Annotated in this window: 84 protein-coding genes and 24 pseudogenes (2 of these 108 cut by a window edge); 48 read left to right on the forward strand and 60 right to left on the reverse strand. The window is 33.9% G+C overall.

Features of this window, described 5'->3' with window-relative positions; all coding sequences use genetic code 11:
- The 3 genes and pseudogenes from NSQ40_RS28000 to NSQ40_RS28010 all read left to right on the forward strand — a co-directional run.
- A protein-coding gene (locus NSQ40_RS28000; protein ID WP_098159448.1) for an RICIN domain-containing protein crosses the window boundary here: on the forward strand, nucleotides 1–22 show its final stretch. The gene continues 1,172 nt to the left of window position 1, outside the view; only the last 22 of its 1,194 coding nucleotides appear in the window; its start codon lies off the left edge, out of view; the stop codon is at nucleotides 20–22.
- Between the two features lie 194 nt (nucleotides 23–216).
- Nucleotides 217–357, forward strand: a complete 141-nt coding sequence (locus NSQ40_RS28005; RefSeq protein WP_170957109.1) for a hypothetical protein — start codon at nucleotides 217–219, stop codon at nucleotides 355–357.
- A gap of 941 nt (nucleotides 358–1,298) precedes the next feature.
- Nucleotides 1,299–2,010: pseudogene (locus NSQ40_RS28010) on the forward strand (IS6 family transposase).
- 332 nt (nucleotides 2,011–2,342) lie between these two features.
- Here NSQ40_RS28010 and NSQ40_RS28015 read toward each other — a convergent pair.
- Entirely contained in the window at nucleotides 2,343–3,050 is a 708-nt protein-coding gene (locus tag NSQ40_RS28015; RefSeq protein WP_327807549.1) for an IS6 family transposase, read from the reverse strand.
- A gap of 570 nt (nucleotides 3,051–3,620) precedes the next feature.
- On the opposite strand from NSQ40_RS28015, the gene NSQ40_RS28020 reads away from it, so the two are divergent.
- Together NSQ40_RS28020 and NSQ40_RS29580 are read left to right on the forward strand one after the other, a co-directional pair.
- Nucleotides 3,621–4,631, forward strand: coding sequence for a DUF418 domain-containing protein (locus NSQ40_RS28020; RefSeq protein ID WP_097796041.1), 1,011 nt, complete (start codon nucleotides 3,621–3,623; stop codon nucleotides 4,629–4,631).
- Nucleotides 4,632–5,279: 648 nt separating this feature from the next.
- Nucleotides 5,280–5,387 (forward strand): annotated as a pseudogene (locus tag NSQ40_RS29580) (hypothetical protein); the annotation flags it as partial.
- A gap of 124 nt (nucleotides 5,388–5,511) precedes the next feature.
- Here the strand turns inward: NSQ40_RS29580 and NSQ40_RS28025 are convergent.
- The 3 genes from NSQ40_RS28025 to NSQ40_RS28035 form a co-directional block, all read right to left on the reverse strand.
- On the reverse strand, nucleotides 5,512–5,877 hold the full coding sequence (locus NSQ40_RS28025; RefSeq protein WP_098610756.1) for a carboxymuconolactone decarboxylase family protein: 366 nt from the start codon (nucleotides 5,875–5,877) through the stop codon (nucleotides 5,512–5,514).
- A gap of 336 nt (nucleotides 5,878–6,213) precedes the next feature.
- Nucleotides 6,214–6,387, reverse strand: a complete 174-nt coding sequence (locus NSQ40_RS28030) for an asparagine synthase (RefSeq protein WP_098610757.1) — start codon at nucleotides 6,385–6,387, stop codon at nucleotides 6,214–6,216.
- Between the two features lie 142 nt (nucleotides 6,388–6,529).
- Nucleotides 6,530–7,153, reverse strand: coding sequence for a TetR/AcrR family transcriptional regulator (locus tag NSQ40_RS28035; RefSeq protein ID WP_006096977.1), 624 nt, complete (start codon nucleotides 7,151–7,153; stop codon nucleotides 6,530–6,532).
- A gap of 117 nt (nucleotides 7,154–7,270) precedes the next feature.
- Here NSQ40_RS28035 and NSQ40_RS28040 point away from each other — a divergent pair, with 117 nt between their 5' ends.
- The gene (locus NSQ40_RS28040; RefSeq protein ID WP_341286173.1) at nucleotides 7,271–9,499 is read left to right on the forward strand and encodes an MMPL family transporter; all 2,229 of its coding nucleotides are present in this window, start codon (nucleotides 7,271–7,273) and stop codon (nucleotides 9,497–9,499) included.
- 108 nt (nucleotides 9,500–9,607) lie between these two features.
- Here the strand turns inward: NSQ40_RS28040 and NSQ40_RS28045 are convergent, their stop codons facing one another.
- Complete coding sequence (locus NSQ40_RS28045; RefSeq protein ID WP_077295769.1) at nucleotides 9,608–9,772, reverse strand: DUF4021 family protein; 165 nt, start codon at nucleotides 9,770–9,772, stop codon at nucleotides 9,608–9,610.
- Nucleotides 9,773–10,318: 546 nt separating this feature from the next.
- On the opposite strand from NSQ40_RS28045, the gene NSQ40_RS28050 reads away from it, so the two are divergent.
- The 6 genes and pseudogenes from NSQ40_RS28050 to NSQ40_RS28075 all read left to right on the forward strand — a co-directional run bounded on the left by NSQ40_RS28050 (nucleotide 10,319) and on the right by NSQ40_RS28075 (nucleotide 14,406).
- Nucleotides 10,319–10,582 carry a transcriptional regulator SplA domain-containing protein gene (locus NSQ40_RS28050; protein WP_097787445.1) on the forward strand — a complete coding sequence of 88 codons (264 nt, stop codon included), beginning with the start codon at nucleotides 10,319–10,321 and terminating at the stop codon, nucleotides 10,580–10,582.
- Entirely contained in the window at nucleotides 10,579–11,607 is a 1,029-nt protein-coding gene (gene splB / locus NSQ40_RS28055; RefSeq protein WP_097787444.1) for a spore photoproduct lyase, read from the forward strand. Before NSQ40_RS28050 ends, splB begins: the two co-directional genes overlap by 4 nt.
- A gap of 109 nt (nucleotides 11,608–11,716) precedes the next feature.
- Nucleotides 11,717–12,307: pseudogene (locus tag NSQ40_RS28060) on the forward strand (IS6 family transposase); the annotation flags it as partial.
- Between the two features lie 136 nt (nucleotides 12,308–12,443).
- On the forward strand, nucleotides 12,444–13,151 hold the full coding sequence (locus tag NSQ40_RS28065; RefSeq protein WP_327807549.1) for an IS6 family transposase: 708 nt from the start codon (nucleotides 12,444–12,446) through the stop codon (nucleotides 13,149–13,151).
- A 496-nt stretch (nucleotides 13,152–13,647) separates the two neighbouring features.
- A pseudogene (locus NSQ40_RS28070) lies at nucleotides 13,648–13,767 on the forward strand (DUF6262 family protein); the annotation flags it as partial.
- A gap of 144 nt (nucleotides 13,768–13,911) precedes the next feature.
- On the forward strand, nucleotides 13,912–14,406 hold the full coding sequence (locus NSQ40_RS28075; RefSeq protein WP_306475154.1) for a DinB family protein: 495 nt from the start codon (nucleotides 13,912–13,914) through the stop codon (nucleotides 14,404–14,406).
- Nucleotides 14,407–14,566: 160 nt separating this feature from the next.
- Here the strand turns inward: NSQ40_RS28075 and NSQ40_RS28080 are convergent.
- Nucleotides 14,567–14,683, reverse strand: a pseudogene (locus tag NSQ40_RS28080) (IS6 family transposase); the annotation flags it as partial.
- 72 nt (nucleotides 14,684–14,755) lie between these two features.
- Here NSQ40_RS28080 and NSQ40_RS28085 point away from each other — a divergent pair.
- Entirely contained in the window at nucleotides 14,756–15,199 is a 444-nt protein-coding gene (locus NSQ40_RS28085; protein ID WP_098159477.1) for a hypothetical protein, read from the forward strand.
- Nucleotides 15,200–15,650: 451 nt separating this feature from the next.
- On the opposite strand, the gene NSQ40_RS28090 is transcribed toward NSQ40_RS28085, so the two are convergent.
- From NSQ40_RS28090 to NSQ40_RS28105, 4 genes and pseudogenes are all read right to left on the reverse strand, one after another.
- Nucleotides 15,651–16,535, reverse strand: coding sequence for an Rpn family recombination-promoting nuclease/putative transposase (locus NSQ40_RS28090; RefSeq protein ID WP_098159478.1), 885 nt, complete (start codon nucleotides 16,533–16,535; stop codon nucleotides 15,651–15,653).
- Nucleotides 16,536–16,664: 129 nt separating this feature from the next.
- Nucleotides 16,665–16,826, reverse strand: a pseudogene (locus NSQ40_RS28095) (IS6 family transposase); the annotation flags it as partial.
- 145 nt (nucleotides 16,827–16,971) lie between these two features.
- Nucleotides 16,972–18,198: an MFS transporter gene (locus NSQ40_RS28100; RefSeq protein WP_098102144.1), complete on the reverse strand. Its 1,227-nt coding sequence runs from the start codon at nucleotides 18,196–18,198 to the stop codon at nucleotides 16,972–16,974.
- A gap of 3 nt (nucleotides 18,199–18,201) precedes the next feature.
- Nucleotides 18,202–19,323 carry a SagB/ThcOx family dehydrogenase gene (locus tag NSQ40_RS28105; protein ID WP_097787491.1) on the reverse strand — a complete coding sequence of 374 codons (1,122 nt, stop codon included), beginning with the start codon at nucleotides 19,321–19,323 and terminating at the stop codon, nucleotides 18,202–18,204.
- Between the two features lie 394 nt (nucleotides 19,324–19,717).
- On the opposite strand from NSQ40_RS28105, the pseudogene NSQ40_RS28110 reads away from it, so the two are divergent.
- Nucleotides 19,718–20,179, forward strand: a pseudogene (locus NSQ40_RS28110) (IS6 family transposase); the annotation flags it as partial.
- Nucleotides 20,180–20,243: 64 nt separating this feature from the next.
- Here the strand turns inward: NSQ40_RS28110 and NSQ40_RS28115 are convergent.
- Both NSQ40_RS28115 and NSQ40_RS28120 read right to left on the reverse strand, forming a co-directional pair.
- Nucleotides 20,244–20,951: an IS6 family transposase gene (locus NSQ40_RS28115; RefSeq protein ID WP_327807549.1), complete on the reverse strand. Its 708-nt coding sequence runs from the start codon at nucleotides 20,949–20,951 to the stop codon at nucleotides 20,244–20,246.
- 48 nt (nucleotides 20,952–20,999) lie between these two features.
- Nucleotides 21,000–22,146, reverse strand: a pseudogene (locus NSQ40_RS28120) (tyrosine-type recombinase/integrase).
- 355 nt (nucleotides 22,147–22,501) lie between these two features.
- Here NSQ40_RS28120 and NSQ40_RS28125 point away from each other — a divergent pair.
- From NSQ40_RS28125 to NSQ40_RS28145, 5 genes are all read left to right on the forward strand, one after another.
- On the forward strand, nucleotides 22,502–23,485 hold the full coding sequence (locus tag NSQ40_RS28125) for a DNA-binding protein (RefSeq protein WP_258248738.1): 984 nt from the start codon (nucleotides 22,502–22,504) through the stop codon (nucleotides 23,483–23,485).
- Between the two features lie 206 nt (nucleotides 23,486–23,691).
- Nucleotides 23,692–24,579, forward strand: a complete 888-nt coding sequence (locus NSQ40_RS28130) for an Rpn family recombination-promoting nuclease/putative transposase (protein ID WP_003209727.1) — start codon at nucleotides 23,692–23,694, stop codon at nucleotides 24,577–24,579.
- A gap of 869 nt (nucleotides 24,580–25,448) precedes the next feature.
- Complete coding sequence (locus NSQ40_RS28135) at nucleotides 25,449–26,375, forward strand: serine hydrolase domain-containing protein (protein ID WP_033798475.1); 927 nt, start codon at nucleotides 25,449–25,451, stop codon at nucleotides 26,373–26,375.
- Nucleotides 26,376–26,472: 97 nt separating this feature from the next.
- Nucleotides 26,473–26,982, forward strand: coding sequence for a DUF4303 domain-containing protein (locus NSQ40_RS28140; RefSeq protein WP_033796720.1), 510 nt, complete (start codon nucleotides 26,473–26,475; stop codon nucleotides 26,980–26,982).
- Nucleotides 26,983–27,440: 458 nt separating this feature from the next.
- Nucleotides 27,441–27,866: a hypothetical protein gene (locus tag NSQ40_RS28145; RefSeq protein WP_033796721.1), complete on the forward strand. Its 426-nt coding sequence runs from the start codon at nucleotides 27,441–27,443 to the stop codon at nucleotides 27,864–27,866.
- 354 nt (nucleotides 27,867–28,220) lie between these two features.
- Here the strand turns inward: NSQ40_RS28145 and NSQ40_RS28150 are convergent, their stop codons facing one another.
- The 5 genes from NSQ40_RS28150 to NSQ40_RS28170 all read right to left on the reverse strand — a co-directional run bounded on the left by NSQ40_RS28150 (nucleotide 28,221) and on the right by NSQ40_RS28170 (nucleotide 32,510).
- Nucleotides 28,221–28,907 carry an IS6 family transposase gene (locus tag NSQ40_RS28150; RefSeq protein WP_309460535.1) on the reverse strand — a complete coding sequence of 229 codons (687 nt, stop codon included), beginning with the start codon at nucleotides 28,905–28,907 and terminating at the stop codon, nucleotides 28,221–28,223.
- A 210-nt stretch (nucleotides 28,908–29,117) separates the two neighbouring features.
- Entirely contained in the window at nucleotides 29,118–29,495 is a 378-nt protein-coding gene (locus tag NSQ40_RS28155; RefSeq protein WP_371391948.1) for a hypothetical protein, read from the reverse strand.
- Between the two features lie 289 nt (nucleotides 29,496–29,784).
- Nucleotides 29,785–30,621 carry an HAD-IIB family hydrolase gene (locus NSQ40_RS28160; RefSeq protein WP_098159411.1) on the reverse strand — a complete coding sequence of 279 codons (837 nt, stop codon included), beginning with the start codon at nucleotides 30,619–30,621 and terminating at the stop codon, nucleotides 29,785–29,787.
- Between the two features lie 290 nt (nucleotides 30,622–30,911).
- Complete coding sequence (locus NSQ40_RS28165) at nucleotides 30,912–31,646, reverse strand: MerR family transcriptional regulator (protein WP_003209863.1); 735 nt, start codon at nucleotides 31,644–31,646, stop codon at nucleotides 30,912–30,914.
- A gap of 363 nt (nucleotides 31,647–32,009) precedes the next feature.
- A complete protein-coding gene (locus tag NSQ40_RS28170; RefSeq protein ID WP_003204114.1) occupies nucleotides 32,010–32,510 on the reverse strand; it encodes a GNAT family N-acetyltransferase in 501 nt (166 codons plus the stop codon).
- A 266-nt stretch (nucleotides 32,511–32,776) separates the two neighbouring features.
- Between NSQ40_RS28170 and NSQ40_RS28175 the strand changes: the two genes are divergently transcribed.
- Both NSQ40_RS28175 and NSQ40_RS28180 read left to right on the forward strand, forming a co-directional pair.
- On the forward strand, nucleotides 32,777–33,727 hold the full coding sequence (locus NSQ40_RS28175) for a tyrosine-type recombinase/integrase (protein WP_097787385.1): 951 nt from the start codon (nucleotides 32,777–32,779) through the stop codon (nucleotides 33,725–33,727).
- Nucleotides 33,728–33,938: 211 nt separating this feature from the next.
- Nucleotides 33,939–34,133, forward strand: coding sequence for a hypothetical protein (locus NSQ40_RS28180; RefSeq protein ID WP_003205237.1), 195 nt, complete (start codon nucleotides 33,939–33,941; stop codon nucleotides 34,131–34,133).
- A 445-nt stretch (nucleotides 34,134–34,578) separates the two neighbouring features.
- Here NSQ40_RS28180 and NSQ40_RS28185 read toward each other — a convergent pair whose 3' ends face one another.
- Both NSQ40_RS28185 and NSQ40_RS28190 read right to left on the reverse strand, forming a co-directional pair.
- On the reverse strand, nucleotides 34,579–35,817 hold the full coding sequence (locus NSQ40_RS28185) for a cytochrome P450 family protein (RefSeq protein ID WP_033796716.1): 1,239 nt from the start codon (nucleotides 35,815–35,817) through the stop codon (nucleotides 34,579–34,581).
- Between the two features lie 302 nt (nucleotides 35,818–36,119).
- On the reverse strand, nucleotides 36,120–36,827 hold the full coding sequence (locus NSQ40_RS28190; RefSeq protein ID WP_097787386.1) for an IS6 family transposase: 708 nt from the start codon (nucleotides 36,825–36,827) through the stop codon (nucleotides 36,120–36,122).
- Nucleotides 36,828–36,957: 130 nt separating this feature from the next.
- On the opposite strand from NSQ40_RS28190, the gene NSQ40_RS28195 reads away from it, so the two are divergent.
- Entirely contained in the window at nucleotides 36,958–37,194 is a 237-nt protein-coding gene (locus tag NSQ40_RS28195; protein WP_097787387.1) for a hypothetical protein, read from the forward strand.
- Between the two features lie 45 nt (nucleotides 37,195–37,239).
- On the opposite strand, the pseudogene NSQ40_RS28200 reads toward NSQ40_RS28195, so the two are convergent.
- Together NSQ40_RS28200 and NSQ40_RS28205 are read right to left on the reverse strand one after the other, a co-directional pair.
- Nucleotides 37,240–38,141, reverse strand: a pseudogene (locus NSQ40_RS28200) (Rpn family recombination-promoting nuclease/putative transposase).
- A 74-nt stretch (nucleotides 38,142–38,215) separates the two neighbouring features.
- A complete protein-coding gene (locus NSQ40_RS28205) occupies nucleotides 38,216–39,082 on the reverse strand; it encodes a recombinase family protein (protein ID WP_080547287.1) in 867 nt (288 codons plus the stop codon).
- A 386-nt stretch (nucleotides 39,083–39,468) separates the two neighbouring features.
- Here NSQ40_RS28205 and NSQ40_RS28210 point away from each other — a divergent pair, with 386 nt between their 5' ends.
- The 5 genes and pseudogenes from NSQ40_RS28210 to NSQ40_RS28230 form a co-directional block, all read left to right on the forward strand.
- Complete coding sequence (locus NSQ40_RS28210) at nucleotides 39,469–40,029, forward strand: GNAT family N-acetyltransferase (RefSeq protein WP_080547288.1); 561 nt, start codon at nucleotides 39,469–39,471, stop codon at nucleotides 40,027–40,029.
- A 574-nt stretch (nucleotides 40,030–40,603) separates the two neighbouring features.
- Nucleotides 40,604–41,077, forward strand: coding sequence for a DUF1203 domain-containing protein (locus tag NSQ40_RS28215; RefSeq protein ID WP_001245414.1), 474 nt, complete (start codon nucleotides 40,604–40,606; stop codon nucleotides 41,075–41,077).
- 140 nt (nucleotides 41,078–41,217) lie between these two features.
- Nucleotides 41,218–42,267 (forward strand): annotated as a pseudogene (locus NSQ40_RS28220) (IS4 family transposase); the annotation flags it as partial.
- Nucleotides 42,268–42,780: 513 nt separating this feature from the next.
- Complete coding sequence (gene ltrA, locus NSQ40_RS28225) at nucleotides 42,781–44,088, forward strand: group II intron reverse transcriptase/maturase (protein WP_098159124.1); 1,308 nt, start codon at nucleotides 42,781–42,783, stop codon at nucleotides 44,086–44,088.
- A gap of 143 nt (nucleotides 44,089–44,231) precedes the next feature.
- Nucleotides 44,232–44,618: pseudogene (locus NSQ40_RS28230) on the forward strand (IS4 family transposase); the annotation flags it as partial.
- Nucleotides 44,619–45,129: 511 nt separating this feature from the next.
- Here NSQ40_RS28230 and NSQ40_RS28235 read toward each other — a convergent pair.
- Entirely contained in the window at nucleotides 45,130–46,566 is a 1,437-nt protein-coding gene (locus NSQ40_RS28235) for an IS4 family transposase (RefSeq protein WP_341286174.1), read from the reverse strand.
- A 283-nt stretch (nucleotides 46,567–46,849) separates the two neighbouring features.
- Here NSQ40_RS28235 and NSQ40_RS28240 point away from each other — a divergent pair, with 283 nt between their 5' ends.
- The gene (locus NSQ40_RS28240; RefSeq protein ID WP_341286175.1) at nucleotides 46,850–47,332 is read left to right on the forward strand and encodes a hypothetical protein; all 483 of its coding nucleotides are present in this window, start codon (nucleotides 46,850–46,852) and stop codon (nucleotides 47,330–47,332) included.
- 151 nt (nucleotides 47,333–47,483) lie between these two features.
- Here the strand turns inward: NSQ40_RS28240 and NSQ40_RS28245 are convergent, their stop codons facing one another.
- Nucleotides 47,484–48,242 carry a class I SAM-dependent methyltransferase gene (locus tag NSQ40_RS28245; protein ID WP_341286176.1) on the reverse strand — a complete coding sequence of 253 codons (759 nt, stop codon included), beginning with the start codon at nucleotides 48,240–48,242 and terminating at the stop codon, nucleotides 47,484–47,486.
- Nucleotides 48,243–48,983: 741 nt separating this feature from the next.
- Between NSQ40_RS28245 and NSQ40_RS28250 the strand changes: the two genes are divergently transcribed.
- Nucleotides 48,984–51,296: an N-acetylmuramoyl-L-alanine amidase family protein gene (locus NSQ40_RS28250; RefSeq protein WP_341286177.1), complete on the forward strand. Its 2,313-nt coding sequence runs from the start codon at nucleotides 48,984–48,986 to the stop codon at nucleotides 51,294–51,296.
- 352 nt (nucleotides 51,297–51,648) lie between these two features.
- Here NSQ40_RS28250 and NSQ40_RS28255 read toward each other — a convergent pair whose 3' ends face one another.
- From NSQ40_RS28255 to NSQ40_RS28265, 3 genes are all read right to left on the reverse strand, one after another.
- Nucleotides 51,649–52,245 (reverse strand): recombinase family protein, encoded by a 597-nt coding sequence (locus NSQ40_RS28255; protein ID WP_309460563.1) that lies wholly within the window; start codon nucleotides 52,243–52,245, stop codon nucleotides 51,649–51,651.
- 182 nt (nucleotides 52,246–52,427) lie between these two features.
- On the reverse strand, nucleotides 52,428–52,994 hold the full coding sequence (locus NSQ40_RS28260) for a DUF2812 domain-containing protein (RefSeq protein WP_098803384.1): 567 nt from the start codon (nucleotides 52,992–52,994) through the stop codon (nucleotides 52,428–52,430).
- On the reverse strand, nucleotides 52,981–53,298 hold the full coding sequence (locus NSQ40_RS28265; RefSeq protein ID WP_098803383.1) for a PadR family transcriptional regulator: 318 nt from the start codon (nucleotides 53,296–53,298) through the stop codon (nucleotides 52,981–52,983). Before NSQ40_RS28265 ends, NSQ40_RS28260 begins: the two co-directional genes overlap by 14 nt.
- A gap of 548 nt (nucleotides 53,299–53,846) precedes the next feature.
- Between NSQ40_RS28265 and NSQ40_RS28270 the strand changes: the two genes are divergently transcribed.
- Both NSQ40_RS28270 and NSQ40_RS28275 read left to right on the forward strand, forming a co-directional pair.
- A complete protein-coding gene (locus NSQ40_RS28270; RefSeq protein ID WP_003204257.1) occupies nucleotides 53,847–54,083 on the forward strand; it encodes a helix-turn-helix transcriptional regulator in 237 nt (78 codons plus the stop codon).
- Entirely contained in the window at nucleotides 54,076–54,402 is a 327-nt protein-coding gene (locus NSQ40_RS28275; protein WP_033798180.1) for a hypothetical protein, read from the forward strand. Before NSQ40_RS28270 ends, NSQ40_RS28275 begins: the two co-directional genes overlap by 8 nt.
- A 542-nt stretch (nucleotides 54,403–54,944) precedes the next feature.
- On the opposite strand, the gene NSQ40_RS28280 is transcribed toward NSQ40_RS28275, so the two are convergent.
- From NSQ40_RS28280 to NSQ40_RS28290, 3 genes are all read right to left on the reverse strand, one after another.
- A complete protein-coding gene (locus NSQ40_RS28280; RefSeq protein ID WP_097969184.1) occupies nucleotides 54,945–55,187 on the reverse strand; it encodes a DUF3949 domain-containing protein in 243 nt (80 codons plus the stop codon).
- 200 nt (nucleotides 55,188–55,387) lie between these two features.
- Entirely contained in the window at nucleotides 55,388–55,525 is a 138-nt protein-coding gene (locus NSQ40_RS28285; RefSeq protein WP_341286178.1) for a hypothetical protein, read from the reverse strand.
- 24 nt (nucleotides 55,526–55,549) lie between these two features.
- Nucleotides 55,550–55,681: a barstar family protein gene (locus NSQ40_RS28290; RefSeq protein WP_341286179.1), complete on the reverse strand. Its 132-nt coding sequence runs from the start codon at nucleotides 55,679–55,681 to the stop codon at nucleotides 55,550–55,552.
- A 276-nt stretch (nucleotides 55,682–55,957) separates the two neighbouring features.
- Here NSQ40_RS28290 and NSQ40_RS28295 point away from each other — a divergent pair, with 276 nt between their 5' ends.
- The 8 genes and pseudogenes from NSQ40_RS28295 to NSQ40_RS28330 all read left to right on the forward strand — a co-directional run bounded on the left by NSQ40_RS28295 (nucleotide 55,958) and on the right by NSQ40_RS28330 (nucleotide 62,606).
- The gene (locus tag NSQ40_RS28295; protein WP_258248744.1) at nucleotides 55,958–56,464 is read left to right on the forward strand and encodes a DUF1648 domain-containing protein; all 507 of its coding nucleotides are present in this window, start codon (nucleotides 55,958–55,960) and stop codon (nucleotides 56,462–56,464) included.
- A 640-nt stretch (nucleotides 56,465–57,104) separates the two neighbouring features.
- Entirely contained in the window at nucleotides 57,105–57,293 is a 189-nt protein-coding gene (locus NSQ40_RS28300; RefSeq protein ID WP_003202969.1) for a hypothetical protein, read from the forward strand.
- A gap of 79 nt (nucleotides 57,294–57,372) precedes the next feature.
- Nucleotides 57,373–57,492 (forward strand): annotated as a pseudogene (locus NSQ40_RS28305) (IS66 family transposase); the annotation flags it as partial.
- Between the two features lie 317 nt (nucleotides 57,493–57,809).
- Complete coding sequence (locus tag NSQ40_RS28310; RefSeq protein ID WP_090911869.1) at nucleotides 57,810–58,514, forward strand: alpha/beta hydrolase; 705 nt, start codon at nucleotides 57,810–57,812, stop codon at nucleotides 58,512–58,514.
- 503 nt (nucleotides 58,515–59,017) lie between these two features.
- Nucleotides 59,018–59,587: a hypothetical protein gene (locus NSQ40_RS28315; protein ID WP_098159513.1), complete on the forward strand. Its 570-nt coding sequence runs from the start codon at nucleotides 59,018–59,020 to the stop codon at nucleotides 59,585–59,587.
- A 57-nt stretch (nucleotides 59,588–59,644) separates the two neighbouring features.
- Nucleotides 59,645–60,352 carry an IS6 family transposase gene (locus tag NSQ40_RS28320; RefSeq protein WP_258248675.1) on the forward strand — a complete coding sequence of 236 codons (708 nt, stop codon included), beginning with the start codon at nucleotides 59,645–59,647 and terminating at the stop codon, nucleotides 60,350–60,352.
- Nucleotides 60,353–60,679: 327 nt separating this feature from the next.
- Nucleotides 60,680–61,321, forward strand: coding sequence for an ATP F0F1 synthase subunit alpha (locus NSQ40_RS28325; RefSeq protein WP_098159217.1), 642 nt, complete (start codon nucleotides 60,680–60,682; stop codon nucleotides 61,319–61,321).
- Nucleotides 61,322–61,766: 445 nt separating this feature from the next.
- Nucleotides 61,767–62,606 carry a YitT family protein gene (locus NSQ40_RS28330; RefSeq protein WP_003198538.1) on the forward strand — a complete coding sequence of 280 codons (840 nt, stop codon included), beginning with the start codon at nucleotides 61,767–61,769 and terminating at the stop codon, nucleotides 62,604–62,606.
- A gap of 195 nt (nucleotides 62,607–62,801) precedes the next feature.
- Here NSQ40_RS28330 and NSQ40_RS28335 read toward each other — a convergent pair.
- Nucleotides 62,802–62,984, reverse strand: a pseudogene (locus NSQ40_RS28335) (SunI/YnzG family protein); the annotation flags it as partial.
- A 1,084-nt stretch (nucleotides 62,985–64,068) separates the two neighbouring features.
- Entirely contained in the window at nucleotides 64,069–64,536 is a 468-nt protein-coding gene (locus tag NSQ40_RS28340) for a PH domain-containing protein (RefSeq protein WP_240522770.1), read from the reverse strand.
- A gap of 156 nt (nucleotides 64,537–64,692) precedes the next feature.
- Here NSQ40_RS28340 and NSQ40_RS28345 point away from each other — a divergent pair, with 156 nt between their 5' ends.
- The gene (locus NSQ40_RS28345; RefSeq protein ID WP_258248676.1) at nucleotides 64,693–65,400 is read left to right on the forward strand and encodes an IS6 family transposase; all 708 of its coding nucleotides are present in this window, start codon (nucleotides 64,693–64,695) and stop codon (nucleotides 65,398–65,400) included.
- Nucleotides 65,401–65,442: 42 nt separating this feature from the next.
- Here the strand turns inward: NSQ40_RS28345 and NSQ40_RS28350 are convergent, their stop codons facing one another.
- Nucleotides 65,443–72,996: a non-ribosomal peptide synthetase gene (locus NSQ40_RS28350; RefSeq protein WP_417894396.1), complete on the reverse strand. Its 7,554-nt coding sequence runs from the start codon at nucleotides 72,994–72,996 to the stop codon at nucleotides 65,443–65,445.
- Between the two features lie 480 nt (nucleotides 72,997–73,476).
- Nucleotides 73,477–73,890: pseudogene (locus NSQ40_RS28355) on the reverse strand (DDE-type integrase/transposase/recombinase); the annotation flags it as partial.
- 613 nt (nucleotides 73,891–74,503) lie between these two features.
- On the opposite strand from NSQ40_RS28355, the gene NSQ40_RS28360 reads away from it, so the two are divergent.
- Entirely contained in the window at nucleotides 74,504–75,715 is a 1,212-nt protein-coding gene (locus tag NSQ40_RS28360) for an IS110 family transposase (RefSeq protein WP_003203522.1), read from the forward strand.
- A gap of 148 nt (nucleotides 75,716–75,863) precedes the next feature.
- Here the strand turns inward: NSQ40_RS28360 and NSQ40_RS28365 are convergent.
- The 4 genes and pseudogenes from NSQ40_RS28365 to NSQ40_RS28380 all read right to left on the reverse strand — a co-directional run.
- Nucleotides 75,864–76,214: pseudogene (locus NSQ40_RS28365) on the reverse strand (IS4 family transposase); the annotation flags it as partial.
- A 143-nt stretch (nucleotides 76,215–76,357) separates the two neighbouring features.
- Complete coding sequence (gene ltrA / locus NSQ40_RS28370) at nucleotides 76,358–77,665, reverse strand: group II intron reverse transcriptase/maturase (RefSeq protein WP_098159124.1); 1,308 nt, start codon at nucleotides 77,663–77,665, stop codon at nucleotides 76,358–76,360.
- Nucleotides 77,666–78,178: 513 nt separating this feature from the next.
- Nucleotides 78,179–79,228, reverse strand: a pseudogene (locus NSQ40_RS28375) (IS4 family transposase); the annotation flags it as partial.
- A gap of 96 nt (nucleotides 79,229–79,324) precedes the next feature.
- Nucleotides 79,325–80,269 carry a helix-turn-helix transcriptional regulator gene (locus tag NSQ40_RS28380; RefSeq protein WP_044438632.1) on the reverse strand — a complete coding sequence of 315 codons (945 nt, stop codon included), beginning with the start codon at nucleotides 80,267–80,269 and terminating at the stop codon, nucleotides 79,325–79,327.
- A gap of 122 nt (nucleotides 80,270–80,391) precedes the next feature.
- Here NSQ40_RS28380 and NSQ40_RS28385 point away from each other — a divergent pair, with 122 nt between their 5' ends.
- Entirely contained in the window at nucleotides 80,392–81,246 is an 855-nt protein-coding gene (locus NSQ40_RS28385) for an alpha/beta fold hydrolase (RefSeq protein WP_170957100.1), read from the forward strand.
- Nucleotides 81,247–81,597: 351 nt separating this feature from the next.
- On the opposite strand, the gene NSQ40_RS28390 is transcribed toward NSQ40_RS28385, so the two are convergent.
- Nucleotides 81,598–82,458, reverse strand: coding sequence for a nucleoside triphosphate hydrolase (locus tag NSQ40_RS28390; protein WP_341286180.1), 861 nt, complete (start codon nucleotides 82,456–82,458; stop codon nucleotides 81,598–81,600).
- 365 nt (nucleotides 82,459–82,823) lie between these two features.
- Nucleotides 82,824–83,087, reverse strand: a pseudogene (locus tag NSQ40_RS28395) (IS4 family transposase); the annotation flags it as partial.
- A 353-nt stretch (nucleotides 83,088–83,440) separates the two neighbouring features.
- On the opposite strand from NSQ40_RS28395, the gene NSQ40_RS28400 reads away from it, so the two are divergent.
- Together NSQ40_RS28400 and NSQ40_RS28405 are read left to right on the forward strand one after the other, a co-directional pair.
- The gene (locus NSQ40_RS28400; RefSeq protein ID WP_003203054.1) at nucleotides 83,441–84,037 is read left to right on the forward strand and encodes a DedA family protein; all 597 of its coding nucleotides are present in this window, start codon (nucleotides 83,441–83,443) and stop codon (nucleotides 84,035–84,037) included.
- A 118-nt stretch (nucleotides 84,038–84,155) separates the two neighbouring features.
- Nucleotides 84,156–85,496: pseudogene (locus tag NSQ40_RS28405) on the forward strand (IS4 family transposase); the annotation flags it as partial.
- A gap of 244 nt (nucleotides 85,497–85,740) precedes the next feature.
- Here NSQ40_RS28405 and NSQ40_RS28410 read toward each other — a convergent pair.
- Complete coding sequence (locus NSQ40_RS28410; RefSeq protein WP_098101726.1) at nucleotides 85,741–86,481, reverse strand: ABC transporter permease; 741 nt, start codon at nucleotides 86,479–86,481, stop codon at nucleotides 85,741–85,743.
- Between the two features lies 1 nt (nucleotide 86,482).
- Entirely contained in the window at nucleotides 86,483–87,433 is a 951-nt protein-coding gene (locus tag NSQ40_RS28415; protein WP_141521876.1) for an ABC transporter ATP-binding protein, read from the reverse strand.
- Nucleotides 87,434–88,981: 1,548 nt separating this feature from the next.
- On the opposite strand from NSQ40_RS28415, the gene NSQ40_RS28420 reads away from it, so the two are divergent.
- Nucleotides 88,982–90,367, forward strand: coding sequence for a glycosyl hydrolase family 8 (locus NSQ40_RS28420; RefSeq protein ID WP_097795799.1), 1,386 nt, complete (start codon nucleotides 88,982–88,984; stop codon nucleotides 90,365–90,367).
- A gap of 198 nt (nucleotides 90,368–90,565) precedes the next feature.
- On the opposite strand, the gene NSQ40_RS28425 is transcribed toward NSQ40_RS28420, so the two are convergent.
- On the reverse strand, nucleotides 90,566–91,549 hold the full coding sequence (locus tag NSQ40_RS28425; protein WP_258248695.1) for a ribbon-helix-helix protein, CopG family: 984 nt from the start codon (nucleotides 91,547–91,549) through the stop codon (nucleotides 90,566–90,568).
- A 352-nt stretch (nucleotides 91,550–91,901) separates the two neighbouring features.
- On the opposite strand from NSQ40_RS28425, the gene NSQ40_RS28430 reads away from it, so the two are divergent.
- Nucleotides 91,902–93,062, forward strand: a complete 1,161-nt coding sequence (locus tag NSQ40_RS28430) for a tyrosine-type recombinase/integrase (RefSeq protein ID WP_098159445.1) — start codon at nucleotides 91,902–91,904, stop codon at nucleotides 93,060–93,062.
- A gap of 178 nt (nucleotides 93,063–93,240) precedes the next feature.
- Here the strand turns inward: NSQ40_RS28430 and NSQ40_RS28435 are convergent.
- The 14 genes and pseudogenes from NSQ40_RS28435 to NSQ40_RS28500 all read right to left on the reverse strand — a co-directional run.
- Nucleotides 93,241–93,633: pseudogene (locus NSQ40_RS28435) on the reverse strand (IS6 family transposase); the annotation flags it as partial.
- A 203-nt stretch (nucleotides 93,634–93,836) separates the two neighbouring features.
- A pseudogene (locus NSQ40_RS28440) lies at nucleotides 93,837–94,367 on the reverse strand (IS6 family transposase); the annotation flags it as partial.
- Nucleotides 94,368–94,688: 321 nt separating this feature from the next.
- Nucleotides 94,689–95,570, reverse strand: a complete 882-nt coding sequence (locus NSQ40_RS28445; RefSeq protein ID WP_003209677.1) for an aminoglycoside 6-adenylyltransferase — start codon at nucleotides 95,568–95,570, stop codon at nucleotides 94,689–94,691.
- Nucleotides 95,571–96,055: 485 nt separating this feature from the next.
- Nucleotides 96,056–96,721, reverse strand: coding sequence for a zf-HC2 domain-containing protein (locus tag NSQ40_RS28450; RefSeq protein WP_080547283.1), 666 nt, complete (start codon nucleotides 96,719–96,721; stop codon nucleotides 96,056–96,058).
- Nucleotides 96,708–97,202: an RNA polymerase sigma factor gene (locus NSQ40_RS28455; protein ID WP_003204154.1), complete on the reverse strand. Its 495-nt coding sequence runs from the start codon at nucleotides 97,200–97,202 to the stop codon at nucleotides 96,708–96,710. The genes NSQ40_RS28450 and NSQ40_RS28455 overlap by 14 nt, the downstream gene beginning before the upstream one ends.
- Before the next feature lie 544 nt (nucleotides 97,203–97,746).
- A pseudogene (locus tag NSQ40_RS28460) lies at nucleotides 97,747–98,454 on the reverse strand (IS6 family transposase).
- A 724-nt stretch (nucleotides 98,455–99,178) separates the two neighbouring features.
- Entirely contained in the window at nucleotides 99,179–99,256 is a 78-nt protein-coding gene (locus tag NSQ40_RS28465; RefSeq protein ID WP_098161435.1) for a hypothetical protein, read from the reverse strand.
- Nucleotides 99,254–100,444 (reverse strand): annotated as a pseudogene (locus NSQ40_RS28470) (N-acetylmuramoyl-L-alanine amidase); the annotation flags it as partial. The pseudogene NSQ40_RS28470 and the gene NSQ40_RS28465, both read right to left, overlap by 3 nt.
- A 201-nt stretch (nucleotides 100,445–100,645) precedes the next feature.
- Nucleotides 100,646–100,840 (reverse strand): annotated as a pseudogene (locus NSQ40_RS28475) (hypothetical protein); the annotation flags it as partial.
- 306 nt (nucleotides 100,841–101,146) lie between these two features.
- Complete coding sequence (locus tag NSQ40_RS28480) at nucleotides 101,147–103,477, reverse strand: glycoside hydrolase (RefSeq protein ID WP_003210362.1); 2,331 nt, start codon at nucleotides 103,475–103,477, stop codon at nucleotides 101,147–101,149.
- Between the two features lie 194 nt (nucleotides 103,478–103,671).
- Nucleotides 103,672–106,134, reverse strand: coding sequence for a LamG-like jellyroll fold domain-containing protein (locus NSQ40_RS28485; protein WP_373568701.1), 2,463 nt, complete (start codon nucleotides 106,132–106,134; stop codon nucleotides 103,672–103,674).
- Nucleotides 106,135–107,229: 1,095 nt separating this feature from the next.
- Nucleotides 107,230–107,937: an IS6 family transposase gene (locus NSQ40_RS28490; protein ID WP_097787486.1), complete on the reverse strand. Its 708-nt coding sequence runs from the start codon at nucleotides 107,935–107,937 to the stop codon at nucleotides 107,230–107,232.
- 211 nt (nucleotides 107,938–108,148) lie between these two features.
- Nucleotides 108,149–109,813 (reverse strand): M4 family metallopeptidase, encoded by a 1,665-nt coding sequence (locus NSQ40_RS28495; RefSeq protein ID WP_003204929.1) that lies wholly within the window; start codon nucleotides 109,811–109,813, stop codon nucleotides 108,149–108,151.
- A gap of 393 nt (nucleotides 109,814–110,206) precedes the next feature.
- Entirely contained in the window at nucleotides 110,207–110,914 is a 708-nt protein-coding gene (locus NSQ40_RS28500) for an IS6 family transposase (RefSeq protein WP_098927649.1), read from the reverse strand.
- Nucleotides 110,915–111,053: 139 nt separating this feature from the next.
- Here NSQ40_RS28500 and NSQ40_RS28505 point away from each other — a divergent pair, with 139 nt between their 5' ends.
- Nucleotides 111,054–111,932: an Rpn family recombination-promoting nuclease/putative transposase gene (locus NSQ40_RS28505; protein ID WP_098159511.1), complete on the forward strand. Its 879-nt coding sequence runs from the start codon at nucleotides 111,054–111,056 to the stop codon at nucleotides 111,930–111,932.
- 476 nt (nucleotides 111,933–112,408) lie between these two features.
- Here the strand turns inward: NSQ40_RS28505 and NSQ40_RS28510 are convergent, their stop codons facing one another.
- Genes NSQ40_RS28510 through NSQ40_RS28520 form a run of 3 tightly spaced genes read right to left on the reverse strand, consistent with a single transcriptional unit; the run spans nucleotide 112,409 to nucleotide 114,340 of the window.
- Nucleotides 112,409–113,338, reverse strand: a complete 930-nt coding sequence (locus NSQ40_RS28510; RefSeq protein WP_341286184.1) for an IS3 family transposase — start codon at nucleotides 113,336–113,338, stop codon at nucleotides 112,409–112,411.
- Nucleotides 113,317–113,640, reverse strand: coding sequence for a transposase (locus tag NSQ40_RS28515; protein ID WP_341286181.1), 324 nt, complete (start codon nucleotides 113,638–113,640; stop codon nucleotides 113,317–113,319). Before NSQ40_RS28515 ends, NSQ40_RS28510 begins: the two co-directional genes overlap by 22 nt.
- A gap of 31 nt (nucleotides 113,641–113,671) precedes the next feature.
- Entirely contained in the window at nucleotides 113,672–114,340 is a 669-nt protein-coding gene (locus tag NSQ40_RS28520) for an IS6 family transposase (RefSeq protein WP_341286182.1), read from the reverse strand.
- A 94-nt stretch (nucleotides 114,341–114,434) separates the two neighbouring features.
- Between NSQ40_RS28520 and NSQ40_RS28525 the strand changes: the two are divergent.
- Nucleotides 114,435–114,917: pseudogene (locus tag NSQ40_RS28525) on the forward strand (glucan-binding protein); the annotation flags it as partial.
- A gap of 326 nt (nucleotides 114,918–115,243) precedes the next feature.
- Here NSQ40_RS28525 and NSQ40_RS28530 read toward each other — a convergent pair.
- Nucleotides 115,244–115,343 carry the end of a LysE family transporter gene (locus NSQ40_RS28530; RefSeq protein WP_033796786.1) on the reverse strand. It continues 539 nt past the right edge of the window, so 100 of the gene's 639 nt are visible here — the last part of the coding sequence; its start codon lies beyond the right edge, outside the window; it ends in the stop codon at nucleotides 115,244–115,246.

Below are 115,343 nucleotides of genomic sequence, written 5' to 3' on the forward strand. Positions count from 1 at the left end.
AGTAACAAGAAAAACTTCATAATTAGGAAATATATTGCGATATATGTCAACGATAAGTGGACAAAAAAAGCGAAGCGAGCCCCCTCAAAAAATGAGGGGGTTCTCTTGTGGCAATTATTTGTTTGCATCAAATAACAAAATAAATATTTCTCTTCCTTTTATACAACTATTCCCCTTTGCTATATATAAAAGGAAGAAAGATGAGGAGAGAAGACCATGCAAAAAATTCTTTTAGGAAATTTAGTAGTATTTGCAATACTAACGAATATGTCTTTTAAACATAACGAATTCGCAAAGAATTCTAAAGAAAAAACTGAAGAGGTGGATTTAATGTCCGCCTTTCCATTTGAGTATTAAAAAAGAAAAAATTCAAGGAAAGGATTTCTTCTCAATAGGGTACACCTTTTGGTACACATTAGCTATAAGAATTTAATGATTAATTTTACAAATTATAAAAAGTCATGAACTTAGTTTTACTTTCTATTATATACAAGTAGTTAGGGGGCAATATCATAGGATAAAGATTGTTCCAACTATTGCCCCGGAACTTTCTGATAAGTTAAAAAATCTAACAACAAAACGTTTAAAATATGATAAAATACAATTACATTTGAAAAAGAGTAGTGGGTTCAAGTTGTTATTTACATGAACTCCAAAGAAAAAAGCCAAATTCTGTATAGATTTGGCTTTTTTCTTTTTACGCATTTGTAGCTAAAAATAGCATGGTCTTTAAATCCTTGTTAGGGGCAAGAATTTAAAGAAGAGTTTAGCTTAATTACGATTTTACATAAATTACATATTATAGTAAATTGATATTGTTTATGCTAAATATTGTAAATATTCAGGTATCTAATTCTTAGATTATTTATGCGCAAAGTCACAATTGGTGAGTTTTACAAATGAACCGTCCTAAAAAGCGAACGAGCGTTTATAAAGGTATACCTTTACAAACAGAAGATATATGCTTCTTCATATTCAATTTTGAAATGAATTTTTGGAACATCTTTAACCTATGGTATTGCCTCTTGACTACTTGTATAGAAAGAACGTCCCAAAAGCTTTACTTTTTGGGACGGTTTATTCATAAAAATAGGGTCTCTGTAATCTAAGTTTCATAAAGATTTTAGATACCTTTTTCCTATAATCAAAGAAAAATCCAAATATATAAAATGAAAATTCTGAATTGATAGAAATTAAAACTATTTATATAATAATGTCGTTAATATTGATTCTGGTGCAAAAAATCTCTTAAATTTGGACATACTGATACTATTACTCTAAAAAGGTGTGTGATCGGTATGGAAAAGAAAAATTGGTTCAAATGGAAACATTATCAACCTGATATTATTTTGCAAACAGTTAGATGGTACCTACGGTACAACTTGAGCTTTCGTGATTTGGTGGAAATGATGGCGGAACGGGGCTTATCCATTGCTCATACAACGATTATGCGTTGGGTTCATCAGTATGGTCCTGAATTAGACAAAAGAATCCGTCGTCATCTCAAGCAAACCAATGACTCTTGGAGAGTCGATGAAACATATATCAAAGTAAAAAGTCAATGGATGTACCTGTATCGTGCTGTCGATTCGAAAGGAAGTACCATCGATTTTTACCTAAGCAAAGCAAGAAACCACAAGGCTGCAAAGCGATTCTTCAAGAAAGCTTTGCAGTCTTTTCATATTTCTGAGCCTCGTGTAGTGACAGTTGATAAGAATCCAGCTTATCCTATAGCAGTTGAAGAATTGAGAAAAGAAAAAAAAAAAGATGCCATTAGGCATCCAACTAAGGCAAGTGAAATATCTTAATAACATCGTGGAACAAGATCATCGTTTTATCAAGAAACGAGTTCGCTCTATGTTAGGACTTAAATCACTTCGTACAGCTAATTGCATTTTAAGTGGCGTCGAAGCTATGCATATGATGAGAAAAGGGCAACTTCACCAAAGGGTGAAGTCTGCCCGAAATGAAGCTGAATTCATTCATAAATTGTTTGGATTAGCTGTTTAACCTCTCAGTTAACAGAACATTGCCGTTCTATGTTTCTGGTAAAGTATTTTTGCACCAGAACCTTATTTTTTATTCTAGGATAAATCGTATCTTGGATGCTTGGCATAATTAACTCCTTATATAAAATTTTATAATTCTAAACTATTTATATAATAAAATAGGAACCTATCATATTTCCTGATAGGTTCCTTCCTTTTCTAATATTTATACATATTTGTTAAGTTATCCTTACTGTACTAATGGGGCAGGATAGTTGAAGAAGGAATTTGGGTTCTGGTGCAAAAATCATTTGATAAAGACATAGAAACCTACATAGTGTGTTCAATGGCAGATTATGATGCAATTCCAAACAATTTATGTATGAACCTAACTTCATTTTGGGTAGACTTCACCCACAGGTGAAGTTGTCCTTTTTTCATCATATGCATGGTTTCAACGCCACTCAATATAGAAGTGGCTGTTTCATATGACTTGAATCCTAACATAGAACGCACACGTTTCTTAATGAAACGGTGATCCTGTTCCACTATATTATTGAGATATTTAACTTGTCTTATTTGTATGCCTTCAGGCATACGTTTCTCTTCTTTTAATTCTTGAATTGCTACAGGATAGGCTGGGTTCTTGTCTACTGTTATAACGCGAGGTTTACAAATATGAGAAGCAGCCAAGGCTTTCTTGAAAAAGCGCTTGGCTGCTTGTTTATCTCTTGATTTACTTAGATAAAAATCAATGGTATTTCCTTCTGAATCGACTGCGCGATATAAATACATCCATTGACCTTTTACTTTCACATACGTTTCATCGACTCTCCAGGAATCATTTGTTGTCTTAAGATGACGTCGTACTCTTTCATCTAATTCAGGTCCATATTGATGCACCCAACGCATAATGGTGGTGTGAGCAATAGACAAACCTCGTTCCTCCATCATTTCCACCAAATCACGAAAACTTAGGTTGTACCGTAGGTACCATCTTACCGTTAATAAGATAATATCAGGTTGATAGTGCTTCCATTTGAACAAATTTTCCTTTTTCATACCGATCACACACCTTTTTTAGAGTAATAGTATCAGTATGTCCAAGATTTAGAGATTATTTGCAATTTCCCTGAAGTTTTTGCACCAGAACCAAAAAGAACAGTATTTTAAGTATTGTATATATTTAAAATTACATATAATTAAATAAACAATATATAGCAATGGGATCATGTAGCTACAATCCTTACAAAATTGTAATACTAATGTCATGTAATTAGATAATTAAAAACTGAAATACCTTTTATAATAAAAAAAAATAGATGGGAATAGCGACACGCCTAATATAAGCTTTGATTTTTTACATGTTAATATCAGTATCAAAACAGTTATTAAAAAATTGAAAATTAAAGGTGAATATTATGAATAGGCTTTCTCAAATTCGATAGGAGAAAGATAATCTGAGGTGAAGAATTTGTAATATGAAAAATTTAGATATTTCAAGATTTCCAGTAAAAACCAAAATGAAGAACGGAGAATTTTCTAATAATATTGTAGGACTAGCATCACTAAATGGAATAATAAAGAGACAAAAACCACTGAAATTTGAATGTAGGAGCATAGAAAATAAGCATGAAAACTGAAATTACTAACAACAGAATAGATATATTAGATTATTTAAGAGGATTTGCTTTGATAGGGATTTTGCTAGTGAATGTTCCCTTTTTTCTTTTAAAAGTGGATTCTCCATCGTCAAACTCTATTGATGCATCATATCAACGTTTTTTATATTTATTTGTAGAAGGACGCTTTATGCCAATTTTCACTTTTTTATTTGGTATAGGATTTTATATCTTTATCACACGTGCAAAAGCAAAAAATGATAATGCATATCTCCTATTTATAAGAAGACTGGTTGTATTATTTGCAATGAGTTGGATCCTTGAGAGGTTTGACCATGGTGAAGCATTAATAGCATATGCAATATTCGGAATTTTTCTGATCCCTTTTTATAGAGTAAACAAACATATAAATTTGATATTAGCACTATTAGGATTAATGTGCACAAGTTATCTAGGTGATAAAGCTTTATCAATAATCCCCTTATTTTTATTAGGACTTACAGCAGGGCAATATCGTATATTTGAGAATATATCAAAAAATAAATGGAAATATAAAGTTTTTACAATCATTGCATTTGTTTTAAGTATAATTGGATTATGGATTCAATATACACATGTACCTTCAACTATAGTCGATATGTCAACTAAGGGGGCAATTGACTCAAAAACTTTCATAAAAATTGGTATTATAATTGGTCCTATTGTTTCTGCAAGTTATGTAGGGCTATTAATATTATTATTACAATATTCGTGGGTACAAAAGCTATTGTGTCCCTTAAAAAACTATGGTCGTATGGCATTAACAAACTATCTTTCTCAAGCTGCTTTAGTAATGATATTTGACTATTATTTTCAATTAACAGGAAATATCACTTATTCTCAGACTCTTGTTCTCTGTATTGGGATTTATGTGATTCAATTACTATTCAGTATGGTGTGGCTTCAATTCTTTAGAATGGGACCATTAGAATGGCTATGGAGAATATGCACGTATTGGAAAGTAGTTCCCAATAAAAAATAAAATGCAACTTTCACTAAAAGGAACTGTCCCATAAGTCGAATTTTTGACTATGTGACACTCCTTTTTGTTTTAGAAACGTTGATATATCAATGTTTTTATTTTTCCATTTTGGAGGAGTTTATCCTTTGGGGACAGAACCTTTTTGTCGAAAAATTTCGGTTCTGGTGTAAATAATATCTGCGTGATAATGCTTCCATTTGAATACATTTTCTTTTTCTATATGGATCACACACCTTTTATAGAGTAGTACTATCAGTATGTCCAAGTTTACTAGACCAGTTTCACATATTTTAAAATCTTTGCACCAGAACCAATTTTACAAACCCTAATATATGTTAAAAGTAAAAACACATAACAGATCTTTCTTGTAATATGCTTTTTTGTTTTTGCTAGGTAACTTCTATTGTCATAAAGTAAACAGTATAGTTATTTGGGGTCCTTTGACACTTTCATTTGATACGGTGCTGAATGTGTACTAATGTTTGCTGCGTGATTAGGTTACATTGCTATACTGATTACAAATTCAAAAAGACCTTTGAGTTCTACCTATTGTTTTGTGAGTGGCCCTAAAAAGAAGGAATCGTTGCCGTGCCCCTATATAGGAAACTACAAGATAAATCATAATAAAAATACCCGCCCGAATTGGAAAATTTTTCAGATGTGGCGGGTTATTCTTTGAATCGTTGCCGTACCCCTTATCTTTTATGGTCTGCTTTTGCTACATATTTATCTTGGACAATTTACAGCATGAATTGATGAATTACAAAAACTTGAGCATAATTAAAAATGCTCAAGTTTTTGTATTGTTTGGTTTTTATCAAGAAAATGTAATAAATACAACCAAAAAAATTAAACATGTTTTTAACAATATCTTGGATAGTCACTGCTTTAATTCATTTAACTCTTGCATACATTCTTGAACAAGTGTGACCGCCTGACTCATGGTAGCTCCCCCGCCAAATGCAGCTGTTACGCCAATGATCTCAAGAATTTCCTGCTCTGAAGCTCCTTGATCTATACATCCTTTAGTGTGATAAATAATGCAATACTCATCCTGAGAGTAAAGGCTTATCCCTAAAGCAACCAATTGTTTTACTTTTTTTGATAATGTACCTTCTTTAAAGCATTCCTCTGTAAAAGAATTAAACTGTTCAGCCAGTTTTGGCATTTTTTCCGTAAATAAACCCAACCCATGTTTATATTGATGAAGTGCAGATTCAGTAGTATTTCTACCTTCAAATTCCATATTTAATCAACCCCATTTCTAGTATTTATAAAACATACGTTAGTATGAGCTTAAAGTACTTTGATTAATCATGTTTGACATTATGTAATTTAGGGGGGCATCTTTACTTTTCAAAAATAATTCTTCTAAAATAAACAGATAAATTTTATATATATTCATATAAAAGTTCTTGTACATCAATTCAATCATTCAATAGAAATAGTAAGATTTTTTGTATACATGTATAGCGTATGACTACCTTCTCAGCATAATATATACCTAATTTAAATTTTCACATGAGCATATCTAAGTTTTGGGTATAGAAAAGGCAAGCATTTAAATATGCTTGCCTTCGTTCTAACGACGATGCTCGACTAAATCAATTACCCCTAAAACAACATGAGCTAAACCAAATCCAAATACCGTATTAGCAATCATCTTATTAGAACCACGTGTCTGCTTAAGTGCATAACCTGCAGTTGTGACCGCTGTACCTAATGCAGTTGGAATTAATCCTTCACGAATATCCATCGTAATATCCTCCTAGCATCGTAGTTAGTAAAACATGTAGTATTTCACAATAAAATACTAACATAAAAATTAGTATGGTCGCTTTTTATATAAATATGTAAACACCAATATCAAGGAAATATATATAACTAAAAATCCTGAATTAATGTCCCAATCCATTCCAATAAAAATCTACAATGCTTACAGCTAAATCATCTATATTGGCAATCAGTGGCTTTTGATTTACATCTTTGTAATCACCTAAGTATAGCAAAGCAACAAAGGCATGAGTACTTAAAAGCGAGTGCCCTTTAGGGATTTCACCTTTTTGCATCGCTTTGTGTATTGCTTGATCCAATACTTCGTACATTTTATCTTCAGCTTTTTGCATTTGTATTAAGTGATTCTCTGAAAGAGATATTTTTGCATCTTTCATGAAACTCTTGATATCAATGTTCAGTGTTGCGGTTAAATGAACTTTTGCAACATCAAGTAATCGCTCCTTAAGCGGCTTACTTGTTGAAAGAATTTTATGCATATTATCTCTAATGCGTGCCATCATTTGAATCATTGTATCCGTAAAAAGATCAGCTTTTGTAGCATAGTAATAATAAACAGTTGCCTTTGTTACATCGCACTCTTTTGCAACATCTTCCATAGAGACAATTTGATAACCTTTACTTAAAAACAGCTTTGTAGCAATATCAACAATTTTATCTTTTGTAGATTTTGTATTTTTATTTTGAGGTGGTCTTCCTAAAGGACGTTGTTTTTGTTCCAATATCATTCTCTCCTGACTCTTCATAATTTAAAATATTATAACATATCAGTTGAATAGCACTTGATTAATTAACTAACCAGTATATATAATTAATTCTAAAATTAGTAAGAAAGGTGGAATATCATGAAAAAACATCCTCTTTATACATGGGGGAAATATGTCGGTGGACCAAAAGCAAGGTGGATTACCCTTTTTGTATGGGTCTTGTTGACACTTGTTTTATCGTTTACTTGGCCAGCTGTGAATACCGTTGAAGATGAGACAGCCCCTAATCTTCCTGAAACGGCTATGTCACAACAGGCTAATAATATAATTAAGAAAGAATTTCCGAATGACTCAGGAAACCCTGTGCTTATTGTTTGGCATAAAGATGAAGGTTTAGAAGAGAAGGATTTTAAGAAAATTCAAGATACTTATCAAAAACTTAGAAATTCGCCATTAAAGGGGCAATCAACGTTACCACCTTTTGATACCATACCGCACCAAGCGTTAGCAAAAAATGTTTCAGAAGATGGTACGTCTCTTGTAACTCCTGTGTTTTTTGATAAAACTGTAGGGACAGATATGCTGCAGGAGAATATGGCTGAACTGCAGATTGTCATAAAGAATACAGTGGAAGATGATCCATTTAAAAGAAAGATTTCTGATTCTGGTTTGCATGTACGTCTATCAGGGCCAGTTGGTATTCAGACTGATGCAGTAAGCATATTTAGTCAGGCTGATGTGAAATTATTGGTTGCAACTGTATTACTTGTTTTAGCTTTACTTATTCTTCTTTATCGTTCACCGCTATTAGCAATCTTACCTTTAATTGTAGTTGGGTTTGCTTATGGAATAATTAGTCCAACTTTAGGTTTTTTAGCTGATAAAGGATGGATTACTGCTGATGCGCAAGGAATTTCAATTATGACTGTACTATTATTTGGAGCTGGTACAGATTATTGTCTATTTCTAATTTCAAGATATCGAGAGTTTCTTCTTGTGGAGCGAAATAAATTTAAAGCGCTACAGCTTGCAATTAAAGAATCAGGTGGAGCTATCATTATGAGTGCTCTTACCGTTGTAGTAGGATTAGGTACTCTATTACTTGCTCATATAGGTTCTTTCCATAGATTTGCAGTACCTTTTAGCGTGGCTGTTTTCCTTATGGGAATCGCTTCTTTGACAATTTTACCAGCATTATTAGCTATTTTGGGGAGAGTAGCATTTTTCCCATTCATCCCAAGAACAAGAGAAATGAATGAAGAATATGCTAAGAAAAAAAAGAAAACAATCAAGGTAAAGGAATCGAAAGGGTTCTTAAGCAAAAAACTTGGAGATCTTGTTATTCGTAAACCATGGACAATTATCCTGCTAACACTATTCTTATTAGGTGGATTGGCTTCATTTGTTCCACGTATCCAATTTACGTATGATTTAATAGAATCATTTCCAAAAGATATGCCTTCACGTGAAGGATTTAATTTAATCTCTGATCATTTTTCACCTGGTGAGTTAGCACCTGTACAAATTGTTGTTGATACAAAAGGAAAAGATGTACCTGTCAAAGAAGAATTAACAAAACTTTCTTTTATAGATCAAGTAACAGAACCAGTGCAAGGGAAACAGAATAATCAATTACAAATGTTTGAAGTTTCAATAAAAGATAATCCGTATTCTATTGAGGGGATGAATAAAATCCCTGAGTTAAGAAAAAGTTTGAAACAGGTAATGAAAAGTGCTGAAATAAGTGATGCTAATAACCACATATGGATTGGAGGAGAAACGGCTACATTATACGATACGAAACAAACAACTGAACGTGATCAAAATGTGATTATTCCTGTTATGATTGGTATTATCGCATTATTATTACTTGTATATTTACGTTCTGTTGTGGCGATGATCTACTTAATTGTAACAGTGGTATTATCATTCTTCTCTGCATTAGGGGCAGGATGGTTACTACTTCACTATGGTATGGATGCTCCTGCAATACAAGGAGCGATTCCTCTATATGCATTTGTGTTCTTGGTAGCATTAGGAGAGGACTATAACATATTTATGGTTTCTGAAATATGGAAAAACAAAAGAAGCCAGCCATATCTTGAAGCAGTCAAAAACGGGGTGGTTCAAACAGGTAGTGTTATTACGTCTGCTGGTTTAATCTTGGCAGGAACATTTGCTGTATTAGCTACTTTACCAATCCAAGTACTTGTTCAATTTGGTATTGTTACAGCAATAGGAGTACTACTGGATACATTTATAGTAAGACCTCTTCTTGTTCCTTCACTTACAGGCGTTTTAGGCCGTTTCGCTTTTTGGCCTGGAAAGATTCGGAAGAAGGAAGAGACAAAAAAAGTAGATGCTTGATAATATAATAAAATTAAAAAACCAAGGAAACTTTGATTTCCCTTGGTTTTTTATTAGGAATAAAGTATGTATACAAAATAAAAGTAGTATCTAAATACTAATTATTTTTCAAATTTCCGGTTTTTGGTGTTCTTTGTCTTCAATATCAGTTTCTGGCATTCCGTACAATCCATTCATGGCTTGTTCTACTGGTTGAAGTCCAGTTTTAATAGTATCAGATTTTAAGTTTTTTGAGTTGTTACTCTTTTCTTTTTTAGAATGTGGAAAATTCATTTTTATACCTCCAAACACTAAATTTTTAAAAAATAAAAAGCGTATGAAAGAGTTTGGCAGATAAACAAATTATCTGCCAATTGAATGACCAATTATTTGAGCTATTAATGTAATAGCATATACATAGTATGTCATCTTTTCTAGAAAATATGATAGCTAAGGAATCATCAATACCTGGATCTCCAAATAATAGTACTTTCTTCAAAATATGTCTTCCTTCTTAGATAACCCAATTTTATAAAAAACTTATAACATGTCTATGCAGGATGTTCTCTTTAAATCTAAAATTTCTTGAAAAAATATTATAATTACATCAATTTTCTATAGTCTAAAACATTTTTAATTGCCCCTTGCTAAAAAAAGAACACCAAGAGAAAGAATTGAAATAAATCTATTGATTTGCAACGAAGTATGTCACCACATGGGTTAAATCAATTAGCTAAAAGCTTTTCCATAATAAAGAAGACATAATTTTAGGTGCTAAAGATAAAAATTTAGTAATGAATAACTGTACCCAATAGATTTTATAAAAGAAAAGGTGATGGAATGGAACTGTTTAACGAAGGCAAAACTTATCATGCTGGAGATATTGTCTATGTTTTTTACCGAAACCCCCACACCCAGGATGTAGCAAATATACAAGCAGCAGCCGTTGTAAATAACCCTGAAAATCCAAATGAATTAGCTTTATTTCTTTATGAAACTTATTATCCATTATCAAATGAAATGGCTGTTTATTCTACAGAAGAAGAGGCAAATCAAGCTTACAATTACTATTATGGAGATGCTTTAGAGGGGATATTAGAATGAATAATCCATTTATACCTAAGCTAGTATACTTTGAACCAAATGCATTAGATTATCCGTTAGGAAGAGAACTTCAAGAAAAATTCAAAAAAATGGATGTAGAAATTCGGTATACCACCTCACATAACCAAGTGAGAGATCTTCCAGGAGAAAATGATTTTCAAAAGTACAGGGTAGCAAAATCTACCCTTGTCGTTGGTGTGAGAAAGACACTAAAGTTTGACACCTCAAAGCCTTCAGCTGAGTATGCTATTCCCTTTGCAACAGGGTGTATGGGCCATTGTCATTATTGCTATTTACAAACAACGATGGGTAGTAAACCATATATCCGTACTTATGTAAATGTGGCCGAAATTCTTGAGGCTGCTGACAAATATATCGAGAAACGAGCACCTGAACTGACAAGATTTGAAGCATCCTGTACATCTGATATTGTAGGGATTGATCACTTAACTCATACTCTTAAGCACGCAATAGAGCATTTTGGAGAATCCGAGTATGGAAAATTGAGGTTTGTTACTAAATTTCATCATGTAGATCACTTACTTGATGCAAAACATAACGGGAAAACAAGATTTCGGTTTAGTGTAAACGCTGACTATGTTATTAAAAATTTTGAGCCCGGCACCTCTCCCCTAGCAAAACGGATTGAGGCCGCTGGAAAAGTAGCAAGAGCCGGGTATCCACTTGGGTTCATTGTGGCCCCTATTTATCTGCATGAAGGTTGGCAGGATGGTTACTATCATATGTTTGAACGTCTTGATGCTGAATTACCACTTGATGCACGTGATGATATCACATTTGAATTTATTCAACATCGATTTACAAAGCCTGCCAAACGAGTAATTGAAAAAAATTATCCCATGACAAAATTAGAATTAGATGAAGAGAAAAGAAGATATAAATGGGGGAAATATGGAATTGGAAAATACATTTATCAAAAAGAAGAAGAAGAAGATATAAAAAGTTATCTTTATTCTTATATGGAGAAATTCTTTCCCAATGCAAAATTAGAATATTTCACATAGGAGATACCATTCACTTTACAAAAAGCATATGGAAATTTATTTTAAAGGCTATATCGGTGTTTCAAGGACGTTCTGTTGCAAAGTTTTTTAAATGAGTCTACACTCTAGAAAAAGGGGCTTATCCGTTGCTCATACAACGATTATGCCCTGGGTTCATCAGTATGGTCCTGAATTAGACAAAAGAATCCGTCATCATCTCAAGCAAATCAATGACTCTTGTAGAGTCGATGAAACATATATCAAAGTAAAAAGTCAATGGATGTACCTGTATCGTGCTGTCGATTCGAAAGGAAATACCATCGATTTTTACCTAAGCAAAGCAAGAAACCACAAGGCTGCAAAGCGATTCTTCAAGAAAGCTTTGCAGTCTTTTCATATTTCTGAGCCTCGTGTCGTGACAGTCGATAAGAATCCAGCTTATCCTATAGCAGTTGAAGAATTGAGAAAAGAAAAAAAGATGCCATTAGGCATCCAACTAAGGCAAGTGAAATATCTCAATAACATAGTGGAACAAGATCATCGGTTTATTAAAAAGCGAGTTCGTTCGATGTTAGGATTGAAATCCTTTCGCACAGCTACATCCATTATTTCTGGAATAGAAGCTATGCATATGGTAAAAAAAGGGCAACTTGTTTTACTGGACAAGTCTGTCCAAAATCAAGTGAAGTTCATCCATCAACTATTTGGAATTGCTGCTTAAGACTAGATTCCACTAGGAAACTTTTCGCCTCTTTATATCTTTCCGGTTCTGGTGCAAAAACTTCAGGGAAATTGCAAATAATCTCTAAATCTTGGACATACTGATACTATTACTCTAAAAAAGGTGTGTGATCGGTATGAAAAAGGAAAATTTGTTCAAATGGAAGCACTATCAACCTGATATTATCTTATTAACGGTAAGATGGTACCTACGGTACAACCTAAGTTTTCGTGATTTGGTGGAAATGATGGAGGAACGAGGTTTGTCTATTGCTCACACCACCATTATGCGTTGGGTGCATCAATATGGACCTGAATTAGATGAAAGAGTACGACGTCATCTTAAGACAACAAATGATTCCTGGAGAGTCGATGAAACGTATGTGAAAGTAAAAGGTCAATGGATGTATTTATATCGCGCAGTCGATTCAGAAGGAAATACCATTGATTTTTATCTAAGTAAATCAAGAGATAAACAAGCAGCCAAGCGCTTTTTCAAGAAAGCCTTGGCTGCTTCTCATATTTGTAAACCTCGCGTTATAACAGTAGACAAGAACCCAGCCTATCCTGTAGCAATTCAAGAATTAAAAGAAGAGAAACGTATGCCTGAAGGCATACAAATAAGACAAGTTAAATATCTCAATAATATAGTGGAACAGGATCACCGTTTCATTAAGAAACGTGTGCGTTCTATGTTAGGATTCAAGTCATATGAAACAGCCACTTCTATATTGAGTGGCGTTGAAACCATGCATATGATGAAAAAAGGACAACTTCACCTGTGGGTGAAGTCTACCCAAAATGAAGTTAGGTTCATACATAAATTGTTTGGAATTGCATCATAATCTGCCATTGAACACACTATGTAGGTTTCTATGTCTTTATCAAATGATTTTTGCACCAGAACCTTTAAAGCAACGTTTAATCAAGGATAAGGATGCGGGGAATTTAATTGGTGAAGATGAATTTTAATATGTAATTAATACATAATAAATTCAAAAAAGGAAAGGTGAAACCGATATTGGTTTCACCTTTCCTTTTGAATTGTTTTAAATATTTATACTGCATAGACTTCAATTTTTGTAGGATTAGAAAAGCGACGTTCTAATTCTTTTTTAATTTTTTCAATAGCAAAGAACGCAGAAGATGCATATACAGTGATTACTTTTTTTATAAAAGTATTACCCGTTATTAAAATGTATCTTATTGAATATGATGAAATCACACTCTCACCCTTTCACATATCTATTGTATTTAATATATATGCTGACAGATGTGGATATATTCTCAAAAGATATAAGGTGAGTAGACAAGTGGTATGAAAAGTTTTTTTACACCAGAACCAATAAAGATGCAATTATAGTATCTTTAAAACGTAAAATTAAGAAATTGGATGAAGAAAATAAAGAACTACATGAGCAGTTAAAATTTGCTTATGCAGAGGTATATAAAAAAATCTAAAGGAACATCGTTCCCTCCTTTATTCAACTAAAGGGCCAGATTGTGGAATAAAGGATTTTTACAATGAAGACGGAAGTATTTTAGGGTAAAAAAAATAACTTATACGAGGAGGAACCTCTGCTGAAAAAACATCATGCGTTACAGTTGTATGATTATCATGTTTGGGCGAACAACAAGTTTTTCGAGCGATTGAAAGAATTGTCGAAGGACATTTATGATTGGGAAATACAAAGTGTTTTTTCCTCGATTGCGGAGACGTTTGTTCATATTTATACGGGAGATACAATATGGCTCGGTGTAATGCGGGAGAATAGTATGGAAGAGATTCAAGCTTCCATCACTCAGGCGCAAGAAAAGACAAAGAATAAGAGTCTTGAAGAAATAGAAAAGCTGTTTCAACATTTGTCAGAGGAGTATCAGGAGTTTCTTAACAATGAAAGTGATTTGGATAAAGAGATTTCCCCCGAACATCCACAATTTGGGCGTTTAGATACTCATCTTTCCGAATTGGTTCAGCATGTTGTTAACCATGGTACATATCATCGCGGAAATCTTACGGCAATGATACGTCAACAGGGTTACACAAGTGTATCCAATGATTATGTTTTCTATCTTTATGAAATCAGCTCGACAAATTAGTTTTTTCCCTTAACTTAAATCTGGGGGACAAAAAAGTATTCATCTAATTTTCGCAATCGGGCGCGATTGTGAAACAAAAAGTAAAAGGGATGATACATATTAGGGTTCTGTTGCAAAGTTACCCAAAACATAGAGAATCTAGGGTTGCATCGTTAAATGGTTATACAACCATTAATAATTCCTGTAATTCGTTATACACCGAAAAGGCGGAGCCTATTTGAAGACTTCGCCTTTGTTTGTATAGGGCATGAATGGTTTCAATGCCTTTTATTGTGCCGTCATTTTTTTCCAAAGTGTACTTGAGTTTCGAAAACTTTGCAACAGAACCTTTTTTGTTTTTAATAAATTAATGAGTTTACTACCCCAAGATATATCAAATGTTATAGAAAAAAGTGATGTAATTACATCTCCAGAATTAGAAACAATCCTTAATAAGGTTCACGAGAAATGGAACTTTGAATTACATAAAGGGGATTTTGTAATTAATTATAGTAATTTCAGAAAAGAATTTAGTTGGGAACAAGAGGTTATTCAGTATGTGCAAGGGATAGATATTGAAGAAAAATTAGTATATTTATTTTTAGGGATAGATAACAGCCCAATATTTCTTGTTAACGGAAAATGGGCAATAGAGAACTTTAGCATTCTATGGCAATGTATTAATAATGATGGTATATGGATTATTAGTCAAAGTTTTAGCTATGGTGTTCTAGTTTCCCGCTATGGAGGGTATTTGGAACACGACCCCAATCCAAAAGAAATTCTCTATGCAGTTACTAAATGGGATAATTAATTTAAAGACTACTTCAACTAAAGTATCTTTTCTTTTCACTAGATATCAACATTATCATTTAACAAAGCCAATAAAAAAGGGGGATTATATGGAACAGCGATCTCAACTGTTGGTAAATAATGTATCACTATGACCTAGTTTCATGTATTATCTTAACAAAGAAACTTAAAAAACGAATTTAAAAGGGTCCTTACGTTGAATACATGTACTCAACGTAAGGGCGGATTATGTAAAATGACAATAAAGTTATTTAATTAGCAAGTAAAAAGTGATATTGTGAACAGAATGAAAAATATCAAAAAGTTGATTTAGAAAAAGCACTGCCAAAATCTTCAGCAATGCTTTTCGATTAGACGTACTACGATAATGAACGTCTACTTTCTTCTATATGTTTGCTCATGAATAGAATACAAATTTGTATTTAAAATAAGTTCTGTGTGTGTTTATATATTTACTTTAATTTCAAGATACGTTCTACTTCCTCCACACTTAACTTACTTGCCTTTGTAATAGTTTCAAGCGGTACACCAATTTCATGCATCCCTCGAATCATTTGCATCTTACCTTGCTCAATGCCTTTTTCCATACCCTCTTGTTCTGCATGTGCAAGCTTAGCTTGTTCATCAAGTAAAAGCTTTTCACGAGCTTCATATGCAATTCGGAAAGAAGAATCATGACTCATATTTTCCCATTTATCCATCGCTTTTTGTAAGATTGGATCTTGATTCATAGCAATCGCCTCCAGTGTTTGAGTCAAATGTTCATCTTCATGTGCTGGTAATAATAACATCCAACGAACAAATGCATTTTCCCATGGGTTCACTTTTTCTTCACGCCACTGTTTAACTAGCTTTGGGATCTCTACAAAATGGATTTCCATATCATCACTCAATACTTGATGTGTCCTTGTATTCCAGAGTTTCCCTGTTGTATGAAATGCTTCATCACTAGAAAACAACTTGAAATCTAATAGGTTAATGGTTATTGTTTTTCGAAGCGAACGATACGGCATGCCTTCTTGCATTTGAGAGGTATATAATTTAGACCAATAATAGAGGGAACGTTTAATCATATCATGTGTATTGCGAAGCTGTATCTCTACATTTATTTGTGTTCCATTATCAAGGGTTGCGAGTAAATCTAAAATGGATAATTTATCGTCTTCATATGCTTTGTGGAGATGTGGGTCTTCCAATTGTAAAGACACAATCGGCACATCTAAAGATTCTTCTAAAATGGCATTAAGAAAGCCCGTGAGAATATCTTCACTTCCTTTTGTACCAAATAATTGTTTAAACGCAAAATCAATTCGTAAATTTACTAACTTATTGGACATGGATTTCCTCTCCCTGTCGTTTCTTTTTCTTAGTATTATTGTACAAGATAAATCGATTTGTATGCAAATCCCGTTTCTGTTGCAAAGTTACCCAAAACATAGAGAATCTAGGGTTGCATCGTTAAATGGTTATGTAACCATTAATAATTCCTGTAATTCGTTATACCCCCAAAAGGCGGAGCCTATTTGAAGACTTCGCCTTTGTTTGTATAGGGCATGAATGGTTTCAATGCCTTTTATTGTACGAGAAGCATGCCGGAGAGTTTGAAATCCCGATGACCTAGCAAAACGACAATAGTAGCCGACGGCTACTAAAATAATAGCTTGTTTGAATTGTTTTCCTTTAAAATATCACATTTGTTGCGCTCCCGTTCATCTTTTTCCAAAATGTACTTGAGTTTCGAAAACTTTGCAACAGAATCCCCTTAGTGATACTTTATATTTTTTCATTTATTCCTTGATTTGGTATTATTAATTTCTTTATTTGAAATCGATAAATTATAAATGAGCATATCACTATAACGATTGTTAGCGTTCCTAATGCCATTACTAACAATTGATATCCAATGTAATCTAGTAAAAAGCCAATAAGCACTAAAAATAATTGCAATACTGTCCGATCTAACATAGTTTTCAACGAAAAAAATCTTCCATGGAGCTCAGAAGGTATCGTTTGTTGAGAAAAAGTATATAAAAGAGGATTGAAAATTCCATAAGCTAATCCAAATAAACCAAATGCAAAAATAGATAAACTAATAATCGAAAATGACAGTAACCATTGAGAAATCCCCATAAAAAAACAAATCAACAAAAGAATTTTTACTGGTTGTAAGCTATATCTTACAAGTTTCTTAACAAAAAAACCAGCTATTAAAATACTAGTCCCTTCTACAAAATAAAGAATACCCATAATAGAGGAATTACTTTGATGACTAATTTCTATTACAAATAAATTAAAACCAGAAATGAAAATTAAAGGGATAATTGATAAGATAAGAACCATTTTTAGTAAATAATTTTTATGAAATAACGGAATAATTTCTCTAAAATGAAAAGTCGATTTTGCTGTTCCTCTCTGAAAATCGTCTTCTTTTACAACCAATAATTGATTTAATATATATAGAAGAACATAAGCTATTAAAGCGATTAAAAACAATGTATATAATGGAGCAATAGTTAATAACACACCAGCTAAAACCGCACCAAATATTCGAGATAAAGTTACAATATTTACATTAATAGCATTAACCATTATAAGTTGGTCTGTATGTATAATCTTTGGTATAATCGACTGAATCGTTGGATTAAAAAAAGAAGCTGAACAGCCAATACCAATACTATACACAAGCATCCACCAAAGAGAATCTGTATAGATAGCCAAGAGCATACATATAACCGAAATAATTCTCATAATACCAACTAATTGTAATACCTTTGTTTTAGACGTCGAATCAATGTAGCGTCCGGCATAAGGTCCTATTAATACTCCTATAACCCCACCAATTACAAGAAAAAAAGCTTGAAAAAAAGAAGATGTCAAATGAAGTTGTAGAAACTGTAAATTACCGATAGTACCAAACCATATACCTAATTGAAATACCAGTTGACTAAATAATACAATGCTTAAATTTTTATTCCTAAATAAAATTTTATAATCATTCACACTCTAAATCTCTCCCTTAAATCGAAAGTCTCTTCCTTTATTCACAGCTTCTCGACTAATATTTCCAAGCCCAGAAATTCCACAGACGATCTCAGACTCTTTGTTAAGTTCTAATATCTCTTCCACAAGTTCATCATTTGCATGTGCTGTAAAAAAAGCCCCTAATTGTAACCAAGAAGCTACTAAATAAAAAGTTTGACTCAAATGTCCTACATCCATCATCACAATACGATATACTCGTGGACTTTTATACTTCCACATAGGTCGTTCTAAACAAGCTGTATAGAAAAATAAAACAGCTGCTCCTTTTACATACTCTTGTCCAGCTGCCATATCAATAACTGTACTTGAGATATCTTCTTGTCTTACTATATCCAGGGAATGATTTTTAACATTGTAATGATATAAACCTTTCTTTATTCCTTTTACGTTAAAAATATAAGGATATACTTCAATAGGATGCCTTGCACCACCCGAAGGGCTAGTTTTAAACAAGTTTTTCCCTATTCCAATATCTCTTTTACAAGAGTGTGCTCCCCAAACAAGATAAAGTATTGTAGATAACTCTTGTACTGTTATGGGATCATCCGAAAAAGAACGAACAGTTTGTCTTTTTAAAAGTGTATTTAGAAAGTCACCACTTAAATTAAAATTCGGTAATGGTAAAGGTATTTCTTCAGAATCTACATACATCTTATACAAAGAAGGTGCTAAAGCATTTTCTTTTTTTGCTAATAATCGTTCATAATCTTGATTAACATTTAAATATTGGTCCTTATGAAGTAATCGTGTATTAAAATGGAAATATTTAGCTGAAGTACCCCATTCTTTCCAGCCAGATAACAAAAACTCTTCTTGTTCCTCTGGAGATCCTTTTTTAATTAATATATGAGCTTTTAATAAAGTTTCTATTATTTCTTCTAGTTGCTCTTGCGTGTATACTATTCTATTATCATTTAATAACCCGTTTATTGCCTCACTTACACTTACCCACTCTTTAAATATATTTAAAACAGGAAAGATCGAAGGTTCTAAGCTATATTGCTCATGTCTTATGTAATCATCTATCATAAAATGACCATCTTTCCAAAAATAAAGTATATTTTCTGCTGTTTTTAATTGCATATAAATATCTCCTAACTGAATATAACTATATTATATAAATTAAAATCAATATAAAAAAATAAACGACTGACGTTTCTTCGTCAGTCATTTATTTTTTAAGCTACTTATTTTGTTGGTGAAGTCTCTCCGTGTTCTGAATTTACACGAGTTTGATACTCACTAACACAAGGTTTTAAAATACTCATATGTACACCTCCAATATTTTCTACTATTTATACTATCATTATAATTATTACATAAATGGAAAAATTAATCAATTAATTATTAGAATTTTAAAAATTATTAAAAACCTACTTAACATATATATCCGAACCCATATACGGGTTTTGGTGCAAAGAATCTCTTAAACTTAGACATACTGATATTATTACTCTAGAAAAGGTGTGTGATCAGTATGGAAAAGAAAAATTTGTTTAAATGGAAGCATTATCAGCCTGAACTGATCTTATTAACAGTAAGATGGTACCTGCGGTACAATTTGAGCTTTCGTAATCTGGTGGAAATGATGGAAGAACGAGGATTATCAATCGCTCACACAACAATTATGCGCTGGGTTCATCAATATGGACCTCAATTAGAAGAGAAAGTACGATATCATCTTAAATCAACAAATGACTCATGGAGAGTCGATGAAACTTATATTAAAGTAAAAGGACAATGGATGTATTTATATCGTGCTGTAGATTCCGAAGGGAACACTATTGATTTTTATCTAAGTAAATCAATAGATAAACAAGCAGCCAAGTGCTTTTTCAAGAAAGCCTTGGCTTTTTCGTACGTTTCTAAACCTCGCGTGATAACAGTAGATAAAAACCCTGCCTATCCTGTAGCGATTCAAGAGTTGAAAGAAGAGAAACGGTTCTGGTGCAAAAATCATTTGATAAAGACATAGAAACCTACATAGTGTGTTCAATGGCAGATTATGATGCAATTCCAAACAATTTATGTATGAACCTAACTTCATTTTGGGTAGACTTCACCCACAGGTGAAGTTGTCCTTTTTTCATCATATGCATGGTTTCAACGCCACTCAATATAGAAGTGGCTGTTTCATATGACTTGAATCCTAACATAGAACGCACACGTTTCTTAATGAAACGGTGATCCTGTTCCACTATATTATTGAGATATTTAACTTGTCTTATTTGTATGCCTTCAGGCATACGTTTCTCTTCTTTTAATTCTTGAATTGCTACAGGATAGGCTGGGTTCTTGTCTACTGTTATAACGCGAGGTTTACAAATATGAGAAGCAGCCAAGGCTTTCTTGAAAAAGCGCTTGGCTGCTTGTTTATCTCTTGATTTACTTAGATAAAAATCAATGGTATTTCCTTCTGAATCGACTGCGCGATATAAATACATCCATTGACCTTTTACTTTCACATACGTTTCATCGACTCTCCAGGAATCATTTGTTGTCTTAAGATGACGTCGTACTCTTTCATCTAATTCAGGTCCATATTGATGCACCCAACGCATAATGGTGGTGTGAGCAATAGACAAACCTCGTTCCTCCATCATTTCCACCAAATCACGAAAACTTAGGTTGTACCGTAGGTACCATCTTACCGTTAATAAGATAATATCAGGTTGATAGTGCTTCCATTTGAACAAATTTTCCTTTTTCATACCGATCACACACCTTTTTTAGAGTAATAGTATCAGTATGTCCAAGATTTAGAGATTATTTGCAATTTCCCTGAAGTTTTTGCACCAGAACCGCTTTAAATAATTTTCTTTTGTCGTTCTATCATCTTTATGACCTACTGCGGCTGCGATAAGATGTGGTGGTAACTCTTTGTAATCGTACAAGTACTGTACATAAAAGTGTCTAAAGAAGTGAGGCGTTATTCTAATATCTTTCGTAAACGATAGCTCCGTATCCTTTATAATCTTTGTAATGTACTGAGATAAATAATTTTCTCGATATGCTGTATGATTTTTAGTTTGAAAGATGGTACCACCATTTTTATTACCTATATTAATAGGAAGTCGTCGGCGTATACGAAAGGCAACAATACGATTAAAAATCTCCTTATTAATAGAAACAATTCTTTCACCATTACCCTTTGTATCTACAGTCAAGTAATACCGATCACGTATTGAATCAAATTCAAGGTTTTCCCACTTCGCATGAGCAACTTCCGCGACACGTAACCCCGTTGTCGCAAGAATAGATAATAAAGCATAATTAATCTCGTTATCCTGATAATAACGAAGTAACTGCTTTACTTCTTCATAGGATAAATCCCTCTTTGGTTTATGATGCTTGCCTACTGTGGTACTCAATACTTCTACATGAAGTGGCTCCTGAATATATCCGATTTCATATAGCCATTTTAAATAGGATCGAATTACACCTAGCTTTCTACTTATTGTGGATGGTTTGTATTTCTCCTTGGATTGATAGGAAACTGCCTCTTCTGACAACCACCTCTGATAGTTACGGATATGACGTTTTCGTAGATTCCTCCATACACGACCATCTTCATAATCTTTTACATCTTGCTGCAGATACTCTGTGCTTTGTTTAATAAAAAAATAGAATTGACTTAGATCACGTGCATATAAAACACGTGAATTATCCTTTATCCGTTTTTCCTTATCAAAATGAGTTTGTCGGTTTAAATAGTAGTACAGTATCTCCTCATCAGAAAAACCATCATACGTTTGTTTATCTTCTCGTTCATTGTTTTCTTTTCTTTGCTCCGCTTGTTTTAGAATATCTTCATTCCAAATTAATTATATTTGCGAATTCATGTTTTTGTTTTCCAATAATTTCTAAAGAACTATCCTTATGTAGTGTGTTTATTTCAAATTTCATCATATATCAACTCCTAAAGGAATTACACTCTATTATTATTATAACCTATATACATGTAAAACTAGTTTTATAAAGAAATTAAACTTTAATTATTAGTAAACACATAACAACAATAGAAAATCCCCCATTTTCTATTGTTATTATCCGTTTACTTTTATTCATTCTTATTTATTCGTTTTATACTATAATAAAAATGAATTTAATTATAAATTATATACCGTTATTAAATATTAACTTAAATAGTTTACTTTTTATTTATGTTATAATAAATAAAAAGTAAACTATTTTATAAATTATAACTTACATAATAATATTATTTCTTATATATATAAATGGAATATTAGGGGGAACATAAATGCTTAGTACATATGAAATAAATATGACCACGAATGAAGTAAAAGAGTACTTAGATATTAGTCACTTCACATTTAATAATTTAATGAAACAGGGACAACTAAATCCAATTAATAAGGATACATGGCGTTTAGATGGAAGTTTTTTATTTAAAAGGGAAGAGGTAGAGAAATTAAAAGGAGAACTTGAGGTAGAAGGAATTACTTTATATCAAGCAAGCAAAGAGTATCATATCAGTATGTATCAACTCGAAAAATGGATAGAAGAGGGAGAGTTAGCTTGTACTATACAGGAGCATCGTAATCGTAAAACAAAATTTGTAAAAGAAGATGACATCCGTGAATTAGTACAACAAATAGAGCGGAAAAATACGATCTATACATACTCACAAAAGCATAATGTAGTATTATTACAAAGGTTTATGAAAGGGAATACGTTAGCACGTATTATCTCGATTCCAAAACGTGGAGATATCATACTTCGTGACGAATTTGGGAATGACATGATATTAGGGGATGCAATAAAAGTAGGATATGAGCCTGCCTATGTTTTATCTGATCAACCGCGAAGTCATCATCAAAGATTTGTGAAATTCCGTTTCCCTAAATCTGACCAATTACGAAGTGATATTTTTCGATTTATTGATCTCATATTACAGTTTGTGTCTCCGAGAAACTTAAAAATATCAGTAGAAGATGAATTTTGGTATTTTGATATTCGTCAATCTCTAGTATCATTACCATCTGGAATGCAGACCGAATGGATGGATAGCTTAGCACCCTATATAATAGAAGGAAAACTGATACAACGTGTTAATAATAGTGTGTATTTAGATAGTAATACCGTAACAAAGCCGGTAACTCTCACAAGTAACGAGTATAAATCTATAACAAAAATTGTAGAGGAAACAAACAGTTCCATCGAAGAATTTATTAAAGATGCAATTCAAGATAGAATTAATCAGCACTTGCTTATTCAAAAATAAAAAAACGTTCCAAAAAGTAAAGGTTTTGGAACCATATTAATTAGGGATAATTACAATTGAATGTTGTAACTTTTTAGTGCTCCAAAAATTGATGCCAAAAGTGAGTTTAGAAATTTGATTCATATTTGTATAAGTTTGCATGTCCAGATTGTTTTTATGTACAATAAAGAAAAAGAAATAGCATTAGACAGAGAGAGGAAAAACCTGTGTCCAATCAAAAATTAGTAAATTTACGCATCGATTTTGCTTTTAAGCAATTATTTGGTACAAATGGTAGTGAGGATATTCTCATCGCGTTTTTAAATGCGATGCTACAAGATTCCTTAGAATCACCTATTGTTTCTTTACAGCTAGAAGATCCACATTTACATCGAGAACATGAAGAGGATAAGTTATCGATTTTAGATATTTCAGCTACATTAGATACAGGAACAAAAGTAAATGTAGAAATACAGCTCAATAATAATCACGATATGATCAAACGAAGTTTGTATTATTGGGGGAAGCTATTCACATCTCAATTGCAAAAGGGAATGCCATATAGTTCTCTTCATAAAACTATCACCATTAATCTGTTAAACTTTGTGATGTTTCCAGAATATGAAGCGTTTCATACAACAGGAATCCTGTGGAATAAGCAACAACAGAAGATATTGAGTGATGATATAGAAGTTCATATGGTTGAGATTCCGAAGTTAATGCAACAGTGGCGGAATGAACAAGTAAATCCCTGGGAAGATTCTTTTGTTCGTTGGTTATTATTACTTCCAGCGAATGAAGATGAACACTTAACTCAAACATTGGAGGACATTGCCATGAATCAAGATCCAATTTTACAAAAAGCAATGAATAAGTGGGAACGCATGAGCCAAGATTCTTCTTTCCGACAAGCCTATGAGGCAAGGGAAAAAGTGTTAATGGATGAAGCTGCAAAGGTTGCTCATGCTCGTAATGAGGGGAAGAAAGAAGGAATTCAAGAAGGAAAAATACAAATGATTAAAGGTATGCATGAACTAGGTGTACCACTCGAAACAATTGCTAAAGCAAGTAAATTAAGTATAAATGATATTGAACGTATTTTAGAGGAGAAATAAAATAAAAAAAGCACATGAAATGGGGATAACATGCGCAAGAAAATAGTAATTTAGGTAACTTAACCATAACATAAAAGCTCTGATTTATGGGGCTTTTTCTTTTTTCTCAATAAACAATATAGATAAATATATGGATTTAAAATAAAGTTTAATCGTTTATAACAAAGTTTAACCGTTTTGAAAAAAGAGTAACTGTTTATAAAAAAGATGCACCGTTTTATCCCTTTTGATTTACTTATCTATGGGGATATTTTTATTAAGAAAAGAAACAAAATATATAAATTGAATATAAAAACGTTTTGATTCTTTAAAAACATTCCATAATTTAGTATTGTTTATATATGGAATATTTTGTTTGTACGAAAGGGGTAACTTGATGTTTTTTCAAAAATATAAGGGTTTGATTCTCGGGATAGTTGGTGCTGTTATTTTGGCATTCGTTTAAAAACTGAGTGAATAAAAAATGGTGGGTACTTTTATGAATGTTCATTTTGAAGAACTGAAGAAAAAGGCATAGGTGAATTAGAAGAAACAGAGTATGTTATTAAATAAAACCATATTCCCTATGTATATTCAAAAAATACGATACCCTCAGGCGCATTTTAAGGCAATTAATTATAATTTTGTGTATTAAGCCTAAGCCCTTTTAAAATTGTAAATTTCGTTCAACTAAAAAAGTCGATTATCCTTTAGCGTACGAAATTCGCGAAATGTTGGTGCTACCCCATGAAGTGTGTGAAGCATTACATTTAAACAAGTTATCACTAATGTTATAATTTATCTATTTCAATACATTTAAAACTACTCATAAGTAGGATTATACGAATTAAGGACTGTTAAGAAATATATATTTAATGGAGAGAGTTACAATGAATAATGCAATATTGAATGATTTGATTTTATCTGTAAATAGTAAGAATCTTCATGTTCTGAATGTAGTTGTTAGGAAAAATGGAAATATAATTGCAAAACATGATTTTGAAGAAGAAAAGCCTGCTCTTTTATATTCAGTAAGCAAAACATTTACATCAATGGCAGTCGGTATTGCCATTAGAGAGGGTTACTTTAAAATTAATGACCATGTTATAGATTTTTTCTCAGATATACAACATGCCCCAATGAATGAATACCTAAAAGAGATGACTATTCATGATTTGCTTTGCATGGGAACTGGACATGCAGAATGCCCAGTTATGAAGGCTGATTGGAGTAGTGGTCAGGAATGGGATATTTCACAATTATTCTTTGATGAACCGATTGTATTTAAACCAGGTACTCATTTTATATATAACAATGCCGCAACCTATATGCTTTCCAAAATAATAAGTATTACTACAGGAAGTAACTTGGATGAATACTTAGATAGAAGAATATTTAAACATTTAGACATACCAAAACCTAAATGGGATACATGTCCAAAAGGAATTCCACAGGGATTCTCAGGTTTATATTTAACAGCAGAACAATTATCCAGATTCGGGCAATTAATTCTCGATAAAGGTGTCTGGAAAGGTAAGCAACTGATTCCTTCAAGTTACATTGAACAAGCAACATCTGTCCAAATAAAGACCAACGATTTTAATCCTTATTTTGCTACGGCAGACCATCATCAAGGATACGGCTATCAAATATGGATGAACTCTTGCTCTAATTCATATCGTATGGATGGTTTATATGGTCAATATGTTGTAATGCTGCCAGATAAAAATGCAGTTATAACATATATTTCAAATGAACCACAAAATATGGTGGGTGTTCTTGAACTTACATGGGAGACATTAATCGATAAACTATAATCTTATCGAGGATTATGTGTTGTTATGTTAATACGCATTCTTCTTATTATATGTAACAAAGATAACATGTCACTACAAAAAGGAAGGAGGAAATACGGTGAAAATGCATCTTCAAGAAAGTTTATATGTTGAGTTGAAAAATGCAATTCGTTGTCATTATAACGAACTTATAACTAGGTGCGGTGTTGACACAATATATGGGTACTCCATATTAACAGACGATTGTGTCAATAGCATTGGACCAGTGGCTAATAAAGAAAGACTGATCAAAGTTAATAAATCGGACCCTTTATACAATTATTATAGATATGGAGCTGTTGAGTGGAGCGAATGGGACGATTTCGGAATATTTGATGAAGTGAACAAAATTATTAAGAAATATCATGAAACCGTCGAAGATGACTTTAATATGCGAGTAAATACACTGTTGAAAGAATCGTTAAATGTGTTAATGGAACTTGAATCAGAAGGATTGTTTGGAGACAGAAATGATAATCGATTTATTGTCATTTGTGTAACTGATTCATCGAACGAAATCATGATTGAATCAGCTCGATTGCTTAATACATTAAAGATATACGAAGAATATGCTTCAGAATTTGCATAAGAATGAATATAAGTAAAACTGCTCTCTATAAGAGGCGGTTTTCTTTTGTTCGAAAGTCAACAATTAATATTAACAGAACCTATTAAGGGGTACAGCCCCACATGCCCATCAAGCTAAGGTTTTGAAGTACCCCCTAAATGAAAATTTTCTTTCTCTATAGTTAGTTATTTTGAGAAGTCAGCTCATTTTTTCATTTTAGGGGTGTTTACTTTTCTTAAGTTGATGGATATGGGGTAATTCTGAATTCTTAAGTTGATGGCAATGTGGCGGTACCCCAATTAGGGGTCACTACACCATTCTGTGCACTAATAAAAAGGCTAACTTAACGATTTATTTTCAGAAAATTATTACATTTATTTGTATTTACATGTATTATAAACGTGAATGATCTGGGTTATATTCCCATTTTGTTCACGTGCATATCATTTGACATTTATATATTGAGAGGAGAGAAAAACATGAAAAAATTAAAAAAGTTAGTAGCGACATTAGGGATAACGGCAGCATTAGCAACTGGCTTCACGGTAGCAACACCCGCACAAAAAGCATCTGCCGCAGAAACATGGAATTACTTTTATTGGGATACAGGCAGTAGTGGATCAGAGCGTACCATTACAAATGTAATTGGAGGATCAAATATTTCCGTATACGCAGGAGACTATTGGGATAAAGTAAATATTAACAGTGGTGCAGTTCAAGGTGGATGGCAGGATGCTAGTATGCTAAGGATCACACTTTGTCAAGTTGGTGGGTCTTGTACTACCAGATATGGGAGCGACTCCGGAGTCTGGACCAATGTAAAAAGAGGTGACTATAAAATTTTTATGTATGACTCTTGGGCTAATTATTCCTTTAATGGAAGAGGAAGTTATAGAGTTTATTAAGCTCTCTGATTATGAATATAAGAAAGCGAATTTTCTTCTTAATAGGAACTCTTTATTAAATAAAAAGCAAAAGAAAGAAGCTGTCATGTTTGTGTCAGCTTCTTTCCTTCAATCCTTAAAAAATAATTGAAGATTCCCCGCATATTAATTAAATTCAGTAAATAGGGGTCACCATACATGCCTACCTCCCGAAAAGGTTGCTTTTTTCTTAGAATGTATAGAAAGAATACCGTTTTTTTGTACTTAGAGGTAGTGAAAATTCTTAAGTTGATGGGCATGTATGATGCCCCTATAAAGGGTTCTGTTGCAAAGTTTCCGAAGACATAAAGAGATGGGGAATATTGCGGACCAGTTTTATGAAACTATTAATAATTCATGTAATGCGTTATACGTCGAAAAAACGAAGTTTGGTTGAAGACTTCGCTTTTGCTTGTATATGGCATGAATAGTTTCTATACCTTTAATAGTACGTGAGGCATGGCGAAGACTTTGAAAGCCTGAGGAACGGGAAAATCGACGTTTCACATGTCGATGATCTTGCTCGATGATATTATTGAGGTACTTTATTGTACGATGAAAGGTATTTTTGTAAAGACCTATCTCCTTTAATTTTTTGAATGCGGAAGCTAAAGAAGGAGCCTTATCTGTCGTCAGAACCGTTGGTTCTCCAAAAGTTCGAGCGAGTCTTTTCATAAAAGCATATGCTGCTTGTTTGTCTCGTTTTTGACGAAGTTGAATATCAAGTGTTTGTCCCTCTTTATCAATTGCTCGATATAAATAACACCATTTTCCTTTGACTTTTATATAGGTTTCATCCAGTTTCCAAGATAAGTGTACGTTCTTCTTTTTCTTCTTCCATATTTGATAGATCAAGTTACCATATTCATGAACCCAGCGCATGATGGTTGTAGGATGAACTGAAACACCACGTTCTTTTAAGATTTCAGATACATCACGATAGCTTAAAGAAAAACGACAGTAATAGCCAACGGCTATTAAAATAATATCTTGTTTGAACTGCTTTCCTTTAAAATATCCCATCTATGATTCTCCTCACTCTATTTTGCAAAAGTTTAGCTTATTTTTAAAAACTTTGCAACAGAACCCAGTAGAAGAATGCAAAACCTCCAGCTACAAATAAAGCAGCTAAAATGAATGTTATTAGAGGTATTTTATTTTTCATATTTTTTCCTCCAATGATTTAATCTTAAGCTAATTTAGTTAACATAAACATGCGTTAACGGAAGTTAATTATATTTTTCTACGTACTAAATAAAAAGCTAACGATCCCATAATAACAGGCGCGACGAAATAAAAAAAACTTGAAAAAGAAAAAGTAAAAGTAAAAAGAAATAGTGTAAGTGTATAGATAGCTGATAGTCCTATAAATACAGGAATTCCAAATTGTAATTCTCTACATCGTTTGATTTTCCTGTATAAGACTTCCCCAATTAGACAAGCTATAAGAGCTGGTATACTACCATAAATGACGATCATTTTAATGAATCCAAATAAAACGGTCGGGTGAATATAGCTAGGATTAAAAGTATATGAAATCAAGAACCATCCGAAAATAAAAGCAAATAGACTTGCAGCATAACTAATTACAAATTTTATCAACGTAATCACCCTCACAATTTCCTAATATTATCTTCATTGTATCATTATATAAGATAGATAAAATATGAAATAAATGTAGTATACATGTGAGTTTGACATAACGTCCTATTATCGGGATTCAATGTATTTAGAAGGCTATTAAAAGTCCTCCAGATTGTTTAACAGGAGGAATTTCGTGTTCACATAATTATCGAAAGCGGAAATCAATGTATCTTGTTTATTTAACATTAGCACCCGTTTGTTTCACAAACAAAGACCATTTAATTTAAAAACTTATAAAAAATGGTTCCAATCACTACTACACAACTAGCTCTTTAATGGTGTTAAGTATTCCTTCTGAATAAGAACCTACGGTTAAACGTCCATGTCCATTTTTTGCCTCACTTGTAGCATTCTCAAGTAAATAACCGAATTTTACAGCCTGTAACATTTTTAAGTCATTACCACTATCACCGAAGGCAATTGCATTTTGTCGGTCTATCTTAAATTTTGCTAATATATATCTCACAATCTCGTCTTTTCCAGTCCCTAAAGGGATAAAATCAATATCATATGCATTCTCTGGGTCTCCAGCCAAAGGATTACATTGATTGATGTTTATACTAATTTTAAAATCACTAGCAACTTGTCTAATATGGTTAAGGTTTAATTGATCGTCCTCTTTATTCTTGCAGAAATAGTAGTAATTGCTTTTGTATTTTGATGCACCCATCTGTGATTGGCTATCTAAAGCAATATTTTTAGAAGCTAACAAATCAACTATCTCTTTTATTTTATCGGGATGGTAATTGTCATTATCAAACCTGCTAAGCCATTCTTCATCAATTTCACCTTGTTTTAACTTGTTGAAATAATGAATTTCTGTTCCCAAATCACTTGCAATAAAATGAGGAAGATACTGAAATCCACCCCTCTTCATTTTTTCAAGAACAGCCTCAATATCACTACCCGTTACCAAGCCAAAAAGTAAACCAGAAACTCTACTTTTTTCTACGATAGTCTGTTCTAATGCTTGTATTTGACTTTTTCGTTCGGCGGTTAATTGGTGAGGAAAGTACGTTTCATCAAAATCACTAAATACAATGTATTTAGGATTTGGTATTTCTGGTAAAGTTCTAAAAAGATTGTAGTCCATAGAGTAACCTCCATAAATTCTTCTCTCATTCACCTTCATCTTACCACAAATATCCAATTACTTGTATAACTAAACTGCCAGTTAATTGAACAAGAAACAATGTATACCATATACATGCTCGGTTAACATAACGCCACATTATTAGCAGCAAGGACAAGGTGGAATATTTGTTATCTCGGGTGCAATTGATTTATATTATTTTACAAAAGAGGAACCAGAAAAAACGACATCTATGTAGATGTCGTTTTTTTTGTGGATTTTAAATATGAAAATTATCAAGTATATTGTCTTTAAATGTGTGACATGGATTCTTTAATAAATTTATAAAGCTTTTCGTCTATGTCTATACCATGTTGAAGTGCATTATTAGGATTTTCTGCATGAAAACGTTCAGCGGCTTTTATAATCTCAGGGTCACCGTCAGTAAACTTGTTAGTTAATTCCTTCCAACGCTTGGCCAATTTTATTACTTCTGGATGATTGGATGGGGTTTTCTTTTCTAATTCAGTACGAATTTTAGCAATTAGCTCAAACCATTGATCTTCGATTTCTTTTTTTTCTTCTGAACTAAATTGCTCGTTTTGTATTTTTATCTTTTCTAATTGTTCATGTGTAAAGTATTTTTCACTCATATTGATCACCTCTATTAATTTAATAAAATTTTCGGGTTGAACCTCTTGTTGATTTGAAAGAAGTTCGTACATGCCTTCTAACCGACTGTACAATTTTTGTTGTATCTCTATTTGTTTTTTAGTTGTTTCTAGTTGAACTTTAATTATTTCAATTGGGTTAAAATCAGGGTTTTCAATCGTTTCTTTAATTTCTTCTAGGGTAAATCCTAATTGCTTGAGCGAAAGGATTTGTTGTAATTTAGCAATATCTGTTTCGGTATAAATTCTATGTCTAGAATCTGTAACTTCAGATGGAGAAAATAAGCCTATTTGGTCATAATGGTGAAGTGTACGTACCGTTAAGCCTGTTTGCTTTGCTAATTCTCCAACTTTCCATTTTTTATTTATGATCATCCCCTCATTTCGTACGATTAATTATTACCGGTAATTTCACTATACAACCTAACGTGACGTTAGGTTCAAGCTTATTTTGATATACAGAAAAATCTAATTTTTTGTGATTTAATTGAAGGGATCTTAAGTTGGGGTGTTGACGGTAAAACGCGGATTTTATACGCTAATGCATTTTTTAACAATAAAATTTTATTTTTGTTACTATAAAAACCAATTAGCCCCTCTTCCGAGGGGCTAGTTGACGTAAAATTCGAAAGCGGAAGTTAAAAGTTTTTAGTTTCTTGCTCAATTAAAGCCACCCGTTAGTTAAACAACAGAAGGTTTCTTAGTCAAGAACCGCTCCAATCGTATTACGGTATTAAATTACCTATCATAAGGTTCGAGCTTCAAAATAAATTCTTCAACATCCTTGCCTCTTGCGTTGGAAAAACCCTTATCTTTAGAGATGATTTTAAACCTGCATTTTTCCAATACCCTAATGGAGGCGAGGTTATCTTTAGCGGCACGAGCATAGAGCGGGCGTACCTTAATATACTCCAGAAACTCTGACAACGCTTTAGTTGCAATACCATGACCCCAATATTCCTTCCCAATCCAGTAGCTTACTTCGGGTTCGCCGAACTGTTCAAAGTTCGAGACGTGTCCAGTGACAATGCCATTGAATAATATAGTCTTAATTGTGATAGTCTCGTCAGCAATATTTTTTTTCCAATGGTCAAAAAATGCGTCCTTATCAGTGGGGTCTTTAGCTGTAAAGGCAGCCATATAGTTCGCCGTTGAATCTAGTTGTTGTTCGAAAAAGATAGGAAGATCTTCCTCTGTGATATCTCGTAGCTTCACTTCGCTTTTGCTAATGGATTCCATATAATTCACAAGCTCCTTAACATATTTTTGAATATTAATTCTTCCAAATTTAGAGGAATTCCTTCTTCAACTAACCTGCCCTTTAGTTGAAGAAGGAACAATGCATATTGTATACATGTTCAGTTAACATAACCCGTCATTATCGGTAGCAAACCGAAAAAAAATGGAATCGTTAGATAAAAAGGCCTGATATTGCAAACAGGTCTTTTTTATATGAGCTATATAATATCTGATATACTAAAAGAAAAAATTAGGATGATAAGGGTATGCCAACAAAGGAATTCCAAGACACAGTACAGCATTTTGCTTCTTTCTTACTAGATAAAGGAAGAAAACCTTCCACAATTAAACGGTATGTTTATGATATTGAAGATTTTGGTCAATGGTTGCAAAAATCTACAAAACTCCCTACATGCAATATATGGACGACACTTGGTAAAAAGGATTATGAAGCGTATTTTTACGATTTAAAGAAGAAACGACAGTACTCTGACAAAACAATGCATCGTGTTTATATTGTCTTAAATAGACTGTATCAGTATTTAAAACTGCCAAATCCGTTAGAGGGCATGCAACTTAGTATTCAACCGAACCGTGCGTTACGTGATGAAGATTTTATTACAAAGGAGGAAGAGAAAACTTTAAAGTCCATTTTAAGTTCATTAGAAGGATTAACAGAAAAACAGCGTTCTGTTCGTCCATTACTTATGGATCGTAACATTTCAATTGTGCATTTGCTCATTCATAATGGATTATCCTTACAAGAACTTGTCGGTTTACAGATGAAGTACATCCATTTTGAAAACAATACGATCTCAGTACCAGGAATAGTGGGTATAGAAAGAACGATTTTTTTAACTGAAGACGATAAAAAGCGCTTATTTAACTATTACAAAACCATTCCTGAACCTGTTCGTCCAAGATACCATAGCAATGATCCATTGTTCGTAGCCTTTGATTTTACTCGGAAAACTTATCATTGGTCATATGAAAATGATGCGCCAAAAGCCCTAACAGAGATTGCTGTTCAAAAGATGATTCGACTTGAAGTTGCTCGAGCAAATTTACGTAAAGGGATTTCAGCGCAACACTTACGGAACACGTTCATTTTACGACTTATTGAGCATCATGTTTCAGAGGAAGAAATTATAAAACAAGTAGGCTTTAAATCTAAACTTTCGTTAAAAAGATATTATGATTACATCAATCAAAAATAACGGAGGAAGACAACGTGGAAAGAAATGAGAAACAGGAAATACAGTACATAAGAGTGTACACATTAAGGGATAAAAGTACAAAATCCATTAAAGTTGCGTCCTGGCGAACTTTTAAAGATGAAATGAGAGTTCTAGGTATAAAGGAATCAGATATTTTTCAAATTCAGTTAATAAAAAAGTAATAAGAGAAAAATGAAGGGAGTATGTTGCAATGAATAAAGGAGATGCTATTTTACGGTTACTTATGGAAATGAAGTTTGAAATAAAAGAAGTAAAAGAACAAATGGAACAGATGCAAAAATCTCTGGAAAACATAGAGAAACAAAGCCTAACTAAACAAAGTGAAACCTCTTCGACTGTTTCTAAAGGAAATCGTGATTGGAAATATCCCTCTAAAATGAAATGAAATTGATAACAGTTTCAATACAAATTAAGGAGTACGGTATTGGTCTGTACATTGATTTGTCGCATCTGTAAAAATTAGGTGAAGGTTTTTTGTTTGCTTTGGAGAATACCTAATCCAATCTGAAAATAGAAGTTAGATTGATTGCACTTGTATTATGTTTTTTATAATCTACGCTCAGATACGACTCAAATATATAACAAGGAATCACTGGAAAGGAGATTGGGATGAAAAAAGGAAAAGGATTATTGTTACCTCTTTTTTTAGGCCTCACCATACACGTCCATCAACTTAATTATTTTATAACAGCCCCAAAACGAAATTATTTTTCTTTTGGGATTACAAATCTTTTAATTGATAAAACCGGGTACCGCTCACAAAAAAGCCGTTCTCTCCTAAACTATGGAGAGCGGCTTTTTAACTTACCATTTATTAACAATTACACTAATTAAAGTTGTAAAGGTAATTCTTCTAATGACCTCATTAGATAGCTTTCTTTCCATTTCACTTGCTCTCTTTCACCTTGAATCTGTAAATTTGGCATACGGCGTAATAATGTAGAAATTGCGATTTTTGATTCTAAACGAGCAAGTGATGCTCCAAGACAAAAGTGACTACCATAACCAAATGCAATATGACGATTATTTTTTCTTGTAACATCAAAAACATCAGCGTTTGAAAAAATTTTTTCATCACGGTTAGAAGATGCTAGTGAAATAATAATCCTATCTTTTGATTGAATATCTTGGCCATGCATTGTAAACGGTTCTGCTGTCCAACGTATAGTAGTTAATTCAACAGGGCTGTAAAATCGTAACGCTTCTTCAATAGCTGAATCGATTAAATCAGGGTTTTGAAGAAGCTTTTGTAATTGAACTGGATGCTCTAACAATGCTAGTGTCATATTGGCAATTAGGTTTACAGTTGTTTCATGTCCAGCAACAATAAGCAACGTAATTGTCGAGTATAACTCTGATGCATTTAATTTTATTCCTTCACTTTCCGCTTGTATTAGTGCACTGATTAAATCGTCTGTAGGATTTTTTCTTTTTTTATAAACTAAATACTGTATATATTCAGTGAATTCTTCTAATTTTTGATTATTTTTTTGCACATCTTCTAGTCGAAGTGGAGTATCAATGATCGCCTGTGACCAAATTCTAAATTTATGCTGATCTTCAAGAGGAATTCCTAACATTTCACTAATTACCATAATGGGTAAGGGAAAGGCATAATCGTTTACAAGATTTATTGAATGAGTGTGTTCAACTTTATTTAATAGAGCATCAGCGATATGTTGAATTCGACATTCAAGTTGCAAAATCATCTGAGGAGTAAATGCTTTTTGAACAAGTGACCGTAGACGGTGATGGTCGGGGGGATCTGAGTTTAACATATGATTTCTTAAAAGCTCCCTATTTTCTAGCGAAAAAGGAACTTTAACGTCCTCTTTTTTACTAAATACATTCTCAAAATTTTTCATTAATCTTGCATCTTTTAATAAAGCCATAGCATCTTCATATCTCGTAATAAGCCACCCTTGTCCTTGTTCGCATAGAGATAAAGGATAAACAGGTTGAAAGGCACGTAGTTCTTTGTAAATATCGTATGCTTTCTGTTTAAACATTGGAGAAGCTAATTGTGTTTCTGCCAAGAGACTAAAATTTAGTTCGTTTTTTGAAATCATCAATATAACCTCCATTTTTACAGACTTATTGGGTAACTCAACTCTTAATTTGCATTATAACCCATTTAAATTCAATAACGTAAAGAATATTCAGATAAAATATTACTTTACTTGGTAAAATAAACAGAAAAATTCTGAGATATTTACTCCGTTTAGTCATTTGAATATCACTTATAAGGGGTCCCGCCCCACATCGCTATCAAGCTAAGGTTTTAATATACCCCCTAAATAAAAATTTTGGTTCTGGTGCAAAGATAAAATAAAATAGACTATAGCTCATATATTTCTAGGGGAATTCTATTTTATGCTGTAAGCCCAAACAATCGATGGATGAATTCTTTCTGGTTTTGGACAGACTGATCCCGTAAATCAATCTGTTCTTTTTTAATCATATGCATAGCCTCCACTCCTGCAAGAATGGATGTAGCTGTGCCAAAAGACTTGAACCCTAACATAGAATGAACACGTTTTTTAATAAAACGATGATCTTGTTCCACTATGTTATTGAGATATCTAACTTGCCTTAGCTCTATGCCTTCAGGCATATGCTTTTCTTCTTTCAACGCTCGAATTGCTACAGGATAAGCGGGGTTCTTATCTACTGTTATCACGCGAAGTTTAGAAACATACGAAAAAGCCAAGGATTTCTTAAAAAAGCGCTTGGCTGCTTGTTTATCTCTTGATTTACTAAGATAAAAATCAATGGTGTTCCCTTCGGAATCTACAGCACGATATAAATACATCCATTGCCCTTTTACTTTGATATAGGTTTCACCAACTCTCCATGAGTCATTTGTTGATTTAAGATGATATCGTACTTTCTCTTCTAATTGAGGCCCATATTGATGAACCCAACGCATAATGGTTGTGTGAGCGATTGATACTCCTCGTTCTTCCATCATTTCCACCAAGTTACGAAAGCTTAAATTGTACCGCAGGTACCATCTTACTGTTAATAAGATTAGTTCAGGCTGATAGTGTTTCCACTTGAATAAGTTTTGCTTTTCCATACTAATCACGTCCTTTTTTAAAGTACTAGTATCAGTATGTCCAAGTTTCGAAGATTCGTTACATGAGCCATATAGTTTTTGCACCAGAACCAAGCAACTGGGGTACAATGAAACTACTTTAATTAGGAAAATGAAAAAACGTGACTTATGGAAAGGATTTAGTAGAGAACAAATAAAAGAAAATGCTCGGAAGAGATGGGATAATTTATGTGAGCAAGCTGTGGTTCTACGCAGAGAACAAAGATTAAACTACTGGAAGATATCATTACAGTTATGTTGCGATTCAACCATGTTAGGAAAAGAGCTAAAGAAACGTGGACTGTATCGTAAATTTCACAAGGATATCAAACAAGATGATTATATATAAAAAGCTTTGCGAGATTTCCCGCAAAGCTTTTGTAATACCATGTAATTATAATAATAATTTTCGTATTTCTTCCGTAGTAAGACTTGTGAATTTTGCAATATCTTCTAACGGCATACCATTCTTATGCATACCACGGATTAATTGGATTTTTCCTTCTTCAATTCCTTCTTTTCTTCCTGTTTGAATCCCTTCCTCTAATCCTTCTTCACGAGCGTGTGCCAACTTGGCTTGTTCATCTAAAAGTAACTTTTCACGAGCTTCATAAGCTGTTCGGAATGAGGAGTCATGGCTCATATTTTCCCATTTATTCATTGCTTTTTGTAAAATTGGATCTTGATTCATCGCAATCTCCTCCAATGTTTGAGTTAAATGTTCATCTTCATGTGCTGGTAGCAATAACATCCAGCGAACAAATACATTTTCCCATGGATTTACTTTTTCTTCATGCCATTGTTTGACCAATTTTGGAATTTCAACAAAATGGATTTCAATATCATCACTTAGTATCTGCTGTTTTTTGCTATTCCATAATTGTCCTATGGTATGAAATGAATCATCCTGGGAGAATAATATAAAATCTAATAAGTTAATGGTAATTGTTTTCCGAAGTGAACTCTATACATCCCCTCTTGCATTTGGGATGTATAGAGTTCACTCCAGTAATATAAAGATCGCTTCACCATATCATGTGTATTGCGAAGTTGTATCTCTATATTCACTTGCGTTCCGTTGTCTAATGTTGCTAATAAGTCTAATATGGATAACTTGTCATCTTCATAAGATTTATGAAGATGTGGATCTTCGAGTTGTAGAGATGCAATAGGTGCATCTAAAGATTCTTCTAGGATAGCGTTTAGAAATCCAGTTAAAATTTCTTCGTTTCCCTTCGTTCCGAATAACTGTTTAAAAGCGAAATCAATCCGTAAATTTACTAATTTTGTGGACATGGGTTTCCTCTCCCTGTCTTTCTGTTCTTCTTATTATTTTATAATGTAATTCTTTATATAAGCAAATACTACTTTTACCATTGTAGCTCCAATTCATCACAGTACACATCTAACTCTGTAAAACAGTTTTGTAAATCCGCTTCAAAATCAATTTCACGAATTATGCTATCTACCTTTTTTTCTAAATCTGAAATTGTGTTGTAAGGAACATAGAATATATATTCTCCTGAACGTTGTTCCATATTATATTGTGATATAAGGAAGGATTCGATATTCTTTCGAACTTTCCCCTTTCCTCGTACAAATTTATTATTATTTTCTACACGTAACAACATACGAATAGTGGCTGTTTGTTCTTTAGTTTGTTCGCCTTTTTCGGTTTGCTTATTTTTTCGTAAATATCGATAGAGTGTAGCTTGACTAATACCTGTCATGTTTACAATTTCTTGGATGCTATATTCTTTAGAATCATATAACTTCAATGCTCTCTGAATGAAACTATCCTTAACGCGAGGGCGTCCACCTACTCTTCCCCTTGCTCTTGCACTTTCAAGCCCTTCGTGAGTACGTTGAGCAATTAAGTCTCTTTCAAACTGGCTGAATGCTTGAAATACAGTTAACATCAATTTCCCTTGAGGTGTATTAGTATCAAACTGTTCTTTAATACTAATTAGCTTAACTCCCTTATTCTCAAAAAAATCAACAAGTTCAATTAAATCTTTGGTACTTCTTCCTAATCTAGAAAAGCTTTCAACAACTAATGTATCACCTGGTCTAATTTTATCTTTTAATCGAGTAAGCTCTGGACGATCACTTTTCGTACCTGTTATTTTTTCAGTTAAAATTTCAGTACAGTTATAATTTTGAAGCATGTCTAGTTGACGAATCAAATCTTGTTGTTGGGTACTTACCCTTGCATAACCATAAATGTATGAATTCATAAAATCACCTACCCTTTACATGATAATTTTATCACAAAGGGTGGTTAAAGTTAATTTGATTTTGATAATAGTTTTGATAGCGTAGTTAAGCGATTTATAGGGCTCGAATTTTGTTTGTTTTATAGTTATCAAAAACCATCGTTTTTGGAACGATTTTTTTAGCTACCCCTTGAATGTTTACTTCTTTCATTAGCCTCGATGAAATAATTGAAAATTCTTATAATGTAATATATACTTTTATTATCTAGAGAAAAGGGAGATAAGCCTATGTTAACGAGCATTGCAGTAGATGTTTTAAAAAAACTAAAGGAACAAAAAAACGTCGCAAGGGTACAGTAAAATAACCCTTACTGCATACCCCTGCGTATTAATTGGGGGATATTAATTTGATTAAGCAATATAGTAAAAGATTTTTAATAGGTAATAAAGTCACTCTACGAAAAATAACAAAAGAGGATTACGGAAACTACTATAACATTGAAGATGTAATGGAGAGCCGGTTATTAATGAATGATGGAATACCATTTCCTCCTACTGAGAGTGACCATGAAAAATTTCTTAATGAAATAAGTTCTGATAAAGAAGATTACATGTTTGGTATTGAACTTAAAGATGAAAAAATCTTTATTGGGACAATAGCTGTTTACTTAGTGAACTGGAAAAATGGTACTTGTCACGTTGGCGTTTCAATAGGTCCTGAATATCAAGGGAAAGGTTATGGAACTGATTCAATGCAAATACTGGTTGACTTTATTTTCAATTATATGAATGTAAATAAAGTCAAGCTCCAAGTGTTTAGTTACAACAAAAGAGCTATCGCTTCTTATGAAAAATGCGGATTTTCCGTAGAAGGGACTTTAAAAGAAGAATTATTTAGATTCGGTAGTTACCATGACATTCATATTATGGGGTTACTTAGAAAAGATTGGGAAAACGAGAAAGCTTAAATGATACTTCAAAAGGCAGACCAGTAAAATGGTTTGCCTTTTATATATTTTATCAAACGAACACTTTAATAAAACAAGATAAGGAACTCCTAATTATCTTCTTTGATACGATAGAATTGCTTGTTCCACGACTTGTGTTTTTAGGAATCAAGCTCGATTGTACCTTAACGTACGAAATTCGCGTTTTGTTGGTGCTACCCCATCGCCATCAAGTTAAGAAATACATTATTCCCCGAAACAAAAAAATATATATTTAGAACGTACTACAACTTCTGTTTGGCTACTAAAGTATCTAAACAGACAAGGTCAACGCCAACTCAGAAACTAGGTTTAACCGATAAACAATTTACTTTAAACGATATTCTATACTTTAAATAAGCTGGACAATCATCCTATTTTAAAAAGGATGATTTTTTTTAGAGGTTCCTGTGGAATTTTATGTTAAACTTAATATAAAGATTATGAAAATTCAATCTTCAACAAACGGGCAGGATTATTGAACAAGTTTTATGAACTTTAGTGGTAGCATCATTAGTGAAATGCTTTATAACAACTAATTAAGGAGGGATAGAATATGAGAAATAACTTTCAAATCGTTGCGTTACAAGAGAAGGAGTTTAATAACCTATTTCTAATGAATGAAGAAGTATTAAAAAGTATCGGGGCAGTCAAAATAATAGCAAATAAAAATCCTGGATATCCTTGCAGGATAAGTTTGAAGGATGCAGAGGTAGGAGAAGAGGTAATCTTACTGAATTACCAATATCATAGTGTTAATTCGCCTTATAAAGCAAGTGGTCCTATATTTATACGAAAGGGAGCAACTACCGCTAAGCTAGATGTAAATGAAATTCCGCATATGTTACATCATAGGTATCTATCTGTACGCGGCTACAATGCTGACTCAATGATTGTAGAAGCAAGGGTTACAGAAGGTGTAAATTTAAGAGAAAATATAGATGAAATTTTTGATAATAAAGAAGTAGAATATATTCACATTCTTAACGCTAAACCAGGATGCTATAACTGCCTTGTTAATAGAGTGTGAAAAAATTGGAAATGCAAACTTCTATTATCCTATAAGGGGTAACACCAAATCGCTATCAAGCTAATAGAACAAAATCTCCCCTAAAATGAAAAAATACGCTATTCTTTCTGTAGAATCATAGGAAAGGATGGCGTTTTTGTATGTCTATTTCTGTATCCGATGAATTACAACTATTTGCTCAAGAGATTCAAAGCTGTTTATCTCCAAATATCTTACGAGATCTTGCTAGAGATGTTGGTTTTGTACAACGAACTAGTAAGTATCAAGCGATGGATTTAGTCGCTTTATGTGTATGGATGAGTCAAAATGTCGCTGCGACTTCTTTAACTCAGTTATCTAGCTGTTTAGAAGTATCAACAGAAGTACTCATCAGTCCTGAGGGACTGAATCAACGATTTAATAAAGCGGCTGTCCAATTCTTACAACACATACTAGCTGAACTACTAAACCAAAAATTGGCCTCATCTATGCTCATTTCTTCTCCATATACTTCTGTTTTCAAGCGTATCCGTATTTTAGATTCAACTGCATTTCAAATCCCAGATCCCTTTTCATTCGTTTATCCGGGTGCAGGAGGATGCAGCCATACAGCGGGAGTGAAGATTCAGCTTGAGTATGATTTATTAAGTGGACAATTCCTTCATATTCATACAGGTCCAGGTAAACAACATGATCGAACCTACGGTTCCCTGTGTGTCCCAACTGTAACAGCGAATGATTTATGTATCCGAGATTTAGGCTATTTTCATTTAAAAGATCTTCAACATATACAAGATAAAAAGGCTTACTATATCTCACGTATCAAATCGAATACACGTATTTATCAAAAAAATCCTAACCCTGATTATTTTCAAGATGGCAGAATCAAGAAAGGTACAGAGTATATCCAGATAGATATGGAGGTTTTAATGAACTCTCTTCAACCAGGACAAACATGTGAAATATCCAACGCTTATGTAGGAATGAATGATAAAATCCCAACTCGTGTGATTGTTCATCGGCTAACAAAAGAACAACAACAAAAACGATTACAAGATCAAACTGTAAGAGAAAAAAAGAAAGGAATAAAGTATTCCGCTCGTAGTAAACGACTTAGCCGTATCAATGTATATATGACAAATACTCCTACAGATATTGTCCCAATGGGACAAGTACATGATTGGTATTCTCTACGTTGGCAAATCGGCGTGTCCAGATAAGGACACATTATCTAGTTGGTGAAAGTCCAATCGGGAGAATAGACTCCACTCCCGTAGCCTGAGAGGCACCATGAAGTGAAAGCGACATGGCGAAGCCCTCTGACATCACATGCAAAAGGCATGTGGGCAAATCTCCAGGTTGTAACGTACAGTGAACGTAGACGTAGCCTCGTTACACGCAATTCCGGTGGCTGAGACGGTCGATAACGTGCGAAAGCAGCAAGAACTGACCGAAACGAGTCTGGAACGGCAGTTCTCACCGGCGGGGTATCAGCGGCGACATGGAGAGAAAGATAATGTGGAAACTGGAGAAGCCCTCGACACCCGATGAAGAAACCTCATCGAGGAGACCGTCTCTATAACCGCGATCGGGAAGTGAGAACGGTAGGTGTCAGGGTGGCGGAACGGATCGTAGTACCAGAGATCTGCGTGCAGCAAAACGCGCGGGGAGGGAAGGGTCCGAACCTGTAAATATTTCGTACGACCAAAGGAGGCAAGGGTGCCATGACAAAAACACCTATTACTTTGCAGGAACTAAGGCGACGAATCTATCAAAAGGCGAAGTCTGAACCTACGCATCGGTTTTGGGGACTATTTTCCCACATTACCAAACTAACAACCCTCCATGAAGCATATCAGCATGCGAGGAAAAACGGCGGTGCCCCAGGTATCGACGGTCAAAGTTTCGCTGATATAGAAATAGAGGGAGTTATACCGTTTTTAAAGAACATCCAAGCAGAACTGCAGGCTGGAACATATCAACCACAAGCTAATCGTAAAGTAGAAATCCCAAAAGCAAACGGCAAAATGCGGACACTGCAAATCCCATGTATACGGGACCGTGTGGTCCAAGGAGCGCTAAAACTCATATTGGAAGCTATCTTTGAGGCTGATTTCTGCCCAAATTCCTACGGATTCCGACCAAAACGCTCCCCGCATCAAGCGCTGGCAGAAGTGCGACGCAGTGTACTGCGTCGTATGACCACAGTCATTGATGTTGATTTGTCACGTTACTTTGATACAATTCGGCATAACATCCTACTGAGGAAAATCGCAAATCGTGTCCAAGACCACCAAGTTATGCGCCTAGTAAAACAGGTGGTAAAAGCCGCAGGAAAGATTGGAGTCCCGCAAGGGGGACCGTTCTCGCCACTAGCGGCAAACATCTACTTGAATGAGGTAGATTGGACATTTGATACCATTCGGCGTAAAACGACGGAAGGCAACTATGAAGCTGTGAACTATCACCGATTTGCCGATGATATGGTTATCACCGTAAGTGGGCACTCCAGTAAACGGGGGTGGGCTGAACTGGCACTGCGACGACTGCAGGAACAATTGGAGCCTTTGGGAGTTGAACTGAATCTTGAGAAAACTCGGATGGTCGATGTCTTACAGGAAGAGTCTTTTGCCTTTCTGGGATTTGATTTCAGGCGAGTACTGAACCGAAATAAGACCCGACACTTCATATGCATGACCCCAAAGAAGAAAGCCCGTACGGCAGTGAAAGCAAGGATCCGCGAACTCATTCAAAACGGAGGAGCCAAACCAGCACAAGACTTAGTAAAACAAATCAATGCCGTACTAACAGGATGGGTGAACTACTTTCGAGTTGGAAACTCCAGCGGAGCATTTAGCGAAGTGCGTGACTATACGGAGATGAAAATCCGTACACTGCTGACAAGAAGGAAACGGCGACGAAAGCGTAGTATCGGATGGCAGAGATGGAGTAATGAATATCTCTATGGTGTACTGGGGCTCTACTGGGACTGGAAAGTCCATTCCCTTAAAAGCGCAGAGGGATACCGATGAAAGTGTCTGCGATTTGATAGGTCTCATAACCCTTTTGATGAAGTTTATGGGGTGAGCTGCTTGAGGGAAAACCTCACGAGCAGTTCTTATGGGGAGGGGTTGGAAACGGGTCATAACTGATACCGCGCCAGTTCTTTACCCGACAGATTTTATTTAAAACGTGGAAATCATTCTTTCATATTCATCATTGTAAAAAGATAAAACGAGAACGATTGGAATGCCATTTGTATGGGCAATTGATTGCCATTCTACTCTGTTCTTCTACCATGTTTCAAATGCGTCAATTACTTCTTATGAAAAAGAAACGAGAACTGAGTGAATATAAGGCCATATATATGATTAAAGATTACTTTCTTCTTCTTTTCCAAGCTATACAGAAAGACACCCAAGAGCTATCAAAGATTCTAATTCGCCTGTTCAACCTCTTACAGCAAAACGGGAGAAAATCTCATCGATATGAGAAGAAAACAGTCTTTGATATATTAGGTGTCGTTTACAATTGTACCATGTCTGATAATCAAACGGCTTAATTCAAAAAAATGAAACCCATTAGGGCTTATTTCGCATGCAAATCTTTAAATTCCCTACACGTGGTCTTTAGAAAAAAGAAGCAACCCCTACTATGATTGACGTTGTATGAGCTTAGCTTGATAGCGATGTGGCGGGACCCCATTTACAATAAAGATTTTATTTTTGTCCATTATGGGTTAACCCTAATCATCCATTGGTTAGTTACTGAAAACACTTTGTTTCAATTGTGTGATTAGGGTGTATGATAATAAGTTTAAAAATGAAAGATTAGACATACGAAGGATTTTTATAAAAAAATCATAGATAAAAAACCCGATTTTAAATCGAGTTGGAAATAAAAGTAAGCCTATGACCTATTTTTACACGTATCTCGGCTGTACCCCATGCCCATCAACTTAAGAACGGAAGCAGAGCGAACTTTCGTTCATATGAACGAAAAAACTCTTAAAATACTTTGTATCCTTAAAAATGAGCATACTAAATAAACCTCAAGCGGCCAAATTTCAAAAATTATGCAGCTTTCTTTTGTTTTTTTAATCCATTATACTCATAGACAACACCCAAGATATCAAAGACAGTTTTCTTCTCATATCGATGAGATTTCCGTCCATTCTTCTGTAGGAGATGGAACAGACGGATAAGAACCTTTGTCATCTCTTGGGTGTTTTGTTGTATGGCTTGATACAAGATGTGTAAATGATCTTTAATCATTCCAATTGCTTTATATTCACTTAATTCTTTTTGTTTCTTTTGTAAAATTAATTGTCTCATCTTAAACATAGTAGAAGAGCATAGAAAAATGGAAATAAGTTTTCCATAAACATGACATTCTAATCGCTCTTGTTTGATATTTTTCCAATGATGAATTTGAAATAGAGATTTCCAAGTTTTAAAGATGATTTCTATTTGCCAGCGGAGAGAGTAAAAATCATGTATTTGTTCCATCGGAACAATCTCCCAAGGTGTATTGGTAACATATATGTTCATGCCAGCTAATCGTTTGCTTTTTTCTGAATACGTAATCCCCTTTTTACTTTCCGTATACACTTGTTTTTTCATACGTTCACGAAGTTGTTTTTCAGTTAAACGATATAGAATCACCCGAGTGAAAAGTTTTGTATCTTTTCCAATATAAGCATCTTTTATTTCATAGACTTGCCCCGGTTTTAAAGTATTCATAATGTGTTCTAAATCAACTTTAATGTACTGAGACTGTTTTTTTACTGTCCCATTTCGAAAGTACTCAGGAAATTGATTTTTAATATATACCATATTGTTTAATTTGAGCCGTGATATATAATACACACCACGTTGATCCATGTGATCTAAATCATCCAGTGAATAATAGCCTAAGTCCCGAATACAGAGATCTCCAGGACGTAATGTCGCTAAACACTCTGTTCCAAAAGTCTTATCATTATTTTTCCCTGGTTCAACTCGAAAATTTAAAAACTGGCCACTATGTAAATCATATTCTAACTGAATTTTTATACCCGCTGTTTGTGCACAACCACCTGATCCAGGATATACACTAGCTAAATGTTTTGGCACTTGGAAAATCGTTGCATCTAAAATACGAATTCGTTGAAAATAAGCAATTGAAGAGCTTGGAATTACTGATGTTTCACAAATTTTATTTTTTAATAATACAGAGAAAATATGTTTTAATAAGCAAACAGCTTTTTTATTGAAACGTTTATTGAGTCCTTCCGGACTAATAAGAGTTCCTGTAGCTGCATGAAGTTGACTGCACAGTCTAACTAAAGAATCACTCGCTATCCGTTGACTAATCCAAACACAAATAGTGGCTAAATCGTGGCCCGAAAACTTACGCTTTCGTTGTACAAAATCTAGTTCTCTAGCAAGTCTTTCTAAAAATGAAGGAGTAAGATATTGGTGTAATTCTTCAGCAAATAATTGTAGTTCACCTTGAATCGAAAGATTCATAAAAACATCATCCTTTCTAATTATCTAGCTTCTTTAGAAAGAATAACGTTTTTTTATACTTGGGTGGAGTGAATATTATTGAGCGGATAAGCATGTATGGTGACCTCTATTTCATGCTAATGGTGAAGGTCCGTGAACAAATGACAATAAGAAACAATTTATTTCGACATTACAAATTATGACAAAACACCCGCTTTTAAAATGGTAATATTTGCTTATAAACTGAGTTTAATAGATAATTCGGTAGAAAAAATGTTAATGAGAAAAGAGAGGATGAGAACACATGAAAAAGATCGTTCGCAAGTTAATTGTTCCAGGACTAGGACTATTGCTTCTATTCACAGGAGGTACTGCTGAAGCTTTCGCAAGTGAAAATGTATCTAATAATTCGAGTACAATTAAACCCATTGTTAAAACAAGTGATATGATAGCTTCTAGCAAAGGAGAGGACAAAAATAAGGATAAAAACAAAGACAAAAGCAGAGAGGATTTTGTTAAAGCAACACTCAATCATGCATACAATATCGTTGGGCAGGGCAAAAAAAATGTAATAGTCTACAATCGATCTGTTCGAGAAGGAGGCTATACTCATCAGCTTCATGGGTATGATACATACTATAACGTATTGTATGGTGATATAACATATGGTGTTTATGTTTTTGACTATGGATATTTCAAAAGCACAAGTAATAACAAGAAGGCTGACTGGGCATTCAAAGGTAACTGTTCTAAAAAAGGAAACACCGTATCTTGTGCACCTCTTTGATGGAGTGAACCCTGAGAATGAGACGATAAAAAACACCTCTCTAAATCGTAAGTATCAGTTTGGTCTGACCCCATTTGGTGAGACAAAGAAAAAACACCAATGGGGTCAGACCACTGTATATTTCTACAAAAAGAATAACGTTTTCCATGAATTATGGGTATAAATTCATCTTAGATTGATAGGAGTGTATGGTGGCTCCTTGTAGATTATTTTTTCTCACAGCATATGTGATTGCATTTGTTTTTAATAAAACAGACTGTTCATTTCGCATAATTTTATATTCGAGCGGTTTTACTATGATGCTTAATACTTCCCAACCATCATATACTTTTCTCAATTTATTCAGCATTTCTTCTGTTGGAATGTTTATCTCCATTAGTGCATCCAATTTCTTATTGGTATCCATATCAATTTCTTTAACTTCAGAATTTACAATGATACAATTTATTCCATTGTACTTTGTTCCGTCTGCCATTCGTTGAACAACTTTTTCAAATACCTTTTCTGATTGGACATGTTCTAAACTTGAAACCGCAACAATGAAATCAAAGTTATTAGGTTTAATATCATAGTTTCCTATATCAGCTTTTTCAGTTTGGATTACTTCTTTAACTTCATATTCCTCACTGTATTGATTTAATTTTTGCAAAGCAGAGTTTAATAAATCAATACACACAACTTTACCACCACTTTTTTTTATAGCTTGAGCCAAAGGGATACTATTTCTACCGACTCCAGAACCTAAATCAAGCACACTAAGATCGTCTTTTCCTTCAAACAATGGAATTAGATCTATTACCGTTTTTACAGGTTTATGTAGCCACGAACCTTCTTCAAACAGTTTATAATTACCATAACAATAGTCGTGATATTTTTTCTCCTCTTTTCTTATAAATTCAATTCTGTTCATTGTTTTTCCTCATTTCTAAAATTGTGTATTCTATAAATTACTGTAACAGATTTAATATAACTTTTTGAACATCTTATCTTGTTACTTAAAGAAAGAATGATCAACAATATATACATGTGAGATTGACATCACGACTCATTATTGGTAGTATCCAAAAAAATCTCATTTCTTATCTTTTTTCAGATAAGAAGTGAGATTTTTTGTTTTGGGAGCGACTTGATTTCTTAAGTTGATGGGCATGCGGCTGTACCCCTATGTAGGTTAAAATTAAGCATACAGAACATATGACAAATATCTAATTAAATAGTTCTAGCTTCTTAGCGTATGAAATTCGCGTTTTGTTGGCGAGACCTTGTAGGAGTAGCACCAACATTTCGCGAGTTTCGTACGCTAAAGGATAATCGACTTTTTAGTTGAACGAAATTTGCAATTTTAAAAGGGCTTAATACACAAAATTATAATTAAATGCCTTAAAATGCACCTGAGGGTATCTTATTTTTTGAATATATATATGAAATATGGTTTTATTTAATAACATACTCGGTTTCTTCTAACTCACCTATTCCTTTTTCTTCAGTTCTTTAAAATGAACATTCATAATAGGGGTCACCTTATTACAAATTAAAATAAATGAAAGTCTTTTGTAATCATTATGAAAGACATTTGAAAGATATTGAAAGTAAGATGAATTTCTAAATATCAATTTTAAAGTGAAAAACTTCACAAGAAGAGGAGAACAGAATGAAAAAGACATTTAAAACAACTGGAATTGGAAAGAAGGTAATCCCTGCGACAGCAGCATTAGGTATTCTTTTTTCTATGGCTCCTGTTGCAGAAAATAAGGCTAGTGCAAGTATAGCTACTGTGCTAGATGTGGGGATTACTACATTAGGTCTAGTGAAAGACATTTATGAAGCACTTGGGATAGAGGTGGGAGATCCTGACTTAACAGATTACACTGGTCCTTATGCTGAAAATGTATCTTATAGAGCTCCTGGTTTTAAATCTGGAGAATTTAATATTTCTATGCATCATACGAAAGATGATTTGAATTTTACTAGACCGGTTAAAGTACTTTATCCAAACGGAAAAAGTGAGATTCACCAATTAAAATCAGGGAAGCAGCTGAAGATTACAGAAGCGGGTACAATTGTAGATCTAAATCCTTATGCAGAATCTGCTTCAGAACACAATCTTCTTTACATTACACAAGCGCAATTAGACGAAGGGAAAACCGGAGTTGCGCTTAACCAATCTATCACTATATATGTAGAAAAAACATCTGGTCAAAATAAAGTTCTTGTTGACGAATTTTATAAGAAAAGATTTGGAGCAAATTCCCTTGATGGCTTTAAAGGTTTAGGGGTAGACCGTTTCTCTTATTTAACAGAAGAACAAAAGCAAATAGCAACATTGACTTCAAATCCTGTATCCAAAGATGTTATTTGGAATTATCTTACAAGCGATTCTAAAGCTCTTGCAGACTTTCATGATCGATCAGTGAATCTATTAGCAAACACGAAACTGACTCTAGAAACACATATTTCATTAGCACATGTTTCATTAGGTGATGGCGATACAACTTATCAAATGATCCCGATTAAAAAAGGAAGCAATAAAGTAGTTGTAAAAAAAGGTTCGCAGTATCTTTCAGGGAAAGAAGGGCAATCACTTCAATATTCAGATTGGATTGGTGATGACGAAGTATTAGAACTTGTCCAAATCGAAAATTCTGCTAGCAACAAATTTCAATTCAATTTGATAAACAAGAATGGAGCACGTTTGACACTTACTAACGACGCTAAAAAATTCACTACTAATAAGGAGCCGAGTTCTAACATTCGTTTCCCTGAAAAAAACAACAATGAAATTCATAATTGGCTAAGAGAGTGGTATCCGGGTAAAGAAAATGAGAAACAGAAATATGACGGAATACAGATAGTAGCCGATGAAAAGGATCCTACGAAAAAGACTGCAAAAGATTCTTCTGGAAATGTGATAAAGAACAGTTGGGTAGAAAAAGATGACAATCAGTATTATGCAGGTTCCGATGGATTCTTGTTGAAAGGTTGGCAGGAAATTGAGGGGAATACATATTATTTTAATCCAAATTACTGCGACATGGCTCGTGGAACTGGTTCTTCTTCATTGATTGAGGGTAAGGAATATTACTTCAACGATTCTGGTATTCTGCAACGATCAGCATTTCAGGAACATGGAAATTCTCTATACTATGCTGATGCTTCTGGAGCCTTTGTTAAAGAAGGTCTACGAGAAATCGATGGTAAAATTTATTATTTCCAAAATTACAATGCCACTAAAAAGGAACTACGTCTAGAAGATGAAGATATTATTCTTCACTTTTCTGATAAAGGCGTACTTGAGAAGGCTTCTAAGCTGAATGGAGAAGCGCTAAGTAGTCAGAAGCGTATTACTTTTAATGAGAAAAAGTTAGTGTTTGAAAAAGATGGTTCTATTAGAAAAAAAGGGGTCTCTAAAATCTTTTTACCTGGATTGAACTTGGATGGAAAAGAGCAGCCTGCACTGGTTTATTACAGCTTAGAAGAAGAGCCTTACTATTCTGGTTGGAAGGAAATCGATGGTAAAAAATATCATTTCGATGGTGGCATACACTATACTTTCGATGGTCATGAAGAAATTAAAGGAAAAAGATACTATTTTAATCATGACGGAGAAGCTAAGCTAACTGGGCTTGATAAAGTTGATGGTAAGACATACTATTATGACGATAAAGGCGTCATGCAAACGGGATGGAAAGAAATTGGTGGTAAATGGTATTACTTCCAGGATTCTGGAGAAGCTAAGATAGGCTGGTTCCACGTTTGGGGATCTTTCGGCACCAAAGGGTTTGGATATTTCAGTTACTATGGTAAAAAGGATGGTTCGATTTATCAAAACGAAACTGCTTATCTTCCGGTAGGAGACGATTACTATCGCAAAGCCAACTTTGATAACGATGGGCATTACAAGTTAGAGGGGGAAGCTAAAACAGCTGATAGATGGTCGTTAAGTGGGATTAAGGTTAGCGATTAAGGTTTGTAACTCTTGATACAAAAAGCTGTTAAGTATAATATGCTAGTGTCACAGATAAATAAATCGGAAGTTAGAAAGTATGAAATAAAGTAAGAAATTATTAGACTGCAAAGTATTTCTTTCAGAAGGCTTTGCAGTCTGTTTATATTACTGCGCTCTGTAATGTACAAATACAAATTGAAAAACAAGGGAATATGTTTTGGTTCAATCGAATGAAAATCAATATTTTGAATTCCTTTATTCTGAAAAAAATTATGAAATCGTTGAAAAGCATTCTTTCCAAATAACAAATCAAATATTCCCCTCAGTTCTTTAAATTGTGCATTCATAAAAATCGCCTACATTTTTTTATTCACTCAGTTTTTAAACGATTTCTTTTTTCTCGTTGCAAGGTACTTACACTAATTCCCGTCATTCTTTCCACTTTCCTATAAGATTCTGTTTTTAACAAACCAAGAGCATGTTCTATTTGTTCTTTATTATATTTCTTCGGTCGTCCCTCTTTAAAATTAGGATTCAACTTGGCAATCGCTTTTCCTTCTTGTGTACGTTCTACAATCATATCTCTTTCAAATTCAGCGAATGCACTCATGATATTAAACATCAATCGACCAGTTGGCGTATCTTCCACTACTCCCATATTAATGACATGTACCTTAATTCCTTTTTCAAATAACATTTTAATCGTTTGAATTGCATTTTCAGCCGAACGTGCAAACCGATCTAATTTTGTTACTACAAGTGTGTCGCCATTTTCTAGTACAGAAAGTAGTTCTTGAAATTTTGGCCTATCAAATTTTGTACCTGTAAATTTTTCAGAGTAAATTTTCTCGCAACCTTCTTTTTCTAACATTTGAATTTGAGATTCCAAATCCTGGTTCAAAGTGCTCACCCTAGCATATCCATATTTAACCAAAATCTCACCTTTTCTACGTTTACTTTTGACCATAAGTTTTGATGTAGGTCAATGTGCTGATTGTCACTTTAGAAGTTATTTTGCACCTATTTTAAGCGCTATTTTGCACTATATGTAAATATAAAAAAGCCCAATTTCTCAGTTTTAATGCTGAGAAATTGGGCTTTTATCGTTACTTCGGAAAAGCGCCCGATTCTGGAAAATTTGAAAAACGTTTATTTTTCTTTTAACATTGAATACTTTCGATAAGCTTTATAGAAATTGATACCCAAAAAAACAAACAGAAGTGTGGAAGACAACTTCAAAAGGACAAATGGTGTTTCAAATAAAAATGCCTTCCAAAATAATGAACCTTTCATACTCCAAAGACCTTCATGATATAATCCTGAATCCTTGTAAAACATATAAGAATAAGCTAAACACAGTATAACCGACCAAAATGAATAATCCATTAATTTTTTATAATGATTACCCTTTGATTGGCGATCCGAGAAGATTTCATTTTGATCATCATCTTCTTTTTGCCAATACCGTAGTCCACTAAGCAAGGGCCCCTTTATATAGTTCCAACCGAAATCCTCATATATCCCTTTGTATTCAACCAACTTTTTCTTAGGTAAATAATCTTGATAATCAAGTCGTATAACATATCTCTTGTCAGTTTTTTCGAAAGTGTATATTCCTAATCCACTAATATTTGTACAACGATAGCCTTTTTGTAATTGCTCGTTCAGCCATTGCTCTTCTTTTTCAATATCAAAAAATATCTTAAATTTCTTCATTGGATTCACTTCCTTCGTACAGGGATAAAATATGCAATAGCCTATTTTGTTCCATTTTCAAAATGGTGCTTCCTTCTGCAGTTATCATATATACTTTTCTCCGACCTGACTCTCCAACAGGTTCAATCCAACCATGCTTATTCAAGTTTTCAATCGCACCGTATAATGTACCAGCTGCTAAAATAACAGTACTGTTACTTATCTTTTCTATCTTCTGCATTACGGCATAGCCATGGAGTGGCTCACGCAGAGCTATTAAAATATAATGCATGGTTTCAGACAATGGTAATAATTTATGTTTCATATCCTCACCCTCATTTCAGTTCGACTGTATAGTTCAACTTAATAATAACATAATGCAGTTCAACTGAATAGTCAACAACATTTTCAAAATTGGTCAAAGGAACTTAAAGTAAATAGCTTGATAACAAGGGAAAAAATCAATCTAAAAAGTCACTTTCCTTACGTAAGGGAAAGTGACTTTTTATGTAGTCTTATTCAATTAAATGGCCCGATTGTTGAAGAAAGAGATACTCTGCAAAATAGATCTTTTTATCAAACTTTTTTTACAAATTATCAATCTTTATTTTAAATCAGCAAAAAGCGGTCATAATGCGGATGGGCGGTGGGTATAACGCTTATACTGCTTTTACACCGCTTTTCTACTAGTTTTAATACTTGTGATTTTGAGATTTCCCTCATAGAGTTCCTTCTCTTTTATAAGATTGAAATTCAAAAAAATATATAGAATTTCTTTTAATATATATAAAAAAATTTATCTTTTGTATAATTAAACTTTACTTTTTTATAAAATAGGTTTAATATAGGTGTTAAGAAAGGAAGGTGTTAACTATGAAGGAAAAATATGGGGACTCTATAACGAATAAAGTGTATGAACATAGAGTGTTAAGAAGAATGTCACAAAAAGATTTAGCTGATGCTGTTGGAGTTTCTAAGCAAACGATATTTGTTATGGAAAAGAATAATTATTCTCCTTCACTGGTGTTAGCATATAGAATAGCAAATTATTTTGAGGTTGATATAAACGAAATATTCTCTTATGTAGGAAAGGAAGATAATAATGCTTGATCAATTAAACAATTGGATGTTAGAAAGCACAGATAATTTCAATATCTTTGTAGGTTTTACATGTATTTTGATGTTGGGTTCAGCAATTGTACTTTTTATTATCTACAAAAAAATTGGTAAACCAGATGAAAGAACAAATACTATTTATTTAAAGATTACTTATAGTATGTTTGTTACTCAAATTCTAATGAATTCCCTATTTATTTCTTTAGTTAGTAAAGACATGTATTTCCGTCAATTCTTTATATTAACTCAAGCCTTGGTATTCTTTGTTGGAGCTATTTATTCTATTAAATTATATAGAAAAGAATGCAAGTAGTTTACTTGCAAATACCATCATAAGCAAAGTAATACAACCTGATTAAAAATTTTGAATAGATATAAATTCCGTTCCTAAAAACGTTTAAATTTAATATAATAATATATATTATTATAGATTGAGAGGAACATTATGCAAAGTCTAAAAATGGTCAAATTTAACATATGGATATTCGGAATATTATTTATTACTAATGCTATTGAATTTATTTCCGTACTTACCACGGATCATAAATTTGATTGGTTAAAAGCTTTTTGTGCAATTGGATTTTCCTTAGTATTTATAATAAATCTATTCGATCTTAAAAATAAAAATTATAAAACTACATAATTAATATCAAATAAAAAGCACTTTTAAAACATTAAAAAGTGCTTTTTATTTATTATAAATATGAATGTAAACTTTTGTATATTAGTTTACTTTCAAATCCCCTTAATCATTGACTTCACACCAAAACCCCTGATATCATCAAAATACATAACGAAAGTATACATTCAAAAACTTATAAATAAAAAGATTAGAACATAAACTAACAAAATATATCATTGATGTTTTACTTTATAAATAAAACTAGCTATTAAAAAAGATGGTAAATTAAACAGGTTACCTTGGACATTATAATGTAATTGTTCTTCTTCAAATGACATCTTCTCATACAATTCATGTTGTGAAACTTTCATTTTCTTTTGTTTTTCTTTTAAACCAGATATGTACATGTATTGTATTGGAATCATAATTAAAACATAAACTATTCCCATTATCACAAATACCCATAATTCATCCATTACTAAACATCTCCTTATCTAAAATTCTTAATATTATAATTATAACAAAAATATCCAATAAATATATTTTTTTATTAAATTTATATTCTAATAATCCTTAGTTCACATAATCTCACTTATTGGTATTCAATGTATCTAGAAACCTAGAAAAGTCCCTTCAGAAGAAGATCTGAAGAGACTTTTCATTCACTTAATCAAGATTATCGGAAATATATTTCGCATTTTTGAGAAGCTACTTCTTTGTTATATTCATCGAGAATTTCTTTTAACATTGCTGCATCCGAAGGTAAGTTTTTGTTGAAGTTAGACCATCCTTGAAACACCAATTCACTTGGCATTTCAATTAGACCCGTAATAGCATCTCAAAACGCATCCCAGTTTTCCCCGTAAAAATCAGGAAACACAAGTTTTTCTTTAAATAGCAAGTGTAAATCTCTATTGTTTGTTACTCCGGTTAAATCAATGATCGTTGTTACTTTGTAGTCATTTTTCATTAATTAAAATGCACCTCTATTGAATTTTAGATTTATATCGTATCATTCTTAAGCTCAATTCAATAATAGTTCACATAATTTCCGTTATCGGTAGCTAGTTTTTCTCCATGCAATGGAGAAAAATACCACCTGGCCATTGCATGGAGAAATTCGGCTGTTTTTTAGTTTTCGCCAAGCCGAACGGACCAAAAACAGGTAAAAATGATAAAATATAGTTTAAAAAGAGCTGCGTAGAGATAAAGAAATAAAAAATATAGTAGAAGGGGGAATAAAAACATGGAAAAATCATGGGAACGACCAAAAATAAAAATCCAAAAAACAAAAAGTGAATGGATTTGGGATATCATTGGATATTCATTTTTTTTAGGATCAATAATTTTTTTGATTATCATTTGGGGAAGATTACCCGAGGAAGTACCGGGACATTATAACGCAGCTGGGGTTGTAGATCGCTGGGGGTCAAAGTGGGAACTTTTGATTCTACCAGGAATAGGAGTATTCATACTTCTTTTAATGCAGACTTTAGAAAAGTTTCCAGAAGTTCATAACTATCCGCAAAGATTTAATGAATTGAATGCTAATCAGTTTTATTTAAATAGCCGAAAACTGATTAATCAATTAAAAAATGTTTGTTTAGCTATTTTTGCTTTTATCCAATTTGAGACGATTTCAATAGCTTTAAATTGGAGTAGCGGTTTTGGTAAATTATTTTTACCGATAATAATTATCGGAACGGTTATTCCAATTGTGATAGGTATAATGAGGCAACGAAAAATTAAATAATATTATTGTCATTAAAACGGTATTGGCAAAAGAAAAATAATTGGTAAGTATCAATGGTAAAGGGAAAAACCAAAAGACAAGATCTAAATAAGAAAAAAACCACATTGAATAAACATACATGTTAGGTTAACATAACGCAACATTATCAGCAGTAACCAAATCCCAGAAAACCATTCATACCAAAAGTTTTCCAGCTTTCCGTTCCCTTCTCTATACGCCGTATTTCATACATTCCTGTCACAACAGCATTTGGCAGTTCAAATCGTTCTCGCAACCTGCATGAAATCCTGCATATCTTTAGCGTATAAAAAATTCAGTTTCCGCTTCCTAAAACTGTCTTAGCGTATATTTTCGTTAAAATGTTGGTGGTACGAATCATTCACCTTTCTTAACAACAATATAGTTAAATATGGTAAAATAGTAATTGGATTGAAATACAATATACTTGGGGGTACAACCACATCACTATCAAGCTAAGACTGCATTAGGAAATTTTTAGGGGAGTTTTTTTGCTTTTTATAGGGGGTCAGTGTAGATTATCTAAAAATTCGCATACGAAATAAACCCTAATTAATATAGGTATTACTACCATAATGGGTATTGTATGAAAAAAATATTTTATGAAAGCAAGTGAAGAAAAATGAATAATAAATTAATTCAACGTAAATGGGCATTAGTTGTAGCAATTTTGTTTACAATATCATCTATTATGCAGCTAGCAGGAGGAGATATTAAGGGCGGTCCTTATGGAAAGGGACAGTTATTGGCATATTTTTTAATCCCAATATTATTTTATGTTTTGGCATTTAAAAAGAAGAAAGAAAAATAACTTCAAGACAATCTGAACTAGTGGCTTATAGTCGCTAGTTTTTTTGGGGGAGGAATCATGTTTCTACTCTGTTGAAGCTTTTTTATTAGACGGTCGTTTAGAAATCGATAACAACAGAAGTGAACGTTCTATTAAACCATTTGTGATCGAGAGAAAAAATTGGATGTTCTCAAATACACCGAGAGGTGCTAGAGGAAGTTGTGCAGAGATAATAAAGTTGTTGAATTTACAATAAAGGCATTTAAAAAATAATATAGTTGTTTAAAAATCCTTCTTCCACTAACGGTGCAGGTTAGCTCAATAAGGAATCAAAATAAGAGAACTTGTAAGCTTCTGAAGAGGTGGACAAAAGAAAGGTTTAAAATATAAAGTGGACTATGTTATACAGATATAGAGAGATATTATAATTAATTTGTGGTAAGTTATGAATAGTTTGATTTATTTAAACTAAGTAGAAGAATATAAAATGTATGTGATTTTTTGCAAATCCCATACGTCTTATTCTATGGAGGAAATATGCTTAAAGACAATTTTAAAATTAGTAATATTCCCGCAGTTTTATGGGGAGAAAAGAGTGAAAAAATTTTTATTGCAGTACATGGAAATATGTCAAATAAAGAAGATGCAGTGATTCAAATATTAGCTGAAGAAGCCAATCAAAAAGGTTATCAAGTATTAAGCTTTGATTTACCTGAGCATGGAGAAAGAAAAAATGATAATACTCCTTGTAAAGTACAGTTTTGTGTTAGTGAATTATCTATAATTATGAATTACGCAAAAGAACATTGGAAAGAAGTAAGCGTGTTTGCATGTAGTATGGGAGCTTATTTTAGCCTTTTAGCTTATCAAAACGATGTGCTAAAAAAGGCATTATTTTTATCACCGGTATTTAATATGGAACGAATTATCGAAAATATGATGAAATGGTTTAATGTAACACCAGAGCTTTTGCAAAAAGAAATGACTATAGAAACACCTATTGGTCAAAAGTTATATTGGGATTATTTATGCTATGTAAAAGAACATCCTATTAATACATGGAATACAGATACATATATTATGTATGGAGCCAAGGATGAACTGTGCGAATTTGAAACTATTAACTATTTTACAAAAAAACACAGTTGTGAATTAGAAGTCATGGAAGCAGGTGAACATTACTTTCATACTGAAGAACAGTTGAAAGTATTTGAGCAGTGGTTACACAAGCACATCGATTAACAAATTACAATTTATCTAAGAGATTTAGTGAAGAACCTGTTAGAGAAGAATTGTGAATATATAAACTGATATTATATTTGAGAGGAATTATAAATGTGAATTTATTCACTTAAACAAACAGGTGCTTTAGTTCAATAAGAATTAAACAACTTTATTAATGATTTTTAAGTACAAATACCTTTTAAATGTATAGAAATTAAACAACTTTAAAGAGCCTTACTACACACTAGATTGTAGCAAGGCTCTTATATTTTTATAACAAAATTAAACAACTTTATTATCGGTTTACACTTTTTTTATTGTATTTCAACAAATATATTTTTGCCCCCATAATTTTAAAAATTTTCCCTGTACCCCTTATCCCTATTATTCTCTTGCAATTCATAAAAATGCTCCCATAATCCAAAGGTAAAGAAATATTCTGAAAACATATTTACACATACAATATTTGTAAGATATGATGACATTGTTCTACAAATTAAAGACAATAGGGGGATGATGTTATGAAAAGAAAATATTTAGCTAAAGCTGGGTTATTTGCATTAGCAGCAGGAATAATCTTACCTTCAACTGTTGCACATGGTGAAGCTTTTCCTTCTTCTGTATCTGCATCTACAGCAAATGTCGATAATGCAGAAATTGATGATGTATCTGTAGAAGTTTACGATAAAGATAGGAATTTGGTTAAAACATATTCTAAAGAGAAATTAGAAAAATTTAATCAAGACATGGCTAAAACTCCTCTAAGGAGTTCTAAGTTTGATGGTAATATTCAAAAGGAAACAGATGTTACTCCACTTGCTATGAACGTTTATAATTTTGGGAAAATGTCATTTAGTAACTATCAGTGGATTGATAGTGGCACATCATTTTACCTACCTCAAAGTGTACAGGTAGAACCACAAACTAAGACTACTGGATTGGCAGTACAAGTATTTCATAATAGTTCGATGTGGGAAGAATATGTAGTTAAAGGTTCCTTTTCAAGTGGATTAAACATTCCAATTTCTCACCTTTTAACTGCTTCTGGTAATTATTATGGTTCTGGTGCAAAAACTTTAATATACGTGTAAGTAATCTCTAACACCTGGACATACTGATCCTATTACTCTAGAAAAGGTGTGACCGGTATGGCAAAGGAACATGTATTCAAGTGGAAACATTGTCAGCCTGATGTTATCTTATTAACGGTAAGATGGTACCTACGGTACAACCTCAGTTTTCGTGATTTAGTCGAAATGATGGAGGAACGGGGCTTATCCATTGCTCATACAACGATTATGCGTTGGGTTCACCAATATGGTCCTGAGTTAGATAAGAGAGTTCGTCGTCATCTTAAGAAAACGAATGATTCTTGGCGAGTAGACGAGACGTATATTAAGGTCAAAGGAAAGTGGATGTATTTATATCGTACAGTTGATTCAGAAGGAAACACCATTGATTTCTATCTAAGCAAAACAAGAAATCACAAGGCTGCAAAGCGTTTCTTCAAGAAAGCTTTGCAGTCTTTTCATGTTTCACAGCCTCGTGTGATAACCATCGATAAGAATCCCGCCTATCCTGTAGCAATTGAAGGGTTGAAGAATGAAAAAAAGATGCCTGTAGACATCCAAATAAGGCGAGTGAAATATCTCAATAACATCGTGGAACAAGATCATCGATTTATTAAAAAGCGAGTGCGTTCGATCTTAGGATTCAAATTATTTCGCACAGCCGCTTACATACTGAGTGGCATAGAAGCGATGCATATGATGAAAAAGAAGCAACTTCATCAAGGGGGAAAGTCTGCCCAAAATCAAAAAGATTTCATTGATAAATTGTTTGGTATCGCATCATAATCTGTAATTTAGTAGGAAATTCAGGTCCTACTTTTTTTATAATTTATTTTTGCACCAGAACCCTTTTTTTCGAGTTATTCTGAGAAAAAATCCTATACTATTTTTGTTAAGAACGAGAATTGAGATAAGTATATAAGATGGTTTGTTTCGGGATAAATAGCGAAATATCTAGAAGTAATTTGTATAAATCTAAGTATATTCAATACGCAATATGCAGGATTGCATGAGAAATATAGTTGCTATTTTCATAACTTGTAACTGTAATGGTTACAGGTTGATTATATCCAATCAAACAACTAAAATCATCATGAATGGAGATGTTACATAATGGGTATGAAAAAAATAATTTTAGCTGGAGCTTTAGGTATCGCAGCATTATCAGGAACGAATTTACCAGGATTAGAAGCAACAAAAGCGAGTGCTGCTTCTATTGAATCGAATTTCTCGACGTTAGAAGGACGAGTAGTAGAAGTGGATAATGGAGTGATTGTCGTAAAATCTAGGCAATATGAGGAACCTGTTAGTGTTTATATTGATTCACTATCAAATGTGAAAGGAGGAGATGAAGTAAAAGCTACTGGATCTATGATGCGTAATTTTACAGAATATATGGTTGCAACTGCAGTTGAAAATACTTCAAATAAGTTAGGTATGCACATGAAAGAAGATGGCTCACCTGATTATGTGATTGGGGAAGTATCAAAAGTAGCAACGATGGAGGATGAGGTAGAAGGTTCTACTAAATATGTCGTTGTTCAGTATCCATCGGTAAATGGGAAGAAAGCTATTATTGATGTGTACTTAACAAAGGGACAAGTATTTAATACGGGTGAGAAAGTAAAAATTGATATGAAGTATGTAGGTTGGGGCGGAATTTCTATTAACTGGAACACAACGGATCATATCGAAAAAGTTCATGAAGCAAAGAACAACATTGAAAATAATGATGATGTATGGATCTGGTCTTAATAAGGCGAATAAAAGTCGTTATTTGCGATTTATTCCAAACACAAATGTATAAACCGAATGTATGTAAAGTAAGAACAAAATAAATAACGTATCATGCAGTACCCATCTAATTATCATGTGTATGACAATTAGATGGGTACTTTTTTATTTACTCTACAATTAGGACAATCTATGGCCTCGCATATTTGTTTTTTATTCGAAGTTTGTGCGATTCAGTGTTCATATTCATTTTCAAGCGTGAATTGCATGTAAAATCGAAACTTTATCTGCAGTACATAATAAATAATTTTGTTTTACTGTTTTAATTACATGTGGTTTTAGAATAAAGTTGGATGAAAATCCTATATTAAAATAAAAACAGACCACTGTTCGATTTAAATGTTCCACGATATAATGATGAGAGTTTATGCCTAAATAAATATTTATATAAGAAGTGAGGTATTGTATGAAAAACAGAACTACAGACATTATTTTTATTATTATTGGTGCATTTCTTTTCGCGTTAGGTGTGAATTTGTTTGTTATCCCGAACGAGCTTGGTGAAGGAGGAGTAACGGGTATCACGATTATTACCTACTATTTATTTGAGTGGTCACCAGGCTTAGTTAACTTAATTCTAAATGCGATTTTGTTAATAGTTGGCTATAAATTTTTAAATAGGTTAACAACAATTTATACAATCATTGCTGTAGTTACCAACTCGTTATTTCTTCATTTGACAGAAGGTTGGAATATTGCTTCGAATGAAATGCTGGTAAATGCCATTTTTGGAGGAGTATTTATAGGGTGCGGGATTGGTCTAATTATTCGGGTTGGTGGAACAACAGCAGGTACTACCATCTTAGCAAGGATGACACATAAGTACTTAGGCTGGAGCATTAGCTATGGTCTATTGTTCTTCGATTTAATAGTTGCTTTTTCATCTTATTTCATCATTGGTGCAGAAAAGCTGATGCTGACAATTATTATGCTATATGTAGGAACTAAAGTGATGGAATTTGTAATCGAAGGTTTGAATCCCAAAAAGGCCATTACGATTATTTCTGATAAACCGAATGAAATTGCCAAACAGGTGACTACATCAATGGACAGAGGAGTTACCGTATACTCAGGTCATGGCTATTACACTAAAACCCCAAAGGACATTCTTTATATTGTTATTAATAAGCAAGAAGTAATAAAGCTAAAACGGATTGTTCAATCTACTGATCCGAATGCTTTCATCGCCATACACGATGTTCGTGATGTGTTCGGAGAAGGATTTGTAGATATTTCTAAGGCTTAATAAGAGGTTGATTTTAAAGAATTAGAATTTGTTTTTAAAAAGGCAGAAAATGATCAATCTATTTTATAAAAATAAATCCTAATGCTAAAATATGAGAATCTATTTTGATCAATTTTTATTCAAAATAGATTCTTTTTATTTATCGTAAAATGATGGCTTGTTGGGTATTATTTATCAACCTTTATTCCAAAGCTACATTACCACACGATCTGTTGTACCGTATGCTGTTCTAATGCGGAGTACATCTGGTTCTTCAACACCAGCATACGTAGTAGCTATGGTAACCTCAATAATTTCACTTAATGGATTTTGAATCTTAGCTAATTGTCATGAAATAATTAATTCTTCATTTGTTTTTTTGACATCGATACCTAGCATGTTTCCAAGGTCTTTCTGTATTAGTGTCATTTAATAGAAAAATAAATTACATAAAATGAGGTACCTGGATTCTAGTTATAAAAAATTAAAACTGAACTTTATTAATATAATCATATTCCTCATTGTATTCCCATTGTATTGTGTATCACAGTAAAAATGTTCAATAAAATAGAATGCTTTTTCTTTGTAGAAATACGCACAAGCTAATTTTTGTAGTGGAATGTATATGAACACAAGTAAGTGGCTACTTGTCGAATTAGGCAGTTTGTCTCAAAAATAATTCTGTATATTTACAAACAAATACACATGGTCGTGTAAGGGGATACTTTCTGTCATTGGAAAACCACTGATATAAAGGTGTTTTCAAATACTTACTTTTAATTAGTTTACATAAGAAATCTTATCGGTAGTTATAAAGTGAGTGGAATTCCGTGTCTCAAAATAAGTAGTTATATTATGTTATTGATACAAAAAAGAGGAAACTGTTCCTTTTTAAATTATGTTTGTAAATAACATTATAATGTAGACTTTTCTAGTATGTTTGTTGGATAATCATTTAAATAAGACTTAATATTGTGAGATTAAATTCTCTTCTAGTATTTATTTTGAGTTAAACTTTGTTCGTATCTCATAATAAAGAGTATTCTTAGGTTTTGAGATATAAGAGAAAAATACTAATTTATGTACCTCCCCTTCTTTATAAAATTAACAATAATTTTCCATTGTTGGACTAGAGTTAAATTTGGTTATATGTATTAAAAAAGGAACCCACATGGGGTCCCTTTTTTTAACTTTCACTCTTTTTCAAAAGGTGCATATTTGCACTATATTTATTATAGGGTTTAATGCATATAATATCAATGGGTTTAATATGCATTTGAGGAAATATTCATCGAATCCGAACGCTTGCTTGTTTATAATTTTGATAAGCTATTATTGGTTTCTTAGTCAATATAATCGTAATGTTGTAAATAAGCCTCAAGCTTCAAATTTTTGTGGCCTGTTTCAGAATAGCAGGCGCTGCTGAATCTATTTAAGGAAAGCCCCCATTATCGAGGGAATAGACTGTCTTTTTTACACAATATTACTTAATGTGCATTTTCACAAATTCATATATTTCCATGAATTTTGGTGAAGAGATGTGTGTTACCCTATCCTTTTTGCTACCAAATAATCCTGATTTGTTAAGGTAAATCATATTGTTGGTAATACCAAGAGCCTTCGTCATGTCGTAGTCCACTTCGTCGTAGTTCTTATACTCATATACATGAGTCTTTAACTTACCGAATGGGGGCTTCACTTCAACCAGGATAACCTTTGTATCTGTAAAGAATAGGTATCCGAAGGTTGTACCTTTGAATGCTCCTGTGGAAAGGAAGTAAAACTTCTCGCCCTCCGCTTCTTTCTTAAGCAAATTCAATACTTTTCTGTAATGTTCCCTGTTTGTTTTAGGGAGCTTCTCTGCTTCGCTGACTAATCCATCAAACGTAGAGTATTCTCCAATAATTGTGATTTCTACTTTTATCTTACTTACATTGTATCCTCCACTCAAATTCCTTATCTTACAAACTATTAGTATACTACCTTTTCGCTAGAATGTCAGGAGGAACTCTTACAAGGAAGAATAGACTTTAATTACGGTTCTGGTGCAAAAAATACTGTCATTGTGTACACTGAAAATATTCATAAATAAAGGACGTGTACGACGATGAAAAAGCCAGTGGATTTTAAATGGAAGCATTATGAGCCGGAGATTATTCTATTAGCAGTTAGATGGTACCTCCGGTACAGTTTAAGTTATCGAGATTTGGTGGAAATGATGGAGGAACGTGGTTTATCCATTTCTCATACAACGATTATGCGTTGGATTCATCGATATGGGTCGGATCTAGATAAGCGCGTTCGTCGTCATTTGAAGAAAACAAATAATTTCTGGCGCGTCGATGAAACATATATCAAAGTGAAAGGAAAATGGATGTACTTGTATCGTGCTGTGGATTCCGGGGGAAACACCGTTGATTTTTATTTAAGTAAAAATAGAAAAGCAAAATCAGCTAAACGTTTCTTCAAAAAGGCTTTAGCTTCTTGTCATACCTCAAAACCTCGTGTCCTCACAGTTGATAAAAACCCAGCCTATCCAAAAGCTGTGAAACAATCACAAAAAGCAGGAGACTTACCAGCAGGAATCAAGTTTCGACAGATGAAATATCTAAACAACATTGTCGAACAAGACCATCGATTTATCAAAAAACGAGTCCGGTATATGCTAGGATTTCAATCTTTTCACACAGCAACCAAAACACTTGCTGGAATAGAAGCTATGCATATGATTAGAAAAGGACACACTTTCCATGGGGAAAAGTCTGTCCAAAAGCAGATACAACTGATTAATATTCTCTTTGGCCTTACCGCATAAGCAGTCATTCCGTTAGGAATGAATCATTCTTTTTACTCTTCATTATCTTTTTGCACTAGAACCCAATATTCCGAGTTCATCTCGTGATAAAAAACCGGATGAAATTATATATTCTATAACCTTTTGTAAATATTCAATATTAATTTTCGGCCATTGAAAATCAATATTTTCTAATTTCTTTTGTGTCCTGATCGAATCTAATCCCACTACTTTATATCGCTCATCCATTTTTTCTCCTGATACCATGAGCCTTTGAATATCTTCTTGCCTATTTTCATCTTGAGATATTTTTAACATGAGTTGTTGGTACTCAGAATCGCCAAGAACTTCAACAGAATGCCCTATTTGTTTAAACATTTCCACCATATCTTTAAGTTCAAGCTTCTGATGATTATACATATGGAAAATATAATCATGAGCATTATCGATATCTATATTTGAAGTAACTAATCTAATAATTGCATTACTGCAGTAGTCAACAGGTGTGAATTCCACTTTACTTGATAATAAATTATTTGATACAACGCAGTATTGTAACACAAATTTAAGACGGCCCATAAATGCATTGTCTATAATATTAATTTGGTGCTGGCCATCACAATATCTATTAGTAAGATTACCTACTCGATAGATGGCTGCATTGGCCCCTTTGGATATCGCTTTGAACACCTCATGTTCCGCTAAAAATTTACTTTTCACGTAAACATTATCCTCATAATTTTGTTCAATATAAAAATCATTTTCCTGGAATACTTTTTCCTCTTCTCCTAGTGCAAACTGGCCAGACACACTCATTGTAGATATATAATGTAGCTTCTTATCATCGCCTACAAATGTTAGTATCTCTTTTAATGACTTAATATTTGCTCTCTCAAAATCAGTGTAATCTCCAAAGTGTTTTGTTAGAGCGGCTGCATGAATTACAGTCTTAATATTTTTATGAAGGGTTACATATATATCTTCATTTAGACCCAATCTCTTCTCAGCTAAATCTCCATTTACAATAAAAATCCGCTCATTTATTAATGCCTCATACTTAGTAAATTTGTCTTTAAAATAAAACCATAAATTTTTCAACAAACGTACTTGAGCTTCTTCTTCATCTCTTCCACGGACTAAACAGTACACTTTACACTTTGTAGTATCAAGTAATTGTTCTAATAAATGTATACCTAAATATCCTGTAACACCTGTTAACAACACAGCACTACTTTGGTCAAATCTTTGGTGAAATTTTCCTGTTGCTACTCTTTTCTTTGGTGGCTTTAAAAATTGTATCTGCGATTTATTCGATTGTGAATATACGCTAGTTCCATTATCGATTTTTTCCGCTATTTTACTTATTGTTTGTAATTCATAATAATCCTTAACTGTTACATTCCAGCCTTCGGATAATGTTTTCACTAATGTCTCCATAATTTTCATTGAATGCCCACCCAATTCAAAGAAATTATCATGTACACCAATTGTTGATTGGTCAATACCCAATACACTTGACCAAATTGTCATCAATTTTTTCTCCGTCTTATTGCGAGGGCCGATATGCTCTACACTTGCCTGGACTACACTATCCCATTTAGCTAAAGCTTTCGTATCAAATTTACCATTAATCGTCAGTGGTAAAGCATCCATTTTTACAAAATGGGCTGGTACCATATAATTTGGAAGTTGCTCTTTTACATGTTCTCTCCATTCTTGCACACTTCCTTCACCTACGACATAAGCAACTAATCGTTTATCTCCATGTTCATCTTCTTGAGCCACTACAACGCCCTCTTTAATCATAGGATGTTGGCCTAATACGGTTTCAATTTCTCCTAATTCAATTCGGAAACCTCTAATTTTAACTTGGTTATCAATTCGACCAATATACTCCAAATTTCCATCTGGTAAATATTTAACGGAATCACCAGTTCGATATAACTTGGCATTAGAATCTCCATTGAATGGGTGAGGAATAAAGGATGCCTCTGTCAATTCAGGACGATTTAAATAGCCACGTGCTAATCCAACTCCTCCAATGCATAGTTCCCCGGCTACACCAATAGGCACAGGTTGCTGATTTTGATCCAATACATACACTTCCACATTAGAAAGCTGACGTCCAATAGGAGGTTGACCATTTCCCTCATAAATTCCTGCGGTTGCACAAACTGTTGCTTCTGTTGGTCCATAAGCATTGATAAATATACGATTATTCGACCAACGTTTCGCAAGCTCTTCACTACAAGCTGAACCAGCAGAGACAACTACCTTGAGATGTTCAAATTTGGATTCATCTAAGGCATTTAACACTGTCGGTGGTAAAGTAGCGTGTGTAATCTTATTATTTTGTAAAAATTTCGTTAATGGTTCCCCAGGCATAACATCTTCTTGGCTACTAACACACAATGTTCCACCCGCCACAAGAGTTGTAAATATTTCAAATACCGCCGCATCAAATGATAGAGATGCAAATTGAATCACTCTACTGTTTGAATTTAATTGCATTAAATCAATAATGGTATGAACAAGATTACATAATCCCTTTTGTTCCAGTAATACACCCTTCGGGTTCCCAGTAGATCCCGATGTATAAATTACATAGGCTAAATTCTCTGGAGTCGCTTCAACTACTGGATTGGCCATACTCTCCTGTGAAATCATTTCTTGATTTTCATCTAAACAAATAATTTCTATTCCCTCAGGTATCCATCCTTTCACATTTCTTTGTGTTACCATCAGTTTAATATTCGCGTTATCCAAGATGTACTTCAGGCGTTGTTCTGGATAAGTTGGGTCCAATGGCACATATGCACCGCCTGCTTTTAAGATTCCAAGTAGACCAACAATCATTTCTACAGACCGTTCCATACAAATTCCAACCATCGTCTCAGGTCCTACACCTTTTTTCAGTAGAGAATGAGCCAATTGATTCGCTCTTTCATTTAACTCTTTATAAGTAAGTCGTTGATTTTTATATACTAAAGCTACTGCTTCTGGTGTTCGTGCTGTCTGTTGTTCAAACAGTTCTTGAATAATAGATTCCGTCGGATACTCTACCCTTGTATCATTCCATTCTTTTAATAATTGCTTCTCTTCCCCTTTACTCATCAGTTTCAAACTTCCAATAGATTTTTGAGGAGAATCCATCACTTCACTTAACCAAGGTTCAAAATGTTTAGCCATTCTATTTATTGTCGAAGCATTAAATAGGTCTGTATTATACTCAAAGGCTACTTGTAACCCTTCTTCAGTTTCTTCCATCACTACTGTTAAATCAAACTTTGCTACTGCCATATAACTTGGAATTGGTTCTAAACTGTGATCCAATATTTTTGGTAGCTTTCTTGAATGAGTTTGTAAAGTAAACATCGTTTGGAATATTGGTGAATGACTAGCGTTTCGTTCCGGTTGTAATACTTCAACTACTTTTTCAAAAGGAACATCTTGATATTCTTGAGCTTTTAATGCTTTTCCTTTCACCTGTGCTACCAATTCTTTAAATGTTAAATCATCAGTAAGGTTTGCACGATATACAAGTGTATTAACAAAGAATCCAATAAGTCCTTCAATTTCCTTATGATTTCTATTCGCAATAGGACTTCCTACTAAAATATCTTTTTGTCCCGTATAACGTGAAAGGAATCCTTGATATCCAGCTAACAAAGTCATAAATAATGTAGCACCTTCTTGGCGGGAAAATGCTTTAATTCTTTCCAGTAATGCAACTGGTAAAATAACTTGATACGTATCTCCCTTATAACTTTGTACTGCTGGGCGTGGAGAATCAAATGGTAGTTTTAATACTGGAAGCTCTCCATTTAATTCTTTCTGCCAATACTCTAGTTGTTGTGAGAGTACTTCGTCCTTTAGCCAATCTCGTTGCCATTGTGCAAAGTCAGCATATTGAAGCGGTAAAGGCTGGAGTTGCGCTGTTTTCTCTTCTGCAAACGCTTGATACAAAGCAAACCATTCATCAAATAAAATTCCCATAGACCATCCATCAGAAATAATATGATGCATCGTACAAAGAAGTACTAGTTCCTCTTCTTCCATGATAATCAACTGAGTTCGAATTAATGGTCCTTCGCTTAAATCAAATGGTTTTTCTATTTCTCTTTGAGTTAAATCCTTCATTTGGAGCTCTTTTTCTTCCTGCGGAAGATGACGCAAATCAATTACCTGTAACGATTTCGTGGTGTAGTCCTCAATAACTTGCAGCGGTTCACCATTAATTTCTTGAAACACCGTGCGTAACATTTCATGTCTATGTATCAACGCATTATACCCTTTTTCTAATGCTTCAATTGCCCATTTTCCTTTCAAGCACCACGTAGTTGGAATATTATAAAGCGAGCTATTTGGTTCAAGTTGATTCATGAACCATAAACGCTGCTGAGCATAAGACAATGGTACTCGTTCTCCTCGTTCCTTTGGTTGTAATGGCGAAATATCATAGTCTTTGTTCTCTTGTAATAGTGTCGTTATCCGCCGTGATAAACCTTCAATAGTAGAGTACTGGAATAATTCATGTAATGGCAGACTAATTTCAAACACTTCCCGTAAACGAGATACAACTTGAGTCGCCAATAGAGAATGCCCGCCTAATTCAAAGAAACTATCATGTACACCAATTGTTGATTGGTTAATATCCAATACACTTGACCAAATTGTCACCAATTTTTTCTCCGTCTCATTGCGAGGTCCGATATGCTCTACACTTGCCTGCACCGCACTGTCCCATTTAGGTAAAGCTTTCGTGTCAAATTTACCATTAATCGTCAGCGGTAAAGCATCCATTTTGACAACATGGGCTGGTACCATATAATTAGGGAGTTTTTCCTTTATGTGTTCTCTCCAGTCTTGCACACTCCCTTCACCTACGACATAAGCAACTAATCGTTTATCTCCATGTTCATCTTCTTGAGCTAATACAACGACCTCTTTAATCATAGGATGTTGGCCTAATACGGTTTCAATTTCTCCTAATTCAATTCGGAAACCTCTAATTTTAACTTGGTTATCAATTCGACCAATATACTCCAAATTTCCATCTGGTAAATATTTAACGGAATCACCAGTTCGATATAACTTGGCATTAGAATTCCCATTGAATGGATGCGGAATAAAGGATGTCTCTGTCAATTCAGGACGATTTAAATAACCACGTGCTAATCCAACTCCTCCAATGCATAGTTCCCCGGCTACACCAATAGGCACAGGTTGCTGATTTTGATCCAATACATACACTTCCACATTAGAAAGCGGGCGTCCAATAGGAGGTTGACTATTTCCTTCATAAATTCCTGCCGTTGCACAAACTGTTGCTTCTGTTGGTCCATAAGCATTGATAAATATACGATTATTTGACCAACGTTTCGCAATTTCTTCACTACAAACTGAACCAGCAGAGACAACTACCTTGAGATGTTCAAATTTGGATTCATCTAAGACATTTAACACCGTCGGTGGTAAAGTAGCATGTGTAATCTTATTATTTTGTAAAAACCTTGTTAACGGCTCCCCAGGCATAACATCTTCTTGGCTACTTACACACAACGTTCCACCCGCCACAAGAGTTGTAAATATTTCAAATACTGCCGCATCAAATGATAAAGATGCAAATTGGATCACTCTACTGTTTGAATTTAATTGCATTAGATCAATAATGGCATGAACAAGATTACATAGTCCTTTTTGTTCCAGTAACACACCCTTCGGGTTTCCAGTAGATCCCGATGTATAAATTACATAGGCTAAATTTTCTGGAGTTACTTCAATTATTGGATTAGTAATAATCTCCTGTGAAATCATTTCTTGATTTTCATCTAAACAAATACTCTCTATTCCCTCAGGTAACCATCCGTTCACATTTCTTTGCGTTACCATCAGTTTAATATTCGCGTTATCCAAGATGTACTTCAGTCGTTGTTCTGGATAAGTTGGGTCCAGTGGCACATATGCACCGCCTGCTTTCAAGATTCCAAGTAGACCAATAATCATTTCTACAGATCGTTCTACACAAATTCCAACCATCGTCTCAGGTCCTACACCTTTTTTCAGTAAGGAATGAGCCAATTGATTCGCTCTTTCATTTAATTCTCTATAAGTAAGTTGCTGATTCTTATATACTAAAGCTACTGCCTCTGGTGTTTGTGCGACCTGTTGTTCAACCAGTTCTTGAATAACGGATTCTGTCGGGTATTCTACTCTTGTATCATTCCATTCCTTTAGTAATTGTTTTTCTTCATCCACAGGTAATAAGTTAACTTTAGAAATGCTTTCTTCGTAATTATGTAAAACAAATCCAATAAATTGTTCTAAATAACGAATTAATCTCAAGATGGTATCTTCATGAAAAATATCTTTATTATATTCGAAATTACCACAAATCGCTTTGTCACTTTCTTGTTCCATAAATAAGGTCAAATCAAACTTGGCCGTATTCTTTTCTAAGCTACAAGGAGACAATGTTAGTCCATGTAAATCAAATTTATTTGTAGAATTCCCCAAAAAAATTGCTGCATCTTGCTTACTAGCTTTTTGCAACGCAAATCCAGTTTGAAAGACAGGTGAGTAACTAACGTCACGACTAGATTCTAATTCTTTCAACATCATAGAAAAAGGATAGTCTTGATGTTTCACACACTCCTTTAATTCATCATTAAGAATATTTAAAAGTTCCTCAAACGAATAACCATCCTTGAAATGAATTCGAATAGGAAGCATATTAACAAAATATCCACAAGTATTACGAAAATCTTTGTTTCGTCTACCAAATCTAGGTGTCCCTATTATGACTTCATTTTGTCCTGAATAACGATGTAAAAAAGCAAAGTAAAGGGATAATAAGACTGTATTAAGAGTAAAACCTTTTTTATCACAGAATTTAAGCAAATTCTCACTAATCTCTCTACTTAGTTGAAAAGGTACTAATCCTCCCTCATATGAAGGAACAGGTGGTCGCTTCTTATCAATCGGCAATTCTAATGCCGGTATCTCACCTTTAAGTTTATTTTTCCAAAATCCCTTCGATTCTTCTCCAATTTCGCTTAAAAATAAATTTTCTTGCCAAGAAACAAAATCTGAATATTGAAACAATATGGGTTTTAAGTCGTAATCAGTTCCTTCTTTTAAGTGTTTATATATTGTTCCAAACTCATCTAATATTAAGGATATAGACCAACCGTCAGTAGCAATGTGATGCCATACTAGAAGCATAATATAATGATCTTCAGCATAGCGAAACAATCTCACTCTAAAAGGTGACTCATTTTCCAATACAAAAGGTTTATATGATTCTTTGTGCAAATCTCTCTTAATAGAAGACAATTCTCTGGTCCCCACATCAATAACTTCAAAATCCAAACTTAGCTCACTATAAACTTTCTGTACAGGATCCTTCTCCATAACAAAAATAGATCGATAAATCTCATGACGTTTGATAATTTCAATAAAAGCTTTTTTTACAAGTGAAACATCTAATTTTGAATAAACATGCCAAGCAAATGGTTCGTTATATGAGGATTTATCTGGATACAAACAATACTGCAAAAAAAAGTCCCTTTGTCCTTTTGATAAAGGAATAGTTTTAATAAACTTTTTATTTCCCAATCTATTCACCCCTATTAGATTCCATGCAAAATACAACTATTAACATTTCTACAAAACTCAAGATATTATACTAGGAATTTATTACACATCTAGGCATTCAAAACAACATTTACACTTATTTAAATCCTTTCTACTATTAGTCGACTTTTTTCATCTTTTTTCAATAGAAATAATTTTCCTATTTGAATTGATTTCTTTAATGCTGTGATTAACTAAGGTGCATGAAAAATTGAAGAATGTATTATTGCTAATACTGTAATTTACAAAATAAAAATAGCTTTAGATATTGAAAATCAAATTTTGATTTTTAATATCCGAAAACCTCATTAATTATATATTAATATCCCATAAAAGAATGTCGAAATTTGGAATATATAACAAATTCTGAGATGAATTATAAACCTCATTAAAATTCTGGTTCTGGTGCAAATACTTAGGAAAGATATAAAGAGGCGAAAAGTTTCCTAGTGGAATCTAGTCTTAAGCAGTACTTCCAAATAGTTGATGGATGAACTTCACTTGATTTTGGACAGACTTGTCCAGTAAAACAAGTTTCCCTTTTTTTACCATATGCATAGCTTCTATTCCAGAAATAATGGATGTAGCTGTGTGAAAGGATTTCAATCCTAACATCGAACGAACTCGCTTTTTAATAAACCGATGATCTTGTTCTACTATGTTATTGAGATATTTCACTTGCCTTAGTTGGATGCCTAATGGCATCTTTTTTTCTTTTCTCAATTCTTCAACTGCTATAGGATAAGCTGGATTCTTATCGACTGTCACGACACGAGGCTCAGAAATATGAAAAGACTGCAAAGCTTTCTTGAAGAATCGCTTTGCAGCCTTGTGGTTTCTTGCTTTACTTAGGTAAAAATCGATGGTGTTTATTTTCACTAGGTTGATAGGTATGTGGCGAGACTCCTGTATGTAAAATTGCATGAGAAAACCAGGTAACATAATGCTATTATTTTGTTATAGATCTGCTCTATATTTTTTCATTAATCATGTTGAAACCCTACAGAAAAACAATTGGTGAACTAAAGAACTGAAGGAAGGCACTCATTGAGTGTCTTTTCTTTATGGGGTAGCACCACACATCCATCAACTTAAGGTATATTTTTATACAAAATGCGGTCTTTCCATATAGTTTTTTATTATCTTTTATAGATTTTATAAAAGTAGGCATATCAAATAAACCCTGACGGGTTTCAATTTTTTTACTATGCTACTTGATGAGTAGAAGTGGTATACTCATACACAACACCCAAAACATACTAAGATTAGTAGTGTAAACCAAGGCATTGGTTTACACTACTATTTTTTTATAGTAGAAGTGAAGAATAGGTCGCTTTGATATTGGGATTTTAAATCCGTACCCAAAACAGATCTTCTTCACTTACCTTATTTGAATCAGTTTAGTATGTGGATCCTTGAGATCGTGTATAAGAAATGGGAATCGATAAGAGTAAGATGAGGACTTCAATTCTACATAAGGAGGCAAAATATGCAACATGTAATTGCGTTTGATGTTAGTATGGGAAAGAGTTATATGGTTATTTATAATGCTCAAAAACAATGTATTTTTGAAAGTGAAATCAATCATTCTAAGCCCGATTTTGAAGAACTACGAAAACGAATAGATCAACTTATGAATGAAAATAAAAAATCACCTCATATTGTGTTCGAAGCAACTGGTGTCTATTCGAGACAACTAGAGCGTTTTATGCAAGATAACAAGTTTGAATACTTTCTGTTGAATCCTTTAGAAGCGAAATTACAATGCGATTCCTTACGGATTCATAAAACCGATAGAAGCGACGCGCATCAATTAGCTCTCACACATTTCACGGCTTCCCGGAGGGAAAAGACAGGCACAGATAACTTATTTTATCAATTAAAATCACTCTCAAGGTTTTATAGTGAACTGGATGACGAATTATCTTTGATTCGTAGCCGGATGCATAAAGTCATTCAGTTGACATTTCCGGAATTGGAACAGATTTTCACAACTAAGTCAGATTTATTTTTAAACTTTGTTCAATTATTCCCTCACCCAGATTTTGTTCAAAATCTTTCCAAAACGGTCATGAAGAATCAGATTCGCAAGAATACCAATAAAAACATCTCAATCAGCATAGCAGAAAAGAAAGCTATGGAAGTACTTGAGGCTGCCAGGTATTCTTATCCAGCCGTACGTCAGGATGACGTTTTATGTGAACAACTCAAATCGTACGCGAAACGCTATCAGGAGCTCCTTTATCAAAAAGAACAGTGTATCACGAAGATGGTACGATTAGCTGAAAGTCGCACAGAATATCCAATTATTCTTAGTTTTCCGGGAATAGGTCCCAATACGGCTATACGTTTGTTAGCTGAAATCGGGGATATTACTCGCTTCGAAAATAACAAACAACTTAATGCATTTGCAGGTATTGATATACGCCGTTTTCAATCAGGAAAAACTTTTTTCAAAGATAAGATCAATAAACGTGGAAATAAGCATCTGCGTAAGCTTCTTTTTCTCATTATCCAGAACATGATAAAGCTACGTCGTTACGGACAGAACCACATTGTTGAGTATTATGATAAATTAAAAACGCAACCTTATAACAAATGTCATAAAGTTGCGTCAATCGCATGTGTAAATAAGTTATTGAAGCTCCTCTTCTACCTTATTACACATAACATACACTATGATTATCGGTTAACCGCCTGAAATCATAGTCTCATTCATCATACTATATTTATTCCCCCTAGTAAAAAAACGAATACATATTAGGGGTATTTAGTTTGCATTAAATTTAACATATATGATATAGGCTTTGCGATATTTAATTGATTAAAAATCTAAAAATAAGGATTGACTAATCGTAAGAAATATCAAAGACTGTCTTTTTCTCGTATCGATGAGATTTTCGTCCGTTGCGCTGTAGGAGGTTAAACAGACGAAGGAGAACCTTTGATAGCTCTTGGGTGTTTTTGTGTAATGCTTGGTGAAAAAGTGAAAAATAATCTTTAATTATGTACATCGCTTTATATTCACTTAGCTCTTTCTGTTTCTTACGTAACAGGAGTTCTCTCATCTTAAACATTGTAGAAGAACATAATAGGATACTAATGAGTTGTCCATAAAGATGACATTCTAATCGCTCTTGTTTAATAGATTTACAACGATGAATTTGAAACCAAGATTTCCATATTTTAAATAACAGCTGTCGGGTAAAGAACTGGCGCGGTATCAGTTATGACCCGTTTCCAACCCCTCCCCATAAGAACTGCTCGTGAGGTTTTCCCTCAAGCAGCTCACCCCATAAACTTCATCAAAAGGGTTATGAGACCTATCAAATCGCAGACACTTTCATCGGTATCCCTCTGCGCTTTTAAGGGAATGGACTTTCCAGTCCCAGTAGAGCCCCAGTACACCATAGAGATATTCATTACTCCATCTCTGCCATCCGATACTACGCTTTCGTCGCCGTTTCCTTCTTGTCAGCAGTGTACGGATTTTCATCTCCGTATAGTCACGCACTTCGCTAAATGCTCCGCTGGAGTTTCCAACTCGAAAGTAGTTCACCCATCCTGTTAGTACGGCATTGATTTGTTTTACTAAGTCTTGTGCTGGTTTGGCTCCTCCGTTTTGAATGAGTTCGCGGATCCTTGCTTTCACTGCCGTACGGGCTTTCTTCTTTGGGGTCATGCATATGAAGTGTCGGGTCTTATTTCGGTTCAGTACTCGCCTGAAATCAAATCCCAGAAAGGCAAAAGACTCTTCCTGTAAGACATCGACCATCCGAGTTTTCTCAAGATTCAGTTCAACTCCCAAAGGCTCCAATTGTTCCTGCAGTCGTCGCAGTGCCAGTTCAGCCCACCCCCGTTTACTGGAGTGCCCACTTACGGTGATAACCATATCATCGGCAAATCGGTGATAGTTCACAGCTTCATAGTTGCCTTCCGTCGTTTTACGCCGAATGGTATCAAATGTCCAATCTACCTCATTCAAGTAGATGTTTGCCGCTAGTGGCGAGAACGGTCCCCCTTGCGGGACTCCAATCTTTCCTGCGGCTTTTACCACCTGTTTTACTAGGCGCATAACTTGGTGGTCTTGGACACGATTTGCGATTTTCCTCAGTAGGATGTTATGCCGAATTGTATCAAAGTAACGTGACAAATCAACATCAATGACTGTGGTCATACGACGCAGTACACTGCGTCGCACTTCTGCCAGCGCTTGATGCGGGGAGCGTTTTGGTCGGAATCCGTAGGAATTTGGGCAGAAATCAGCCTCAAAGATAGCTTCCAATATGAGTTTTAGCGCTCCTTGGACCACACGGTCCCGTATACATGGGATTTGCAGTGTCCGCATTTTGCCGTTTGCTTTTGGGATTTCTACTTTACGATTAGCTTGTGGTTGATATGTTCCAGCCTGCAGTTCTGCTTGGATGTTCTTTAAAAACGGTATAACTCCCTCTATTTCTATATCAGCGAAACTTTGACCGTCGATACCTGGGGCACCGCCGTTTTTCCTCGCATGCTGATATGCTTCATGGAGGGTTGTTAGTTTGGTAATGTGGGAAAATAGTCCCCAAAACCGATGCGTAGGTTCAGACTTCGCCTTTTGATAGATTCGTCGCCTTAGTTCCTGCAAAGTAATAGGTGTTTTTGTCATGGCACCCTTGCCTCCTTTGGTCGTACGAAATATTTACAGGTTCGGACCCTTCCCTCCCCGCGCGTTTTGCTGCACGCAGATCTCTGGTACTACGATCCGTTCCGCCACCCTGACACCTACCGTTCTCACTTCCCGATCGCGGTTATAGAGACGGTCTCCTCGATGAGGTTTCTTCATCGGGTGTCGAGGGCTTCTCCAGTTTCCACATTATCTTTCTCTCCATGTCGCCGCTGATACCCCGCCGGTGAGAACTGCCGTTCCAGACTCGTTTCGGTCAGTTCTTGCTGCTTTCGCACGTTATCGACCGTCTCAGCCACCGGAATTGCGTGTAACGAGGCTACGTCTACGTTCACTGTACGTTACAACCTGGAGATTTGCCCACATGCCTTTTGCATGTGATGTCAGAGGGCTTCGCCATGTCGCTTTCACTTCATGGTGCCTCTCAGGCTACGGGAGTGGAGTCTATTCTCCCGATTGGACTTTCACCAACTAGATAATGTGTCCTTATCTGGACACGCCGATTTGCCAACGCAAAGAATACCAGTCATGTACCTGTCCCATCGGGACAATATCTGTAGGGGTGTTTGTCATATATACATTGATACCACTGAGTCGTTTACTACGAGGAGAATACTTCATTCCTTTCTTTTTTTCTCTTACAGCTTGATCTTGTAATCGTTTTTGTTGCTGTTGTTTTGTTAATCGATGAACAATTACACGAGCTGGCACTTTATCAATCATACCTACATAAGCATCAGCTATTTCACATGTTTGTCCTGGTTGAAGAGAGTTCATTGCCGTCTCCATATCTATCTGTATATACTCTGTACCTTTCTTAATTCTTCCATCTTGAAAATAATCAGGGCTAGGATTTTTTTGATAAATACGTGTATTCGACTTGATACGAGAGATATAGTAGGCCTCTTTATCTTGTATATATTGAAGGTCTTTTAAATGAAAATAACCTAAATCTCGGATACATAAATCATTCGCCGTCACAGTTGGGGCACACAGAGAGCCGTAAGTGCGATCATGTTCTTTACCTGGACCTGTATGAATATGTAGGAACTGTCCACTTAACAAATCATACTCAAGTTGAATTTTCATCCCAGCTGTATGGCTGCATCCTCCTGCACCTGGATAAACCGATGAAAATACATCCGGGAGTTGAAATGCAGTTGAATCTAAAATACGAATACGCTTGAAAACAGAAGTGTATGGAGAAGAAATCGGCATAGATGCGGCCAATTTTTTGCTTAATAGTTCGGCTAGTAGGTGTTGTAAAAGTTGGACGGCCGCCTTATTAAATCGTTGATTCAGTCCCTCAGGACTGATAAGTACTGCTGTTGATGCTTCTAAACAGCTAGATAATTGAGTTAAAGAAGTCATAGCTACATTTTGGCTCACCCATACACATAAAGCTACTAAATCTTTTGCTTGATACTTACTGGTTCGTTGTACAAAACCAACATCTCTAGCAAGATCCCGTAAGGTATTTGGAGATAAAAAACTTTGAATCTCTTGAGCAAATAGTTGTAATTCGTCAGATACAGAAACAGACATAAAAAACGCCATCCTTTCCTATAGTCCTAGACAAAGGATAACGTTTTTTTCGTTTTAAGGATAGTTTGCAATTTCAGTTTTGTTGGCAATTTATTTTTACATTTTCGAATATTGATTGACTACTTTGAATGCTTCTTCCTGTAAGAATTGTATTAATTCAACCGGTTCCTCAATAAATATTTCAGCACCAAGACTAAGGAACATCCTTCCTACAAAACAAATATCTGACTCTTTGATTTTTTCTTCGATTACTCCAGTACCATCAGGATTTACTTGTATCCATTCTCCTATAGGATGAGGGTCTAATATTTTGCATCCGAATTTTGTTAATCGAGCTTTTAAAATAAATTCCTTTGTTGAATTATTTGGTTGTTTTAGCCATTTTTCAACTGTCATATCGATAGGAATAGATTCAGTAATATTTTGATTAACTTTGAGGGAAACAATCCGATCGACTCGAAACGTCACAGTATTGTTACGCTTATAGCAAAACGCTAGAGAGTACCATAATCCATTAGATATAAAAAGTCCGTAAGGAAAAATTGTCCGAATTGAATATCCAGAGCGAGATTCATATTCTATTTCCACATGCTTTCTTTCTAATGATGCCTGCAATATATCTTTTAGATAAAGGTTCTTAAAGCTTCTTCGAGGAGAAGCTATTGCTAATCGACCTTTTAATTGTTCGACTTTTTGAAGCATTTCGACAGACATGGTGGTACGTATTTTAGTAAGGGTAGACATATTTTCATATTTAAAGGGTCCGTCATGCTGCTCTAATAATTCATACGATAGAAGCAGCCCTGTAGCTTCTTCTGCTGTTAACGATATCGGTGGAAGTTTCTGTTTCCTTATAAGACTATAACCGCCATTCGGTCCAGGTGAGGACAAAAGAGGAACCCCCATTTCACTTAATAGTTGCAAGTCTCTAAGCATTGTTCTTCTTGATACAGAAAACTCATCTGCTAATTCTTGAACCGTAAATCGGTGTTTTGTATTTAATGAAATTAATAATTCAAGTAATCTTCCACTTCTAGACATGAAAATATCTCCTATTATTAGTGACGTTATCTGTCACCAATATACGATAAGATATAATTGAAGTCACGAAATTTTAAAAAAATAATAGCGGATAAGGAAAATAACAGGAGGTTATGATTATAATGAAAGAACACATGATAGATTCAAATGGCGTACGAATTAAGGTTTATGAATACAGTCAGACGGGTGAACCATTGCTATTACTGCATTATATGGGTGGAAGTTCTGCCATTTGGAGGAGCATAATTCCAAGCTTTATGGGAAAATATCGCGTAATTGCCATGGACATACGAGGACATGGTAAATCAGATCAGCCTGCAACGGGATATCAACTTGAAACCTTAGCTGAAGATGTTCGAGCGGTGCTAGATTCTCTTGGAATTGATAAAGCTTATATCGTCGGAAGCTCCCTCGGTTGTTATATCGGTACAAGCTTTGCATCAATGTACCCAGAAAGGGTCCTTTCTTTAGTTAATTCCGAAGGGGCCTTAGTTAATAAATCCGAAGGATTGCATACTGAAACAAAAGAAGAGCATTTAAATAAATACTTTTCCAGTCCCGAACAAGAATTTGAGTCAAGGGAAGCGTTGATACATTATATGAAAGAAAGCTGGCTTCCTTGGAACAAAGAGCGTGAACTGGTGATGAAAGATTATGAGCCTCGAAAGCTGGAAAATGGGAAAGTAACTTTTATATCTAAGAGAGATACGCTTCGACAAATAGCTGAAGATCTTTATGATAGAAGAGTAGAACATTTGTATGAAAACATTCAATGTAGTGTGTTATTTCTGCCAGCAGAAAAAGAAGGTGACCTTAACAAGAAGTTAGAGTTTATAAAAAGTGTTAAACTTAAACTAAAAAAAAGTAAAACTGTTGTTATTCCTGGAACATCCCATGCAATGATGTTTGACCACTCAAAGGAACTGAGTTATGAAATCAATAAGTTTCTTGAATATACAGATGAAAAGGGTTGGTAAATTATATAAAATTACTTAGAGAAAAGGACTTTCTAATCTTTCCTGTGAATAATTGTAACTATTCACAGGAAAGACGGTTAAATAGAAAAGCTATCCTAATTTATAAACTAAGATAGCTTTTTTTGTTTTGGGGGAACAATAGATATCTTAACTTGATAGCGATGTGGCGGGATCCCATGCCCATCAACTTAAGAATATTTACTACCCATTATTCTTAAAGACGTTATTTTTTCTAGATTAATAAGAAGGGATAACACACAAAAAAGACACCCGCACAGGTGTCTTTTCTTAGTATAGAAATATCTTAAAATAGATATCTGGTGTCATATATTCAGTTTAAAAGACCTTTTGTTACATCATAACGCCATTATCTTTGAATGAATACCATTTCCCATCGATAAAATGTTTCCCTATTGCCATGTATCCATGATCATTAAAGTAATACCAACTTCCATTGATATTTTTCCAATCTCTAGCCATAGAACCATCTTCATTAAAGTAACGCCATTGCCCACCGTAGGAGTTACCAAAATATACCCATCCAGTAGACATGACTCCATTATCGTCAAAGTAATACGTTTTTCCATTCATAGTACCAAAATCTGTAGCCATGCTACCTTCTTCATAAAAGTAATACCATTTTCCGTTGATATTTTTCCAGTCTTTAATCATAGTTCCATCTTCGTTAAAGTAATACCAACTTCCATTGATATTTTTCCATCCAGTAGCCATATATCCGTTGCTATCAAAGTAATACCAGTTACCATCAATTTTTTTCCAATCCGTAACCATAGATCCTTCTTCATTAAAGTAACGCCATACTGCATCAGATCTACCAAAGTCTATCCATCCAGTAGACATAACCCCTTCAGTACCAAAGTAATATGTCTTTCCATTAATAGTTTTTAATTTTAAAGTGATACGTCCATCTTCATCAAAGTGATACCATTTCCCTTTATCTTGTAGCCATCCAGTTTTCATCGTACCATCTGTATTTAGATAAAAATTCCCATTTTCAATCCAACCTGTTTGCTTCACACCATTTTGGTCATAGAAATACCATGTATTTCCCTCTTTTACCCACCCTGTTTTCTGCATTGCCTGTTCTGTTTTTGGAGTAAGTTGTTTTACAGCTTCTTGGTTTTCAGCATGAGATACTGCAGGCACTACAAACATTGCAGACATTAAAACTGGTAAAATAGCTTTCTTCATTTTCCATATCCCCCAAATAATGAATAATTTTAGTTTTTATTTCCACAAACAGAATTATATTATGATATTTAAATATAATCAATAGTTTTTGTAACAAAAATGTAATCTTTTTTTTAATTTAATGTAATAAATAAACTCTTAATGTAATTATAATTACTTTTTTGTTACAAGTTAATACAAAATTTCGTTCTGGGGGTGGTATGAGATTTTAACTTGATGGGCATGTGGCGGGACCCCATCGCTATCAAGCTAAGCTCATACAACGTTAATTATTATAGAGGTTGTTTCTTTTTTATAAAGATTATGTGTAGAGAATTTAAAGATTTGCATACGAAATAAACCCTATCGGGTTTCATTTTTTTGAATTAAGCCGCTTGATTATCAGACGTGGTACAATTGTAAACGACACCTAATATATCAAAGACTGTTTTCTTCTCATATCGATGAGATTTTCGCCCATTTTGCTGTAGGAGGTTGAACAGGCGAATTAGAATCTTTGATAGCTCTTGGGTGTCTTTCTGTATAGCTTGGAATAGAAGAAAAAAATAGTCTTTAATCATATAAATAGCTTTATATTCACTCAATTCTTGTTTCTTCTTCATAAGAAGTAACTTCCGCATTTGAAACATAATAGGGGTCACCATACATGCCCATCAACTTAAGAAATTGGTTGTTCCCCAAAACGAAAAAAATAAGTTGAATTCTCATAAATAACTGTAAAATAATAAAATTTTACGTTTTTTGGAGACTTCAAAGTATTAGCTTGATGGACATTGGTACTAACCCTAGAAGGAATGAGTTTTTTGTTTTACTACTGATAATGGGTGTTATGTAAAAGAAGACCAGTACATAACAAAGAAATCTTTATCATACTTTTACTATGAATAATTTGTATATTATGTAAAATAAAGAGGTACCTGGAATAAGGTATCTCTTTATTTTTTTAGTATGTTTAAAAATTTTGTATATGGTAGGTGTAAAGATGTTAGGTAATTTAATCCATTCAATTTTAGTTTTTTTAGAAGGACTTGGTTATTGGGGAGTTATGCTTGGACTAATGATTGAAATAATCCCAAGTGAAATTGTGCTAGCTTATGCTGGATATTTAGTATCATCGGGAAGTATATCGTTTTTCGGTGCTGTTGTATTCGGTACAATTGGTGGAGTTATAGCACAACTATTTATATACTGGATTGGTCGTTATGGAGGTAGACCAGTACTTGAGCGTTATGGAAAATATATTTTCATTCAAAAAAAGCATATTGATCATGCGGAAGCATGGTTCAATCGTTATGGAACTGGTGTAATATTTACAGCACGTTTCATTCCTTTTGTGCGCCATGCTATTTCAATACCTGCAGGTATTGCTAAAATGTCACATGTTAGATTTATTACGCTTACTACACTTGCAATTATTCCTTGGTCGGCATTATTTGTATATTTAGGCTGGAAACTGGGTGAAAAGTGGGAGAATATAAATGAAGTAGCAGGACCCTATATTAAATATTTTGCTATTACTGCAGTGGCTCTTGCTGTGTTCTATTTTGTTGTAAAAAAATTAATGAGAAGACGTGGCTAGTAATTTATTATTAGGGGCCACCATACATTACTATCAACCTAAGATGAATTTATACCCATAATTCATAGAAAGCGTTATTCTTTTTGTAGAAATATACAGAAAGGATGGCGTTTTTTGTATGAATCTATCGATTCAAGATGAGTTTCATTTTTTTGCTGAAGAATTACAGCGATATCTATCTCCACATATTCTTCAACAACTCGCACAAGAGACAGGTTTTGTAAAACGTAAAAGTAAGTATGGCGCACGAGATTTGGCTGCCTTATGTATCTGGATTAGTCAACAGGTAGCAAGCGATTCTCTTACTCGATTATGTAGTCAGCTTTATGCAAATACAGCTACACTTATAAGTCCGGAAGGACTTAATCAACGTTTTAACCGATGTGCTGTTTTATTTCTACAACGTGTATTTTCTCTTTTAATCAAAAGCAAATTAAACGATTCGTCTCAAATCTCAAATCAATACACCTCTTATTTTCAACGTATACGTATTCTAGATGCTACTATTTTTCAAGTACCCAATCATTTAGCTTCTATTTATCCTGGTTCAGGAGGATGTGCACAGACAGCTGGTATTAAGATTCAACTAGAGTATGATTTACATAGTGGGAAATTCCTCAATTTTCAAATGGAACCAGGTAAAAATAATGATAAAACCTTTGGTACAGAATGTTTGGATACCTTACGACCAGGAGATTTATGTATTCGAGATTTAGGATACTTTTCTCTAAAAGATTTAGATCAGATGGATCAACGAGGGGTATTCTATGTTTCACGGTTGAAATTAAATAATAGAGTATATGTGAAAAATGAATCTCCAGAATTCTTTCGGGATGGGACAGTAAAAAAGCAATCTTTATATGCTTTACTTGACCTTGAACATGTCATGCATCAGATAAAACCAGGAGATACTTATGAAATTCAGAATGCCTATGTTGGACAACAAAAATTACCCTCACGAGTTGTAATATACAGACTCACATCAACTCAAGTTCATAAACGTAGGAAACAGCAAACTTATGTTGAAAAGAAAAAAGGGGTTACATACTCTGAAAAAAGTAAACGTTTAACAGAAATCAATGTTTATATTACCAACATCCCATGGGAAATTGTTCCGATGGAACATGTTCACGAGATTTACTCTCTACGTTGGCAAATAGAGATTGTATTTAAAACATGGAAATCTCTTTTTGGTATCAATCATTGTCACAATATTAAGCGAGAGCGTCTAGAATGTCATCTTTATGGACAGTTAATCGCTATTTTTCTTTGTTCTTCCACTATGTTCAAAATGCGACAGCTGTTACTACAGAAAAAACAAAAAGAATTAAGTGAATATAAAGCAATTTATATGATTCAAGATCATCTGTACTTAGTATATGAAGCTATACAACAAGACACTCAAGAAGTATCAAAAATTTTTCTTCGTCTGTTTGACCTCTTACAGAAAAACGGACGGCACCCTGTGGCGATGGCACATACGTCGTCTATGTTTAAAGTAAGCTTCAAATTCTAGTTTACGAGCATGTAGGCACGGAAGGCAGATGCTGATTTTATTGTTTCTTTCCGAAAAATATAAAATGTTAGACTGACTTTAATGTAAAACCAGCGGTAGTCTTTGACATAAAAAATAAAGTCCTAGACTGCTGCTGGTTTATTGGACTAGCGTAATCAATTGTCACTTATCATTATTGGCTACATGTTTAGTCTGTTCCTCTCTCTTTGACGAACAACCATAATCCAATTGCAAAGAAAAACAAAATATAGGTGATATCTATCGCTAACGACATAGGTAAGCCAACTAATTCCGATTTATATTGTGACGTGCTCCAATAAACACTTAAATCATCATGATGAATGAATAGAATGTGTGTCCATGATGTAGATAAGAGACTACCTCCAAATATCATTTGTAAAAAATATAGCACTAAGCTACTGCCTACTGCGATAGCAGCTGATCTCGTCCACACGCCAATCAAGGATGCTAGACTTGCATATAGGCAACATTGCAATACGATTGCTCCGATAGAGTATATAACATCCGTCATGTCGCCCCATTGTATGTTTTTTGGAGCCATCAGAAGATTCACTAACAAAGAAACAATGAATATATTAACAACACTCGTAATGATGAGCAAAATCATCGCAGCAATTTTTGCAACATACAACCGTGAGCGCGAGGACGTATGCAGGAACAGTTGTTTCAGAGTACCATATTGATACTCATCCGTCCAAATAAGAGGTGACAAAACAATCGCCCAAGGTAGAATAACAAGCATTCCCGATAGGCCAAGCAAAGCATTTACCACTTGAGCCACCGTATCATCAGCCTTGAGATTACTGGTGTATGCCCAAGATAACAGTACCGTCATCATAATAAAACCAATGTGTGAAAGAATAAAGATTCTTTTATTCACTATCTTCAAACATTCATTCCATAACAATTTAATTCACCTCACCACGCGCAGTTGTCCATTTTAAAAACTTATCCTCTAAACTCGTATGTGCCGGCAACACCCGATGAACTTCCACCCCGGCATCACACAATGCTCGAATCAGCTTTGGAACTTGACCTTCATCAATAGCTACTGTCATAGTATGCAAACCGTTAGATAATTTCTCTGTCTGCATATAATCCAATGCATGATGATCATCTCCAAACAAGTTAACCACAACTTCGCTTGTAAGCTCAACATTATCAATGTGAAGAGTGATACAGAATTTCCCATCATTTAACCCATCATCAATCCGCTGCTCTGTCACTAAGCAGCCATTCTGCATAATAACCACTCGGCGTGCCATCTGCTCAATCTCAGACAGTTGATGACTGGAAATCACAATTGCTACGCCCAAATCTGCTGCAATTCTATTTAAATAGTTCCGGGTTTCACGGACACCAGCAGGATCAAGTGCATTCATCGGCTCATCTAACACAAGCAACTTTGGCTTTCGCAGTAGTGCTTGTGCAATTCCCAAGCGTTGTTTCATTCCCATGGAGTACGTGCCTACTCGCTGCTTAAGCGCATGTTCTATCCCGGTCAGACTGGCTACCTCCAGCAACCAATCCTTGCTCGCATTTTTGTGCAAACGCTGATATTGACGTAAATTTTCGTACCCACTCAAATAAGGATAGAAAGCAGGCGCTTCAATCACTGCCCCTACATTGAAGAGTGCTTTAGAAAACTGACTCTTAATACTGTAACCTGCAATATGCACGTCCCCTGCACTTATTGTGCTTAGACCAACTATCATCTTCATCGTGGTTGTCTTGCCCGCTCCGTTCGCACCAAGTAGTCCAATAATCTCTCCCTCTACCACATCGAACGATATGTCTTGCACAATCAACTTGCCCTTGATTTCTTTCGTTAGGTGTTGCACCGATAATACCGTTTTCAATTGTCCCACTCCTTACAATTAGTCCCCAATGTAATCTCAAGTTGATCCATATATTGTTAGTTTAGCTATTATGTTTTAAAGAGGACATGTATTATTCTTACATTTTCCTTACAATGTTGTAAGGTGTAATGAGTATTATGTTTTCAATCAAAGTCTAGGCAACAAACACTATCCAACTGATGTTTAGATATAAAAAACTATCTATTTCTTAAAAAGAAAAAATAGATAGTTGTGTCGAAAATGTGTCTAAACGTACAATTTTCTTTTTTTGATATGGTGACCCCATGACCATCAACTTAAGAATTTTATAATGCCCAAAAACGAAAATTTTGTATCTCTTATAACAACGAAGTTTATTTTTATTACTTTGGGAACAACTAATTTCTTAAATTAATGAGCATTTCCCCCTTTAACCGAAAATCACTCGGATTTTTCGAGTGTAATTTCTTTATAACATGAAATTATACAACTAATAGAGATTAACAGAAATGTACAAGATAAAATCCAAGTTCTATGGTCTATGATACTAATAATGAATCCAAATATTGAAGCTACAAACATTATGAAATTGAAGGAAAAATAAAACCATTTACTAGTTTTTTTATAATTTTTCATTAAAAAGGCTCCATCCATTAGAGTTGTATACATATTATACCATTAGAAATTAACAATTTAATAAAATGAATATTTATATATATAAAAATCCAAACTCCTGTGAAAGCAATTTTTGTTGGTGCTATCCCATCACCATCAACTTAACAGAACGGGTTTCCCTAAAAGTAAAACGATAAAAATGAACTTCGGTGCTATAAAACACACAAAATTTCCGTTTAGGGGGGACTCTAAAATCTTAGCTTGATGGGCATGTGGTGCTACCCCAATATAAAAAACCATTATGCAAAAGGAAACACCTACGCAGAACCGTAGCTTAGGTGTTTCCTTTTTGTTTATAGAGCATGCTCGGTCAGTCATATTCCTATAAAGATAGTAAAAAACATAAAATCAGACATCTTTTGAAAAATATTAAAGACTATTTCAATAATCACTAAAAAGCGGTACATTTTCTATATAAATACATTTTAAGAGGTGATTATATTGAAAAGTTTCTTTAGCTTATTATTGGCTGTTGTGGTGGCATGAACAATGGCATTGGGTGTAAGTGACTCAAATTTACATGCGGATTCTCCTCACAAAGAAAAATTCCCGTAACAAATAGTATCAAAAAATCTTGGAAAGCAAACAACAGTAAATTTTGAGAGCTATATAAAATCACATCCCATTTTATCTAAAATTTCAACTCAATTGTATTTGCTAAGACACATAAATATGGTGATTTTACTTTCTTATATAAACTACTAAATCAGGAGTAATTGTATCCGCTCTGTACGAAAACTACCTAGAAATACAACTTATATATATCATTTGTAAAATGGAATTGAGCAAAGATGAAAAGTACATCAAAGTTGATGTATTAGTAAAGTAAATTTCATAGAATTATAGGATTGTTTCTGTACTTTACGAAAATTAATTTTTTAAAGGAGCCGAAAAATGAGCCGAAAAAGAAAGATATTCACTTTTATATCCGCATTTGGTATAGGTTTAGCAAGTTATACTAATTGTACTGCTGCAGAGGTTTTAGACAACACTTCATTAAGAAATACTGGAGACATAATAAATACTTCTACTACATCAAACACTCTTCAAGTAGCAGCTGTTGCTAAAGAGATGAAACCCTTTCCACAGCAAGTAAACTACTCTGGTATTATTAAACCGAATCATGTTTCGCAAGAAAGTTTGAATACTTCAGTTAAAAATTATTATAATAATTGGAAAAATAAGTATCTAAAGAATGATCTTTCTTCACTTCCAGGTGGTTACTACGTCAAAGGAGAGATTACAGGAAATGCAGACGGCTTTAAACCGTTAGGAACTTCAGAAGGACAGGGTTATGGTATGATAATCACGGTTTTAATGGCAGGTTATGATTCAAACGCCCAAACTATTTATAATGGCTTATTTAAAACAGCGAGAGCTTTTAAAAGTTCCGAAAATCCCAATTTAATGGGTTGGGTTGTAGCCGATAGTAAAAAAGCTCAAGGGCATTTTGATTCTGCGACAGATGGGGATTTAGACATTGCTTACTCACTTCTTCTTGCTCATAAGCAATGGGGGTCAAATGGCACAATCAACTATTTGAAAGAAGCTCAAAATATGATTACAAAAGGTATTAAGGCTAGTAATGTGACCCAAAATAATAGTTTGAATTTAGGTGATTGGGGTTCAAAGAGTACATTTGATACTAGACCTTCCGATTGGATGATGTCTCATTTAAGAGCTTTCTACGAATTTACAGGAGATAAAACTTGGCTTAATGTTATTGATAATCTCTACAATACTTATTCACAGTTTACAAATAAATACTCGCCAACTACAGGATTGATTTCTGATTTTGTTGTGAAAAATCCACCACAGCCTGCGCCTAAAGACTTTTTAGATGAATCAAAACATACCGATGCATACTACTATAATGCGAGTCGTGTACCACTCCGAATTGTTATGGATTATGCAATGTATGGAGAAAAGAGAAGTAAGGTGATTTCTGATAAGGTCGCTACGTGGATTAAAAATAAAACAAAAGGTAACCCATCTAAAATTGTGGACGGTTATGAACTAAATGGAACAAACATTGGTGATTATCCAACAGCTGTGTTCGTTTCACCATTTATTGCTGCTGGTACAACTAACAGTAATAATCAAGCGTGGGTTAATAACGGATGGGATTGGATGAAGAATAAAAAAGAAAGCTATTTTAGTGACAGTTATAATTTATTGACCATGTTATTCATAACTGGTAATTGGTGGAAACCGACACCCGATGAAAAAAACATACAAAATCCAACAAAGTCAGAAATTCAGTCTGAATATAAGGAATAGAATCCATATGCAGTATTTGAACTACTCCCACTTCTATAATTGGGAGTAGTTCTATGAATACTGAAAACCTGCTTTGGTACAAAAACTCTAAAACTTTTGCAAGTAAATCTCCTAAACTTGGACATACTGATAGTAGGACTCTAGAAAAAGATGTGTGATCAGCATAGAAAAAGGAAAAATTGTTCAAATGGAACCTTTTTATTTTTGATTAAGTAAGTGCAGATTAATTCTATTTCGAATTGCTTCTTTAATAAATTCTTCGATGGAACTGTTTGTTTCTTCTACAATTTTTGTTATAGATTTATACTCGTTACTTGTGAGAGTTACCGGCTTTGTTACGGTATTACTATCTAAATACACACTATTATTAACACGCTGTATCAGTTTTCCTTCTATTATATAGGGTGCTAAACTATCCATCCATTCGGTCTGCATTCCAGATGATAATGATACTAAAGATTGACGAATATCAAAATACCAAAATTCATCTTCTACTGATATTTTTAAGTTTCTCGGAGACACATACTGTAATATGAGATCAATAAATCGAAAAATATCACTTCGTAATTGGTCAGATTTAGGGAAACGGAATTTCACAAATCTTTGATGATGACTTCGCGGTTGATCAGATAAAACATAGGCAGGCTCATATCCTACTTTTATTGCATCCCCTAATGTCATGTCATTCCCAAATTCATCACGAAGTATGATATCTCCACGTTTTGGAATCGAGATAATACGTGCTAACGTATTCCCTTTCATAAACCTTTGTAATAATACTACATTATGCTTTTGTGAGTATGTATAGATCGTATTTTTTCGCTCTATTTGTTGTACTAATTCACGGATGTCATCTTCTTTTACAAATTTTGTTTTACGATTACGATGCTCCTGTATAGTACAAGCTAACTCTCCCTCTTCTACCCATTTTTCGAGTTGATACATACTGATATGATACTCTTTGCTTGCTTGATATAAAGTAATTCCTTCTACCTCAAGTTCTTCTTTTAATTTCTCTACCTCTTCCCTGTTAAATAAAAAACTTCCATCTAAACGCCATGTATCCTTATTAATTGGATTTAGTTGTCCCTGTTTCATTGAATTATTAAATGTGAAGTGACTAATATCTAAGTACTCTTTTACCTCATTCGTGGTCATATTTATTTCATATGTACTAAGCATTTACGTTCCCCCTAATATTCCATTTATATATATAAGAAATAATATTATTATGTAAATTATAATTTATAAAAAGATAATTTAAATTTATTATAACATAAATAAAAAGTAAACTATTTAAATCGATATCTAATAACGGGATATAATTTATAATTAAATTCATTTTTATTATAGTATAAAACGAATGAGTAAGAATGAATAAAAGGAAATACATGACAACCATAGAAAATGTGCAATTCTATGGACATATTAAACTTTCATTTTTATGAAATTTAATCTTATTATGTAAATAATTTTGAATGTAATTCAGTTATAATGATAGATATAAAAGGAATTAATAAGGAGTTGAATGACAATGAAATTTGAATTGAAAACAATTCATAGTGAAACTTCTTTAGAAAACATAGAGAAACAAAAACAAAATTTCGCAAACATAATTGCATTATGGAATCTTGATTATATAAATGAAGCTGAATTTAAAAAGGAAAATAATGAAAGAGAAGATTCATATACATATGAGGGATTTTCAGATGAAGAAATATTGTACTACTACTTAAATCGGCAAACACATTTTGATCAAGAAAAACGTATAAAGGATGCATCCAGGACTCTATATGCACGTGATCTAAGTCAATTCTATTTCTTTGTTACAAAAAGCACAGAATTTCTGCAACAAGATGTAAAAGACTACGAAGATGATCGTATATGGAGGAATCTACGAAAACGTCATATCCGTAACTATCAGAGGTGGTTGTCGGAGGAGGCTGTTTCCTATCAATCCAAGGAGAAATACAAAGCATCTACGATTAGTCGGAAACTTGGTGTGATCCGTTCGTATTTGAAATGGCTATATGAAATTCAATATATCCAGGAACCTCTTCATGTGGAAATTCTAAGTACGACCGTTAATAAACACCATAAACCAAAACGCGAGTTATCATATGAGGAAGTGAAGCAGTTGCTTCATTACTATAAGGATAATGAGATCAATTACGCTTTATTATCGGTCCTAGCTACTACAGGGTTACGTGTTGCAGAAGTTGCGCATGCAAAGTGGGAAGATCTTGAGTATGACGATATACGTGGACGTTATTATCTAACAGTAGATACAAAGGGGGATAATGAACGGATTGTTTCTATTAATAAGGAGATTTTTAATCGTATTGTTGCATTTCGAATCCGGAGAAGGTTACCTATAAACATTGGGAATAAAAATGGTGGGACTATATTTCAAACAAAGAACCATTCAGCTTATAGAGAGAATTACTTGTCACAATATATTTCTAAAGTCATTAAGGATACCAAGTTAGCCTTTACAGAGAATATAAGAATTACCCCTCACTTCTTTAGACATTTTTATGTACAGTACTTATATGATTACAAGGGGCTTGCACCTCATGTAATCGCAGCTGCAGTTGGTCATAAAAATGATAGAACGACAAAAGAAAATTATTTGAAACAACGATTAACGAAAGATAATGATGCTGGAAATCTAATTTCGGAAGATGAATTCTAATTATATCGCTTTATATTTTGTATTAAACAGCTTCAATACCACTGTTTTTAGTTATGTATTTTTTACATAATTAAAATTGATTATCTACCTGTTTTTTTGTTTGTTCTTATAAGGATTCATTAGTTCTTCGCCAAGATTCCCTAAACAATTAACATATCCATAGGGAAGCGTGTAGAACCTTGCTATAATGAAAAGACTGCAAGGCCTTCTTGAAAAAGCGCTTTGCAGCCTTCTGGTCTCTTGTTTTGCTCAGGTAAAAATCGATTGTATTTCCTTTCGAATCAACAGCACAATACAGGTACATCCATTGACCTTTTACTTTGATATATGTTTCATCGACTCTCCAGGAGTCGCTTGTTTGTTTAAGATGACGTCGGATTCGTTTGTCAAATTCAGGACTGTACTGATGAACCCAACGCATAATCGTTGTATGAGAACTGGATAAGCCCCGTTCCTCCATCATTTCCACTAAATCACGAAAACCGAGGTTGTACCGTAGGTACCATCTTACCGTTAACAAAATAATATCAGGCTGATAATGCTTCCATTTGAATACATTTTCCTTTTCCATACCAATCACACACCTTCTTTAGATTAGTAGTATCAGTATGTCCAAGATTTGTAAATTTATTGCAATTGTCCTGAAGTTTTTGCACCAGAACCAGAGAAACATATGCCTGAAGGCATAGAGCTAAGGCAAGTTAGATATCTCGGTTCTGGTGCAAAAATAAATTATAAAAAAAGTAGGACCTGAATTTCCTACTAAATTACAGATTATGATGCGATACCAAACAATTTATCAATGAAATCTTTTTGATTTTGGGCAGACTTTACCCCTTGATGAAGTTGCTTCTTTTTCATCATATGCATCGCTTCTATGCCACTCAGTATGTAAGCGGCTGTGCGAAATGATTTGAATCCTAAGATCGAACGCACTTGCTTTTTAATAAATCGATGATCTTGTTCCACGATGTTATTGAGATATTTCACTCGCCTTATTTGGATGTCTACAGGCATCTTTTTTTCATTCTTCAACTCTTCAATTGCTACAGGATAGGCGGGATTCTTATCGATGGTTATCACACGAGGCTGTGAAACATGAAAAGACTGCAAAGCTTTCTTGAAGAAACGCTTTGCAGCCTTGTGATTTCTTGTTTTGCTTAGGTAGAAATCAATGGTGTTTCCTTCTGAATCAACTGCACGATATAAATACATCCACTTTCCTTTGACCTTAATATACGTCTGGTCTACTCGCTAAGAATCATTCGTTTTCTTAAGATGACGACGAACTCTCTTAGGTTCTGGTGCAAACCTCGAATGCTGTCAAAATACACACAAAAACATGAGATTAATTACGAACATTCAATCTTTACAAAGTATAAAAATACGGATTTTTATACTAATTCCCGAACAACTCATTCACATAAAAATGTAACATTCATGTTGGATTATCTACGTAATCATATTTGCACCAGAACCGAAAAACTCACATTTTGAAAAAAGATTGATCAAAACATGCTCTAAATTATTGTGATAGATTAACTTATTTATAAAAAAGTTTGATCATTTTTGAAATCCTTGTTGCACGAAAGCACCCTACTAACTTTGCAGGGTGCATCCATTTTCTTAAAATATTTCCTTTGCATCAGAAGGCAAATTCCTAACATGTTTAAGATATTTAGTCATGTTTCTGTCATCATCAATTGGATATGTGAAATTAAAATGTTCAGCGACACCTTTAGATAAGATTCTAAATAATTCACAAGTAATAAATATTGATTCCCATATATTTTCATAATCAGAATTAGAATAGGTTTCTTTATACATTTTCCAATATGGTTCTGGAAGATACGCCTTAAAATATTTCCCTAACTTTCCTGGTGAAACTTGAAAATCTTCTTGTATCCCAATCCACCAAGTAACCATTTTATTCAAAGAATTCCTCGTCGTATATTCAAACATTAGTTTTGCATACGGGAGTTCATCACGCCAAATTCCTTTTGCAACGTTTTGTAAACACCACCAAAATTCGTTTGTATAACTATCGTATTCACCTTTAGATGGCTTTTTGACATAGTAATCTATATCGGTAGGATAAGGTATTGTTGGCAAAAGATTATCTTTGTCCATTAAGGGAAGATTGAGCTTATCTTTTTCATACTCTTCAAATACGACTTCTTTTGTTTGGATACGAAGGTCTATGCGATTTCCATCTGTAAAGAGCATTAAAAAACCATAAGATCTAGTGAAATCGACATCAATTTCCCTACCAAAATCACTTTTGTCAGGTTCTTGCATCATGATTAAATCTCCAAAAGCATTAATCCATGTCTTATCTTTTATAAAAGATGCTGTTTCTGTTACAACATAAACAACATCATAGTCCTGAAAAATATCTTTTGGTACATTAGGGTTTGTTCTTGAACCATTCATATAGACCGCTCGAATACGTCCATCTTCTTTGGCGATGTTTATTATAAGATCCATCATTTCTTGTTCATTTCTCATTTAATTCCCCTCCGATGTATAGTTGGCTTTACATAAAAAATCCAAAATGGAGGGGCTCGTGGATGATATAAACCTAATCTAATAATTATAATTTATAATTTATTTAAGTTTTTTTTCATCTAACCTTCCTTCCCTATTTAGAGCTAACTTTTTTATAAGTCATTTCAACATTTATTCACAGATTAACTCTACTACCCTGTTAGTTCAATAAAGTAAGCCGAAATCCCTTCTTTATATATTTTGATTCATCATTTTTATAAACGGCTTAACTTTATTTCAAATCCATATCATCTTCTTGAATGTTTTAATCAAACTTTATTTAAAATTTATCTTAGGGTAAGGACATTCAAACATATGTAAATAAAGAGTTCGAACATATTATATATATCAAATATGTTTAAACTCTTTTTGTTGTCGCTTTGTAAAAAAGATTGATTATTTCGGAAGGCAAATCTTAAAAATACACGCCCGTTATTTATATATCCTTATTTCTCCCATATCAATATGGCGTCCTCTAGTAATAGCTTCCAAGAACTACGATCTGCCATCAGAACGTCCATATCAACCGTTGTATAATAAACAGCATCTAACATATCCACTTCTTCTGGTTGAGCTACTGACGATATAAAGTCTGCTTCCTCACGTGGTGTCTTTTTACGGAAAAGATCCCCTGAAGGCGAATTGGCTATAGTCTCTGTATATTGTATAAAGCTTACTGTTTTTTGTACTCCGTCAATCTCCATTTCAATTGGCCCTGCTTGATGGACACCGTAATAACTTTCTCCGTAATAATGTGCTAGAAGCTTCTGTTGCTGTAACTCAATTTTGACTAACTCTTCGTCGTACGGAATCACCGTTTCATAATGGAATACATAAAAGAATGCGCCAAATAATAATGCTGCTGTTAAAAAAATCGATGTACCTGCAATCATCCATTTTTTATAGCGCCAATTTCGTTGAATACGCTTTAACATAGACGTTTCTGTTTGTGCGGGAATATAGACTTCTTGTTTCATCGCTTCATATTCCTTTTGACAATGTTCACACTGTTGTAAATGTACTTCGACCATTTCTTTTGTATCGTCACTAACGACCTCGTCCACATAAAGTGGTAAAAGATCTTGAATAATTGTACACTTAATGTCTTTCATTTTGATTCGCCTCCATATACGCTCGAATTTTATTTTTGGCTCGGTAAAACGTCACCCTTGCCCAGCTAGCGCTTTTTCCAAACAGCTTGCCAATTTTATCAAAGGGTAACTCCCCAAACGTCCGTAGTGAAAAGACTTCTTTGTACGGCTCTTCCATATCGTGAAGAAACTGATGAACGATAAATGCTTCTTCCTCACTTATCAAATAATCTAAAACGGTGACACCTGTGCTCAATTCATCGGTCACATCAGAATCCATTTGCCATTTCTTTTTCTTGTAATACGAAAAATATGTATTCCTGGCAATCGTGAAAAGCCAAGCACGAATATCTTTAGTTCCATTGAAACCTTCAATGGATTTTAATGCTTTAAAGAAAGCTTCTTGAGTAATTTCTTCAGCGATATTTTCGTCATGTGTTAATGACCTAATATATAAATACACATCTTGAAAATATGCGTGATAAATTTCCTCAAAACTCATGTCTTTTCACCCCTCTCACTTATATAACTATTGAAGTCTCATTATGTTACAAAAAAATTCAAAAAATAAAACCGAATAGTTTAAAAGTAATCTACTCGGTTACAAACTTTAAATATTAACTTATTTGAAATACCTTCCTTTTAGTTGAATTACCGAATATCGAATTATTCTTTATTTTTTCATACATTAAATTTAAAAATATACATTTCGTGATGATTTGACTTCTACTTTTTATCAATCTTTTTTGCGTATTATCAAACTTTTTCAATTGGTTCTCTGTTAGCATTCAGCAAAATATACATAATCCTATTGTTACCCATTGGAACTTCTGTAACCTTTATCTCCATTCATCAACCATCTCCTGTTGATATATATAAGGGAACTGATATTATTTCATAATATTCAGAATATACTTTTTATACCTATGAATCAACCCTCATTTTATAGAATAGTATGTAAATAGAAAGAGGATAATCAGCCCGGTTCTGGTGCAAATATATGAAGAAGAACGCGGGTAATAGTAGATTCCTAGTGAAATCGTATTTTATGCTATAAGTCCAAACACTTGGTGGATGAACTCTTTTTGATTTTGGACAGACTGATTCCGTAAATTAATCTGTCCCTTTTTTATCATATGCATGGCTTCAACACCACTCAATATAGAAGTTGCAGTTTTAAATGACTTAAACCCCAACATAGAACGCACACGTTTCTTAATAAAACGATGATCTTGTTCCACTATATTATTGAGATACCTAACTTGCTTTATCTTTATGCCTTCGGGCATATGTTTCTCTTCTTTCAACGCTTGAATCGCTACAGGATAGACAGGGTTTTTATCTACTGTTATCACACGAGGTTTAGAAATGTACGAAAAAGCCAAGGCTTTCTTGAAAAAGCGCTTGGCTGCTTGTTTATCTCTTGATTTACTTAGATAAAAATCAATGGTATTCCCTTCTGAATCAACGGCACGATATAAATACATCCATTGCCCTTTCACTTTAATATAAGTTTCATCGACTCTCCATGAATCATTTGTTGTTTTAAGATGATGTCGTACTTTCTCTTCTAATTGAGGTCCATATTGATGAACCCATCGCATAATCGTTGTGTGAGCTATGGATAAGCCTTGTTCCTCCATCATTTCCACCAGGTTACGGAAGCTTAAATTGTACCGTAGGTACCACCTTACTGTTAATAAGATTAGTTCCGGCTGATAATGCTTCTATTTGAACAAATTTTCCTTTTCCATATCGATCACACACCTTTTTCTAGAGTAATACTATCAGTATGTCCAAGTTTAGGAGATTACTTGCAAAAGTTTTAGAGTTTTTGCACCAGAACCAAAAATATAGTCATACAAATCAGCGTAAAAAAGCAAAGAGACGGCGTCGTAAATAATTGTTTTTTATAAAACAATATACATATTTTATTTTGGATAAAATAAGAACGTTTATGTTACAAATATCACCGAAAAACAATTATTGGTAAAAAATGTATTGATATGACCTAGTTTTACACGTATCTCGGCTGAGCCCCTTATAGATTCTATTCAAACGTTTGTTTAAGACATTTCTAAAAGGATGTTACGTCTAATTTGTTCAATTTCATGTTTATTATATAAATTTTATATAACAAGGAGAAAAGTAGGGGAAAGAAAAACAAAACTGCACAGTTAATCCTTTAGAATCTAGATAAAACTTATAGCAAATTCAAAGGAGAATATTTTTTTATCGTGCGATTGATAAATTTGTAATAATAAGACTAAGGGAGGTCTTAATCGAAATGGAGAATAAAATTGTCAATTGGATTCATTATGTAACTTCACAAACCATAATAGAAATTATTAAGTAAATATTGATGTAAATTTAGTGAAAAAGCTCTTCATTTTAGCATTCTGAAGAGCTTTTTCATTAATTATAAATATACGAGCGTGTATTGATTTTTATTTTCCAAAATAATTACATGAAAATCTATTATTTCGAACTATCCCATGACCCATCTGAGTTAAAATAGTACCATTTGCCATTAATTTGTTGCCAGCCTGTTTGCATAGCTCCAGAAGAATTGAAATAATACCAAGCACCATTAACTTGCTGCCAATCTGTTTGCATGGCTCCAGAAGAGTTAAAATAATACCAAATACCATTAACTTGCTGCCAATCTGTTTGCATGGCTCCAGAAGAGTTAAAATAATACCAAATACCATTAACTTGCTGCCAATCTGTTTGCATGGCTCCAGAAGAGTTAAAATAATACCAAATACCATTAACTTGCTGCCAATCTGTTTTCCTGATACCAGTAGAATCAAAGTAATACCACTTGCCATCAATTTGTTGCCAGCCTGTTATAATGTCGTCTGTTGGTTGAGAAAGGTTATTATAATACCCCTCAACACCATTTACGAATGAATCCCATAGTCCATTATTAATCATGTTAGCAGGACAGTTTTTACCACTCCATCTTTGGTGTTTTACGATATTATTTAACGGTACACCAGTTTCTTTCATTAAATAAGCTACAAGTTTCTTAGCGTTATCTACTGCTTTACTGTAGTTACCGTCTCTGTTAACTGCGATTTCAATTGCAATAGATTGTCTATTACCTGGACCATCACCGTCTCCTGCGTGCCACCCGTTCTCGTTTAATGGTAAGTGTTGATAAATCTCTTTATCGTCTACTGTAAAGTGCCATGATGCAGTTCGGTCTGTGTTCCCTACTGCTTGGTTATATAGATATTGAGCGTGGTTTCTAGCACCTGCTCCTACACTTGTATTATCAGTCTCATGAATTGTAATGTACTTTGGACTCATGTAGTTTTGAGGACGAATATTATCGTTACCTACTGGAACAATCCATTCAGTGAATGGAACACCGTTTATTGTACTAGAGCTTCTAGGTGATGCGAAAGACAGACTACGTTTTGTTCTGTTTGAATTGTTAGGAACAGTTACTGTACCCGTTTCTTCATGAATACCTTCTGAACGCTGAAGACTGTCTGCTTTCTTATTATCGACAGTACCTCCACCACGTCCGTCTACCCCTTCAAAACTAGCTTCAATACTTTTTAAAGCCTGTTCATCTGATGCTTGAAGTTGGTCTGCTTTACCTTGTTCTTGGACGCTTGTAGGTTGCTTATTGTTTACTGATTGTTGTTCCTCTGCAAATGATGCCAATGGTGAAGATAATACCGTTAATCCTGCTGTTAATGCTACTACTTTTTTATTAAATTTAATATTCATTTCTACTTTGGTATATCTCACTATCTTAATAGATATACCTTCCTCCTTGTACTTCTTTTAGTGTGAATAATAGTTTGAATAATAGTTTGAATAATAGTTTAAATAATGATAGTCTGAACCCCAAAAATAACGACTTGATTTTTCATTTCATATAATCAACTGAAATCTATAGATCCTCCTAGATATGTCAATATTTCAGAGTTATAACATAACACTAGGGCTCCTCCCACAACTAAGATTAATGAAAAGAGAATCCAACACAGATTTTTCTTCATAATTGTTGAAATCGATATTTGGGAGCGTTTCAAACAAATATCGAAGAGAATGATAAGGACTTAAATTGTTCTCTTTTGCAGTTTCAACCACACTATACATGATGGCACTCCCTCTAGTACCTTCGTAAAAATATAATTTAAATAACATAAATAACCTTTAATGTACAAATAACATTTTACTTTATATCCCGTTTGTTTTCTATGAAATTCAAAAATCTTTCAAAAATCCTGATTACAAATAAAAAGAGACTTCAAAACACAGAAGTCCTTTTTTATGTTGGTTTGGAATAAAGTTTGATCAAAACTCAGGAGTTTTACCGTGACAGCTTTATCTAATGATGCAAAACGGTGCAACTTTTTTGCAAACAGTTAAACTTTATTCAAAACAGTACGACTTTATTTCAAAGAAACAACCATGTCATGTATCTTAGTATTTAGGAACTTCTAATATACTCTTTTTCTTCCCATCATATACTATAGCTGTTTTTGCTTTTATATTCTCATTGTTATATTTAAAGTCTTGGTTTGAGAAGTTCACAATCACTTTCATGTTTTTTCCGAATGTCGTACTTTGAACTTGCCGATCTTCAGACAATACTTCAAAATTAGTCATTGGTTTTGTTACGGCTTTCTCATGAAATGGAGACCATACTTTCAAATAAGAGGTAATGATGGATTTACTTTTCTCCCATTCATTTTTATCAATATGATATAAAGGTGGTACATTATACAACATTTCAGATAACATTCTATTTCCTATCTCATCCTTAATTCTAAAACTTCCCCATGCCCATTGGTGAGTAGTAATAATTGAATCATTATATACAAGTTTATATAACGGAATTGAATATACAGGATTATTATAAATATTTTTATAAATAGGTTTGATTGGTATGGTTTTGGCATTCGTTTCTGGAATAGCACCATCTGGTGAAGTGGATTTATATCCGCCTACATAATATGGGCTCTGTTTATCTTTCATATCAGAGTCGGGCCAAATCCCAGGCGTTTCAATTCCATGCGCAAAGGCAATTATATTACTAGCAAAGTCATTTCCACCTTCGGATCCAACTACCATATGTTTTTCTTCGCTAATATATTTCATTCTTTGTAGTCTTGCTTTTACATCTTGTTCCTGAGTAGTAATGTGATTTGGAGAATAATCATCGTAAATTTCGCCTGTAGCATCACAATCGACAAACCAAGAATTAAACGGTATATTATTTTGTAAAATATCACCTACACGTTCTTGCACACTAGGTAAGGATAAAGTTGGATTTAACTTTCTTCCTTTTCCTAAGAATCCTCCTATTTTTTCTCCTTTTTCATTCGATATTGTAGCATTTTCATATAAAGTTTTATCTTTAAAAGAAGCAGTATTCCAATCTCTATTTCCAACTTCATGAATCGAGTGATATGAATCATAAGGACCGATTAAATACCCCATTCTATTTGCTTCTTCTACCATTTTGGGATTCATTAATCCATTAGCCCAATTAGGTAAGCCTATCCATGCTTTTTTAACATTCGATTTCTTCATATCAACTAAAACATCTGTTGTTTCTTTCTGTTCCCATCTACTTACTTCATCCACTGCCTCTGTTAACTTACTCTTAATTAATCCTTTGTTCAGTGTATATAGTTCTTGTTCACTTAAGTTTTGGATTCCTTTTTTTGACAATTCATTTATTACAATATCCGGATTATTAAAAATATCTTTATTATAAAGTTGTTCTAATTTTAATACTTGATTTATCGCATTAACTATTACTTTTTGCTGGCTTTTATCGATAGCTTTTTGATTCTTTATATCTTGCATAACAGTTTCAAAATCTTTTGAGCCATCTTCCGTATTTTCTTGTAACAACTGTGCAATCCAATTTGTAAATGTCTCATCCATTTTTTGTGTGAATTTATCCCACTTGATATTTTCTACTGAAATCCCACTGTGGTCCCAAAAATAAATATGAGGAGCACCAAATAATTTTTTAATGTTCGGATTTGTTTTTGCTTTTTCTTCTAGTGTCTTAAATTCTCCCTGTTCTTTTATATAATTTTTATAAATATTTGCCATCGAGACAGGGTTTTTATCAGTTAGATACAATCTGAATCCATATTCTTTATTCTTATTAATAGAAGGATATTGATGTGTAAAACTAAACTGTATATCGGAATCAGCAGTGAAATGAATATTATCATTATACATATTGTCAGCTATATACATAATGGAATATTTAGATTTATTCAATGCAAAGAATCTCATAGAAAAACGTTCTATAAATGACATGTCTTGATCTTTTAAATATTCTTTCCAGCTTGGGTCATTGCTAGGTATATTTTTTCCTTCCCATAATGGTAACGTATAGCTGTCCGCACTTACTTTAGGCCATGTAAATTCATTAGCTCCTTCAGACTTAGTAGATTTTAACTTAATACTTAAATAGAATTCTTTCTTTTCAATCTTCACATCTATTTGGTCATCTGGATAATTCCAAGATATACAATCATGTTTTTTTATTAGATTTGTTATTTTTTTCTTCGATAGTGGTAAGGAAGCATTTTCTCTCACACCGTCTTTTTCCACAAAAATTTCACCGGTTTCAGGATTCACATCAAAAGTAAAATTTTTGTATTGAGAAACTACGTTTTGTCCCTTTGTTGTAATATCCTTTTGTTGCGCATAACTCAGGGATGGTAATGTAAGACATATTGAACTCATCAAAATTGGAATGACTAGCTTGTTCATTTTTTTATTCATACTTATAAACCTCCTTTTTTGTATTTCTATCATACAAATACATTGTGACATGAATGTGACAATGTATTTTATTATTATTTAGCTTAATGATGAGTGGCTCAAAAAAGAACGAATTCTTGCCGTGCCCCCTCACCTCAAGTCCCGAATGATCCTCACGCAAAAGAGACTTGTCCATGACAAGCCTCTTCCCCGCCCTATTTATTTATACTATTCTCAACAAGCCCAGTGGCATCCTCTAATGTGCGTTGCATACTATCTGCACGTTGGTCCGTCATATTTTGATCACGTACAGCTGCTTCGGCTACTTGTATTTTTTGCTCTAATGCTTTCACTGGTTCATTCTTGTATTGCCCTACCTCTGTTCCTACTTGTATCTTTGTTAAGAAATCTTTTGCTCTATTAATCTTTACTTGAAGTTTTTCTTTCGCCGTTTGTGGCTTTTCTTCTGCCACTTTAGAATGTAAAAAGATTTGATGTGCCGTTTGTAACGATTGATACATTGTAACGATTTCTTCTTTTGTTACCATCATTCTTTCAAACGTTTCTTTTGCACCGTTATATGCTTTTTGTAATGCGGCAAACGCTTTTTGTGAATATTGACCAGGCTTCTCTCCAAATTCGTAAGTACCTGCCAATGTTTCTTTTACCTTATTCATTTCTTCATATAAGTTATCGATCTCTTCTATTTTTATCCGATTATTAAACTCATTATAAGCCGCTTTCACTTCAGAAGGCGTTAGTGCCTTACTATATAGTCTTGCAAGTACAACTTTTCCATTTAATGGAACATTACCATTGCCAGAGCTTGTTGGATCTGCTCCAATCGCAAATGGTACGTTTGGATGATACACTTTCCCCGTTACTCGCTGACTATTTACTTTTTTTCCATCTACATATACTGCAAGTTCACTTCCATTATATGTTCCTGTTAGATGGTATGTTTTATTAGCTTCTAGCTGTACACCAATACGTTTATAACTGCCACCAATATGTGCCCATAATTCTACATAACCAAAACCTGTTGATTCAAATCCAATTCCACCGCTTTCGGTATTTTCCATAATTGCTTGATTGCGAATTTGATTCATAGAAAACACTGCTTCCAGTGTAAAGGAATCCTTTACCTTTTCTTTTTGCTCATTTGAAAATGGAATATATCCATATGTATTATTCTGTCCACTTAATTTCATTACGTGTTTCTTTAAAGGTTTCTCATACTCAATTGCTACATTTCCTTTTACACTTCCATTTGCACCAAACGATGAATAATCTTTAAAAGTACCATCTAAAAAGTTCACATCGAATACATCTGCTTTCGGTACTTTCGCATTCGGATCAATTACTTCTGTATTCGTTTCAAATTCTTCGCGCAAAGGAGCACTACTTTCATTTCCAAATGAATCTAATGCTGTTACTTCTATGTTATATTCCGTATTAATCTCTAGTCCAGCTAATGTAAATGTCAGCTCTTTAGGCACCAGATCCCGGTAGAACTCGGAGAAGGCTAAAAGCTGATTTTTCACCTTTCCTGTTGCTTTCTCTTTTGCTTGCAAACGGTATGAGTGAACGAGTAAATTATCTACAGCTTGCGGAAATGTCGCTGTCACAGATGTCTCTGTTATATTCGAAAGTTTCAGCTTTGCATCTTGTAAAAATGTCGGCTTTTCCTTATCACGATCTTCTGTATACTTAAAAGATTCTTTCTTTGCTGGAAGTTCAACTACCCACGGTTCACCTGTCCAAGAGTTCGTATGAAAATCACGGCGATGAATCGTCACTTTTTGATCGTCTACTTCTACCAATAAACCTTGGCTTAATGTTTCAGCTCCTGGAGGAATATTTCCTTGTACTTTTCCGCTTTCCACTTCCATATAACTAACTGATGATGTACCAACAGACGTAAAGTCTTTTTGGTGAATTGACCTTGGATCATCAAGTGGATAATGAGAATGACCAGAAAACGTTACAGCTTGTGGATACTCTTTTAAGACTTCATTAATTTTGGCACTATCATTTGTCCCCCATTCATGACTCCCGTACACTGTTCCTTTAATTTGCTGATGTAAAAAGACAAAGATTGGCTTATTTGGATCAGCTTGCTTCGCTTTTACTAATTCCTGCTTCAACCAATTAATTTGTGTATCTGAATAATATCCATGTGTCACTCCATTTTCCGGGCTCATCACAAGAAAATGATAGCCTTTTACAACTTTGTGATAATAGATAGATTCCATTCCTGTTTTTTTAAGAAAACGTTTCTGTGCATCATGTGCCAATAATCCGTTCCAATAATCATGGTTACCTAAAGCATACATAGCAGTTGCATTTTGATTTCCATATTGCTTATAAGTTTGGAAGAAACGATCATACTGCTGCGTCGAGCCACTGTCTGTAAAATCACCAACAACTACAAAAGCATCTTGTCTTGGAGCTACTGCGTTTAATTGCTGCAGCGCTCTTTGAAAACGAAACGTATCATCCGTTCCACTATTTTTAATGTGTACATCACTTAACACCGGAAAAACAATCTTCTTCTCTGACGATTCTTTCTCTGTTTTTTCTTCTTTTGTTTCCGCAAAACTAGTCCAAGAAAAAGATGTAAATACTAAAAAGAAAACTGCTAAAAAACCAATAAGACCTTTCACTTTACACAACATCTTTTTGATCACAAAAATCCTCCTCGCATATATTGTAAAATACAAGAATATTTTAGCGAAATGTTATTAAACTAGTATAAATTAAAGGTAAAAAATGTTAAAAATTTGTAAAACAAAGTAAAAAGCCGCCAAAATAAGGCGGTTTTCTTATCGACATTCTCTTCTATTTTTTTTTAATAAGCTTGTGCATCATGTTATCACTACATATAATTCATGAACATATTGAGAGTGCTGTGATTCTGGCCGTGTATTTTGAGAAGAAGTAAATTTGTATATTTTTCACAAGAAATCATGAAAAAGACTTAGTCCTTGTGAGGAAAATAAGCCTTTTTACTATTTAGACTCACACAAATGATCTGTGCATCAATTTAACTTTGATAAACAGATCATTTGTAAGATAATAATTCATTGTAAAGAAGTAAAGATTACATGAATGCTTTTAATAGGGTTGTTACTAACGGAATTACTCCACCTAAAAATGATAAAACTGCAATTGCGATTGCCATAATAATTCCTCCTCTTTAAATTTCTGAATATTAAGAATTATACAAATTCATTATATTACAGATTTAAGAATATGACAATATCTTTTTTTATTCTCTCTAAGATTTCGAAATAGGGGTTCAGCTGAGATACGTGTATCTCGCTGAACCCCTAATACGCCCATAATAACATTTTTCACGCCACATTTATTCATGATAATTAAGTTCACTTTTTTCGTTTTGGGGCAAAGTAGTTTGTTTTGTAGGGATAGCACAATGCCCATCAAGCTAATGTTTTAGATCACCCCATGGCCATCAACTTAAGAAAAGTAAACACCCCCAAAACAAAAAAATGAGCTGATTTCTCAAAATAACTAACTGTAGAGAAAGAAAATTTTCATTTAAGGGGTACTTCAAAACCTTAGCTTGATGGCGATGGGGTATCGCCACACATCCATCAACTTAACAGAACAGGTTACCCCCAAAACGAAAAAAATGAACTTCGTTGCTATAAAAGACACAAAATTTTCGTTTAGGGGGTACTTCAAAAGGTTCTGGTGCAAAAATAAAATAAAAGAGAATAAAGCGCATATATTCTTAACTGAATCGTATCTTATGCTGCAAGTCCAAACAATTGATGGATGAATTCTTTCTGATTTTGGACAGACTGGTCCCGTAAATCAATCTGTTCTTTTTTAATCATATGCATGGCTTCTACTCCAGAAAGAATGGATGTAGCTGTGTCAAAACATTTGAACCCTAGCATAGAACGGATTCGCTTCTTTATAAAGGGATGATCTTGTTCTACTATGTTATTCAAGTACTTTTGTTGTCTAAGTTGCATACCATCAGGTATGCTTTTTTCTTTTTTCAACTGTTCAATTGCTATAGGATAAGCAGGGTTCTTATCGACTGTTATAATACGTGGCTTTGAAACATGAAAAGACCGCAAAGCTTTCTTGAAAAAGCGCTTTGCAGCCTTCTGGTCTCTTGTTTTGTTTAGGTGAAAATCAATTGTGTTTCCTTTCGAATCAACAGCACGATACAGATACATCCATTGACCTTTTACTTTGATATATGTTTCATCGACTCTCCAAGAGTCATTTGTTTGTTTGAGGTGACGACGGATTCGTTTGTCCAATTCAGGACCATACTGATGAACCCAACGCATAATCGTTATATGAGAAATGGATAAACCCCGTTCTTCTAGCATTTCCACCAAATCACGAAAACTGAGGTTGTACCGTAGGTACCATCTTACCGTTAACAAAATAATATCAGGCTGATAATGCTTCCATTTGAATACATTTTCCTTTTCCATACCAATCACGCACCCTTTCTAAAGTAATAGTAACAGTATGTCCAAGATTTATAGATTCATTGCAATTATCCTTAAGTTTTTGCACCAGAACCGGATTTTCATTTTATGAAAAAACGATATTCTTTTTGTAGAAAAGTACAAAAAGGATATCGTTTTTTAGCACTATAGAAACTTTTTATTATTTCAGGTATCTTTTTATGTTAAATAAAAATTATTTCACACCAACAGCATCAAATGCTTTGTTTACAGAGGTAACCTCAGTTGATTGTGTTCCATATAAATCTGCAGCTGACTGTACAAGGGCTTGTCTTGCTTGAGAAAATGTTGCCGATTCTGTTAGATATTGAGTATTTGCGAGATAAAAGATTTTACCCATTTTATCTTTACCAATACCATTTACAGTTACTCCATAATGAGTACCACCCTCTGCAATGAGATACGCTGCTTTATTGATAATCCCACTATTTGTGTGTACTAATTTGCTTTGATTCGTTCCTGTATAACGTTTAGAATAATGGTCTGGATCACCGTATTGTGTTGGATCACTCATAGAACGAAGGGCTTGTCCTGATTGAAAGTATAAATCTTCCCCAATTAAATAATCAGGTTTTGAATTATTATAATATTCAATTAACGTTCCAAAAATATCTGACATTGCTTCATTAAGTGCGCCAGATTCATCTTGATATATTAAATTGGATGATGACTCTGTTACTGCATGTGTTAGTTCATGACCAACAGCATCAATTGCAGCTGTAAATGAACGTGTTGATCCATCTCCATCTCCATATACCATTTGTTTTAGTTCCGGACTCCAAAATGCGTTTCCATACTGTTGTCCAAAATGAACAGATGAAACAATTTTAGACCCATTTCCGTCATAGGAATCTCTTCCCTGAAGTTTTTTATAATAATCATATACTATTCCTGCATAAGTATGAGCATCTACAGCTGCTTGTGCATTTTTGCTTGTAAAACTGTTAGTGCTATTACTAAAAAGGACACCTGGAAGAAGCGAAGTATCATCATCACTTCCTTTATTTTGTGCATCATATGTATAAATTCCCTGTCCACGTGTTTTATCTACTAAATAATAAGTATTATTAGATTTTAAGAGGTTCAAATTTTGGGTATTTCCAAATGAATCTTTTCCTGTCCCAGTTGTTACTGTTCCGGTAATAGTTCTTGGATTTTTTGCTGCATGTAAAACTTCAATATGATCTAGGATTTTTCCAGACTCTGCTTCAACAAAATAATCATGGCTACCTGGTTGTGGGGATAAAAATCCTAAATGAACATGATATGCATAGGATACTGTGTTATCTTTTGCATATACTACAAGTTCAGATGTTGGTTTCACATCATAGTTTGGTTTAAACCCTAGTTCCTTTTCAGCAATAGACACTGCCTCATCAGCAAAGATTTTTTGATTTGTTTGTTGTAATTTTTTATCTAAATCAGGAATTACGGTTCCAGAAAAAACAGTTAATACTCCTTTATCATCAACATGTGCAACTTGTGTAGATCCCCATACTGGAACACCATTATATGTTTGTTGTAATCGAACAACTTTTGTACCTAATTTATCCCCATCTTGTTTTTTCACAGCGAATGATTCTTTAGCACTTTTTGTACCTAGTTTATATTTATCCTTATTTTCATCAATATAACGAAATACTACATCCTCAGTTTTTGTTGAAGATGGTGTAGTCAGCTGTCCAGAAATAAACTCTGGAGACTTGATGGTCTCATTATACTTCTCTGTAGACAGCACATTATTTGATGTAGCGGCATAGCTAGGTGTCGGTAAACTAATTGATGTAGCAATAACACCAGCTGACAATAAAACTGCTAAACTTTGTTTCTTTGTTTTCATGTTTTTTTCTCCTTTGTTTTTACATCCTGTTTTAGACAGAATATTTATATTTTTTAAAAATTATATTTATATATATATATTCTGTAAAGGTAGTTGGTTGTAAAAAATGGGAAAATATTCATATAATTTAGGTGGGTTTACTTATAGTTTTGGTTGTGCAAGACTTTAAAGTGTTGAGTTTTCTAAGTTTTCATAATGAATATGCAATTTTGCATATTATATAAATATAAATTGAGAAATAGATATGCTATAAAAAATTCGGTTCTGGTGCAAAAATAAATTATAAAAAAAGTAGGACCTGAATTTCCTACTAAATTACAGATTATGATGGGTTCTGGTGCAAAAAGATAATGAAGAGTAAGAAGAATGATTCATTCCTAACGGAATGACTGTTTATGCGGTAAGGCCAAAGAGAATATTAATCAGTTGTATCTGCTTTTGGACAGACTTTTCCCCATGGAAAGTGTGTCCTTTTCTAATCATATGCATAGCTTCTATTCCAGCAAGTGTTTTGGTTGCTGTGTGAAAAGATTGAAATCCTAGCATATACCGGACTCGTTTTTTGATAAATCGATGGTCTTGTTCGACAATGTTGTTTAGATATTTCACCTGTCGAAACTTGATTCCTGCTGGTAAGTCTCCTGCTTTTTGTGATTGTTTCACAGCTTTTGGATAGGCTGGGTTTTTATCAACTGTGAGGACACGAGGTTTTGAGGTATGATAAGAAGCTAAAGCCTTTTTGAAGAAACGTTTAGCTGATTTTGCTTTTCTATTTTTACTTAAATAAAAATCAACGGTGTTTCCTCCGGAATCCACCGCACGATACAAGTACATCCATTTTCCTTGTACTTTGATATAGGTTTCATCGACACGCCAGGAATCATTTGTTTTCTTTAAATGACGACGAACGCGTTTATCTAGCTCCGAGCCATATCGATGAACCCAACGCATAATCGTTGTATGAGAAATGGATAAACCACGTTCCTCCATCATTTCCACCAAATCTCGATAACTTAAACTGTACCGGAGGTACCATCTAACTGCTAATAGAATAATCTCCGGCTCATAATGCTTCCATTTAAAATCCACTGGTTTTTTCATCGTCGTACACGTCCTTTATTTATGAATATTTTCAGTGTACACAATGATAGTATTTTTTGCACCAGAACCAGCATTTGCATATGTAAGGGACTATCTTATAAAATACAGTTAAGAAAAGAAAGACAGGGAGAGGAAACCCATGTCCACAAAATTAGTAAATTTACGAATTGATTTTGCTTTTAAACAGTTATTTGGAACAAAGGGGAATGAAGAAATCTTAATTGGATTTCTAAACGCTATCTTAGAAGAATCTTTAGATACACCTATTTCATCACTACAATTGGAAGACCCACATCTCCATAAATCTTATGAAGATGATAAGTTATCCATACTAGACTTATTAGCAACACTCGACAATGGAACGCAAGTGAATATTGAGATTCAACTCCGAAATACACATGATATGGTAAAACGCTCTTTATACTATTGGAGTAAGCTCTATACATCCCAAATGCAAGAAGGGATGCCATATCGTTCACTTCGGAAAACAATTACCATTAACTTATTAGATTTCATATTATTTTCTTATGAAGATTCATTTCACACCATCGGACAATTATGGAATTCGAAAACACAACAGGTTTTAAGTGACGATATTGAAATCCATTTTGTAGAGATTCCAAAATTAGTGAAACAATGGCGTGAAGAAAAAGTAAATCCATGGGAAAATACATTTGTCCGTTGGATGTTATTGTTACCAGCCCATGAAGATGAACACTTAACTCAGACATTGGAGGAGATTGCGATGAATCAAGATCCAATTTTACAAAAGGCAATGCATAAATGGGAAAATATGAGCCATGATTCTTCTTTCCGAACAGCTTATGAAGCTCGTGAGAAAGTACTTCTAGATGAACAAGCTAAAATAGCTCATGCTCATGAGGAAGGTAAAGAAGAAGGTAAATTAACTGAGCGTGCACAATTAATTCGTGGTATGCATAAAAATGGAATGCCGTTAGAAGATATTGCAAAGTTTACCGGTCTAAGCACAGACGAAATACAAAAAATACTATTATAATATGTATCATTATAAAAGCTTTGCGAAAGATCTCGCAAAGCTTTTGATTATTGCACTCGCATTCTTGTACTCTGTATTGTCTGTGCTCTATTCTTCCATCCAATCGCTTTTCTTTAATTCAATTGGATCAGTATAAAAAACACCCGTTTTTCCATCAGCATGTTTTGTTTCCACTTTCAAACGATACATTCCAGGATGTACAATTTGTCCCCCCCAACCGGTCCAAATGTCAAAATCTTCATATGTGTTGGCTGGTAATTCTGAATGATACCAATCTGTGTCCCAATATTTCCATTTATCATCAATTAATTTTTCGGTTCTGGTACAAATATATGAAGAAGAACGCGGATAATAGTAGATTCCTAGTGAAATCGTATTTTATGCTATAAGTCCAAACACTTGGTGGATGAACTCTTTTTGATTTTGGACAGACTGATTGGTCTTACCCCCGTCAAGTGGACAGCTGTAAAAAAAGACTATGCAGCCATCGAGATTCGATATTCAATCGGAGCTCGATGGTTAAGCCTTTTTTGGAATCGTTTGTAGTTGTAATGATAGATGTATGTTTCAATAGCTTGAATTAGTTCTTCCTTTGTTTGATAATAATTAAGATAAAACATTTCAGATTTAAAATGAGAGAAGAATGATTCAATGCAAGCATTGTCATGGCAGTTTCCTTTGCGGGAGTGGCTGCCGATGGCGCCTAACTGTTGAAGCGTACGGTAATAAGCATGAGATGTATATTGGAATCCTTGATCTGAGTGGATGATGGTTCCATAAACATCTCTTTTTTGTGCTGCTAAATCTAACGTTTTTAGGACAAGTTGTAAATCATTACGATGTGAGAGTTTCCAAGCAACGATTTCATTGTTATAAATGTCTTGAACGACCGAGAAATAGAGAAATTTATCTTTGAATGACAAATAAGTGATATCTGTGACAAGTACCTCATTTGGTTTGCGGTTTCGGAATTGTTGTTCTACTACATTCGGAAAAACCTTTGAGGATTTCCCGTTAAAAAAGCGTCGCTTTTTACGGATGATTGATTGAATTTGAAGTTCTCGCATAAGTCTACATACTTTTTTGTGGTTCACTAAAAATCCAGCCTCTAGTAAGGCGATTTTCATGCGAGGATAACCGTATTCCTTGTGTTTTATGTGAATGGCTTGAATCTGTTCACGCAATGTATGATCCTTTGAAAGGCGTAATTGTCTTTGCGTACATGTTGAGCGCCACTTATAGTAGCTAGATCGATTTAACTGCGCAATGACGACCAGCCAGGTTACTTTGTATCGAGAACGTAGTTCTTCAATAATCTCGTACTTAGCCGTTTGAGCAAGAACACCTCCTATAGATTTGGATACTGCTTTTTTAAATAAGCCACCTACGCCTTGTAGTATTCCAATTCTTCTTCCACACTATCGAATTTCGTACGAGGACGACCTTTCAAGAGGTTTTTCAAGTCGTTATTGCCGCCGTTGTTTCCCCGCAAGTCTGTAATATCGCCTGTTTCTTGATATCTCCGGACCCAATTCATTAACTGTGTTCTACTTTTCAGCTTATATTTCTTAGCTATAGCTGTTTGGCTACCTTCACCATTTAAATAACTTTTTACAACTTGTATCTTTAATTCATCTGAATAAGTTTGAAATTTATCCCCTTTTTTAACCATAATAAAATCCCCTCCAAGTAAAAGTGTAACATCCATGTTTATTCATGGTCTTTTTACACTGTCTACCTTAAGGGGATAATATCAGATTCCGTAAATTAATCTGTCCCTTTTTTATCATATGCATGGCTTCAACACCACTCAATATAGAAGTTGCAGTTTTAAATGACTTAAACCCCAACATAGAACGCACACGTTTCTTAATAAAACGATGATCTTGTTCCACTATATTATTGAGATACCTAACTTGCTTTATCTTTATGCCTTCGGGCATATGTTTCTCTTCTTTCAACGCTTGAATCGCTACAGGATAGGCAGGGTTTTTATCTACTGTTATCACACGAGGTTTAGAAATGTACGAAAAAGCCAAGGCTTTCTTGAAAAAGCGCTTGGCTGCTTGTTTATCTCTTGATTTACTTAGATAAAAATCAATGGTATTCCCTTCTGAATCAACGGCACGATATAAATACATCCATTGCCCTTTCACTTTAATATAAGTTTCATCGACTCTCCATGAATCATTTGTTGTTTTAAGATGATGTCGTACTTTCTCTTCTAATTGAGGTCCATATTGATGAACCCATCGCATAATCGTTGTGTGAGCTATGGATAAGCCTCGTTCCTCCGTCATTTCCACCAGGTTACGGAAGCTCAAATTGTACCGTAGGTACCACCTTACTGTTAATAAGATTAGTTCCGGCTGATAATGCTTCCATTTGAACAAATTTTCCTTTTCCATATCGATCACACACCTTTTTCTAGAGTAATACTATCAGTATGTCCAAGTTTAGGAGATTACTTGCAAAAGTTTTAGAGTTTTTGCACGAGAACCTTTAATTGATAATCAATGGTATTACTTTAATGAAAGTGGAGTTACTCATAATGGCTGGTTAAGCTATAACGGAAGCTGGTATTACTTTGTTGCTGGAAAGATGCAAACAGGCTGGGTACAAGATAAAGATAATTGGTACTATCTAAATGAAGATGGCACGATGAAAACTGGCTGGATACAAAATAAAGGGAATTGGTATTACTTAGATGAAGATGGGCGTATGTCTTTAAAGTTAAAAACTATTAATGAAAAGACATATTACTTTGGTTATGAAGGGGTTATGTCTACAGGATGGATAAATTTTGGTAAATCCGATGCTGATGCAGTATGGCGTTATTTCATAGAAGATGGTTCTATGGCTACGGATTGGAGAAAAATTGAAGGTAACTGGTATTACTTTGATAACTCCGGATATATGGCTACTGGATGGAAGAATATCAATGGAAAATGGTATCAATTTGCCGATAATGGCGTTATGATATGACAAAAGGCCTTTTAAATTGAATATATGACACCAGATATCTATTTTAAGATATTTCTATAATGAGAAAAGACACCTGAGAGGGTGTCTTTTTGGGTGTTATCCCTTCTTATTAATCTAGAAAGAATAACGTTTTTAACAATAATGGGTAGTAAATCTTCTTAAGTTGATGGATGTGGGGTCCTGCCACATCACCATCAAGCTAAGAAAAGCGAATACCCCAAAACGAAAAAATTGACATCTTCAGGAGAAAATGTGCATTTTTTTGTTTTGGGGTGTTATAAAATTCTTAAGTTGATGGGCATGTATGGTGATCCCTATTAAGAATTCTATAATAAATGTTTGATTTCTAGCACAGCTTGGTAACCAAAATAAATACCAAAACCAATTAAAATAATACCTGCTGAAATGGAAATCCATTTCATAACA

Origin of the sequence: Bacillus sp. FSL K6-6038 (genome assembly GCF_038050455.1) — a bacterium.
GTDB lineage: Bacteria > Bacillota > Bacilli > Bacillales > Bacillaceae_G > Bacillus_A > Bacillus_A pseudomycoides.

Excerpts from the sequence above, each read along its gene's own strand:
- NSQ40_RS28005 (WP_170957109.1), top strand. The coding sequence starts at position 217 with ATGCAAAAAATTCTTTTAGGAAATTTAGTAGTATTTGCAATACTAACG.
- NSQ40_RS28015 (WP_327807549.1), bottom strand. The coding sequence starts at position 3,050 with ATGAAAAAGGAAAATTTGTTCAAATGGAAGCACTATCAACCTGATATT.
- NSQ40_RS28020 (WP_097796041.1), top strand. The coding sequence starts at position 3,621 with ATGAAAACTGAAATTACTAACAACAGAATAGATATATTAGATTATTTA.
- NSQ40_RS28025 (WP_098610756.1), bottom strand. The coding sequence starts at position 5,877 with ATGGAATTTGAAGGTAGAAATACTACTGAATCTGCACTTCATCAATAT.
- NSQ40_RS28030 (WP_098610757.1), bottom strand. The coding sequence starts at position 6,387 with ATGGATATTCGTGAAGGATTAATTCCAACTGCATTAGGTACAGCGGTC.
- NSQ40_RS28035 (WP_006096977.1), bottom strand. The coding sequence starts at position 7,153 with ATGATATTGGAACAAAAACAACGTCCTTTAGGAAGACCACCTCAAAAT.
- NSQ40_RS28040 (WP_341286173.1), top strand. The coding sequence starts at position 7,271 with ATGAAAAAACATCCTCTTTATACATGGGGGAAATATGTCGGTGGACCA.
- NSQ40_RS28045 (WP_077295769.1), bottom strand. The coding sequence starts at position 9,772 with ATGAATTTTCCACATTCTAAAAAAGAAAAGAGTAACAACTCAAAAAAC.
- NSQ40_RS28050 (WP_097787445.1), top strand. The coding sequence starts at position 10,319 with ATGGAACTGTTTAACGAAGGCAAAACTTATCATGCTGGAGATATTGTC.
- splB (WP_097787444.1), top strand. The coding sequence starts at position 10,579 with ATGAATAATCCATTTATACCTAAGCTAGTATACTTTGAACCAAATGCA.
- NSQ40_RS28065 (WP_327807549.1), top strand. The coding sequence starts at position 12,444 with ATGAAAAAGGAAAATTTGTTCAAATGGAAGCACTATCAACCTGATATT.
- NSQ40_RS28085 (WP_098159477.1), top strand. The coding sequence starts at position 14,756 with ATGAGTTTACTACCCCAAGATATATCAAATGTTATAGAAAAAAGTGAT.
- NSQ40_RS28090 (WP_098159478.1), bottom strand. The coding sequence starts at position 16,535 with ATGTCCAATAAGTTAGTAAATTTACGAATTGATTTTGCGTTTAAACAA.
- NSQ40_RS28105 (WP_097787491.1), bottom strand. The coding sequence starts at position 19,323 with ATGCAATTAAAAACAGCAGAAAATATACTTTATTTTTGGAAAGATGGT.
- NSQ40_RS28115 (WP_327807549.1), bottom strand. The coding sequence starts at position 20,951 with ATGAAAAAGGAAAATTTGTTCAAATGGAAGCACTATCAACCTGATATT.
- NSQ40_RS28125 (WP_258248738.1), top strand. The coding sequence starts at position 22,502 with ATGCTTAGTACATATGAAATAAATATGACCACGAATGAAGTAAAAGAG.
- NSQ40_RS28135 (WP_033798475.1), top strand. The coding sequence starts at position 25,449 with ATGAATAATGCAATATTGAATGATTTGATTTTATCTGTAAATAGTAAG.
- NSQ40_RS28145 (WP_033796721.1), top strand. The coding sequence starts at position 27,441 with ATGAAAAAATTAAAAAAGTTAGTAGCGACATTAGGGATAACGGCAGCA.
- NSQ40_RS28150 (WP_309460535.1), bottom strand. The coding sequence starts at position 28,907 with ATGGGATATTTTAAAGGAAAGCAGTTCAAACAAGATATTATTTTAATA.
- NSQ40_RS28160 (WP_098159411.1), bottom strand. The coding sequence starts at position 30,621 with ATGGACTACAATCTTTTTAGAACTTTACCAGAAATACCAAATCCTAAA.
- NSQ40_RS28165 (WP_003209863.1), bottom strand. The coding sequence starts at position 31,646 with ATGATCATAAATAAAAAATGGAAAGTTGGAGAATTAGCAAAGCAAACA.
- NSQ40_RS28170 (WP_003204114.1), bottom strand. The coding sequence starts at position 32,510 with ATGGAATCCATTAGCAAAAGCGAAGTGAAGCTACGAGATATCACAGAG.
- NSQ40_RS28175 (WP_097787385.1), top strand. The coding sequence starts at position 32,777 with ATGCCAACAAAGGAATTCCAAGACACAGTACAGCATTTTGCTTCTTTC.
- NSQ40_RS28180 (WP_003205237.1), top strand. The coding sequence starts at position 33,939 with ATGAATAAAGGAGATGCTATTTTACGGTTACTTATGGAAATGAAGTTT.
- NSQ40_RS28185 (WP_033796716.1), bottom strand. The coding sequence starts at position 35,817 with ATGATTTCAAAAAACGAACTAAATTTTAGTCTCTTGGCAGAAACACAA.
- NSQ40_RS28190 (WP_097787386.1), bottom strand. The coding sequence starts at position 36,827 with ATGGAAAAGCAAAACTTATTCAAGTGGAAACACTATCAGCCTGAACTA.
- NSQ40_RS28195 (WP_097787387.1), top strand. The coding sequence starts at position 36,958 with ATGAAAAAACGTGACTTATGGAAAGGATTTAGTAGAGAACAAATAAAA.
- NSQ40_RS28205 (WP_080547287.1), bottom strand. The coding sequence starts at position 39,082 with ATGAATTCATACATTTATGGTTATGCAAGGGTAAGTACCCAACAACAA.
- NSQ40_RS28215 (WP_001245414.1), top strand. The coding sequence starts at position 40,604 with ATGAGAAATAACTTTCAAATCGTTGCGTTACAAGAGAAGGAGTTTAAT.
- ltrA (WP_098159124.1), top strand. The coding sequence starts at position 42,781 with ATGACAAAAACACCTATTACTTTGCAGGAACTAAGGCGACGAATCTAT.
- NSQ40_RS28235 (WP_341286174.1), bottom strand. The coding sequence starts at position 46,566 with ATGAATCTTTCGATTCAAGGTGAACTACAATTATTTGCTGAAGAATTA.
- NSQ40_RS28240 (WP_341286175.1), top strand. The coding sequence starts at position 46,850 with ATGAAAAAGATCGTTCGCAAGTTAATTGTTCCAGGACTAGGACTATTG.
- NSQ40_RS28245 (WP_341286176.1), bottom strand. The coding sequence starts at position 48,242 with ATGAACAGAATTGAATTTATAAGAAAAGAGGAGAAAAAATATCACGAC.
- NSQ40_RS28250 (WP_341286177.1), top strand. The coding sequence starts at position 48,984 with ATGAAAAAGACATTTAAAACAACTGGAATTGGAAAGAAGGTAATCCCT.
- NSQ40_RS28255 (WP_309460563.1), bottom strand. The coding sequence starts at position 52,245 with ATGGTCAAAAGTAAACGTAGAAAAGGTGAGATTTTGGTTAAATATGGA.
- NSQ40_RS28260 (WP_098803384.1), bottom strand. The coding sequence starts at position 52,994 with ATGAAGAAATTTAAGATATTTTTTGATATTGAAAAAGAAGAGCAATGG.
- NSQ40_RS28265 (WP_098803383.1), bottom strand. The coding sequence starts at position 53,298 with ATGAAACATAAATTATTACCATTGTCTGAAACCATGCATTATATTTTA.
- NSQ40_RS28270 (WP_003204257.1), top strand. The coding sequence starts at position 53,847 with ATGAAGGAAAAATATGGGGACTCTATAACGAATAAAGTGTATGAACAT.
- NSQ40_RS28275 (WP_033798180.1), top strand. The coding sequence starts at position 54,076 with ATGCTTGATCAATTAAACAATTGGATGTTAGAAAGCACAGATAATTTC.
- NSQ40_RS28280 (WP_097969184.1), bottom strand. The coding sequence starts at position 55,187 with ATGGATGAATTATGGGTATTTGTGATAATGGGAATAGTTTATGTTTTA.
- NSQ40_RS28285 (WP_341286178.1), bottom strand. The coding sequence starts at position 55,525 with ATGCCAAGTGAATTGGTGTTTCAAGGATGGTCTAACTTCAACAAAAAC.
- NSQ40_RS28290 (WP_341286179.1), bottom strand. The coding sequence starts at position 55,681 with ATGAAAAATGACTACAAAGTAACAACGATCATTGATTTAACCGGAGTA.
- NSQ40_RS28295 (WP_258248744.1), top strand. The coding sequence starts at position 55,958 with ATGGAAAAATCATGGGAACGACCAAAAATAAAAATCCAAAAAACAAAA.
- NSQ40_RS28300 (WP_003202969.1), top strand. The coding sequence starts at position 57,105 with ATGAATAATAAATTAATTCAACGTAAATGGGCATTAGTTGTAGCAATT.
- NSQ40_RS28310 (WP_090911869.1), top strand. The coding sequence starts at position 57,810 with ATGCTTAAAGACAATTTTAAAATTAGTAATATTCCCGCAGTTTTATGG.
- NSQ40_RS28315 (WP_098159513.1), top strand. The coding sequence starts at position 59,018 with ATGAAAAGAAAATATTTAGCTAAAGCTGGGTTATTTGCATTAGCAGCA.
- NSQ40_RS28320 (WP_258248675.1), top strand. The coding sequence starts at position 59,645 with ATGGCAAAGGAACATGTATTCAAGTGGAAACATTGTCAGCCTGATGTT.
- NSQ40_RS28325 (WP_098159217.1), top strand. The coding sequence starts at position 60,680 with ATGGGTATGAAAAAAATAATTTTAGCTGGAGCTTTAGGTATCGCAGCA.
- NSQ40_RS28330 (WP_003198538.1), top strand. The coding sequence starts at position 61,767 with ATGAAAAACAGAACTACAGACATTATTTTTATTATTATTGGTGCATTT.
- NSQ40_RS28345 (WP_258248676.1), top strand. The coding sequence starts at position 64,693 with ATGAAAAAGCCAGTGGATTTTAAATGGAAGCATTATGAGCCGGAGATT.
- NSQ40_RS28360 (WP_003203522.1), top strand. The coding sequence starts at position 74,504 with ATGCAACATGTAATTGCGTTTGATGTTAGTATGGGAAAGAGTTATATG.
- ltrA (WP_098159124.1), bottom strand. The coding sequence starts at position 77,665 with ATGACAAAAACACCTATTACTTTGCAGGAACTAAGGCGACGAATCTAT.
- NSQ40_RS28380 (WP_044438632.1), bottom strand. The coding sequence starts at position 80,269 with ATGTCTAGAAGTGGAAGATTACTTGAATTATTAATTTCATTAAATACA.
- NSQ40_RS28385 (WP_170957100.1), top strand. The coding sequence starts at position 80,392 with ATGAAAGAACACATGATAGATTCAAATGGCGTACGAATTAAGGTTTAT.
- NSQ40_RS28390 (WP_341286180.1), bottom strand. The coding sequence starts at position 82,458 with ATGAAGAAAGCTATTTTACCAGTTTTAATGTCTGCAATGTTTGTAGTG.
- NSQ40_RS28400 (WP_003203054.1), top strand. The coding sequence starts at position 83,441 with ATGTTAGGTAATTTAATCCATTCAATTTTAGTTTTTTTAGAAGGACTT.
- NSQ40_RS28420 (WP_097795799.1), top strand. The coding sequence starts at position 88,982 with ATGAGCCGAAAAAGAAAGATATTCACTTTTATATCCGCATTTGGTATA.
- NSQ40_RS28425 (WP_258248695.1), bottom strand. The coding sequence starts at position 91,549 with ATGCTTAGTACATATGAAATAAATATGACCACGAATGAGGTAAAAGAG.
- NSQ40_RS28430 (WP_098159445.1), top strand. The coding sequence starts at position 91,902 with ATGAAATTTGAATTGAAAACAATTCATAGTGAAACTTCTTTAGAAAAC.
- NSQ40_RS28445 (WP_003209677.1), bottom strand. The coding sequence starts at position 95,570 with ATGAGAAATGAACAAGAAATGATGGATCTTATAATAAACATCGCCAAA.
- NSQ40_RS28450 (WP_080547283.1), bottom strand. The coding sequence starts at position 96,721 with ATGAAAGACATTAAGTGTACAATTATTCAAGATCTTTTACCACTTTAT.
- NSQ40_RS28455 (WP_003204154.1), bottom strand. The coding sequence starts at position 97,202 with ATGAGTTTTGAGGAAATTTATCACGCATATTTTCAAGATGTGTATTTA.
- NSQ40_RS28465 (WP_098161435.1), bottom strand. The coding sequence starts at position 99,256 with ATGCAAACAGGCTGGCAACAAATTAATGGCAAATGGTACTATTTTAAC.
- NSQ40_RS28480 (WP_003210362.1), bottom strand. The coding sequence starts at position 103,477 with ATGAATAAAAAAATGAACAAGCTAGTCATTCCAATTTTGATGAGTTCA.
- NSQ40_RS28485 (WP_373568701.1), bottom strand. The coding sequence starts at position 106,134 with ATGTTGTGTAAAGTGAAAGGTCTTATTGGTTTTTTAGCAGTTTTCTTT.
- NSQ40_RS28490 (WP_097787486.1), bottom strand. The coding sequence starts at position 107,937 with ATGGAAAAGGAAAATGTATTCAAATGGAAGCATTATCAGCCTGATATT.
- NSQ40_RS28495 (WP_003204929.1), bottom strand. The coding sequence starts at position 109,813 with ATGAAAACAAAGAAACAAAGTTTAGCAGTTTTATTGTCAGCTGGTGTT.
- NSQ40_RS28500 (WP_098927649.1), bottom strand. The coding sequence starts at position 110,914 with ATGAAAAAACCAGTGGATTTTAAATGGAAGCATTATGAGCCGGAGATT.
- NSQ40_RS28505 (WP_098159511.1), top strand. The coding sequence starts at position 111,054 with ATGTCCACAAAATTAGTAAATTTACGAATTGATTTTGCTTTTAAACAG.
- NSQ40_RS28515 (WP_341286181.1), bottom strand. The coding sequence starts at position 113,640 with ATGGATGTTACACTTTTACTTGGAGGGGATTTTATTATGGTTAAAAAA.
- NSQ40_RS28520 (WP_341286182.1), bottom strand. The coding sequence starts at position 114,340 with ATGGAAAAGGAAAATTTGTTCAAATGGAAGCATTATCAGCCGGAACTA.